Below are 115,343 nucleotides of genomic sequence, written 5' to 3' on the forward strand. Positions count from 1 at the left end.
TTATCTTCAGTAGAAAGGTTACTTTTTATTACAGCATCCGTAATACCGTCAATTGCCGCAGCTCTACTTGCATCATCTTTAAGACTTAAACCGACATCTACTGCCTTTTCTAACATCTGCTGTTTTTGCTTCGGCTCAAGATTCTCTGAATTTAAAGCTATAGCTACTGTAGCTTTAAGCATTTTCGATTTTTCTAGGTCTGGAGTATTCTGATCATTTTTTATGGTTTCTAATATCGCATTTACTCCAGCTACTTTTGCGTCCGGTGTGAGGTCTTTATTATTGACCGTATTTTCAGCTAAAGCAATGATATTAGCCTGCTTTTCAGCAATATCACTTTTTTCATTATTAAGAATTGCTGTGGCTGCTTCTTTAATTAAATCAATTTGTTTATTGCCGTCAGTTTCTTTTGTTAAACTTGCATTTACATAATTTAATAAATCTTGCATGCTGCCTGATAAAGCTATAGCTGCATTAAGCACTGGATTTGGAATTCCTGAAGATTGAGCTTGTTGTGGTTGCGGCGGCTGCACTTGTGAAGTCTCAGGTTGCAGTGGCTGGTTGGCAGGGGTAATTGATGGCATTTGTGTAGCAGTAGGCGTTTCAATAGATGATTTTAATTCTTGATTTGGAGTTATTATTGGTTGTGGTGTTTCCTGAGATCGACCTTGCACCTTTGTTAAATCTTCAGCTATAGTTTGTGATAAATCAACACTTTGTCCTTTGTTTAACTCTACCTCTTTCATCATTTCTTTATATTTACCGCGTGTTACCGCAAGTGTATAAATTTCTCCTCCATGCTCAATATAAGCTACTGCATCATCTCCAGTTCCGGCAAATTTTAAAGGTTGAGGTGAGCTTATTTCTTTAAGTAATGGTTTACCGTTTGGTCCTTCTTCGTAGTGAGTGGTAAAATATACTGCTTTATCTTTGGAGGGCTTTGTGCCATCAGCTTTTAATGCTACCATCGATAAATGCATTGACCCATCGGCTTTATCAAGTTTTATAGGAAAATCTATTTCTCTATATGAGCTGACCTGAATCTGAGTACCGTCTTGTTTAGCTACAGTAAAAGGTTTAGTTTTAACAGTTGTTTCATTTAAAGTACAAAGTTCATCACCTACATCATTTTTAACTACCGTGGCTCTAAGATCGCTTGCACTTATTTGGTGTTCCCACTGTACCGTCTTAAATCCACCCTGATACCCATTAGCGGCACTATATGTTGAGAGAACATTTTTATAGCCGGCTATTTCTATTGATTCTAATTTCTTTTTAAGTTCAGGATTTTCTAAAGCCCTATCAATAAATTCTCTATTAGCCGGATTACCGAAAAAAGCACTTAATGTTTTATCTTTTTCTTTTTCCTCTTCTATTTCTTTTCTTTTTTGTTCAGCTAAATTGCGGTCTGCAAGGACTGCCAGGTCTTTTAATATTTGTTCTATTAAATTATCTTGTTGCGGTTGTATAATTGTTTCTCTTACAGCCTTAGTTATTGGGTCTGATGTCTGACCGTCAGGGGAGATATTGCCTGATAAAACACTAATTGAAGGGGTAGATTGAGCAGAAGATGCAACCATAAAACCATCGTCAGCTGCCGCCGGTGTAGTTTGAGAAAAAAGTTCTTGTTCTTGTTTCGTTTGTTGCTGTTTTTCTTCTTCTGTAAATTCTCTATTTAAAGGATCAAATTCACTTATATCTGGGTTACCGTCTTTACTCATAAAACCTCTAATTTAACCAAAAATTAATTAGCACAAACCGAATGTCATACCGCGACTTGATCGCGGTATCTCAGGAAATAGTCTGCGATAAGAGATCCCGTGGTCAAGCCACGGGATGACACATTAATTTGTAGTTTGTGTTATACTGTTAAAGATAGTATATAGAGATTTTAGTAATATCAAGAAAAAACTAATATTATTATTGAGAAAATTTAATAGAATTTTTATATTCTTTATTGAGTTCTTTAGTTACCCAAAGCCAAGTTAAGCAAGTAATTATAAATATAATCATTAAACAGATAGAAATAGATTGATAACTAGCGGAAGGTAATATTATAAATACCAATGATTGTAAAAATGCACTACCGGATTTACCGAGTTTTGTACCTATCATGTCGGCAGTAGCTTTACCTTTTATTTTTATTTCCGGATCTAAAGGAACATAGGCCATTTCTTTTGTTGAATCAAATAAGGTATATTTGCTTGATTTACTAAGCACATTTTGAATAGCACCTATTGTTATAGCAATTAAAGCAGGATCGGTTAGAATAAAATTTGCTATTATTAAGCCGGCAAATCCTTCAAAATTATTAACGGCAAAAAATAATATACCAGTAGTAAAAACTATTAAAGGTGTGATAACAGCTGCCGTAAACCAGCCAAGTCTTCTAACTATATTTGAGCCAAGTACTACAAATAAAATAGTAAATACTCCGGTATAGCTCAAATAACTTCCTATAAAAGCTGCATATTCGGTTGGAGTTTTATAAATTTTAGTAGCTGCTGCTTTCCAAGGACCTTCTACTAAATTAATGGCAATGCCATAGCAGATAAGCAAAGTTGCAATTAATCTAATATGTCTTGACGATAGAATCATTTGAAAACTTTCGGCAATAGTCATAGATTTTTTCTTTGCTTTAAACCTGAGTAATGCCATATGCTCTTTATCTAGTACTTTATGATTAAGCAACCAAAAAGTTTTAATAGCTATTATGCCTAAAATTAATACTATAGTTAGTATAATTTGTATAGAAAGCGTATGAAAAGACGATTGCAATGCAAATTTATTAGTTATGTAATCATTAATATTACTTAGATTTTCTAAAAACTGCCCTGCTAAATAAATACCTGTTTGACTAAGTAAACCGAATAACGGATAAAATCTTTTAGATTCTTCCACTGTAGTAATGTTATTAACAAACTGCCAAAAAAGTAATGCGAAAACTACGTTTGGCCATAATTCGGCTATTATATAAAATAGCGAAAAACTCCATTTTGATAAAAGCAATATAAACCATTTTAAATTAGGTAAACTTGCCGTTAAATTTTGAACGGTTACAGGGCTTAAATGCAGTATTTCATGATTTGGAAAAATAACGTAAGCAAAAAGGGCAAAGAATGTTAAGAACATTGATATAATAAGATAAAATATATTTTCTGCTTTCATCCTATTAACAAGCTTTACATATATAGCAGTCATTAAGAAAGCTGACGGCATCACTCCCCAAAACTTCAAAAACGAGATAGTCTCGGCACCGATCATAGTAGTAACAATACTATCTTTTAAAGCTCTGATTAAATTTTGGATAAATAAAATATAGAACATTAATAAAGTGATGAATAAAAATTTAGAAACTTCATGGCGTTTTATAGGCCAGATATAATCGGTAAGTTTGGAAAGACGGCTATTGATTGTAGAGGAAGAATTTTCTATATTACTGGGGTTAATCGTCATTATTTGGTCTAACCTATATCTTGCTATTGGCTAGAATTATATATTAAAGATTTTCTAAATTTAAGTCAAGTTACAATCAAATTAAAATGAGTAATTATTGGTTAAATATTTATAAACCAAGAGGTATAAGTTCTGCTAAACTTGTTAGTATAGTAAAAAAAATACTCGGTAAAACCAAGATAGGGCATGCCGGTGCTTTAGACGTTGAAGCGGAAGGAGTATTGCCCCTTGCCGTAGGCGAAGCTACAAAGCTGATACAGCTACTAATTGATGCTAGAAAAGCCTATATTTTTACCGTAAAATTCGGAACACAAACAGATAGCGGCGATTATGCCGGTAAAGTAATAGCAACGAAAGATTATATCCCTTCTCAAGAAGAGGCTTATGCCGTATGTTCTAAATTTATCGGTAACGTAACACAAATACCGCCGGCTTTTTCAGCTCTTAAAGTTAACGGTGTAAGAGCTTATAAATTGGCAAGAGAGGGGAAAGAAGTAGAATTAAAGCCACGAAATATAACTATTTATGATCTAAAATGTTTAAATTTTGATGAGAAAAATGCTACCGCTATATACTATACGGAATGCTCAAAAGGTACTTATATAAGGACTTTAGCAGAAGATTTGGCATTGTCCTTGCAAAGTTTAGGATTTGTGATAGAATTACGCCGTACTCAGGTTGGAATATTGAAAGAAGAAAATGCTATCCGAATTAAATCGCCTGACGAAATTACCAAAAATTCCCTAGAGGAAAAAAGCATAAAGATAGAAGCAATACTGGACGACATCCTGGTTCTTGATGCAACTGACAGCCAAGCACAGCAAATTAAATACGGACAGAAATGTTTATTTAATTATGAAAAAGACGTTAATCTTTTATGGGTTCGCTATAAAGGCGTTTTGCTTGCAATAGGTAGCTTAAACAAGAGTTGCTTTAATTCTTTACGAGTATTTAATTTAACACCATAGAAATCTATCAAATAAGGAGAAATTATCGATGTCGATTACACAAGAACGTAAACAACAATTAATTAAAGAATATGCTATAACAGAAAATGATACAGGTTCAAGTGCAGTGCAATGTGCTATCTTAACTGAAAGAATCAATAATTTAACCGAGCATTTTAAATCTAACCATAAAGATCATACTTCAAGACGTGGATTATTAATTTTAGTCGGGCGTCGCCGCAGATTACTTAACTATATTAAAAAGAATAATATTAGTGAATATCTAGAGTTAATAAGTAAGCTAGGAATTAGAAAGATTAAGTAATTAAATAATCGTCATTGCGAAGAAATTGCATAGCAATTTACGAAGCAACCTCAGGAGTTTGTTATTATTTCATGAGATTGCCACGCAGCCTACGGCTGCTTGCAATGACGAAATGTAATATAAATTATGAAATGAGATAAATAGATGTTTAACGAAATAACTAAGAGTGTTACATGGAACGGAAAAGTTCTTGAGCTTAGTACAGGTAAAATAGCACGACAGGCTGACGGGGCAGTTATGGTAAAAATGGGTAATTCCGTTTTATTATGTACGGCAGTAGTAGCTAACAAAGCAAAAGAGGGTATAGGTTTTTTTCCTTTAACAATTAATTACAGAGAAATGGCATATGCTGCCGGTAAGATACCCGGAGGATTTTTTAAACGTGAGGGAAAAGCATCAGATAGAGAAGTTTTAGTATCTCGTTTAATAGATAGACCAATTAGACCGTTATTTCATCCGGCTTTTGTGAATGAAACGCATGTAATTTGCAGTGTTCTTTCATATGATCCTGAAACTCCGGTAGATGTACTTGCAATTATCGGTGCATCGGCTGCACTTAGCCTATCCCCTGCTCCTTATCTAGAAATAGTTGCTGCAAGTAAAGTCGGTTTAATCAACGGTGAATTTGTTTTAAATCCGACACTTGAATTATTAAAAACAAGTCAGCTTGATTTAGTAGTTGCAGGAACATCAGATTCAGTAATGATGGTTGAATCGGAAGCTCATTTCCTCTCTGAAGAACAAATGTTAGAAGCCGTAAAATTTGGATTTGAAAGCTTCCAGCCGGTAGTAAAGATAATTAAAGAACTAGCAGAAGAAGCTAAAAAAACAAAGCTTGAAATGCAAGATTTATATCCCGCCTCATTAAAGAAAGAAATTGAGAAGTTATTTGTAAAAGAAATTGAACAAGCTTTTGCGATTAAATCTAAACAAGAACGTAGCACTAATTTAGATTTAATACCTGAAAAAGTTCTTACACATTTTGTAAGCGACATAGAAAATAAAAAATATAATAATTATCAAATCGAATCGGCTTTAAAATCTATTGAATCAGATATAGTACGTAACGAGATTTTAGAAAAAAATAGACGTATCGATGGAAGAAGTACTACGGATATAAGACAAATTGCTTGTGAAATAGGTTTATTACCTTCCGCACACGGTTCAGCTTTATTTACTAGAGGCGAAACGCAAAGCTTAGTTAGCACTACATTTGGTACTAGTTTAGATGAGCAGATAGTTGACAGTTTAGAGGGTGAGTATAAAGAGCGTTTTATGCTTAATTATATCTTCCCGCCCTACTCTGTAAATGAAGCAATGCCGATGAAAGCACCTAGTCGTCGTGAAGTCGGACACGGTAAACTCGCATGGCGTGCTATTAATCCAATATTACCTAATAAAGTACAATTTCCTTATTCTATTAGAGTAGTTGCCGAAACTACGGAGTCTAACGGTTCTTCTTCAATGGCAACTGTTTGCGGTAGTTCTCTTGCTTTAATGTATGCCGGCGTACCGATAAAAGCACCAGTTGCGGGTATTGCTATGGGACTTGTTAAGGAAGGCAAAAAATTTGCGGTATTATCCGACATTCTTGGAGATGAGGATTATTTCGGTGATATGGACTTTAAGGTTGCAGGAACTAGCGAAGGGATTACTGCATTACAAATGGATATCAAAATATCCGGAGTAGATTTTAAAATAATGAAAGTAGCTTTAGAGCAAGCACGACTCGGTCGTTTGCATATACTTGAGCAAATGAATAAAGTTATCAGTAAACCAAATAGCGAACTAAGTAAGAATGCTCCTTCTACTACTACTATAAAAATAGATAAGGATAAAATTAGAGATATTATAGGACCGGGCGGTAAAGTAATAAAGGAAATTTGTGAAACTAGCGGTGCTAAAATAGATATAAGCGATGACGGCAGCGTTTCTGTTTATGCTTCAGATAGAGATAAGCTAAAAGTCGCCTTAGATAAAATTAAAGCTATTGCTGTTGAACCTGAAATCGGTGAAATATTTAACGGCACGGTAATGAAAGTCTTAGATTCCGGTGCTTTTATTAATTATTTAGGTAATAAAGACGGCTTTGTTCATATTAGTGAAATTTCAGAAGAAAGAATAGAAACGGTTAGCAGTGTTTTAAAACAAGGCGATATAGTAAAAGTTAAGCTAATAGGTTTTGATAATAAATGCAAAGCAAAATTAACTATTAAAAATGCCGATAAAGATAAATCTTCAAATAACCCAAAGCCAAAAAATAATGTTAATAATGCTAAGGAAAATTCAGAACCTGAGCGACGTGATTCTAGTAAAAAACGAGCTTGGAATGAAGATAATAATGCTGAAACTGCTGAAGTAATTACAGAACGTAAGTATTTTACATAGAACGTCATTGCGAGGAGATATTGTTGCGTGGATCAATTCTACTGCTGTCATCCCGCGACTTGATCGCGGGATCCAGTTTAAAATACTAAAATTATTAGTACTTTAGATTATTTTTTGGATACCGTAGTCAAGCCACAGTATAACACCGAATGCGTTTTCCAATCCATGCGGGAATGACATTGAGCGGGTTTTCCGAGCCATGTAACAACGTTTTCGTGTGCTCGCAATGACGATTTTTTCACAAATGAGCACATAATGACCAACACAAATAATTACCGCATCATCGCAAAGAGGGTTATTTCTAGTGAAGCAAGTGCTTTAGAAAAATTATCCGAAAATATCCCTGAAGACTTTAACAGAATTATAGAATTTTTATTATCTTTTAAAGGACGGGTAATTTTAACGGGTATAGGTAAAAGCGGTTATATTGCAAGAAAAATAGCTGCTAGCTTTTCTTCAACCGGTATGCCTGCTTTTTATTTACATCCGGCAGAAGCAAGTCACGGCGATTTAGGTATGGTGACGAGAAATGATCTAGTAATTATGCTATCTAATTCCGGTGAAACTAAAGAGCTATTTAATGTAATTGAATATTGCAAGAACTCTTCCATAAAAATTGCTGTAATGACAATGAATAAAAATTCCACTTTAGCTAAAAGAAGCGATTTTTTATTAATAGTACCTGAATACCCGGAAGCTTCTATAATTGGAGCTCCTACTATATCATCTTTAATAATGTTATCACTCGGTGATGCTTTAATGACTGTTATACATGAAAAACGAGGCTTTACTAAAGATGATTTTAAAATTTATCATCCGGGAGGTACAATCGGTGCTAATTTAACAAAAATTAAAAACCTAATGCGTAGCGGTGATGAGATACCTTTAGTATATGAAGATACTTCCTTTGCTGAAACTATAATTGTTATGAATAAAAAACGTTTAGGTTGTACACTTGTCACGGATAAAAACCAAAATTTGGTAGGAATTATAACCGACGGGGATTTACGTCGTCATATTAACGATCAAATTCACTTAAAAACAGCATCAAGCATTATGACCAAAAACCCTATTCATATCTCATCGGACATATTTGCAAAAGAGGCTTTAAATTTAATGAAAGCCAAGAATATCACTAATATACCGATTGTTGATGATAATGTTATTATAGGCATGATTCATATTCATGATTTACTACGCATAGGAGTTAGCTAAAATCTATGTCCTCTTCTTATAAACGGCGAAAAAAAATTTGGAAATCTATATATCTTTTAATAATAATTGGAATTTTGTATATAGGATATATATTAATTAAAAGCGGTTATATTAATGAAGAACATGATATTAATATTACAAAAAAAAGTTTAAAAGATAATAAAAATTTTGATTTAAAATATAATATTATATTGAAAGATTTAATTTTTGAAGGAGTAAATAAAAATTTAAATGCATATAAGATTAAAACTGAGCGAGCTATAAAAGAGTCGGATAATAAATATAAACTAGATATAATAAATGCTATTTATAATGTAAATCAAGACCAAACTCTTATTATCAATGCGAAAGAAGGCTTTTTAGATGAAGAATCAAACATATTAGATTTAAAAAACGATGTAAAACTTTTTTTTGATGAGATCATATTTAACACTAACGATGTAAGGATTGATTTAGTAAATAAGAATATAACCGGTCATTCCCCTGCTAAGTTACTTTACAAAAACTCTTCAATTACTTCGGATAGTTTTAATACGAAGGATGAAAATAATATTATAATTTTTAAAGGCAATGTCTCTACAATCATCGATTTATCGGATTATTAAACTTGTTTTACTTCTTATAATTAGTACCGTAATATATGCTAATGATAAAAATATTTCAAATTTACATATAACATCTGATACTTTAATTATTGATAGAATCAAACAAAAGGCAGAATATCTTGGAAATGTTGTTGTTTACTTCGATAATGCGATCCTTAGAACGAAAGAATTATACATTTTTTACAAAACAATAGATGAAAAGCAAACTATTGATCATATAGTTGTCCCTACTAAATTGACTGTAGAAAGAAAAATAAATAATGAATTATTACTTGCAGATAGTGCTAAATATTTTTTCGATAATAAACAACTTATTCTATTTGGTAATGTAATATTACAGCGTGACGATAATATTTTAAAAACTAATAAACTAATCTATTATGTAGATATTGTTGATAAATAACATTCTTTATTGTTGGTACGTCATTGCGAGCGACTGCAAGGAGCGTGGCAATCCAAAAAATAATTAAAAAAATGTTAAAGATTAGTATTTTTAAACTGGATTGCTTCGTCAATTACTTATGTAATTTTCTTGCAATGACGTTGAAAATTAATCCACGCAATAAAATCTTAACAAATAAAAAAGATGAACAGCTTACAAGTTAAAAATATATCAAAATCCTACAAAAAAAGGAATATATTAACTGATATATCTCTTAATATAAAACAAGGGGAAATAGTCGGTTTATTTGGTCCGAACGGAGCCGGTAAAACAACTTGCTTTAATATTATTATCGGTTTAATGAAACCAGACTCAGGGCAATTACTTTTAAATGATATAAATATTACCAACTTGCCTATTTATTTACGAGCAAGGCTTGGAATCGGCTATCTTCTTCAAGAACCTTCAATATTTCGTGGGTTATCGGTTGAGGATAATATTAAAGCTGTAGTTGAGATATCTGAAAATGATAAAGAAGTAATTGAACAAAAAACCCATAATTTGTTAGAGAAGTTTTCAATAGTGCATTTAAAAGATCTTTCTGCCTCTAGTTTATCAGGCGGTGAAAGACGTAGGCTTGAGATCGCACGTTCACTTGCAATAGAGCCTAAATTTATCATGCTTGATGAACCGCTTGCCGGTATTGATCCGCTTGCTATTTCCGATATCAAAAATCTAATTACTTATTTACGTAAGTTCAATATAGGTATATTAATTACCGACCATAACGTACGTGATACTCTAGATATAGTCGACCATGCTTATGTTATTTTTGAAGGTAAAGTATTATTAGAAGGAAGTGCTAAGGAAATAGCAAACAGCAAGAAAGTTAAAGAAGTGTATTTAGGTGAGAGCTTTAATTTCTAGATTCCAATGTCATTCCTATATGGCATTGTTGCGTAGATACTGAGTCGTCATTGCGAGCAGCCATAGGCTGCGTGGCAATCCAAAAAAAATAATAAAAAAATTCTGTAAATCAGATTTTTTACTGGATTGCTTCGTCAACACTTATAGTTTTTCCTCGCAATGATGAAAAAACCGGTCTACGCAACACAATATCTCTTCGCAATGACAATATATTAATATTTACAATATGCAAATTAACAAAGAAATTTTTAGGGCTTATGATATAAGAGGCAATAACCTTAAGAATTTAACGGAAGAAGTAGCTTATAAAATCGGCTTTTGTTTTGCCGGGATGACTATAACGAAAGATAACGATAAAATCTGTATCGGTTTAGACAGTCGCCTTAGCTCCCCTACCCTTTGTAAGGCTTTAGAACTAGGATTAACTGATGCAGGAGCTAAAATCATAAATATTGGCGTAGTTCCAACGCCGGTTTTATATTTTGCTGATAAAGAATTTATGCCTGCCGGTAGTATTATGGTCACGGGATCACACAATCCTCGTGATGATAACGGCTTTAAAATACTACAAAATGGTAAATCTTTTTTTGGTCCTCAAATCCAGGATTTACTAGCAAAGATTAATGCCATACCGTGGCTTGACCACGGTATCCAAAAAAAAAATAAACAAGACTGGAGCCCGCGGTCAAGCCGCGGGATGACAATAATACCTAGCGGGAATGACATAGAGTATAGACATAATATAGAGCATAAATATCTAAAGCGTATTTTAGACGGAATAAATATTAGCCCCAAATTAAAAGTAACTTGGGATTGCGGTAATGGAGCAACAGGCAATATTATTGAAGAATTAAAAAGCAGTTTAACTAATGAAAACATAATCATAAATAGTAAAATTGACGGGAATTTTCCAAGTCATCATCCTGATCCTACGAATCCTGCTAACTTACAAGAGCTAATTAAATTAGTTAAAGAACAAAATTGTGATCTTGGTATAGCTTTCGACGGTGACGGTGATCGCTTAGGCATTGTAAGCTCAAGCGGGAAGATATTATTTGGTGATCAAATTTTATGTATATTTGCTGAGGATATTTTAAAGGAAAACCCGAATGCTACTATAATAGTCGATGTAAAAGCCAGCCAATTTATAATTGATAGAATTAAGTCATTCGGCGGAAATCCTATAATATGGCGAACAGGTCATCCATTTATTAAAAGCAAAATGCTTGAGACAAAAGCTTTACTTGCCGGTGAAATGAGCGGACATATATTCTTTGCCGATAAATATTTTGGCTTCGATGATGCAATCTATGCAGCTCTTAGATTTTTAGATTTACTTAGCAGCTCAAGTAAAACTCTAGATGAGATAATAGAAGATTTACCGAAAAGCTATAGTACACCGGAAATTAAAATATTTGTTTCTTCAGAGTTAAAATTACAAATTATTAAAGAGATTAAAGAAAAATTATTAGAAGAGAAAATAGAGTTTAATGATATAGACGGTGTACGGGTAAATACTGAACATGGATGGTGGTTGCTGCGTAGCTCTAATACCGAATCTATTATAGTTGCAAGGGCTGAATCAGCTAGTAAGAATGGTCTAGAGGAAATAATAACTATAATTAATAAATATCTTGAAAAATATGGATTATTAATTAATTATTAAAAAATTAGTTTATCTATTGAGTTTTTAAATATTATTTTATATATTCTTTTCACATTAAATTAATATAAGGAAAAATAATATGTTAAAAGTCCCATCAGACCTAATCGATACATTACCTGTTGATACTAAATTAGTTACAATAACGGCAACAGATGCAAATACATTAATACTATCGTCATCAATAAGACAGCCCAATTAGTAATAAAAAAGGAAGACCTTGAGCCTACTAATAATCCTTTTGTTTTTTAAACTTAACAGTGATGTAGCAGCATCTCTCACGGTATAAATAGTTTAGTTCTTGACTACAGTGACACAGGCTTATTTAGTGGTCCAGCTATTATTTATGACGACAAACTAGGCATAATAACATTTAGTGGACCGGTAGATAATACTGTTAACTACAAAGTTGATAGTACTGAAACTTTAGGAAATACTAATACTGATGAAATCATTTAATTGTACGATGTCATTACTGCGAAAGTAGGAACGCATTGTTGCATGGATACCCAGCCCGTCATTGCGAGCGGTCGAAGACCGCGTGGCAATCCAGAAAAATAATAAAAAATTCTGTAAATTAGAATTTTTAACTGGATTGCTTCGTCGAATTACTGAATAATTCTTCTCGCAATGACGGAAAAACCGGTCCACGCAACAATGCCACGCGGGAATAACATAGAACAAAAAACTGTCCGGTACTATAGAATGACATACTAAATGTTCGTACAACATAAGGTCAAGCCACGGTATGACACCGAATACATGAAATAGTTTAAATAAGTGATAAAGAAAGAAATAATTATATTATGCGGTCCAACTGCTAGTGGGAAGTCTTATTTAGGGCATGCACTGGCTAAAATATATAATGGGGAAATAGTAAACATCGACTCAATGCAGGTTTATAAGGAAATTCCTATTATTACCGCTTCTCCGCCTCAAATTTATAACACAAAAATACAGCTAAATTCAGAAAGCTTCAGACAAGATGAATTTAAAGGCCAACCTGCACAGCATATAAAAATACGTGAGCACAGGCGAATCCTGCAAAATTCACTTGTATCAAGTTTTCTGAATGACGCTGTACCTTATCACTTATATAATTTTTTATCTATTACGGAAGATTTTTCGGTAGTAAAATATCTAAAACTTGCTACAAAAAAAATAAAAGAAATAACCGGCAGGGGTAAACTACCTATATTAATAGGTGGAACGGGTTTATATATCAATTCTTTAGTTTTTGGCTATAATAATATTCCTGATATATCAGAAGATTTACGAGAACAAGTAAGAAACTTACATGCTAAAATAGGCAATATAGAATTATGGAGTAAATTAGAGCAGCTTGACCCGCTTGCTGCTTTTAAAATAAACCAAAATGATACTCAGCGTTTAATTAGAGCTTATGAAGTATTCATGCAAACCAGTAAATCTATTTTTTCCTTTCAAACTATGCCAAAAGAACAAATCTTATCTGATTTTAATTTCAAAATTATTTTCTTAAACCCTGAGCGAAAATTTTTATATAAAACATGTGATGAGCGTTTAGATATGATATTTAAAGAAGGGGCAATTGACGAAATAGCTTTAATAAAAAAGCAATTTGCTCCTAAAGATTATTCAAATTTAAAAGCAGTAGGGATAAAAGAAATTTTAGCTTATTTAGATGGCAATTTTACTTTAGATGAGGCTTTAAACGCTGCTATGATTAGGACCCGTAGGTATGCTAAAAGACAAGTTACTTGGTTTACAAATCAGATACAAGATAAAATCACATTGGAATATGTTAACCAAGAAGAATTTACCCAAATATTAAGAAATTTTTTTACTAATTAATGCGTTTATCTATGTATTTCTTCTTTCTTTTTATTATTGGAAATAGGAGTAATGGAAAGTGCATTTGTCTTAGATCCTACAATATTAATCTTACTATTTAAATTTGAGACGATACTTTGTGCTTCTTTTAAAACATTTAATTTATTAATATTTGCAAACTCATTTTTAAAGTTATCTTTTAACTGTTCATTGAAGATTTCTTTTGGTAAATAAATTCCACCGGTAATAGTGCCTGCCCAAGTATATTTAGATTTAGAATTTAAAGTAGAGGCAATATTACTTGCTAACTTTTCTAGATTTTTCGGCTCTAAAAAATTATTTATATTATCGGGATTTTCTTGAGAATATTCAGAAACGATAGGTTTTAGCATCTGATGAATCATGTAAAAATCTTTACCTCTATTATCACCTTTATCAAAAAGTTTTTGTGATATTTGTTCACTTAAAATATTTGCCAATAAGTTACTCTTAATATCTTGTTTATTTGCAATATTTTCATATAAAGGGTTCAATATTTGTAATGGAGAATTTACATGATTTATAATATGTTTATATTGGTTTATTTTAGGAGTAGCTAGATTAGTAACCATATTCATAGGTAGTGAATTTAGTTTTTCTATAATATAGTCTTTAACCGTTTGATTTTCTTCATATAATATTTGTACTTGTTGAATAAATTCTTTTTTACTAAGTAAATTTCTTTTTCCTTCAGCTTGTATTTGTATAAATACTTTATCAATTGCCTTATCAATTAATTTTGCTTGTTGTTCTTTAATTAGTTCAGGTACTAAAGGAGGGATAGCTTTATCAAGATTGTAAGTATCAGTAAGTAGCATTAAATTATCAGGTAATTTAGCACCTGTTAAATTAGTATTTTTAAAACTACAATCTTTTAAAGAGGTTACTTTAGTTAAATCTGCATTTTTTAATGATACGCCTGAGAAGTCGATATTAGATAAATTACCTACTAATATAGCTCCCTCTAAGTTGAATTTTCCATTTTGTATTTTATTTAAATTATTTCTAAGAGTAATTTCATCTATAGTTTTATCTTTAAAATCTTGTGATGGACTAAATACGTCTTTTACTTTTTCAGTAGCATAGCTAAAACCTGCTTTGATAATATTCGGCAATTGCCCTTCAAAATAATTTGTTTTTTGAGCTAGATTATATATAGCACTAGCGGCCCCACGATAATTACTTTTTTCAACTTCTTCTATAACTTTAACTAATTCATCAGGATGGTTTAACATTGATGGAAGTACATTATATAATTCTTTCTTATCAAGGTTATTTATACCGGGTATGTCCACTAAAGTTTTATCTAAAATACTTGCAAATACTTCTCTATTATTGTTTAAATATTCTTTAATTTCAGGATTGTCTTTAGTTAAAGCTATTAACTCTTTTGCCATTCCCGTATAATCACCTTTAATAAAATCTCGAAAAACCTTTTTTAATGATTCAGGTTTATCAAGTAATATAGGTATTATGCTAGTTAGCTTTGTAACATCACTCGCTTCCAGACCATAATTTATAAGTTGTTGTTTTATAGTTTGGCTATTTTTTTCATCTTGTTCTAAAACTCCTGTAATTAAATTATCAAATAGACCTTCTTTACTTTGCTCTACTAATATATCTTTTAATTTAAATGAAGGATCATTAAGGGCAGAGATTATATTACCGGTTAAACTCATATAATCGCCTTTATTTAAGTCTGCAATAATCTCATGAGCAATTTCCGGTTTTGACATAACTTCGCCTACTATACTAAGCATTTGTTTATCAAAATAATATTCTTTTATTATGCTTTGTACGCTAGGAGTATTTTCAATAATACCTAAAGCAATATTTGGTAAGATTGTTTTATTATTAGCAAAAAAACTTTTTAATTTATCATCACCCGCTACCATTTCTAAGGATTGCTCAAGAGATATCATTACACCTTGATTTGGAGCATTAAGAGTATCAAAAATCTCTTTTGTCTCAGGAATTTTATTTAATAAAGTAGGAATAATATCTAAAATTTTAAGATCAATTTTGTAGCTTTCAAAATATTCTTTTAAGAAAGGTTTAGCTTGTTCTTTTGCTTCTGCTAAGAAACTTTCAATAATTATTTGTTTTTCAGGAGATAGTTTGTTAAATCTTTTTAGAGAATTAGTATTATTTATATTTTCAGCTAGTTCTTGTTTAAAATCAGGATGTTCATTAAATATTTTTATAACTTTTGCATATATATCCTTACTTTGAGGTTTTTGTAATATATTATCAAAAGTTTTTATATAATCGCTTGGAAGTATTGCAGTTGCTCCGGTACGTATGTAATTCGTAATATCTTCGCTCTTTTCGTTAAAGAATTTTTTGAAGTTTTTATCGGTAACCAGCATATCCAAACTTCTAGAAGCCACTTTATTCCAGTCCGGTAGCTCTTGCTTTACTTCAACTGCAATTTCTTGAAGTTTTTTAAGTACTTTTTCATTTTTAAAACATTCTTTTAGTATTTCGAGTCCCTTTTGATCTAAAGCACTCTTATCTTGAAATTCCCTAAAGCCTGCTTTTGCTAAGATTTGACCTATTTTAGGCAAATCATCTGAATGTTTTTTTAAAAATTCCCATATTGGAGATTTTTCAAGAAGTGATTTTTGAAATTCCGGATCAAGATATATATTGGAGGATTTAGCAAGCTTAACAAGATTATAAGTATTTACAGGATTAGTTAAAACAAACCTTGCTCCGAGTAATATCGTTCTTAAGCTTATACTCTTTGAAGACGATAAGTCCTTAATTACACTCTTTAGTACTTTATTAGCTTTAGAAGAAGATAAAACGTTTCCTATAACTTTTTGATAGTTTTTATTATTTGTAACAGCCATAAAATTACTCGAAATTTTTAAATATTCTAAATCTATTTTAAAAAATTTTTAAAAATAAAGATTAGTATTTTTAATTTTTTTATTCTTGTTGTTAATATGTATACTTCGAAGTAAAATGAAGAGTAGTATACTTCGACACAACACATTCAGCATCTGAGGTCTTACAAAGATATTGCTGCCAATTTTTCAAGTTCTATCTGAGTATATTATTTAGCCTCCACTTTTAGTATCCATCTCAGTGAATACTTCTTCCCATGAACCGGTAGTCGCTGCTTTTGAATATTCAGTTGCTCTATTTTCAAAAAAGTTCGTATGCTCGACTCCGTTTAGCATTTCATCAAGCCAAGGAAGCGGGTTATGATTTACCAAATATACATCTTTGAGTCCTAGCTGCATTAAACGACGGTCGGCAATATAACGAATATATTGTCTTACTTCATATGCCGTTAACCCCTCAATACCGCCGACTTCAAAAGCAAGTTCAATAAAGGCATCTTCAAAATGCACAATAGTCGTACAAGCTTCATAAATACGTTTACGTAAAGTTTCCGTCCAAACTTCAGGGTTTTCTCTTATAAAAGTCTTAAACAGAGTAATAATTGAGTTAGTATGAAGCGTTTCATCGCGCACTGACCAAGCAATAATCTGACCCATACCTTTCATTTTATTAAAACGAGGAAAATTAAGCATGATCGCAAAAGAAGCAAATAGCTGTAATCCTTCAGTAAAAGCTCCAAATACTGCTAGTGTAGTTGCTATATCTTCTTTGGTATCCACTCCGAATTGCTGCATATAATCATACTTGTCTTTCATTTCCTTATATTTAAGAAATGCTGAATATTCTACTTCCGGCATACCTACCGTATCAAGTAAATACGAATATGCTGCAATATGTACCGTTTCCATATTAGAAAATGCCGATAACATCATTAATACTTCAGTCGGTTTAAATACTTGTGCATAATGCTTCATATAGCAATTATTCACTTCAATATCTGCCTGTGTAAAAAAACGAAATATTTGCGTTAATAGATGTTTTTCCCCTGGAATTAAGTTATATTTCCAATCTTTAACATCGTCGGCAAGCGGTATTTCTTCCGGTAACCAATGAATTTTTTGTTGAGTGTGCCAAGCTTCATATGCCCATGGATATGAAAATGGTTTATAAATTGGACTTGCATCAAGTAGTGACATAATTTTTCTTTTATTTTTATTCTTTTAATTTTTCTATTTCTTCTTTTGAAAGCTTAGCATATTTAATTATTTTCTCTATCGGCTCATTATCCGCTAACATATTTTTTCTAGTTTTCCCAATTTTAATACCCTCAACTTTCCTATCAGTTTTTCCCTCATTATACTTACTTTTTTGATTTAACTCTTCCGTTTGAGCAGCAAGCATCGCTTTAATATAATTGTCGTATTCTGCTTCACTCCAGTTAAATTGTTCAATAGTGTTATAGGCTGATAATACTATTTCATCTTTTGTATGTTTTGGGGGTTCTTTTGCTCTATCGAATTTAGCCATCATATATAACTAATCATCTTCTAAACTTTCTAACTCATCTGCTTCTTTGGTAAATTTGTCTAATTCAGCAAATACGTAAGACAAGCATTTAAGTTGATGCTTACCGTTGCCGACATTAATAGTTTGATGATAGCTAATACATTCTTTTTCCTCGGGTAATGCCTGAAATCCAGAAGTAATTACTACCATTACTACAGGAGCTAGATCAGTATATTCTTTTCCTCTTTTTAATTGCGAAGAAAACGCTATACAACCGTAAAATTGTACTCTTGCTAAAAAAGCATCGGCATAGCTGTTTTGCATCTCAACAATATAAATATTACCGGAGTTATCTCTAACTTTTACGTCTACTATACTCCTTTTATTCTGCCCTAAATCCGGTACTTGTTCGTTTGAAATATATTCAAGGTCGATAATCCTTAACTCTTCAGGTAACCTCATAATATTATTAAGAAAGCTTAGTAACCTTGTTTTATCCGTAAACAATTTTTTAAATGCTATATCATTTGTTGGGTCTAAATATCTTTGCATAGTTGTATTATACTTACTGACAAGCTAAGCATTCCTCATAGTTACCCGCTTCTGCTAGCTTGTCATTTTGTTTCTCTAAATCTTTAAAATCGGCTTTTAATACGTCATGCGAGACCTTATCAGCTCGCTGTATTGATGTCGATCTACAGTAATATAAACTTTTTACTCCTTTTTTCCAGGCTTTAAAATGAATATTATTTAAATATTTCTTACTAACATTACCCGGTAAAAAGATGTTTAAAGATTGTGCTTGCGTAATGTAAGGAGTACGATCGCTCGCCAGTTCAATTAGCCAATTCTGATCAATTTCGTAAGCGGTTTTGAAAACCTGTTTTTCTTCTTCGGATAAAAATGTTAAATGTTGTACTGAGCCTTCATGTGTTGCAATCGAAGACCAAACTTGATCATTATTAAATCCTGTCTCTTCTAATAACTTTTCTAAATGTTTGTTACGCACGTTAAAAGAACCGGTTAAAGTCTTTTGTACAAAGCTATTAGCGGCAAACGGCTCTATTCCGGGTGAGGCATTACCTGCTATTATCGAAATTGAAGCGGTAGGTGCTATTGCGGTTTTATTGCTAAATCGTTCATTACTTCCTGCATCTAAAGCATCAGGACATGCTCCTTTTTCTTTACCGATTTCTATTGAGGCTTTATCGGCTTCAGCAGATATATATTCAAATATTTTTTTATTCCAAACTTTTGCCATAACCGATTCTATCGGTACTTTTTTCATTTGCAAAAATGAGTGGAATCCCATTACGCCAAGTCCAACGCTTCGCTCACGCAAAGCCGAATATTTAGCTCTTGCCATAGTATCCGGTGCTTTATTAATAAAGTCTTCTAAAACATTATCAAGGAACAACATAATAGAATGGATAAATTCTTTATCATCTTTCCACTCTTCATAATACTCTAAATTTAAAGAAGAAAGGCAGCAAACGGCAGTTCTTGACTTTCCTAAATGATCAATTCCCGTCGGCAATGTAATTTCGCTACAAAGATTGGACATTTTAACTTGAAGCCCTAATTTTTTATGATGCTCAGGTATGGATTTATTAACACTATCGATAAATAATAAGTAAGGCTCACCCGTTTCTATTCTAGTAGTTAATAACTTAACCCATAAATCTCTTGCTCTAACTTTATTTACAACTTTTTTGGTAGCAGGACTAATAAGGTCAAAATCCGTATTGTTTTCAACGGCTTTCATAAATTCATCGGTAATAGCTATACCGTGATGAATATTGAGAGATTTTCTATTTATATCCCCCCCTGTTGGACGTCTTATATCGATAAACTCTTCAATTTCAGGGTGATTAATAGGTAAATATACAGCTGATGAACCTCGCCTAATGGAACCTTGCGAAATAGCAAGAGTCATAGAATCCATTACTTTAATAAACGGTATGATTCCCGAAGAGTGACCCTTATTATGAATTTCTTCGTTTATAGACCGAATATTACCCCAATAGCTACCAATCCCCCCTCCTCTCGAAGCAAGCCAAACATTTTCTGTCCATAAATTTACTATATCATCTAAGCTATCATCGGTCTCATTCAAGAAGCATGAAATAGGAAGCCCCCTATCCGTTCCACCGTTACTTAAGATCGGTGTTGCCGGCATAAACCACATTTTACTCATATATTCATATAACTTCTGAGCATGCTGTTTATTTTCGGCATAATAACTAGAAACTCTTGCAAATAAATCTTGAAAATCCTCACCTTTCATAAGATATCGATCTCGCAGAATAGCTTTACCGAAAGGAGTAAGTAAATTGTTATGGTTGTTGTTTATAGTTATTTGAAATTTGTTTTTTTTAAGCGTGTTCATTATAGGTACTAATGGGGTTGTAGGCGTTATTTATAATGCTTATTTTGAAAAAATGACACCATATTCAGTGTATAGAATCTTCACCTAAGTAGACACGAGAATAATAATTTATTCAATATAAATATTTATTTTTTTTTAGATTTTTGACTTGACACAAATCACCCTTGATTACTATATAGAATAGTTTTTACAAATATTATGCTTTCTTAAGGCACAAGCAGTCTTACCCTGCGGAAGTAAGGCATCATTGCGTGGATCCAGGTTGCATTCCCGCGTAGGCATCAGTTTAAGGATCGATATCATACTAGATAAAAGTGGATATCAAAACTATTTAAAAAGCTTTAAAGTACTGGATGCCTGCGGTCAGGTATTGTTGCATGGCTCGGAAAATAGCAAAAATGTCATACCGTGGCTTAGCCACGGTATCCAAAAAAACAACTTGCAATACTAATAATTTTAGTATCTTAAGCTGGATCACGTGATCAAGTCACAGCGCAACAGAAGGAAAACCGATCCATGCAATAAGACCGGTATCTACGCGGGAATAACGTTAAAGGCATTCTCCATCATTTGTATTAAGACCTATTGGTATAAAACCTCATCCTTATATTCAATAATAAACGATGAAACAAATTTACGTGGTGTGTCGGCTACTATTCAATCAACTTCTACAACATAATATCCTGGATCTCTGTCTGGAAAAGTTACTTCAATCGTTTTAGAAGGAGCTAACGTATGATCCCAATAAGGGAATTTATCAGAAAGTTCACTATAAATTTCTTCTAAATCGTCGTGTTTCAGTCTATTTTCAAAGGTAAACTCTGCCTTTGTCATTTGCACTAATATAACCGCGAGTTTTATGTGACGCAGTATAATCCCATTCTATTGTAAGTTTTTTCTCACCCTCTAATGGTATAGCAAAGTTTATCCAGTTAAACGTTGGATCTTTTAATTCCGCTCTTATTTCTTCATTAGTAGCATTTTACCCAATCTGTATCATCTGTACGCCCACCATTAAGAATATGCCCATCTAGTGGTAGCGGTTCCCCTGCGACATCATCTCCAAAACACTCATCACTCCCTTTCCCTATTTCAAATCCGTTAAGTTTCCACTCTTCATCTATTAGCTTCTTATCTACACAAACTTTTCCCATTGTGTAAAGAGGGAATATTATTCGACCATGTTTTGGAGCTGGTTGATTTTGTTGTTCTTCATTTTTCATAACTTCGACCTTTATTTAAGTTAAAAATATTAAGTAACTACAAAATACTAAATATAGTTATAATAATAACATTATTATAATTATTAATTATGTAATATAAAACTTAAATTGTTTTTGATATTATAATAAAAATACAACTTCATAATACCGGACAGTAATGTCCAGCACCCTGTAAATCAATCTATGCAAGCAATAAAGTTAGAACACAGATATCTAGGCTGAAGAATCTTGATTTCAAAGATTTTTTTATTATATAGCTATGGCTGGGTTACGGTTGCAGTAATAGTGTCTTGAAACGTACCAGTAGCGGCAAGAGGTTGTGACGGCAGGCGTGCATAGACCGTGTAGTTTCTTGTTACCGGTCCAAGCCCCAATAAATAGCTATCGGTAAATGTTACAGTACTACTAGTACCGTTTCGAGTATTTGACGTAAAACCTGCATCTTTGTATAAATTATAATGCAGCTTACGTACCCCATTAATCATATTTCTTGGGTTATAAATATTAGCAGCACCTGTACTAAAAGTTACGGTATAGCTAACAAGCAGAGATAATAAGCCGCTGCACGTAACCATAGCATTAACAGAAGTGGTTCTAACGGAAGAAACAGCAAAACTACCAAAACTTACAGTTGGAACTGATATATTACATGTTGCAAGTAACGCCGCAGCATTTCCTGATAATATTGATTAATAATACTGCTATTAATTTCCTAGTATTATCTAAAAAGAATTGCTTAGGATAGCCTAATACTTTTATGTCATTCCCGCGAAAGCGGGAATGACATAAGAGCCATATAATAATACTTTCGCAGGAATGACAATAAGGTCTTCATTTGCATATCGCTTCGCCTAAATCAATTACAGGGTCATTTAAATCTCTATTAACCGGTATGCTAAAATGACAGCATTTATTATTCTCTTCATTCTCGTCACAAATAGAACCATTTAATACTTCAAGATCTTTAATATAAACCTTACCATCATAACCTACAAATATTTCCTCGTCTAAACCTTCAATATTAACCGTACTATCAAACGAAATAAAATGTTTATTACTATCAAACATAGTCATTTCAACGCTTTTAATTATTTTAACGTTGAAATCTAATAATACTGCTGATTTTGTTTTTGGAGCAACTTTCAAAGAAATATCCTCAAACTCGGTATTAAGAGGTAGATTTTCATCGTCTAGTCTTATTTCAGAAGGAACATACGGTGTTATGTTAGGTACAAGCATTTTACCTTTATCATCAGTATAACCCGCTAATAGATTATTATTATAAACTCCGACATTTTTAAACTATTTACTTTAATCAAGGCAAGACCTCCGGTAATCGGTCTTATCGCATAATAGCTTTTATCAACAGAAACAATTCCCTCTTTTATATTAAATCGTTATATTTAATATGAATTTATGATATTTTTCCCATAGAATTTGTGTTGGTTTTTTTATACATGTGTATACTCAAATGAATGTTAATTCAGCTGGTAGAATGTGTTATCTTGCTATAATAAATTGAATATTTAAGTCTAGTTTTTGCCAAATTCTATCACAAGTAAGAATCGGGTAATTTTTAAGCATAGCAAGTGCAATGCATGCTCTATCTCCAAGCGATAAGCCGTAAGTCTTAGTTTTATGAATAACATTTGTACTAATTAATGCTTGCTCATGGCAAAAATCTATAATTTTGATATCTGATAATTTAATAAGAGTTTTTGCATCTTCTTCTGCTAAACCTTGTATTTCAATGCAATATTTATAAACCTCAGCAATATTCACGCTTGAAATTACTCCGTCTTTCATATATTTTTTAATCAATTGATATCCGTTTTCTTTTGCAAATAAAGCAATTAGTGCTGATGCATCCAATACTATTTTAGACATTCTTTTTACTTTTTGATTCTTCAATTAAATATTCCTGATGTTTTCGAGTAATAAAATCATCTACTACGGACTTTTTTTTATTAGTCTGATTTTTTGTAAAAATTTTGTGCATTTCGTCAATTGTATGTTCTGCATTAACAATTTTGATTTCGTTATCATCAATTTCTATAGTAATTTTTTCGCCTGGATGCATATTAAACTTTTCTCTAATTGATGACGGTATAAGCATTCTACCGTGTGCATCCATACTCGTTATTACTCTTTCCATATTCTACCTTATAATCATTATATTAATATTACCATTTATTATAATATGTCATTTTTATTAAAATAACAATTGATTATTTAATAAAATCTTTTTTCAAATATAATTGACTATTTTATTTGACTATTATAATACTTATTATTTATTTTAGAGTATAAAAATGGCTATTAGAATAGCAATCAGTCAATTTAAGTCTCATTGCCTTGAAATAATAGAAAAATTACAAACAGATAAGGAATCTATTATAATTACCAAAAGAGATAGGGAAGTAGCACAAATATTACCTATAAATACTAAAAAGACCTCAATATTCGGTATGCTAAAAAACAAAGCCGAGATAAAAGCGGATATATTAGATCCAATAGAAGAAAAATGGAATGCAGAACATTAATAATGGCTTAGTACTAGATACCCATGTTTTATTGTGGTCATTATTACAACCTGAAGAATTATCAGAACAAATAAAACACAAAATCAATTTAGTTCAAGAAAATTCGCAATTATTCCTAAGTTCTATTTCATTATGGGAAATAGCTATGCTTAACTTTAAAAAGCGTATTAATTATTTATGAACCTATAAAGGACTTTCTAAACTCTATAACAAATATCAACGGATTATCTATTAAAGATATTTCTCCGGAGATTGCTGCTGAAAGCATTTCTCTTATGGATGATTTTCATGGTGACCCAGCTGATAGAATTATTGTAGCAACAGCAAAATGTCTTGGAGCTATCCTACTTACTAGAGATCAAAAAATTCTTAATTGGGCTAAGTTAGGACATATTAAATCAATATCTATTTAACAATAACAATTGATTATTTCCTCAATATCCAATAAAATCCTTTTTAAAATTTAAATATAAAAAATAATGTATAATACCGATATTGTAATAATAGGTGCCGGTCCGGTTGGATTATTTGCAGTTTTTCAGGCGGGAATGCTTGGCATGAAATGTCACGTTATTGATGCACAAGAAGTTGTCGGCGGTCAGTGTATTACCCTATATCCTGAAAAGCCTATTTACGATATACCGGCTTATCCTAAAATTGCAGCAGAAAAGCTAATAAAACAGTTAGAGCTTCAAGCAGCTCCTTTTAACCCTGTATATCACTTAAGTCAGCAAGCTATAGAGCTAAATAAACAAGATGATTTTTTTGAAATTAAAACCTCAAAAAACACTCTTATTAAAAGCAAAGTTATTATTATTGCAGCAGGAGCAGGTTCATTCGGTCCGAACAAACCGCCTCTTGCAAATATTGAAGATTTTGAAAGCAAGTCGGTTTTTTATTTCATCAATGATAAAAATAAATTTGCGGGTAAAAATATAGTTATAGCAGGCGGCGGTGATTCGGCCGTCGACTGGGCTATTTTTCTTTCAGAGATTGCAAATAAAATATATTTAGTACATAGGCGGGATAAATTTACGGCTGCCCCTGAAAGTGTAAGGCAATTAAGACATATTGCAGAAACCGGTAAAATCGAGCTAGTAATCGGTTATCAGTTAAATGCTTTAGAGGGCAATAATAGTGAACTTCAATCAGTTATAGTTAAAGATCTACAAAATAATACTCGCAAATTAGATGCCAATATATTACTACCGTTTTTTGGTTTAAAACAAGATCTAGGTAGCTTAGCAAATTGGGGGTTAAATGTTAAGCTTCACCATATTGAAGTAGACAATTCCTATTATCAAACTAACATAGAAGGTATTTACGCCATTGGCGATATTGCTCATTACGCCGGTAAACTTAAACTGATCCTTACCGGTTTTGCTGAAGCGGCAAGTAGCCTTCATCATGCTTATAGTAGAGTATTTGACGGCAAGGTTTTACATTTTGAGTATTCTACCACTAAATATGGGGAAAAGAAGTTAAGGTAAAAATCATAGTACTCTATGTCATTTCTGCGAAAGTATTGTTGCATGGAACGAAAAAAGCACTCGGTGTCATACCATGGCTTGACCATGGTATCCATAAAAACAATTAATAATACTAACAATGTTAGTATTATTAACTGGATCCCGCGATCAAGTCGCGGGATGACAACTGAAAAAGGATAAAAATATAGTGAATAATATAATTGACGGTAAAGCGTTAGCAAATGAGATACTAGCAGATTTAAAGCTAGAAATTCAAGAACTTAAAAGCCAAACCGACGCTTCACCGAAGCTTGCTATAGTATTAGTAGGCGATAATCCGGCAAGTATTATTTATGTAAAAAATAAAATAAAAAATGCACATAAAATAGGAATTGATATTTTATTAGTAAATCTATCTACTACTATTCATACAGATGATTTAATATCGAAAATCAATGAGTTAAACCTTGATAACGAGATTTCGGGAATTATAGTTCAACTTCCTTTGCCAAGCTCTATAGATAAAAATAAAATTTTATCGGCAGTATCACCCTCTAAAGATATCGATGGTTTTCACCCTTTAAATGTTGGTTATTTACATAGCGGGATCAGTCAAGGCTTTATACCCTGCACTGCTCTTGGTTGTCTTGCAGTTATAAAAAAATACGAACCTAATTTAACCGGTAAAAACGCTGTAATTATTGGACGCTCAAATATAGTAGGTAAACCTTTAAGTGCTTTACTGTTAAAAGAAAATTGCAGTGTTACTATTTGCCATTCTAAATCACGAAACTTAAGCTCTATTACTTCTAAAGCCGATATAGTTGTTGCAGCTATTGGATCATCTTTAAAACTAACTTCTGAATACTTTAATCCTGAATCTATAGTAATTGATGTAGGGATCAATAGAATTAACGGTAATAAAATTATTGGTGATGTTGATTTTGAAAATGTTGAGCCTAAAGTAAAATATATTACTCCCGTCCCAGGCGGCATCGGACCGATGACTATTGCGTTTTTACTTAAAAATACAGTAAAAGCATTTAAAGATTCTATGACTCTATAAATCGTCATTGCAAGCAATCTTTGATTGCGTGGCAATCCAGAAAAAATAATAAAAAATGTTAATTTAACATTTTTTTCTTTCTTGCTTCATCAAAACTTACAGTTTTTCCATAGCTCAGATGATGAAACCGATCCACATAATAATGCTGAGCTAGGAATGACATCAATCCATGCAACAAGACTGACTTGATCGCGGAATTCAGTTAACAATACTCAAATTATTAGTATTATAAGTTGTTATTTGGATCCCGTGGCTTGACCACGGGATGACATCGAATCTTATAAACATTAGCAAGTTTTACATAATTTCTTACGTTATCTTGCATATATTCTAAATCTTGATCGGTTAAATATCTAACGAATTTTGCAGGGGATCCCATCCATAATTCCTTAGATTTAATTATCTTCTTTGGCGGGATAAGACTTCCTGCAGCAATAAAAGCATATTCTTCTATTACTGCATAATCCATTATTATAGTACGCATACCGATAAATGCATTATTATGTATTGTGCAGGCATGAATAAGAGAGAGATGACCGATAGTTATATTATCGCCTATTTCTACCGGTCCGTTAAATCTTGAAGTATGAATTACACTACCGTCTTGTACGTTGGTATTATTTCCTATTTTTATTGATTCAACGTCGCCTCTAAGAACTGTATTAAACCAAATGCTTGAATTACTACCTATTTCAACATCTCCTATTAAAGAGCTGCTTTCGGCAATATATACACTTTTATCGATTCTTGGCGTAACTCCTTTATAAGGGATAATGAGCATTAATTATAATCTACCCAAGAAATATTACCGTCTTTACGATAATAAACTATATTGATACGATCATTATTGATATTTTTAAATACTACCGCAGGTAAATCTTCTAAATCCATTTTCATTACCGCTTCTTTTACTGATAATTTTAATATTTCTACAGGCTTTTCAGCGATAATTGCCGGATTATCATTATCTTCGGAGTTAGAGGTTTCACTATCAGATTGTGGATTAATAATATATTTAGTACCTTCGTAAGCAATTTCTGATATTTTTACTTTACCCGCATGATGATTTTTGAATTTTGATTTATATTTTCTAAGCTGTTTTTCTAGTTTTGACATAGCTTTATCAAAAGCTACATATATATCGTTACAACTATCATTACTTTTGACTATATTATGTTTACCTGAGCCATATTTTACTATAATATCACATTTAAAGTTAATTCCCTCTTTTGAAAAATGTATATCTATATTTATTATATCGGTAAAATATTTTTTAACGACTTGCGTAGTCCTCTCTTTGGAATATTCTTGTAAGCTATTACCGATCGAAATATGTTGAGCTGAAACTGAAATAATCATAAATAACCTTTATAATCTGAAATAATTAATATATAGGCGTTACTAAGTAACACCTATACAATTAATTTATATTTAGAGTAATTTCAAGTTTTATTACAAATTAATTTAATTTAAACTTTAGCCGTAGAGTTTAGGATGCTTATCTTTATTTTATTGTGATTTAATTAGTTTTTTAGCAGTCTTTCTTACATAATTAGGCTCAATGCCGATTTCTAAACAAGTAGAATTAAAATCTTCATTATTTTCAAAAAGCCACTTTTTAGCGTTATATTCTGCTTTGGTTGCTTCTTTCTTGGTAGAAGTATTAGTCCGTATCTATTATTGCCTGCATAATAATAGCACTTCTAAGAGCGATATCGGGTACAGGATTATAAAGTTTAATACGCTCAAAAGGAATAGTTAATTTAATGACATATGGTTTAGTCATATAAAACCTCCAATAATTATTTAATAAAATAAGATTTTGTTAATATTTTGGATTAATAGAGATATCTATTGATTATAATATTAGGAATAAGCTATAAAATCTAAACGTTAGGTTATGTATATTTTTTGATAAAATAAGATATTTTACTCTTGCAGAAATAGAAGAATTATTATATATATTGTTATCTACTTATGTATACTCAAATGATTTCAAGAATTGAATTTTATTTTGAGAGGTGAGCACCTGCAGCCTATACTTAATAGGTGAGGATGTGCATCCTTGATAAAATGAAAGAGCAATTCTTAAAAGCAGAAGAGTATATAAGGGGGTGTAGCTCAGTTGGTTAGAGCGTCTGCCTGTCACGCAGAAGGTCGCGGGTTCGAGTCCCGTCACTCTCGCCAAGTCCTTTCAGGGTTTCCCTTCGTTTTCTAAAAAATCCATATGCTCCTTTATATTCCTTTTGTTTTAATTTTTGTATTAAATCTCTTTTAAATACCGAATTTTAAATAAATTAAAACAAAATTATAAAAAAACTAACTTTGTATACTTCTTAAAACAATCTCAACTCATTTATTCATACTGCTAATTAAATATCTATTGCATTCTTAAAACTCCTTACTATGATTCTATCTATAGCTCATTTTTTAAAAAAATATTAAAATTTATAGAATTTAATAAGGATATATCTATGTATAAAAGACAGTTTCAATCCTCATAAAAAGTAGCAGCAACAAAAACATCGCATGAAAAATTAATAGAATTCCTAGAGAAAAGCTGGTTAATTGTCCTAAGTCTTACTTCTGTGAACATAGATGGTGGTGGGGCGGGGGAAATCGCTGAAGCTCTTAAAGTAAATACATCTTTAACTTCTCTTCATCTTGATGATAACAACATAGGCGATCAAGGTGCAAGGAGCCTTGCTGAAGCTCGTAAATCTAATATATCTTTAACTTCCCTTTATCTTGATAATTACGACATAGTTGAAGCAACCTTAAATACAACTATTGAACAACAAGACCTTGAAGAGTTAAAATATAATCAATTAATTTCAGCAATAAAAAAAAAGTAAGGAAAAAGAAGCAGAAAATTTAGTGAGGGAGCTAAATGGTTATGTGCTTAGTAAAATTGATTATAACGGCAATATAGCCTTAACTTTAGCTGTACTTATAAAGGTTTAGGCAAGATTTGTGAGTTACTTATACTTAAATGTCTAATCAGACTATTAGTATTATTAATAATAATGGAGAAACGGCATTAACTTATGCTGCATGGAAAGGGTTAAACAGTGTTTATGAAATACTTATTTTTAGGATGTCTGATCAAGCTATTAATCACATAAATAATAATGATGATATAGCTTTAATTTGGTCTGCTTATAATGGATGGAAAAAGATATGTGAACAGTTAATTTCTAAAATGAATAAAAAAACTATAAGCGTTATTGATAACGATGGGTATAGTGCATTAATTTATGCTAATAACAAAGGTTAAAAAAAATATGTGAGCTAATCACTTTTAAAATAAATGACGTGACTAATAAAGCAACTATGGAAAAGAAACAATAAAATCTAAACAATCAATTATAGCAATAAATAAAAATAAGGTTAAAAATTTAGATACAGAGATAAATATCCAAGCAACTCAAATTATTAGTGAAGAGGAGGAAGATATTTACCAAATAATAAGCAAGATAATTTTTAACATACAAAATAGTACTAATATTGAGGAAACAGACAAGTCAGTAATAGAATATGCTTTATATAGAATAGCCGATAAAGTGCAGAAGCTAACAGATAAAAACGACATAATAAATATAACTCAAAGTATAAAAACTTATAGGAAACGAAATTACTGAAGGAACTGTTGTAGATGTAGAAGATGAAGTTAACGAAATAGCAGAAAAACAAACTCAAATAGAGGAAAATATACGTATACAGAAGTTTAAGTATATTCAACGAAGCAGTAAAAAAAATAATTACGAAATTAGAAACAACTAACATTAAAGATAGTATAGTGATACAAATACAAATAAATGAAATATCAAGTAAAGTACAAACTTTAGAAAATAATGTGAGTATAGAACAAATAACAGGCTGTATGGAAAAACTTATAGACGGTAAAATCACTAAAGGAATAGTTATAGATTTAAAAAAGAAAATTGATACAATAATACTTCAAGAAATAAATGAATCCACTAATGTAATTACGTTTATAGCAAAGGAAATAATTTATGATAAACCGCTTTTGAATCATCCGAAATTGCTACAAGTTGCCGTAGATAGTAAACTAAGCCGAGGGTGTCAGAAAGTTTATGTAAGTTATAAAAATAGTTAAGAATAAAATTAATTAAAACAACTTACATGAGGCTAATATGAAAAATAAGAGCAAAGTATCAAATCCAACTATAGAAAAAGTAGTATCAGAAATACTATCACAAAGTGATCCATCTGAGATATTTGGCAAAGAAGGGATATTTCAGGAAATTAAAAAGCAGATAGTAAATAAGATTTTAGAGAAAGAAATGGAATCTCATATAGGTTATGAGAAACATTCTAAAAATGAGAAAGACTCAGATAACAGACATAATGGCAATTATGAAAAGACTCTAATAGATCCAGAAGGTCGTAAATTGAAAGTAGAAGTGCCAAGGGATCGGGACGGAGAATTTGAACCTCAACTAATTCCAAAAGGAGTGCGTAAATTTGAAGGATTTGATGATAAAGTAATATCCTTATATGCTCGGGGAATGACCATTAGGGAAATACAATGGCACTTAGAAGAACTATATGCCACCAAGGTATCATCTGAGTTAATATCAAAGGTAACTGATGGTATTTTAGAGGAAGTAACTGCCTGGCAGAATAGAGCACTTGATAATGTATATCCTATAATGTACTTAGATTGTATTCATGTTAAGGCAAGAGATAATCATGTAATAATAAATAAAGCAGTTTATATAGCTATTGGAGTGAATATGGAGGGCAAGAAAGAGCTATTAGGAATTTGGATAGGCAAGATGAAGGGTCTAAATTTTGGATGCAGGTAGTAACAGAACTTAAGAATCGAGGAGTTGAACAAATATATGTTGCATGTGTTGATGGTCTTAAGGGTTTTCCAGAGGCGATAAATAACATTTTTCCAAAAACCATAGTGCAGTTGTGTATTGTTCATATGGTAAGAAATTCTGTAAAATACGTATCATACAAAGATTTAAAAGCGGTAACAGCTGATTTAAAAGCAGTTTATTCTGCAATAAATGAAGCAGAGGGATTAAGAGAATTACAAAATTTTGCCAAAAAATGGGATGAAAAATATCCAGTTATTTTTGACATATGGCAACGAAATTGGTCTGGCATAGCTCCATTTTTTAGCTTTCCGGAAGACATTAGAAAAGCGATTTACACTACTAATGCTATTGAATCCACTAACCGTCAAATTCATAAAATTATTAAAAATAAAGGAGTGTTTCCAGATGACAAATCGATTCAGAAAATAATCTTTTTGGCGTTGACAAATGCCTCTAAAAAATGGACAATGCCTATTAAGAATTGGGCGATGGCTTTAAATCAATTTGCAATCCTTTGTGATACTACTTTACAAAATTGGGCAAATGGAGAAATCATACTTACACAAAGAATCTGACAGACCCAATAAGCTCTGATTTAATCCACGAAGCAATTAATAATGATGACGGCGATCTTATTGTATTAGCCGGCTTACTGACATAGGGTATGATATAGGATCAATTAATTAAATTAGTAGGAGATGGGCAATTTGCCCTATCCTCCTGCCTATGGCTAATTAAGCCGATATTAAGGCATAACAGGGCTTAACAAAAACCCTAATCAGGTCGTAATCTATACTGGTTTAAGGTTCTCTAATATTAAGATCAAGGGAACAACCCATCAGTTAGAACGCAAATTGTGGATAATGGGGTTATTATAGATTCACTTTAATCTTTAAAGACCCTTGGTTTGCCGCATATTTCTTTGCTAAGTATAAATTATATCTAATACCGAATTCCATCATATTATATTTAGTAGAAATACCGTCGCCTAAATTATAGGTTATCTTTGCAGGTTTAAATCTAATTGTTGTAAGCGGTCCATCTATACCGTCAAGACGTGCATCGATATTCGGTAACTTACCTTTAAAGTTATAATTTATAAACCTGTGTAATTCAGGTTTTACTATTATATCTTGTACTAAATAATTAGTTACGCCCTTTAAACCTAATATAGTTTCAAATTTATTATAGGAATTTTTTCTTATAGATAAATTTTGAAAAGTAGTACTGCTTTCTTTATAACTATTATTTTTAAATGTAGCATAACGAATTCCAAGCATCGGCGTTATAGTTGTCAGATGAGACATTAGATGGTTATATCCGCCGAGTAATTCACCGCTATAAGAAGTATTAGTAAATTTACCGATTGCGGTTTGATCACTGGTAGAAGTTATACGCTTTTCGTAATTTTTGACTTTATTTCTACCATATGAACCTATAGCTTCAACAAAGAAGTTATTAGTAAGCCAATTATAAAGCCCATAGATAGAATATATATTGCTTTTAGCTTTGGTTCTATAACCGTTTTTATCGTTTTTGTGCTGTACTTTACTATCGGCCATAGTATAAGCAGCCCCAATAACTATAGAATTATCAATATTATAGTCAAAACCGATTATACCGCCGGCCGGTATTAGATTTATAACCGCTTGAACCGTTTTTAGATTTTTGCGTTGCTTTGCCATAGAATGGTATGCCCCAAATGCTTGTCCCGATATTATCTTCATCACCTGCTGCAACTGCTGCCTGATTAGTAGTAGCACGTCTTCTTCGATTCTGATTATTATTAAGAGATGAATTCGGTTTATTTAGACCACTTAAAGTATTTTCATCACCTAATTCTTCTAACCTATTACCAATATCCCTTCAGAAGTAAGATTATCCATATTTATTGCTATATCGGTTAATAAATCCTCAATCTCCATACCGCTAAACTCTCCCACTCCTTCGTTAATTCCATTAGTATTTGTCCTATGACCGAGTCTATCTAAGGCTTCAGAAACTCTACTCGGCGACATCAAACCTAAATCATTTAATAATTTACCTGCGTCAGTAGTATTGCCAAAATCTTTAACATTATTAATCAGCTGATTTGCTATACTGGAAGCTACCTGGTTGTTTTTAGTATCATCTAAGATGGGAGATGGATCAAAAATAGGAATGATATCACTTCCGCCATTTCCGTTACCGCCTCCATTATTACCTCCGTTACCATCATCATTGCCGCCATTGCCTCCGTCACCACCGCCATTATCTCCTCCTCCGTTAATCTCCTCCGTCGCCACCGTTTCCGCCACCGTTATCTGTATTTGCAAGCAATACAAGACCGTTTGCATCGCTGACCCATCTTACAACTCTATTTTGTTCACCGCTTGCATCAATAGTGACTTTAGCTTGAGGTGCAGGAGTAAATGTTGTACCTGCTTCAAGAGTTACTACTTGGTGTTTAGCATCTGAGGTGATTTTAGTGATATCGGATCGTGATTTAATTTTAACTATTAAATTATCTAAACCGGACATATCGACATTAGCACCGTTACCAACTAATATATGACCGCCTTTTTGTAATACCGTATCAAAATGAGTAATAATAGTAAGTAGACCGTTATGCGTAACATTTCCTGTATATTTTAGTTCATAAGTAGCTACATCTAATATAACATCCCTAACATTTAAATTAGTGTTCATTTCTAAATTATTTAACAATACTAAATTTGCCTCATCCGCTATTAAAGTGCCTGCTTTAATATTTTTCTCAAGTAACATGAATTTATTAGAGGCAATTTCTATGCTTTCCGCATTTTTAATTTCTTGTTTTAACCAAACATTTTCATTGAATTTTAAAGTACCGCCGTTATCAATAGGTGCGTCTATTAAAACCGCATCTTTGAAATTTGCCGTGGCCATAGCATCTGCAAAATTTAAATTATCTGCTTTAATATCGGTTAAGTAATTAAATAGTGAGAGTGAACAGGGTAATATCTCTAAATCTACTATAGCCCCTGGTATGGCTAAACTTTTTGGATTCGCATATTATTACCTCTATCAAAATCTATATTTTTACCTGTGTCTATATTAATATCTTTAGAATATACATCACCTTTAACCGTACTATTTCCACTAATTTGCAAGCTTGCTAAACTGCCGAGACTACTACCTAAATCATAAGCAATACCGCCATCTATATTTAGTTTTACGTTACCTTGTCCGTTATTTGCGGTGGTAATTCCTGAATAGAAATTCTTAGAGTTAACCGTAACAGTGCCGTTACCTGTTAATTCTATCGCTTTTAATCTGTTATTTGCAGCTCCTATTGTTCCGTTACCGGTATCAAAATCCATTACCGCTAACGTATGTATTATCACCCCGCCGTAGTAACATTACTTGCTGCTCCAAGCATTAATTTTGCTACCTGAGCGGCATTTGAGAAGTTAATATTTTATACTTTTAGCCCACCCGTAACAGTAGCATCATTATTTGCAACTTCTACCGTACTCAAAACATTATTATTACCGACTGTACCGGTTATATTAATAGGTGCAGGATTATTTAGTTTTAAAGTACCTTGATTGTTATTCTCACCGGAAATATCAGTGGCAGTTACGTTATTATTAACCTGCATTGTAGCACCGTTCGATACAATGATATCACCGCTTTTAACGGTACTGCCGAAATTTACCATTCCTGCTTATACCATAATATCACCGACTGCTGCATTTGAACCGATGTTGCCGCTAACGCTACCGCCATTTGTAAACACTAAATTTAACGCCTGTCCACCGCTAGTATTAATACCGCCGGTTAAGTTTGAATTAGCACCAAAGGTTAAATCATTATTACCGTTACCTTGAATTTCGGTAATAGAATAATTACCGCCGGCAGATAGTGATATATCCCCTGCTCCTGCTTGTAACATCGTTATATTGGTAATTAAACCGGTAACTTCACCTGCTCCGTTGAAATTTAATGTACCGTTCACATTGCCGGTACTTGTAACGCTATCGTCAATTGTTACACCGTTAGCAAGATTTATTATCCCTGCATTACCTTGAAAATCTACATTACCGTTTATATACCCTGTTGCGGTATATACTGCATTTTTGTTAAAAAGAATATTCGCATTAACCTCATCAAGCTCTATCTCATTAACGTTCAAGGCAATATTTTCAACATTTATTCCTACATTTAGATCAATTTTACCATTACCAGTACTGGAAAAAGTTAATTGTTTTAGCCTATGATTTGTCGTACCGAGCGTATAAGCTGCATTACCGTTATTATCTATCGTTAATTTGTTAGTATTCATGGTTAGTTCAACTATACCAAATTGGTCAACTCCTGGATCTAAAGCAGTTGTTAAAGTTATAGTACGGTCATTAGCATTTGCACTATTTTCAAGATCTAATATAGAATCTTGATGTCCAAATACCATGCCGCCGGTATTGAAATTAAAATCACCGTTTATAGCATCTAAAGCGTAGGTAGCAGCCTCTCCTACTTCACCGATATTTTTGCGATTTCAGCTGATGTTAGGCTTTGGTCGGTAAATATCACACCGTTTTTTATATTTAACTGTTGAATATTTTGGACATCCAAATTATTTGTAATAGTAACTTTCCCTATAATATTTAATCATTACCTACCGTACCGAGTGTTGTTCCATTATTACCGCTTACGGTTAAATTATTACCGTTACCGTCTAAATTAATAATACCGCCGCCACCTACAATACCTTTTAAACTATTAGCAAATGTAACAGTCTGATCTATCAGTGCAGATAATGTTAATTGTGAATCTGCATCACCAAAATTAATAATACTATTTGGACTACTTAAAAGAGCTAAATTTCCGTTATTAGCTTGAATAGTAAAGATTTGCGGTGTTCCTGCTTGTCTTATATTAATAGTTTTAACCGTGCCGATGGTTGCATCTGTAGCCTTTAAGGTAGTTAAAACATTTAATATACTGGTTTGTCCGTTTGTTATAACGGCATTTAAGCTATATGTATTATTACCGTTAAATTCTAAAGTACCGCTGTTTGCTCCAAAATCAATATTAGGAGTGGTTAGATTTCCGCTAAGCTGTAATATTCCGCCGTTTGTAAAGTTAATATTACCTACAAATACATCATTTACTATAGTTACGTTTTTTGTATTATCGCCTTGGATATTTATATTTTGCAGCATCCGTACCTACATTCTGAGTTACATTACCGTCTCCTATAAAATTTAATGTACCGCCTACACCGCCGGTGCTAAGCATTGCTCCGTCAATAATAAAACCGTCTCCAGCATTCGTGGTTACTACTCCGGTTAGCGTAACCCCATCTGCTAAAGTTAAGGTAGAACCATTATTATTTAAAGCTACGGAAGCAAATACATTAGCTGAGAACGTAACAGGATTTACTCCGATCATACCTGTAACATTGCCGCTTTTGTCAGCGTTCCTTGATTATTTGCAGAGGTCGTAACTGAACCGGTTATGCCATTTACTACTAACGTGCCGTCCGCTCCGAAGGCAATATTACCGCCTGCTCCTAAATCAAGTGCTTGGTTAAATATTACCTGTCCCGTACTATTCATGCTAAGTAATTTTGTAAATACCATATTATTAACTATAATATTACCTGCTCCGTCTACTATGAAATTCTTAAGACGATGAGTATTATCTTATCCTATCGTATAAGGCCTGCCATTATTTGCTATAGTCAGACTGTTAGTTAATGACCCCACTCTTACTATTCCATAATCATCGTTAGTGCTTGATGGATTTAAATTAGCATATAAGGTAAATTGTTTATCTGTATTACTTGTATTTATTAAATCTAACTCCGAATTCGGTCCTTCAAATATTATCTTTGCACCGTTATTTAATAAATTTACATTCCCGTTTGCTGCATCTATTGTATATATTGTATTATCAGCTATTCTAATATCACCTATATCTCCGGCACTTGGATGATTGATTATTAAATTTGCATTTATCTGTATTTTTGCGTTTATAGCGTTCAAGAGTGCTATATTGATTGTATTTTCAGTATTTATTATTAACGTACCGCCACTAACTAGTATTACTATTATTAAAAGTAATACCTCCTACATCTAATAGACCGTTAACACTTATAGTTCCTGAAGTTAAAACACTATCTTCAAAAACAAGATTATTTACTGTGGTATTACCTTGTAAATCAAGAACCTTGCTATTATCTCCACTACATTGTAGTAAATTTAAGTTATTTATATTTCCGTTAAGTGTAGCATTACCTAAAATATTCAATGTACCATTCACGCCGTTAGCACTGTTTATATTACCCGTAACCGTTATACCGTCACTTAAATTAAGTACTGACGTATTATTTTGTAAATTAATGTTAGTAGCTTTTAATATTGTAGAATTAAGCGTTGCTGAATCAAGTAAAACATTCACTTCGGCCAATGATCCGATATTACCGATATGGCCTGTTATTATATTATTACTAACCAAATCATGAGCTACATTTATTATCCCTTGCCGTCATCCCGGTAGTATTATTTATATCGCCTGTTAACGTTGTTATATTACCGTCAAAAAGAGTAAGTATAGAGTTATTATTAGTGAGATTTATATTTGCAGCATTAATTGTGACATTACCTCACCCGGGAACATAAATCTGTGCCTCTCCGTTTCCTACATTTATTTCAGAAAGAGGGTTGTTAAACCTATATTATTTGATATAGTTCCAGTACTTACAAAGGTTATTATGCCGTTATTTCCGGCTACCGTATTATCTATCTGAGTTGTAATATTCAAACCGTTATTAATTTGTAAGGTAGAATCTTTCCTAGCAAAATCTATATTGCTAAATATTTGATTACCGACTCCGGTAAATAGTAGCCGTAACACCATCGCTAATAAATTTAAGAGGACCGAAATTAGGAGTAAGCCCTATTGTTGCACTCAGAGGGCCTATAGATACATTTTGACTGACCTCTACCCCACCAAAATTAAGAACACCGACTAATGTAGTTATGCCGCCGATTTGAGCATTAGCTTTATTTGCTAATATTTTAATTCCAGGAAGACTAGTGACTATTTGAATAGTATCATTATTATTAAAGATAGTTGTAAGACCTGCGTTAGTATTAAGATTTACATCTATGAGACCTGTAGTTAAAACCGTTGCTCCTGTTATATTAGAGCTAGTGAATAATGTTCCGCATAATGATGCCGTTGCTAAAAACTTTCTTAATATTTTTGATTCTTTCATTAATATTAACCTCAATATATTAATTATTTTTTAATAAATATTAGTAATTAGTTAAGAAATCTTAATATATTTTATATAGATAAAGTTAATTTTAATTAATAATTTGTAGCAACTTTTTTACAATAATAGAATAGAAGCAGATACCAAAAAAATATTGTTACTTGGTAGTGCATAAATTTAATTATGTATTTAGAATTAAGTTAAAGAAATTGCTAAATGAAAGTTGGAAAGAAGAAAGATAAACTAAGCTGTTTTGTCTTTTATTGTAGGCATGGACTTCGCTACCTTGGATAAGCCACTTTGAGTAGCTGCCGCGGTAGTAGCAGCCGTAATAACGACTGCCTTAGGGGTAGCTACGTTAGAATCTTTAGATTGATTTACTATTTTGAGATATTTTTTAGCGAAAATTAATAAGATTTTTGAAAGAATAATTATTCATATTTCAAAAAAATCTTATAATTTGCAGAAAAAAACAGCCAAAATTAAATCTTTTATAGTCAGTTCAGCCCAATTTGATGACAGGCGTAAGGAAGAAAGCCTATAATAATAGGCGAGTTCAAATCAATTGACTATAGGAATTAAGTAAGGAAAATCGCATTTTTGATTGAAAAGTCAAAAAGAATTACATTACTATAGCTTGCATTAATTTAATATATGATATTTTGACTATTAACAAATCTCTATTTATTTATCGGCGTTTCTACCAAAGCGTGTTTCAGTACTTGGTCGATATTTGACACGGATATAATTTCTAAACTTTCTTTTATATTCGGCGGTATATCTTTTAAGTCTTTAACATTCTCCTCAGGAATTAATACGGTTTTAATCCCTCCCCTACTCGCAGCAATTAACTTCTCTTTAAGACCACCGATAGGTAAAACATTTCCTCTTAAAGTAATTTCACCGGTCATTGCTACAGTGTGGTGTACGGGTATTTTAGTCATCAACGAAACAATAGTAGTAAACAAAGCACAGCCGGCAGATGGTCCATCCTTTGGAATAGCTCCGGCCGGTACGTGAATGTGAATATCAAAATCTTTATAATTATCATATTTTAATCCAAAATTTGTTGCTCTGCTTCTAAAACAACTATAGGCAGCCATTGCCGATTCTTTCATAACATCACCGAGTTTTCCGGTGGTTTTTATTTTACCTTTCCCTGGAAATGCTAAAGCCTCTATAGTTAAAAGCTCTCCTCCTACTGCAGTATAAGCAAGTCCTGTAGTACTCCCTATTTGATCTTCTTTCTCGGCAAGCCCAAAATTATATTTTTTAGCCCCTAAAAATTCTTCAAGATTATTACTATCTATGGCAATATGCTTAACACTTTTATCTGCTAAAATTTGCTTTAATGCTTTTCTAGTTAATGCCCCTATTTCACGTTCTAAAGCTCTTACGCCTGATTCCTTGGTATAATATCTAATTAAATCCAAAATTGCCGTCTCGGATATAGTAATTTCATCTTTTTTGATTTTATGCATTTTAAATTGTTTCGGCACTAAATAATTTTTGGCGATTTGTAATTTTTCCTCTTCTACATAACCGGAAATATATATTTTTTCCATTCTATCACTTAAAGCTCTAGGTAAATCATGAGAGTTAGCAGTAGCAATAAATATTACATTGGATAGATCATATTCTACCTCTAGATAATGATCAACAAAGTGACTATTCTGCTCAGGGTCTAATACCTCAAGCAAAGCGGATGCCGGATCACCTCTAAAATCAGAACTCATTTTATCGATTTCATCAAGCAGCATTACAGGGTTACTAGTCTTAACTTTCTTAAGTTGACCTAAAATTTTACCGGGCATTGATCCAAGGTAAGTTTTTCTATGCCCTCTGATTTCTGCTTCGTCTCTAACACCACCAAGAGCAAATTTAGTGTATTTTCTACCCATTCCTTCGGCAATAGATTTTACAAGCGAAGTTTTACCGACCCCTGGCGGACCGATTAAACATAATATAGGTCCTCTAATTTTACTTGAACGCTGTAATACTGCCAAATATTCTATAATTCGTTCTTTAACTTTTTCGAGTCCAAAATGATCACGATTTAAAATTTTCTCGGCTTGATTAATATCTATTTTGCTATTATCATATTTACCCCAAGGCAGGCTAAGCAATGTCTCAAGATAGTTACGCGTTACTCCCGACTCTGCCGACATTTGGTTCATGGTACGGAGTTTCTTAAGTTCAGACTCAGCTTTTTCTTTTGCTTCTTTTGATAATTTTAAACTTTTAATTTTTTTCTCAATATCGGCAAGTTCCGATTTATCTTCATCAAGCTCCTTTTGAATAGCTTTCATTTGTTCGTGCAGATAATAATCACGCTGTGTTTTTTCGATTTGCTTTCTTACTCTTTGCTGCAATGCTTGCTCGGTTTCTGAATTTACTATATTGGAAGTAAGCATACTAATAACCGTAGTGATACGCTTAAAAGGACTGGTCTCTTCTAATAAATGTTGCTTTGCCTCAAGTGAAGTTATCAGATGTGAAGCTAATATATTTATAATATTTATGAAATTAGTGCTATTACTTATTTCTTTATTGATGGTTTCAATAATTTCCGCATTAACTTTCTTATCATTAATCGCATATTTACTAAATAGTTGTACTGCATTATCCACTAATGAACGCATATTATTCACGTCAAATATTTCTTCATCCGGAATAATTTCGTAATTTGCTTCAAAAGCTTCTTCGCCTTTGATATTGCTTAGCTTTACTCTTGCTACTGCTTCTATTAAGATTTTTGCCGTATTATTAGGCAGCTTCACTATTTGGATAATCTTGGCAAGTATAGCTGTGTTATAAAGTTCGTGTTTACTAGGGTTTTCTTGATCAAATTTTTTCTGTAAAGTTACTAAAATATATTTACTATTATCTTCCTCAGAAATGGTAGTATGAGAGAGTGCTTGCAGCGATTTTTGCCTACCCACAAAAATAGGAGCAATTACTCCTGGGAACACTACCATATCTCGTAATGCCATAAGCGGCAGGGATTTTTTATTCATCAATTAAAACCTTTTAAAATTTCTAATTATTAACTATATAATATAGTATAAATGCTATTTCAAGCCATCTTTATTAATTATATTTATGAATTTATTACTACAATCCTCTCAAAATGTAGCTACTGCACATAATAGAATAAAACAATATCTACATTTAACTCCGATCGTTCACTCTGAAAGCTTAAATGAGATGCTCGGTCATGAGATTTTTTTTAAAGTTGAATCATTACAAAAAACCGGTGCATTTAAAGTTAGAGGAGTGTTAAATCATTTATTAGAATTAAAAGAGCAAGGCAAATTGCCTGATAAAATAGTCGGTTATAGCACTGGTAACCATGGAATCGGTCTTGCTTATGCAAGTAAATTATTCGGTATTAAAACAAGAATTTATTTACCGTTAAATACTTCAAAAGTAAAACAGCAAGCAGCTCTTTATTACGGCGGTGAAGTTATATATACAGATACTCGACAAGAAGCGGAAGAAAGAGCAAAAGAAGATGAAAAGCAAGGATTTTACTATATGCATCCTTCCGATAGCGATTCTATAATAGCAGGAGCAGGCACGTTATGCTATGAAGCATTACAGCAGCTAGGCTTTAGTCCTAATGCTATTTTTGCATCTTGCGGCGGCGGCGGTTTAATTTCCGGATCATATCTTGCCAAGGAATTAATATCACCGACAAGTTTGTTAATAGGTTCAGAACCGCTTACGGCTAATGATGCTTATTTATCGGTTAAAGATAATAAAATATATAGATTTAACTATGCTCCGAATACTATTGCGGACGGTCTTAAAACCTTGAACGTATCGGCTCGTACATTTGAGTATTTAAAAAAGCTAGATCATTTTTATTTAGCAGATGAATATGAAATATATTACTGGACGGCGTGGCTTACTCATTTACTTAAAGTAATATGCGAGCCGTCAAGCAGTATAAATATGGTTTCAGTAATAAATTTTTTAAAAATGCAATCCCAACCTCAAAAGTTACTAGTACTAATCTCAGGCGGTAACATCGACCCTATTCTTTATAACGAGCTATGGAAAGAGGAGTATTTAAGCATCTCACCTAAATCTTTAGGTTCTGATGTCATTCCTGCTTTCGCAGGAATCTAGTAATCTTTAATGTCATACCACAACTTGATTGCGGTATCTTAGGACTCAACTTATAATACAAGATCCCGTACTCAAGCCACGGGATGACAATAAAAAATCTAGATTCCTGCGAAAGCAGGAATGATATTAAGTACGTTTTTCGAGCCATGCAACAAAGCCGTAATTTCCTCACAATGACGGAAATTTTATCAAAAGTCTAATATTAAAATTTAACCCCTTCTTCTTACTACTTCTTGATTTTTAGTAGAAGCAGTAGGAGTAGTTTGCGGAGATTTTATATTAGAACTTCTTAGTTTTATTAAATCTTCAAATATGGTTTTATCAAATGCTATTGGATTGATTTTTCTTAATTCTGCTAAATTAAAATTATTAACTTGTTGCGGTTGAACTATAATAGGCTCACCCGTAACAGGAATTAAATTTTTAAATTCAGGATTAGTTGCTGCTTTATCTTTATTTTCATTCAAAAATTTTGTTAGACCTTCAGCAATTTTAGGATTTGTTAAAGCGTTTGAAAAGATTTTATCATTAATTGTCTTCACTACATATCCATCACTTAGAGTAATATATTTATCTATAACTTTTCCTAATCTTTCTTCCAAATAATTTCTACCTGTAAATATCTGCTTAAATTTTTCCCATAAAGAAGTACCTCTATCATTAATATCTTTTAATTCAGTGGCTATTTTAGTACTATTTTCAGTTAGATAAGTAGAATCTAACTTATTTAATTCCCTTATTATTACTTCAGGATTCTTTATGCCTGATGAGTTAGTAAGTATAATAGTTTGTTCTAATTGCTTACTAATTTTATTATTTTTTTCTAATCTATTACTAATTTGCTGCACCGTATTAGTGGCTGCCTTTTGTAATTCCTTAAATTCCGCTTGAGATAATTGATTTACTCTTGGGATAAACCGCTTACTATCTTCATCAAATTTCTGATTTTTATCTCCTTGAATAATAAATTTTTCATATTTCTCAAGTTTTTCCAGAGTGTTTTTAGGATCTTGTTTTAAAATTTCTATAGCTTTATCTTTTACAGCCTGTGCATATTGCTCTTTAGGTATAGCCTTTCCGCTTATGGCTATTAATGCTTCTTTAGTTGCTCTTATAGGATTGGCAAAGATTTCTTCTTCATTTTCTACACCCATAAATGATAATTCATCAAAAGGTCCTCCTTTATTTAGAGGAAGTATAAAACCCTTAAGTGCTGCTTCAGCCCTTGCGACATCAAACTTTAGCTTATCTGCTGCACTAGGTATTAGTTTTATATCTTGTCCTAAATTGATATGCAGGTTATCTACTAATTTTTGTACATCTTTATTTTCTACAACTTCACTAATAATTTTACTGGCAAGAACTTCAAGTGTACTAGTAATATATTCTTCAGATTGTAAATATTGTTGAATAGGATCGAGAGTAACAATATTTTTATTCAAAGTATCTAATCTACTATCTACGTTTTTTATATCAACTATTTTTCCTTTTACTGCAGCCGATATCTCAATTACTTCATCATTTTTTTTAATTTTTTCAATAGTATTATCTCTATTAGTTATAATCTCTGCCATATAATACTCATTATTAAGTTATTTGATATAATGAACCAAATTATCAAATTTCTTAAAAATTCGCAACTATATTATCATATAAATCACTACTTACTATGCCCTGACCGTTGCCTACTCTCTCTACTTTTTTTAACAGATTCGGCAAAAGATGAGCCGGTAGGAGTTGATATAGAGGACTTATTATAGCCTTGGGTATTGTTTTATTTTGCTCTTTTCTTTCTATTACAATATTGATGCCTTTATCTTGCTTTTGTTTTGCTTCTTGCTCTTTTAGTAGTTCTTTTGGCAAATTTTTCATTTTTATATGTAGACTATTACTTTCTTTAAAGTTAGCGAATGCTTTATCTATATTTTTTTGTGCATGATCCGTACCGGTAACAACTGCTACTAATTCTTTGCCATAGCTTAGGTTTGGCTACTCTTTATAATTCTAATGCTATATCTTCTCCTCTTCCGTGTTCCGCTAAATATCCAGGATCTAGCTCTGATAATACTTTTTTAGCACCATTAACAAGTGCAGGGTGCTTGCTCTCAAGTAATGGGGCAAAATTCTTGATAATTTCTCTACCTTGCTCTGTCATTTTTTCAGGCGGTAGTTTACTTATTGCCGGTAATAACGCTGATGCAACTTTTTTATTTTCTTCTATACTAATATTTGGACTTAAATTTTCTTGAATCACAGCAAAACTTTGCATACCTTGATTTACTAATTTAGTAAATTTATCAATATTTTCTTTTGATTTCAATTTCTTATCATTTATTACGCGTTGTGGTTTGTTGCCAAAACATTCTATAGCATTTTCCATAATAGCATTACTCAATGGTGCTAGTAATGTTGGATCCCTTAACATTGGTGTTACTAAACTAGAAGGTATTTCTAAATTTTGTTACAGCAACATCAATACCTTCTTGAGTAGAATACTGCATTTCTACTTTTTTAGGTAAATCACTCATTTCTTCTTGTAGCTCCTTAAAGTAGTCTGCAGGTTCGGGTTTTTTTTAACAAATTTGGAAATATTTTCTTGGATATTTTGTATAGTGGAATTTATACTTAAGACTGGCTTTGCACCCATTGCTGGTTCTTCATTCTTATCAGGTTCAGCATTTATCAAACTCGTAATAGCATCTTTTACTCTAGGATCCTTTATATCTATTTTTTTGTTCTCGCTTGCTTCCCCTATCTTGACTAACTCTTCTACTATCTCTTCTTTAAATCGTTTTTTGATCTATGAATCAATTCTGCACTTCTGGACTAAGAATATTGCCTTCTAAATGTTCTTTCGACATAATTACTTACTCTGTTAATTAATTAAAACTTATAAGAGGAATTGTATTTTGTCATAGAAGAGGTTACTAATTATTGAAATATTTGATATATTAAATATTTCAATTTTATAATTTGCAACTTATTATCCTATCAATCACTACCTATCACGCCCTTGTGCTTGCTCACTCTTTCTACTTATTATTAACTCTCTCAGCGTGAGATTGAGATGGAATTAGTGTAGGGGATTTATAGCTTTGGGTTATTATTTGATTTTGCTTTACAATATTGGTTCCTTTATTCTGCTCTGGTCTTATATTTCCTTGAAAATTTGTAAAGTTATTACTTTCTTCTTTTAAGCTAGTTAATGCTTTATCCATATTTTTTTGTGCATAATCCGTACCAGTAAAAACTTTTACTATTCTTTGCCATATCTTAAGTTTGGCTGCTTTTTGTAATTCTTGTGCTATAGTTTCTTTTGCTTCTGCTAAATATTTAGGATCTAATTCTGCTAATGCTGTTTTGGTACCGTTAGCAAGTGCTGGGTTGTTGCTCTCAAGTAATGGAGCAAAATCCTTTTCAATTTTAATTTTTAAATTATCATTTGCAAACTTACCATTATTAGGATTTAATTTATTATCTATAGCTGAATATGGATTCTCTATAGTTATTTGTTCTGCTTCTATCGTATTTTTATTCATTGCTTCTTTAGCTTTATTAGCAGCTTTAATAGCCTCTTCCACAAGTTGATCAGTTTTTTCTGGAATTATTGCCGGCTGAAATTCTCCCTTAACAAGATTCTTACTTTTATCACCTTGGGTAATAAAGTTCTCATATTTTTTAAGTGATTCAGCAGAAATTTCTGGATCTTTTTTTAAATTATTCAAAGTTTCATTGATAACTGCTTGAGCATATTCTTCTCTAGAAACATGTTCACCGTTTAATTTAATTATAGCTTCTTTTACTGCGGGTATGGCTTTCTCTAAAACTTCTTTTTCCTCTAACCCGGCATAAGACAAATTATCAAATGCCGTATTCTTTTCTAAAGGTAGCTCAAAACCTTTTAAAGAAGCTTCTAAATTTGCAGCTGTAAATTTCATTTTAGCTTGTTTTAAGGGCGATCTTTCCAATTTTATACATTTTCTAGTGGTTTATTAATATTATCTGTTAATGAATTAATTTCCTCTGAAGGTAAGTAATTTCTGATTCCATCTTTTCCTTGTGCTACTGCTCCAAGGAATGCATCATAACTTGTTAAAATTTTATTTACAGGATTGCTTTCAATGATTCTGCTACTATATATATCTACTGCACTAATTACTGAAGTTAGACCAGACATTATTTCGTTGGCATTTGGCATATCATTTCCTCTATTAATTATTATTAATTAAATTAGATAATCATTAGTTAAAGAATGCAAACCAATTTAAAATTTATGAATGAAAATTAATTAAAAGTTGTAAAAGGAAGTGTATTTTTTCATAGAAGAGGTTCTAATCGTAATTTCATCAGGGATTTCGGTTATGAATCTTGAAGGGTAAGAGCGGACTATTTCATAAAATATTTTTCGACTTTCCGCATGGGTAATGTAGAGGTCTTTTTTGGCTCTCGTAATGCCGACATAAGCAATGCGGCGTTCTTCTTCTAAGCCTTTTTCGCCATCTTCGTCTAGAGATCTTTGAGACGGAAATACCCCCTCTTCCCATCCCGGTAAGAATACTACATCAAACTCTAGCCCTTTAGCAGCGTGCAGGGTCATTATAGTAACAGAGCCACCGTAATTGGTTTCAAGCACTTCGTTTTCCATAACTAAGCTTGAATGTTCGATAAAATCGTGAATATCGTTAAATTCGGCAATAGCTCTAAGCATTTCGTTAATATTTTCGATTCTACCGAATGCTGCTTCGGTTTTTTCTTCTTGAAGCATTTCAAGATAACCGGAATCATCAAGTATTGCTTTAACAATTTTTATCGGAGCATCTATACTAAATCTTTCATGCCAATTATCGATTTTAGTAACCACATCTTTTAGAGCATCATATGATTTTGCTTTAATTTCACCTATTTCTAGCATTTCTTTAATGGCTGCGAAATTAGAAATATTTCGCTCAAGTGCATAGACTCTAATTTTATTTAAGCTAGCTACACCTATTGCCCTTTTCGGCACATTTATAATACGCTCAAGTGCTAGATTGTCATTTTGATTCAAAGATATACGGATATAAGCAAGTACGTCTCTTATTTCCATACGTTCATAGAACCGCAAACCGCCTATAATTTTATAAGGCATAGCACTATTTATAAACGCTTCCTCAAAACTTCTTGTTTGAAATCCGGCTCGTACTAATATTGCAATATTGCCGGCATTATATCTATCTTCTCTCACTAACTTATCTATTTCGCCGGCTATATATCTTGCTTCTTCTTTATCACTCCAACAAGAGATAATTTTTATCTTTTCACCGCTTTCCCTATCCGTCCATAACGTTTTACCGTGACGGTTTTTATTATTATTGATAACATTGGAAGCAGCAGCAAGTATCGGCAAAGTTGATCTATAATTCTGCTCTAATTTAATAATCGTTGCACCTGCAAAATCTTTTTCAAAGCGTAATATATTACCGACTTCCGCTCCTCGCCAACCATAGATAGATTGATCATCATCCCCTACACAGCAGATATTTTTATATAAACTTGCGAGCATTCTTGCCCATAAATACTGGACAACGTTAGTGTCTTGATATTCATCGATTAAAATATATCGATATTTTTCTTGGTAATATCTTAGTATTTCGGGATTTTTAATAAAAAGCTCATTATTATAAAGTAGCAAATCTCCAAAATCTAAAACATTAGAAATAAGTAAATTTTTCTGATATTCTTCGTATACAAGTTTTGCCACCCTCTGCAGCGGTAAATTAGTATCTGATGCTGATAGTTTACTTGGTAATAATCCTTGATCTTTCCATCTCGAAATTATGATATGTATTAATTTAGGAGCATATTTTTTAGTATCGATATCTTTTAGCTTTACTATATCTTTAACTAGTTTTAATTGATCATCATGACTAATAATAGTAAATCTATTATTTAAACCAAGATTTAAATGCTCAATCTGGTCACGTAATATCCTAGCTGCCATTGAGTGGAAAGTGCCTATATTAAGACCATAGCAATTAATTAGACTATTAACTCTTTCAGCCATTTCTTTAGCAGCTTTATTAGTAAAAGTAACGGCTAGAATATTTTGAGGTGAGGCTAAATTTTGGTGAATAATATTAGCTATTCTTGAGGTTAATACTTTCGTTTTACCTGTCCCTGCACCTGCAAGCAATAAAAGCGGTCCTTCAGTGTGAAGAACTGCTTTTTGCTGTTGCGGATTTAATGTATGTATGAAATCTTGATTTTGCATTGCACCTGTCATACCGTGGCTTGTCCATGGTATCCATAAAAAAATTTAAAAAGACTAGACCCCGTGATCACGAACTAGGTGACACTGTTCTAAAATATCACCTAATTCTTCTCAGATTTTTAATAATATAAGAAATAGTAATTATCGGACTACAAATAATTATTTTAAATAACCTAAAATAAGAGATTAAATTTCTATCTTCAATAAACCAATTATATAAATCATTTATAGGTTTAACTCGATCTGGAATAATATATTTATCTTTAAATAATTCTTTTAAAGCTCTTTTTGCCTGTTTTGCTTCTACTTTACGCTCTATTGTTAAGCTTTGATCATGCACTCGGTAGAAATATAAAGACTGAGGTATATGAGCAAATTTCGTAATAAGTCCCAACCTTAGCCAATATTCATAATCATCAACTAACTGCATATTTTCATTATATCCGCCTACTTGCTTTGCATACTCTGCTCTATATAGAAAACATGCTCCGACACAATCTCTAATGGGTAAAAATTCAGGCGGTTCTTGATAAAGCCTTGCTCCTACTTTACCCTGGTCATCGATCAAGGTATAATCGGTATAGACAAGCCCTATATCCGGCGAATTATCAAGCACTCTAACCATTTTTTCTAAAGCATTTTCATGGAAAAGGTTATCATCGGAAGTCCAAGTAAAATACTCCCCCTTAGCCTCTTTAAAAGCAATATTAAGACTTGCTGGTAATCTTTTATTAGTCTCATTTACTATTACCTTAATACGTGAATCCTGCTCTGCATATTTCCTAGCTACTATAACGCTATTATCTTTTGAGTAATCATCAATAATAATAAGCTCAAAGTCTTTAAAGCTTTGATTAAGGCAGCTCTCAATAGCAAAAGGTAATAGCTTCTCTCTATTATAAACCGGTAGAACTATTGAGATTTTAGGAAGATTACTATGCATGTACTTCTTATATTTTGATGTAATTCCGTGCATAGATCGATTTCATCGTCATTGCGAGGAAAAATTGAAAATTTTGACGAAGCAATCTCGTATAAAAATCCTGAGATTGCCACGCTCCTTTTAGTCGCTCGCAATGACGATTTGGTATCCATGCAGGCAACACTGCCTTCAGCTAGGAATAACATTCTTAATTCTGTAAATTTATATATTTCGTATTTAGATATTCAAATATCCCTTCAAATGAGCCCTTCAACTCCAAAACCTGAAGCTTTACGTCCTGCAAAAGGTGCTTTTGCATTTGCAGGTAACGGGTTGTTAATCGATACCATACTAAAATCAAGCTTAGACGCTATCATTTGTGCCACGGATATATTATTTGAATATACATATCCTTGCAAGCTGTATTCGGTATTATTTGCACGTTCTATTACTTCTTCTAGCTCTTGGAATTTATAGCACGCAACCACCGGACCGAATATTTCTGTTCTAAAGATATCCATATTATCCAAACAGTCAATAATAATAGTAGGCTCAATAAGATTATCAACAGCTTTACCGCCGCAAATTAATTTAGCTCCTTTATTTTATGCATCAACGAGTAGCTTTTGTATTTTTTCTATAGCAGCGTGATTAATTAATGGACCTGTATCTGAGGTCTTATCAAATCCGTCACCGGCTTTAAGCTTAGTAAACTTAGTCTTTAGAATTGCTATAAATTTTTCATATTCATATATAGATTCTTCTATAAATATCCTATTAGGTGAAGTACAAGACTGCCCGCTATTTCTAGTTTTAGCGATTACTAAATCATTTGCTACTTTTTCCAAATCATTAGACATCTTCCCAAACTTCGCTTTTAGAGGTAATTTATACGTCGATCCGGTACTCGCATCCTCACGTACTTCTTTGTACGCTGCGGTTCTGCATTCTGTGTCTCCTTTAAATTCTTCTCTATAAGCTGGTTTGGGAAGATGTCTATTATCTGCAGTTATAATGAAAGGAGCATTGTTGCCAAGTTCCAAAGATAAACACTTTACGGTATTTGCAGAAGCTTTATATAGAATTTTACCGACATTCGTAGAACCGGTAAATGATAATTTCCGAAGCCTAAAATCTTCATAAAAAGCCTTACCTATAATATCTGAACTATAATTACGTTAAATACTCCAGCAGGCAAGCCGGCTTCGCTTGCAAACTTTGCAAGTACTAAAGCGCTGATAGAGGCGTAAGACTTGACGGTTTTAATATAACGCTGCAACCCACAGCTATTGCAGGTACTACTTTGCGAGTAATCATTGTATTTGGAAAATTCCAAGGAGTTATAGCAGCAGATGGTCCTACAGGCTCATATTGCGTAATAATTTTATGAGTTTTACTATTACCGGGTTTGATAGTCGAATGAATATTATGTATAGCATATGTATACCAATCAATAAAAGAGGATCCATATAGAATTTCTTTTTTTGATTCAGCAAGTACTTTACCCTGCTCTAGCGTTAATATATGACTTAACTCATCAATATTTTCGATTACTAAATTATACCATCTTCTAAGAATCACTATTCTCTCTTCAAATGAACTTTGTGACCATGAAGAAAAAGTAGTCACCGTATTATTAATCGCTGAATTAATCTCAGATAATCCCAAATTCAGAACTGTAGCAATTTCTTTTAAGGTCGAAGGATTAATAACGGATATTTGCTTCCTGAACTCTACAAATTTACCGCTTATATAATTCTTTCCCGTAATGTTTTTAAGTAAGTTCATATATCCCCCAATAGTATTAATGACCCTTTATTTGTTATGCTACGAACGTCATTCTCCTGCATGGATCGAGAAACGCACTCGATGTCATCCCGTGGTCAAGCCACGGGGTGACAATGGTGAAACCAAACCACGCAACAATACTCTATAAGAATGACATTAGTGAGTTTATCATAATTTTAGAATCATACAATAAAGCTTAGTTTTAAAAAAATAATATTACTTACGCTGCTTCATCGTAACAACTTCTTACCACGCTGACAATATCTGTATCAGACTCCTCTATTCCAATCGTGAATCATTGATCGTCTTTAGAAAATGTAATTTCTTTATCGGTATCTACTTTATCTCCAATAAAAACACATCTTCTTGTACTCGTGTTATCAAATTTAATTGTTCTCCTAATATTTTCCAAATAACCACCTTTTGCTCAATATTGTCAATATATTGTTCAAGCTGTTTCATATCATTAGGATCTCTTAAACTGATATGAGTAAATCCACCTTAAATTGAGGATTTTGTATTACAGCGATTGCAGAATCTATAACCTCTTGTTGTGTTGTATTACAGTCAGTTCCTTAGTTCTTTCCATCAGTAAATACTATAATAGTAGAATGTATATCTATTTTTTCTTTCAATAATTCTAAAGCATCTTACGGTACCATATAATCTTGTATATCCATCAGCATTTAACGTTTCTACATATTTCTTAATATCTTCAATAGAATTTTCCTTATCAGAAAAAGATTCCATGCTAGATTGATCATTAAATGAAACTATATTAATTTTCCAATTAGGGATCTCAACTAATTTAGCTAGTATCTTTTGTATATTACTTTTATAATCACTAAAAGTATATTTCATACTACCGCTAATATCTATTAATAAAGTAATTTCATGATTATTATTAGTATTTAGATATTCTGGGTCTTTCGAAGAAAACATAATAGGAAATTTACCGTCTTCCTGCCAGACAAAACCGTTAAATATCGGAAATAAATATTTTAATAAATATTGCTTATCTAGGATAAATCCGCCTTCCAAATTAGAAGCGATAATAGGTGGTTTACCGTCAACTTTATAAGCTTGAACGGCTTGCATTGCTGCACTGTTATTTAGAGTAAAAGTTAAGCTATTATTTTCTTTATGAGAAATAATTTGGGATATTAATTTAGAAAATTCAGTAGGTGGATAGGTATAACCCGTAGCCGGTGTTGCTTCGCCTGTTAAAATTTTTGATAATTTATTTTCATCACTTATAACGGCTTGTAATGTCTAAAGTTTGGATTCATCCATTTTATGTTTTATTGGATTTCCAAAAGAGAGTTAAATCTCAACAGTTAATAATTCTTTATTAAATTCAGCTTCTAATCTTGTTGTTTCTAAAATTTTAGACAAACCATACTCTGTTATAAGGTCACCATCTACTAGCTTATAAAATAACTCTCCTATTTCTATATCTGAAGTATCCGCATTGTATAGTTCAGATTCTACTATATTCTCCTTATTATCTTTAAAATAAAGCATGTATCACATTCTTCTTTAATTCATCAGGGGATGCTAATAATGTATGAAAATGTTCTAAGTCTTTAAAAGTTGTTTTAAAAATGACTTTATTATAAGTTACCTTTGTAACTCCTATCTCTGCTCCTATAGCTTTTAAAAAAATTTCCCATGTTTTCTCTGAAGTTAAGTGTTGTATAGGCATAATTCCTCTCTATTTTATAAAATTAGAAAGAAAGATTATATTGCTATAATTTTCAATACAAGAATTTATTAATTTTTTTAATAAATTCTTGTACGCCTGTTTCTTTTTTTAGGAAATTTATTATTTATTCAAAAATTTTTCAGCCTCAAGAGCCGCCATACAGCCACTACCTGCAGCAGTTACTGCTTGTCTATAAATTTTATCCTGAACGTCACCAGCAGCAAAAACACCTTCTACACTAGTTCTAGTCGTGCCTGACTTCATGATAATATAATTATCGTCATCCATTGCAATTTGTCCGGTAAATAGCCCCGTATTCGGTGCATGCCCGATAGCTATAAATACACCGTTACAATTCACTAAACTAATCTCTTTGGTGTGGACATTTTGAATCTTAACTCCGGTAACGGATTTTGGTTTATTGCTACCTACAATCTCATCTACTATATGATCCCAAATTACCGATATTTTAGGATTTTTAAATAATCGATCTTGCAATATTTTCTCAGCTCTAAAACTATCTCTTCTATGCACTATAGTAACTTTGCTAGCATGATTGGTTAAGTATAAAGCTTCTTCTACTGCACTGTTTCCTCCCCCTACTACAACTATTTTTTGATTCTTAAAAAAGAAACCATCGCAAGTAGCACATGCTGAAACACCAAAACCACGAAATTCCTGCTCTGAAGCTATACCAAGCCATTTTGCTTCTGCACCGGTACAAATGATTATACTTTCTGCTTCATACTCATTTCCAGCTCCGGTAAATATTTTAAAAGGTCTCTTTGATAAATCCACTTTTTCCACGTAATCACTAATAATTTCTGTACCGACATTTTTAGCCTGCATAGACATCTGCTCCATAAGCCAAGGTCCTTGCACCGTTTCCGCAAATCCGGGATAATTCTCAACATCGGTGGTAATCGTAAGCTGCCCACCTGGCTGCATACCATTAATTAATATTGGTTTTAGAGCGGCTCTAGCTGTATAAATAGCGGCACTTAGACCCGCAGGACCTGAACCTATTATTAGTACTTTAGTAGTAATTTTCATAATTATTATTTATTAATTTAACTTTACATTATTGTGCGGATATCCAAGCCGTCATTGCCTGCATGGATACCAAATCGTCATTGCGAGCAGCCGTAGGCTGCGTGGCAATCTCATGAAATAATAACAAACTCCTGAGATTGCTTCGTCAATTGCTATGCAATTTCCTCGCAATAACGATTTGGTATCCACGCAGAAACGACATTAAGAGTTCTTCTCTAACCAAGATTTGACATAGTTAATTTCTTCAGGGTTCATTAGAGAAGGAGCATGACCAGCATATTTTATTTCATAAAGATCAAAAGTTTTTGTTTCTTTCATCTTTTTAATAGTAGATTTTGTTAAAATTTGAGATTTCATCCCATGAATTACTAATATTCTACATTTTATTTTATTCCATACGGACCATAGTTTAACATCTTCCTGGTTACTAGCATTTTTCATTCCTTTTATTATAGCAGGATCATAATTCATTTTATATTTTCCGCCAAATGTAGAAATTACGCTATATTTTATTAAATAATCCCAATCTTCTTCATCTTTAATACCGATTTGTGCATAAATAAGTTTTAAATGTTCTTTTGCACTAGCCAAATCATCTAAGAGCACCGTTTGTTTAGCATAACCTCCAATTTTAATTAAAGGAGCAGCATCAATAAATGCCCCTATATCATTTAATATTAAGGCCTTAAAAATATTTTTATATTTACTGGCAAGTACCATACCTATAATACCGCCCATTGAAGTACCGAGCCAAATAGGTTTTTTAATATTTAGTCTTTTAAAAAAGACTAACGTATCTTTAATATAGGTAGTATAATTATAATGATTAGCTTTTTTAAAATTTTCACTATCACTGCGACCAGGATAATTTATTGAAATTACTCTATAATTTTTACTCAACTCTTTAGCCATTTTATCAAAATCATGAGCATTTCCAGTTAAGCCGTGAGCACATACTATTATATTTTTATTTTTAGGATCACCGAATTCCACATAAGAAATTTTATGTTTCGGTATATATTGAAGAGGTAATAAATTAATATAGGGACCAATTTTTATTGAATTAATTTTCATATGAATCTATTAATACCAATTTAGAATAAGTTTTAAAAAAATCATTGTCATCATGTTATTAATTTAAGTCACTTAAAAATATACTGACCATTGTCGGCATATATATAACTACAAAAAGCAAAGATAAAAACACGGTAGTTGCAACTTTCTCAGGGTAAAATTTCTGTAAATTCGCTATAACTATAGTATTGGCTGCAAGCGGTGCCGTGGAAAGTAGTTTTAAGGCATTATAGTAATCATTGTTATACCATTTTGTTATAAAATGATCAAACATGATAAATAACCCTACTCCCAAAGGATAGAATAAAAATTTAGCAGCAAAAGTAGCAAGAGTAAATTTTATATCGACTTCAAATTTTTGTAGAGAAGAAAGAGCAAGACCCACCATTACCATACCGAGTATTGAAAAAGAACCTTTCATATTATACATAAAATCATCTAAAAAATCCGGTAAAGTAAAACCGCAAAAACTAAACAAACATCCCAAGAAAAAAGCATTTAAAATCGGTAATTTTACTACTTTTAATATACTATCGGTGGTATTAGCAAAACTTCGCATACAAATATAAAAGCCGACGGAACATTCATAAATATTAACTCCTATAACAGCCATCATGTAAATACTTAATGTATAATCATCAAAAAGTGCCGCCGCTATAGGCAACATAAAATATCCACCGTTTGCCGTACCTGCAGATAAAGCTATAATATTACGTGTATGATCCTGCCAAAATTTACCAAAAAAATAATAAGAAAAGAGCGATAAGAGTGTTGCAATTACAAATGTTACGACTGTAACACTTAATGCCGAAAGTGTTAAGGTTGTACTAGCAGGTATCGTAAAAAATACTATAGGCGATATAAAATAGAATAGTAACGAAGAGATACTATCTCTTTCAACATTTGAATATTTACCTGCTAAAAATCCTATTACTACACTTAATAATACCGAAACGGTTTTAAAAAAAACTATACTAAAGATTATCATATAATGAGCTAAAGATATAATTACTTATAATATATGAGGTTTTATTTTTTTTCACTAAATTTTGTAAAGATTTTTATTTCATTGGACAAAAATAAATTTTTTAATTGAAATTTTAAAAATCTTATGTTATTTAAGGTGTATAATTTAATATAAAATTTTCATATTATTTATGCAAAATCTATTATCCTTATTCATTATATTTTTTTGTTTAAATACCTATTCTAATCCTATGCCGCTTGGTCTTGAATTAAATAAAACTACCAATATAGATCTAACAAAAAAATACAAAATCATCAATAAAGAACCTAATTATTGGCAAGGATATAATTATTATATAGAACCAAAAGAATAAATTCTCTCTAAAGCTTTAGAGATATGTAATAATTTTAATGTAATAGAAGCTGTTATTTTAACTATAGATAAAAATAAATTTGAAGAGTTTTATAGCATCTTAAAAGATAAATATAGTTTAGAAGAAGAAAATGATAAAGTGGTTACTTTCAAGGATGGTGAATATTTAATCATACTTGAATCTTCTGAATTAAATCCTGAAATGGAACTTGTATATATAACGAACGGTTTCTATAAAGAATTTTTAAATAAATTAGACAAAGAAGAAAAGCTAGAGCAGGAACAGATGAAGAGATTGTTGTAGCTACAATCAATTGTCATTGCAAGGAAATTACGAAGTAATTGACGAAGCAATCTCAGAAGTTTGTTATTATTTCATGAGATTGCCATGCAGCCTATGGCTGCTCGCAATGACGATTTTGGGTATCCACGCACAAGCCTCATACAGGAATGACATAGGTAGCTACTTCGGACATTATAGGCATGTGTAAATTATATTTTTTCATCAAATCTAAAACTAATTTTAATGCTTCTCTTCCCTCCACCAACTCTTTATATTCTTGTAAAAATTTCTTTTTATCTCTACTAATTCCAAACTCATAACCAAATTTTGCATTGCGTGATCCTAAAGAGTAACAGGTAAGTATTAAATCGCCTACTACTCCCGCTTCTAACAATATATTACCCCCCTCTTGCATACACTCAAAAAATTCGCTTGTATCAAGTGATCGAGATGACGCTGTACCGCCTAAAGTTTTCGATAAAGTAGCAATTTCTTTTAAGGCAGATACTATAAGCGTTGCTCTTGCGTTTTCGCCCTGCTCTCTTGCTAAATCAATTCCACTTTTAATAGCAAAGATATTTTTCAATGCTCCTGCTACCTGTAATGTCACAATATCGCTTGTCACATTCGTAGTAAAAATTTTTGAACCTAGATTATTGGCTATTTTATTTGCTATATCTATATCTAAACTTGCAATACTTGCTGAAGCTGGTAAATTTTTAGCGAGTTCTTTTGCTAGATTTGGACCTGATAGAAACACTATAGAGTTATGCGGTAATAGGGTTTTAAGTCTATCAGAAAATAGTTCAGTAGGATTACGGGCAAAACCTTTTGTTGCAATTAGAAGAATATTATCTTTAGAAATGCCGTGAGTTTTTAACAATTTTATTGAATCATCGAAAGCGTAAGATGGCACAGCAATCATAATTAGTTCAAAATCCTTAATTATATCTAAGTTTGTAGTAGCCTGTAAATGAGCAGGTAATTTAATATTCCCTAAATATTTTACGTTAGTTTTGTTATGTAAAATTTCTTTTGCTATTTCCTCATCACGTAAAAATAAAGTAACATTATTACAGTTTTGTGCTGCTAAGGAAGCAAGGCTAGTACCGAAACTCCCTCCCCCGTAAACCGCAACATTTTTAAATTTATTCATATGTTTTATATGAGTTTGATGTACCAACATGGTCTGTTTTATATCATTCTTGTATGGCTCGGTTTCATCGTCATTGCAAGGAAATTGCATAGCAATTGACGAAGCAATCTCAGGAGTTTCTTATTATTTCATGAGATTGCCACGCTCCTTTGAGTCGCTCGCAATGACGACTCAGTATCCATGCGGGCAATACCTCCTCACAATAACAATTTCACTAATCTACAGCTTTTTCAAGATTTACTATTATCACAGGGGATTTATTAATTTCCTGTTTTAAAGTTTTCCTAATTGTTCCTTTTATTGCTTCGATTACTTGTTCATCCGACAATGCTTTTTTAGCCTGTTTATTTTGAATGGTAACAAGTTCTTTAACATCGTTTTTAATGAGATTAACTAAGGCCATATCCTCCTTTGGGTCAAGCAGCCCAGGCATAGACAGCATTGGGTTTGCAACAAGCAGCCCTTTTTTATTAATTACTACTGATGCTACCACGATACCCGATTCACGCATACGTCTTCTAGCTTTGAAAATCGGAGATTCGAGGGGCAGTAAATAATTACCGTCTACAGCTAAATAACCGCTTTCAACCTTTGACATTACTTTCGCATTATTAGGCTCAAGCAATACTACGCTACCGTTTTCAACCTCTATTGCCTGTTTTATACCATTTTTCTTAGCAAGCTTAACATGTTCATGAATATGTACCGGCTCGCCATGGACAGGAATACAGATATTCGGTCTAATAAGAGAGTACATTTTTTGTAGCTCATCAATCGATGGATGACCTGATACATGGACAAAATGATCTCGCTCGGTAATAACTTCTATACCAGCTTTAACAAATATATTAAATAGCCTGAATATTTTCTTTTCATTGCCGGGAATAATTTTTGAAGAAAAAATCATTGTATCCTTAGGAGCAAGCCTTATTGACGGATGAGCATTACTAGCCAATTTTGCAGTTGCAGCCATAGGCTCGCCTTGACAACCGGTAGCAATTACTAATAATTCTTCTCTTCTAAATCTACTAACATCACGCTCACTAATGAGAGGAGCAATATCTTTAAAATAGCCGCTTTCTTGAGCAGCAAGCATCATACGGTGTAAACTTCTACCGGTTAAGACTACTTTTCTACCCGCAAGCCCTGCAGCATGAATTATTGTATCAAGCCGTGCTAAATTAGAGGCAAAGGTTGAAACGACCACTATTTGAGGACAGCCGGCTATAATATCTACTAAACTTTTTCTAACATCACCTTCAGAACCTGAGCTTCCTTTATTAAATACGTTAGTTGAATCACAAACAAGGGCAAGAACCCCTTCATCTCCATAAGATTTTAGAAGCTCCTCATCGGCTTTTTTCCCAAGTATCGGATCGTTATCAAATTTCCAATCTCCCGTATGTAAAATATTACCCGCATCCGTACGGATCATAATTGCTTGCATTTCAGGAGCCGAGTGAGTCAGTGGCACCATCTCTAAGGAAAAAGGATCTAGATTTATTTTACTACCAGGTTTTACTTCATGAATTTTTATATTTTTAGCAAAATCATATTCATTTAAACGAATCTTTAAAAAATTTGACGTGAAAGTAGTAGTATAAATAGGACATTTGAGGCTATTCCATAAATATTGGACTCCACCTAAATGATCCTCGTGAGCATGAGTTAAAATCAGACCTACTATATCTTTTTTATATTTCTCGATAAAGCTGCTATCGGCAATTATCATATCAACACCGGGTAAATAATCATCGGCAAAACCACTACCGCAATCAATCATTAACCATTTACCTTTATAGTGGTAAAGATTAAGATTCATACCTATTTCATTAGATCCTCCTAGCGGTACAAATAGCAGATCATTTTTATGATTTTTGATGTTGAATGATGACATAATTTAACTTAATATTTATTTTATTACTTGTATTCTTATAACTTATTATTAGTTAAGCGTCTATATATTAAAAAAGAAATTCATAGAATGAATATAAATAAACTAGCATTGATTTATAACCAAAATTCCAAACATCTAGCTATAGAGGAAATAAAAAAACTCTATAATTATTGTAAAATAGAGGAAGCAGAAGCAATTATTGTAATAGGCGGCGATGGAGAATTACTACATAATATTCACCGCTATATGCATCTTAATATCCCTTTTTATGGAGTTAATTTAGGAAGCCTCGGCTTTTTAATGAATCCTTTAGATACCAAGAATTTATTACAAAATATACATGAAAGTACGGTTTCTATCTTAAATCCTCTTCTTATGCATGCCGAAGATACGAGCGGTCAAATATATACGGCACTTGCTATTAATGAAGTATCGATATTTCGTAAAACTAATCAAGCTGCTAAATTTAGAATAGACGTAAACGGGATAGAGAGAATGAGCGAATTAGTAGCAGACGGAGCTTTAGTTGCAACACCTGCCGGAAGTAGTGCTTATAATTTATCCGCCGGTGGTCCTATTTTACCGCTTGAATCAAATATGCTATGCCTAACCCCTATCTGCTCGTTTAGACCGCGTAGATGGCATGGTGCTTTACTACTTTCATCTGCTACGATTAAATTTGAAATATTTAATACAACCAAACGACCGATAAATGCCACTGCCGACTTTCAGGAGTTTAATAATATCACACGGGTTACCGTTAAATCTACTAAGGATAAGCCTATCAAACTGCTCTTTAATAAAAACCATACGCTGGAAGATAGAATTATTAAAGAGCAATTCGGTGGGTGATTATTAAAAAATATTAATAATTTTTTGACTAAGAATTAAATTAATGTATAATGCCTTGTTAAAAATAGCTAGGTATTATATATGAAATCAAAAAAGTCTTCTATTAACTTTTCTGAAAATAACCATATTTTATGGTTACCGCTTGAAACTCGCAATATTACCTTAAATACAGCTATAGAATTGTACTCAGCAATAGTTAAAGATTTTGATATAAAAAATAATTATTTAAGAACTATTGAAGAAATAAAAAACTCAAAATTAGCTATTGGAATGTGTATTAAAAATTACAGTTACGAAGAACTTAAAAATCATGAGTTATTTAAAGATTATGAGATTAGTGAATATAATTCTTTAATTAATAAAAATTCTAAAGTAGAAATATTTTTTGAATACAAACCTAGCTCCAATTCTTCTAACCCTATCGCTAAGATTATCAATAAATTTATCGCTAAGGAAAATATTTTTCGTTTAGCCATAATAGAAAAGAATATTTCATTAATGGAAGAAGTAGCTAAAGATATACTTAAATCAGCACCTATAGTTTTAAATTTACTTAAAACTCAAGGAGAATGGTATCAAAAATATCTAAATTTTATTATTTGTAAAACCTGAATTTCAACCTGATATTATTGAACAGTTAGCAGATATAGAAGATTTTACTATTCTAAGCTCTTTTTCTGAAATATCGCTTGCTACCAAAAAATATTATGAAATAATAACGTTACTTGAACCGCAACTAGCGAATCTAGTAAACAATGAGCAAAAACAGGAAAATAAAGTCATCTATTTTTGCCGTTATAATCTATCAGTAGCCTATAATAATACAGGAAAATTGTCATTAGCCGAAGAGCAATTATTACGCATTTTAAAGGATCGACCAAACGATAGCGATTCAATCTATAGCTTATTTAATATTTATTTACTTAACGAAAGGGCAACAGAAGCAAAACATTTAATAAAAAATGCTCCCAAAGATATAAAAATTTTGACAGAAATGAGTTTTAATTTAGCTGAAATTGCTGAAGCTAAATTAAATCTAATTAACCAAGACAATTTATCTAAAGATAGTAAAGAACAGTTTCGATGTTTTCAATATATTGCTAAATACAATAAATATTCTACTTCTGAGAAAATTTTGAATGAAAAAAAACCTAAAGGATGAGTTAATCAAAATTAGCAACTCTATTAGTGGTTCTACATTATTATCTACAACAGCCTTATATACCAAATAATATGAATTAGCTAAACAATTTATACAAAAAACACCTAAAAATAAAATAACTCCATATCTCAGTAATATCTTCCAGGAAATAGAATTTTTATTAAATCCTGAAGAATATATTAACCAAATTCATATAGAAGCTCTTGTTAGCAACCTTACTTTTTCACAAGCACAAGCTATAGAAAAAATTAATAAGATTATCACTTGTTTAATCGCAATTAAGAAATACGACTTCGCTTTAAACAAAGTTGAGGAAATTTTACAATATGATAATAAAAATCAGGAAGCCATTGAGAATGGACTCGCAGCTGTAAGGCTCGCTAATGATCAAGAAAAGATACAGGAATATATTGGTTTATTATCACTTAAAGAAGAGCTAGAGCAGTATGAAAATCAAAATCCTATAAAAATTTATGAATATTATCAATCAATCAAAAATGCACATTTACTTCATACTATCGGGCAAGTTATTCCTAGTTACAGCAGTTGGAAAGTTAATAAAGAAGGGGAAATTACAAGTAATAACACTACACCTTTAGGCAAATATCAAGGACTTGAATGTTATGGAAGAATTAGTGAAAAATTACAAGAAAAATTAGATAAGAATCAATGTGATAAATTTGTAAATGCCTTAAAGAAAGGTATAATATATAGACAACAAGGGGATAACGGCGTTAAATTTATCGGTAAAAAAGCAGTTGAAATTAAAATTGACGGTGACCAGCGTTTATTCACAAATATATTACATTCAAACGAACACAGTGAATTACTGATAAATTTTGATCATCAAGGGAATCATAATGATGTAATAAAATTTGCCGGCGAATATCATCTAGAATTTCATCAAGATTCGCTATAACTTTAATAAAATTGTTAATTTTTACTCAAAAGGTTGGCGTAGGTTAATAGCGGCAGATAAAGTACCTTCATCTAAATAATCAAGTTCACCTCCGATAGGTATACCGCTAGCAAGGCGAGAAATTCTAGCAGGATGCTCTTTTAAATATTCTGTAATAAAATAAGCAGTAGTCTGACCTTCTAAAGTAGAATTAGTAGCAATAATAACTTCTTTAATATTTTCTGCAAAACATCTTTTAAGTAGTTCAGGTAACTGAAGTATACTAGGGTTTTGCCTACTAGCTGCCGATAAATTATGACCGAGTACGTGATATAAACCTTTAAAATTACCGCTACGCTCCATTGCCCATAATTCAGCTATGGTTTCAACGACGGCAATAACCGACTTGTCCCTATATTCAGAAGAACAAATATGGCAAATATTTGCAGTATCTAAATTACCGCAAATCTCACATTTTACTATTTTCTTATCTATCTCTATAAGGTTATTAATCAGGTTTTTTAACCTAACATCTTTATCTTGTAGTAGGTAAAGCACTATACGTCTTGCCGACCTACTACCAAGACCAGGTAATTTGGAAAAAAGATAAATTAGTTGATCTATATCATTTGTTTCATTCATATCAGTTATACATTTAAGACTTAATAACGACTGTTCCGGCTATTTTATCATGTAATGCTTGTTTTTTAGAAGAAAAAAGTATGAAAAAAATACCTATAGGAAAAGTCATATATCCTAAAAATCTTTTAATTAACTGCTTTAAAGTCGGACGATTTAATGTTACGGCATCTACGATTTTCATACGTAAAAACATTTTACTAAGCGTTGCACCTTTATAATACCAAAGCGTTATGAAATATGAGCCTATTACTAATATATTAGTAGTAAAAATTGAAATATTAAACAAAATATATTTATTAAAATTTCCTGCTTTAAGATATTCATAAAATTCCTGACTCATAACAGAGTTAAACATTTCATTGGGATTATGAAGATTAATGTTATTGCTAAGGAAATAATCATTAAAGAACAACCATAATAAATTAAAAGAACAAAATTGTGATATTGGGATTGCTATAAAGGCAAATAATGATAAATCAAGTGCCGTAGAAAAAATTCGCGCTATAAAATCAGGATAAATAATTTGCTTTTTCATTGCCGGTTACTTTATTTTGGTGTTAGATAGTAAGGGTTGCCGAAATCATCATTGCGAGCGGGCATTGTTGCGTGGATCGATTCCATCCCTGTCATCCCCCCCGCGACTTGATCACGGGATCCAGTTAAAAATACTAATATTATTAGTATTTTTAGTTGTTTTTCTGGACCCCGTGGTCAAGCCATGGGGTGACAACAAAAAGATCGAGCAATACAACAACCCTAATTAAAATTCAATATATTACATTTATGAATCAATTTGAAGCATATAGTTTATTATTTGTTGATAGTTTTGTCTCAAATCTTGTTATCGGTTTTCAGAATGAATTAATATTTCATTCTATGAAAATGTTTGGAGGCTATAATAGTTTAATAATGCTGTTAGTAGCTACTTGTGCTTCTCTTAGCGGTAATGTAGTCAATTATATTTTTGGAAGAATAGTTTTAAATATCTTTTATGCTTCCAAAAATGAACAAAATATTTTAAGACATAAAAATTTAACGAAACTATATTATAAATATGAGATATTTATAATTTTCTTAATGGCATTTCCTTTTTGGGGAAGCTTTATTTCCTTATTCTCCGGTTTTTTTAAAACAAAATTTCTAAAATTTTTAGGTATTGGTTGTTTGGCAAAAGCATGCTATTATGCTCTAGAATTGTATATATTTTAACTCATGAAAAAATTAACCAAAACTAATTCTCATAGACAACAAAAATTAGCAAGCATTATAAATGAAGCATTAATCGAAATTCTAAGGCGTGGTAAAATGCTGGATAGCAGACTTTTTGATTGTCCTCTCACTATTACGAAAGTTATAGTTACTGCCGACCTAAAAATAGCTAATTGTTATTTCTTGCCTTTTAATACTAAACTAACAATAGATGAAATTATGGATGCATTAAATAATTCTAAAAATGCTATCAGAAATTTTATTAGTAATAAAATAAATATGAAATTCTCGCCTGATATAAGATTTCATTACGATCACGGATTTGATAATGCTATAAAAGTGGAAGAGTTGCTAAACAATATATAGGTGCTAGGGGATAAACTCAATCATTGAAAACAATAATTATCCGTTATACTATAAAAACGCTTAAAAATTAAGCTTTAGTACAACAGCCCCCTAGCATAAATGGACTAAAGGCTATAAATGTTTTGCAATGATGGAGTTTAAACATCATTTACAAAACATAAATATCATAATAATTAAAATAATCAAGATATTTTAGTTATTTTTTAAACTTTCAGTATAACTCAAATAAAAATAAATCCTTATTTTTATTAAATAACTTTAAAAGATTATTTTTTTATATTAAGATATAAGAATAATCTTTTAATAAAAATAAATAGAAAATGTCTCCTCAAATAATAGAGTTATTAATTTTTGCCGTTATTGCCTTTTTTATTATTAACAAATTAATTACGGCTCTCGGTTCTACTTCAGAAGAGGAACAGACAAAGCAAAAATCTTATTTTGGCGAACCGGTTATTAAGGACGTAACTTATAGTACAGTTAAATCTAATAAAGAAGAAAAAAATATTCCAACAGTCCAAGATATTAAAGCTTTTAAAGATATAATAGTGGAACATAATATAACTGCGGTCGTAGATGGAATGGAACAAGTCCATAAACGCCTTTATTCCTTTGATCCGGTTAAATTTATAAATAATGCTAAAACTGCTTTTCAAATGATTATAGAAGCTGCTTATAAAAAAGACATTCAAGAATTATCTGAGCTGATAGATAAAAGATACTTGGAAGAATTTGAAAAAATCACACCGTCTTACGGTGATTTTTTTGACTCATCGGCTTTAAGTGCAAAATATTCAGAAATTTACATGTTCGGTAACAACATATTTATTAAATTACTATTTCAAGGTAAAAATGTAGTTGACAAAATCGAAGATTTAAAAGAAGAATGGACATTTACACGTAATGCTAATACCAAAAAAGTTGATTGGTTTTTAAGCAATATTGAAAGAGTGTAAATAAAATTCTACGTCATTGCGAGGAGATGTGTAGCATCGACGTGGCAATCTCGTCAAGCACCATATAACTCCTGAGATTGCTTCGTCAATTACTTTGTAATTTCCTCGCAATGACTACTTAAATAACCTAACAAACCATTAGTAATGAGCAAAATTTTCTATATTATAGGCACTATATTAATAATAAGTGTCGGTATTTTTATGTTTCAAAAGCAAACAATAACGGATAATAATCAAATAATCCCAAGAAAAGTTTTATTCGGTAATCCTGATAAAGCAAGAGTTTCTCTAACCCATGACGGTAAATATATTCTATATGTTGCACCCAAGGACAGCGTCTTAAATATTTGGCTAGCACCATCAGACGATATTAGTAAAGCAGAAGCCATAACCCATGACAAAGGACGCGGTATTTGGTCTTATGCTAAAGCTTATAATAATAAAAATATTTTATATACCCAAGATTTTAACGGTGATGAAAACGATCGAATCTATAGTTATAACATAGAGACAAAAGAAACAAAATTACTTACTCCTGAAAAAGGAGTGAGAGCCGGAATAGCCGGAGTGAGTTATAAAAAACCGAATGAGATATTAATATATTTAAATGACCGTAATCCTGAATATTTTGATATTTACAAATTAAATCTAGATACTCTAGAAAAAGAACTAATTTATAAAAATGATAGATTTACTGATTATGTAACCGATGAAAATTTGAATCTAAGATTCGGTAGTTTACTAGATAAAGACGGAGCCGTTGAATATTATGAATTAAAAGACGGAGAATTTAAATTATTCACTAAGATATCAATGGAAGATTCTTTCAACACTTCCATACTCGGTTTTGATGCTAGCGGTGAAACTTTATATATGCTAGAGGGACGCAATCGTAATACCTCAGCACTTAAAGCCATAACACTAGCTACAGGTAGTGAAGAAATATTAGCCGAAGATGTGAAAGCCGATATTGGCTTATTTACAGTTCATCCTATCAAACAAACTCCACAAGCAGTATCCGTAGACTATGATAGAGTCTCATACAAAATATTAGATAAAGATATTGAAGATGATGTTAAATATTTGCAATCTCTTGATCATGGAGATTTAATTATTAATAGTAGGACGTTAGACGATAAAACTTGGATCATTGCTTATATGGCTGATAACGCACCGGTAAAATTTTATAAATATGACAGAGAAAATAAAAAAGCCGAGTTTTTATTTACTAACCGTAAAGAACTTGAACAATATAATCTTGCTAAGATGATACCGGTGATTATCAAGTCACGTGACGGGCTTGATTTAGTTAGCTATATCACTTTTCCAAATGATGTAAAGCTCGATAAAAATAATATCCCCGATAAAAAAGTACCGCTAATAATTAACGTTCATGGCGGTCCGTGGGCTCGTGATAGCTGGGGATACGATCCTGAGCATCAGTGGCTTGCAAATCGTGGCTATGCGGTTTTAAGTATTAATTATCGTGGTTCTACCGGTTTTGGGAAAGATTTCTTAAATGCCGGTAATTTAGAATATGCCGGTAAAATGCATACTGATTTAATTGACGGTGTTAACTGGGCAATTAAAAGTAATATAGTCGATTTTGATAAAGTTTGTATTATGGGCGGAAGCTATGGAGGTTATGCAACGCTTGTAGGTCTTACCATGACGCCTGACGTATTTGCTTGCGGTGTTGACGTTGTCGGTATGTCTAATTTATTAACTCATGTGCAATCTAAAGCTCCTTATATGACACCATTGTTAAGTATATATAAAACACGTATAGGACCTTGGGATACCGAAGAAGAAAAAGAGTTTTTAAGACAAAGATCACCGATTAATTTTGTTGATAATATCAAAAAGCCTTTATTTATAGCACAAAGTACTCACGATGTAAGGGTTGTGCAAGCTGAAGCCGATCAGATTGTTAACGCAATGAAAGCAAAGCATATACCGGTAGTTTATGCACTTTACAAAGATGAAGGACACGGCTTTGCAAAACCAGGTAACAGAATCTCATATTACGCTCTTGCCGAGCAGTTTTTAGCCAAGATTTTAAAAGGAAGAGCGGAACATATAGGAGATGATTTAAAGAATGCTAATCTCATTCTAAATGATAAAGAAAAAATCACCGGTGCAGAAGCGGAAAAGATTATAGATAAGGCAGTTGGGAATTGATATCCTGCGTCATTGCGAGGAGAAACTGTAAGTTCGACGAAGTAATCTCAGGAGTCCTGCTTTATGAGATTGCCACGCTCCTTTCAGTCGCTCGTAATGACAAAAAAGATGACATCACAATTTCAAAAGAGTACTATCATGCTATACTTACAAATACTGAAAATTCTTACGGCTTAATTGCAAAACTTTTTCACTGGATCATGAGTATTATAGTTATAGTAATGCTCATTGTCGGTTTCCCAATGGATAATTTCGTAGCACCTCCTTTAAAATAACAACTATACGGGATACATGAAGCAACCGGTATAGTTGTTTTATCTTTAGTAATAATACGGCTCTTATGGAAATTCTATAATGCTAATGTTTTGCTACCGGACAATATGCCGGATTGGCAGAAAAAAGCCGCTAAGATTAATATAAATTTGCTATATCTTTTAATGTTATTAATGCCGATAAGCGGCTTTCTAATGACTATTTTATCAAATCATCATATTGATTTTTATGGTTTGTTTACTATAAATTCTTTTGTTCAAGATTTACAATTTGCTAAAATCTTTAAGAAAATCCATAAAAAGGCTGTTTTGTTATTTACTGCCTTAATTATTTTGCATATACTAGCTGCGTTATATCATCACTTTATTAGAAAAGATAACGTACTAAAAAGAATGTGGAATGAGTAGCCTAATTATAAACTTATTGACATATAATAAATTGTGTTTTATATACAAAGTAAGATCATATCACTTACCATATTAGTATTATGAGCAAAAGTACCAGAGTAGTAGTCCCATCTAAAGGACAGGTAGTTATACCTAAATATATCAGAAATAAACTTGGTTTACATTCAGGCTCTGAGTTGATAATTAATTACAAAAAAAATGACACATTAGAACTGCTTCCTATAAAAAAAGATATTTACAGTTTTTTTGGCAAAGGTAAACATAAAGCCAAAAATGGTCCAGCTGATATAGATGAAGCTATCAGTATTGCGGTTATAGAAAATGATAGGAATTGATACTAATATTTTAACTCGTACTTTCCTTGAAGACGACGAGATACAGTCTAAGGCTGCTCAAAATTTCCTAAAAAATAATGCTAAACATAAAATTTTTATTTCTTCATATGCAATACTTGAGTTTGTGTGAATATTAAAAGTTAAAAAATTTACTCGGCAAGAAATTTATGAAGCAGTTATGAATCTTATTGATAATTCCGGTTTTGTTGTTGGCAACCAAGAGATAATAATATCTGCAGCTAAGGCAAGTATATTAAAGGAAAAGCAGGTTTTGCTGATTATATAATTATTGCTGAAGGAGAAGCAAACAGTGTTAATAGTTTTATAAGCTTTGATAGAGAAATAGTCTGAGAAGTTAAGAATGCATCTTATCCATAAAAATTAATAACAATTCAAATAAATTATTTAAAATGAATATTCATGAATATCAAGCAAAAGAGATTTTAAGAAAATACGGCGTACCTACTTCCACCGGATTAGTTGTTACGAAAACCGAAAGGATTAATGAAACCATAGATAAGTTAAATACGGAAGTATATGTGGTTAAAGCACAAATACATGCTGGCGGCAGAGGTAAAGCAGGCGGTGTTAAAGTTGTTAAGAGTAAAGAAGAAGCCAAGAAAGTTGCTCATGACATGTTTGGTATTAATTTAGTAACGCATCAAACAGGGCCTCAAGGACAAAAAGTAAATCGTCTTTATATTGAATCAGGTTATGATATTTTAAAAGAATATTATTTCAGTATAGTATTTGATAGATCGGCTAGCTGTATTACTTTCATAGCTTCTACCGAAGGAGGAGTTGATATTGAAGAAGTAGCAGAAAAAACTCCGGAAAAAATTATTAAATTTTCTGTTGATCCTGCAACTGGTTTACAAGATTTTCATATGCGAGGCATAGCTTATGAGTTAGGCTTTAAGGATAACCAAGCCAAACAGATGAAAGAAATAGTAAAATCAGTCTATAATGCTTTTATTGAAACCGATGCAGCACAAATTGAAATCAACCCATTAATTGTAAATAGCGACGGGAACTTATTAGCTTTAGATGCAAAAATTACTTTTGACGATAATGGCTTATTTAAGCATCTGAATATTACGGCAATGCGTGATCACGATGAGGAAGATCCTTTAGAAACTAGAGCAGCAAATGCAGGACTTAGCTATGTAAAAATGGACGGTAATATCGGCTGTATGGTTAACGGGGCCGGTCTTGCCATGGCTACTATGGATATTATTAAACTTTACGGTGCTTCGCCTGCTAATTTCTTGGATGTCGGTGGCGGGGCCGATCGTGAGCGTGTAAAAGAAGCTTTAAAAATAATTTTATCTGATAAAGAAGTACAAGGGATTTTAGTTAATATTTTCGGCGGTATCATGCGTTGTGATATTATAGCGGAAGGAATTATTGCAGCTGCAAAAGAAATAGGCATAAAAGTACCATTAGTGGTTCGTTTAGCCGGTACAAACGTTGAAAAAGGCGAAGAAATTTTATCAAATTCCGGTTTAGAAATAATACCGGCACATGATTTAGCAGATGCGGCTAGCAAGATAGTCGAGGCAATACGGTAGATAATCGTCATTGCGAGCAGGCATTGTTGCATGGCTCGAAAAACCAGTTTGGTGTCATACCGTGGCTTGACCATGGTATCCATAAAAAAATTAAAAAAGGACTGGATCCCGCGATCAAGTCGCGGGATGACATCAAAGTACAATAAAAACAATAAAAATTATTTAACATGGCAATATTAATAAATAAAAAAACAAAAGTTATCTGTCAGGGTTTTACAGGTTCACAAGGAACTTTTCACTCTGAACAAGCGATAGCTTACGGCACTAACATGGTTGGCGGTGTTACCCCAGGCAAAGGCGGTCATACTCACCTTGATTTACCCGTATATAATACCGTACATGAAGCAAAAGCAAAAACCGGTGCAAATGCGAGCGTTATATATGTTCCGCCTGGCTTTGCCGCTGATTCGATATTAGAAGCAATCGATGCTGAAATTGAAGTAGTAGTATGTATAACGGAAGGAATTCCGATACTTGATATGGTGAAAGTAAAACGTGCTTTAGTCGGTTCTAAAACTAGATTAATCGGTCCTAACTGCCCTGGGGTTATCACACCGGGTGAATGTAAAATCGGTATTATGCCTGGGCATATTCATAAAAGAGGAACGATAGGTATTATTTCAAGATCAGGTACTCTAACTTATGAAGCAGTAGCACAGACAACAGCCGTAGGGCTTGGACAATCTACATGCGTCGGTATTGGCGGCGATCCTGTTAACGGCACTAATTTTGTTGATTGTATTGAGATATTTTTGAAAGATGATGAAACAAAAGCAATGATTATGATCGGTGAAATTGGCGGTAATGCGGAAGAAGATGCAGCCGACTTTATCAAACAATCAAAAATCAAGAAGCCTATTGTGAGCTTTATTGCAGGTATTACAGCACCTCCTGGTAAAAGAATGGGACATGCCGGAGCTATTATTACCAGAGGAAAAGGAAGTGCCGAAGATAAGCTTGAAGCTCTACAAAGTGCCGGCGTAACTATCACTAGATCCCCTGCCGATATCGGTAAAACTATGCTGGATTTACTAAATAAAGGCTAAAGTTATTCAATAGCAATCGATGTCATTCCTGCAATGACTTAGCTTTGTTGTGTGGATCAGTTTCACCACTGTCACCTTCGTGGCTTGACCACAGGTATGACACTGAACGGGTTTTCCGAGCCATGCAACAATAATTTATATTAAATATTAAAAAACTGAACAACCGTGAACGCTCACGGATACGGCGGTCCATTTCAAAAAGAGCAAGGAGTCTGCAAGTCGCGAGGAGCGGAGCGTATACTTAATACGTGAGCACCGCAGATCTTGCTAGACGACACCGCCAATTTGTGAAATGGACCGAGTATCCCTAATTTCTTTAACTATATTTAGTAATTGTGGGAAATCTATTAACCCAGGTATTAATTTTGAATCAATTATATACGCAGGTACTCCTTGGATTCTAAGGTTTCTAGCTATTTTCATATTTTGAGTAACTAAATCTTTAGTCTCATTGCTATCGGCAATTTCTTCAATTTCTATAGTATTTAAGCCATTCTCAGTTAATAATTCTTTTATAGATTCCTTAGAAACATCTCTTATTTTTATTAATTCATCATGAACAGCTTTAAATTTACTTGGATTAACCTTATAAACGGCTAAAACTATTCTTGCAAGATATTCAGAAGCATCTCCAAGGATAGGGAGCGGTCGTAATACAACTTTAACTTTTGAATCATTTTGCAATAATTCATTTATAGAAACATCACCTTTCTTACAGTAAGAACAATTGTAATCATAAAAAATAATTATTGTTACATCACCGTCTTTATTTCCTATAACAGGAAAGCTTGTACTATCTTCAATACCTAACTTATTATCTTTTAGATAGTTATTAACTTTAGTCTCATTTTCCTGTACTTTACGTTTTTGCAACCCTTCTATTGATTCTATTATTATTTCCGGAGTTTTAAGCAAATAATCTTTGATTATTTCTTGGACTCTTTCCTCTTCACATTTCCTTGCATCCTCGCTTTGTTTAACCTCCACGGAAACCGGATTTGTAGAATAAGTTTTCATTGTTTTGAAAACAAATAAAACTCCTATAACAATTACAAATATAACTAATATTTTACCTATAATATGCTGCATAAATACCTTTTTAAAAATTTTATATAGTTTTTACTTTATTGCATATCTATGCCATTCCCGCAAAGGCTGGAAGACATTGTTGCATAGATCGGTTTATCCGTCATTGTGAGGAAATTGCATAGCAATTGACGAAACAATCCAGTAAAAAATTCTGATTTACAGAATTTTTTTATTATTTTTTCTAGATTGCCACGCAGCCTACGGCTGCTCACAATGACGATTTAGTATCTATGCAACAAAGCAGGTACAAGCAAACTAGATAACACCGAGTACGTCAAACCCACACAACCAAATTCTTTACTTCTGTCTTATTAATCTGCTCTGATCTCTTTTCCAGTCTTTTTCTTTAATTGATCCTCTTTTATCATATAATTTCTTACCTTTAGCAATACCAAGTTCAACTTTCACTTTATTTTTTTTATTAAAATACATAGAAAGAGCTACTAGCGTATAGCCTTTTATTCTAATTCTACTGATAATTTTCTTTATCTCTTTAGTATGCAACAATAATTTACGCGGTCTACGAGTAGAATGATTAAATCTATTCGCTTTCTTATATTCTGCAATATGGCAGTTATATAAAAATACCTCATGTCCGGTATCTGCCGCATGGCTCTCTTCTATAGAAGCTTTGCCTTGACGCAGAGACTGTACTTCACTACCCTTTAACACAATACCTGCTTCTAATCTTTCTTCAATAAAATAATTAAAAAGGGCTTTCTTATTTTGTGCAATAACTTTCTTATACTCGGTCATAATTTTATGGATAGTGATGTTATAATGTTTTCAATTTGTTTTTTAGCACTATCACTTGCTTCAGTTAATGGGAGTCTAATTTCATTTTCACATAAACCTAAATAATGTGCAGCATATTTTATCGGAATCGGATTAGATTCTACAAATAATACTTTATATAAAGGCAGTAATTTCTGATGGATTTCTAATGCTCCTTTAGTATCATTCTTATACCACTTCTCTAATAGCTCTTTACACATATCGGGAGCAATATTAGAAGCTACAGAAGTCCACCCTACTCCGCCTTGTGCATTAAAAGCTAAAACTACTTCATCATTACCGGTTAAAATATTGAAATCCTTTTTAACTATTGCTCTAATCCGCAATGGACGTTCTAAATCTACGCCACAATCTTTTAATGCTAAAATACGCGGTAGCTTGCTAAGTCTCAATATTGTCTCATCAGAAAAATCTACTCCGCTTCTAGTTGGAGCTGAATATAACATAATAGGTAGATTACACGCTTCATGCAATGCTTCAAAATGCTTATAAATCCCGTGTTGGGTAGGTTTTACATAAGATGGCGGACTAGCCATAAAACCATCTACGCCGATTTTTGTAGATTCCGCTGCAAGTTCTCTTGCATAAGCAGTATTATTTGATGAACATCCACTTATTATAGGAATACGCTTATTAACGATTTCTACGCTAGTTTGCAGTAATAATTTATATTCTTCAAAACTCAAACTACTACCTTCTCCGGTTGAGCCTGTAATTAATACTGCATCGACTTCATGCTTTATTTGATGTTTTAAAATTCTCTCTAAAGCATATAAGTCTAACTTATTATCTTTAAAAGGTGTTATAAGTGCGGTAATTAAACCTTTAAATATGTTGTACATTGTTTTTTACTTATTTATTAATTATGTCATTGCGAGGAGAGGCAAAGCTTCGACGTGGCAATCTTGTCAAACATCCTGAGATTGCTTCGTCAATTACTTAACGTAATTTTCCTCGCAATAACGTTTCTTCTATTCCCTAACCAAGAGATCATATTCTTTTTTTAGGGTATTTGCAATTTGATGATCATCAAAAATAATCTTTTTATTGCCAAGATCTATAGAATCAATATTTTGTACCTCAATTGCCGTACCTGTAACAAAACATCCGGTAAAATCCTCTATTTGCTCTAATTTCAAACGCTCTTCTTTTACTTCTAGACCTAAATCTTTTGCAATTTCAATAATAGTCTGTCTTATTATACCGTTTAAAAACCTATCGGCAATTGGAGTATATAATGTTTTATCTTTAACAAAAAAAATATTTGTTGTAGTGCATTCAGCAATATACCCTTCATAATCAAGTAATAATGCATCATCATAGCCAAGAGCTTTAGCTTCTTTTTTACTCGTTATTGCCATATTATATTGAGCGGCGGATTTAGATTGTACCGGGGTGCTGTCAGGCATTGCTTTACGCCAGCGGCTTACATGTAAATTTATACCTTTCTCAAAAGACCTTGGCATAGATGGAATACCGGCAATCAAAAGATTAGTAGATAAATCAGGATTAGTAATATTTAGCGATTCACTTCCGCACCAAATAAGCGGTCTTATATATGCATCCTTAATATTATTTTGTTTTATTACAAGTTCATGAGCTTTTATTATCTCGTCCACACTATAAGATACTGTCAAACCTAATGCTTCTGCTGATTTTATTAATCTTTCCGTATGTTCTTTTAGTTTAAAAACTTTGCCGTTATAAGCTCTCTCACCCTCAAATACCGATCCTGAATAATGCAGGCTATGAGTCAAAACATGAATCCTTGCGAATTGATAAGGAACTAAATCACCGTTAATCCAAACATGCCAAAAAATTTGCTCTAGTTTTATCATTGTCATTAACCTATATTTATATTAAAGTATTGTCAATCATCATTGCGAGCAGCGTTGTTGCATGGCTCGAAAAATGCGTTCGATGTCATTCCCGCTTTCGCGGGAATGATATAGAGAACTTCAAGCATGACATAAAACAAGCAACAACACCAATTTTTCAAATTAAACGAGTATACATGCATACATACAAAGCACATATTTTAATCGTTGATGATGATAGAAGAATATTAGCACTTTTAAAGCAGTTTTTAAATAAAAACGAGTTTTTAGTATCAACGGCAAGCTCAGTCATAGAAGCTAAAAATCTATTAAAAACTTCTAATTATGATTTAATTATTTTAGATGTTATGTTACCTGAAATAACAGGGCTTGATTTTGCTACTACTATAAGGGATGCCGGTAATAATATTCCTATAGTTATGCTTACTGCTTTATCGGAAGCCGATGACCGTGTTAAAGGACTTGAAGCCGGTGCCTCTGATTATATAACTAAACCTTTTGAACCGAGAGAATTATTACTTCGGATAAATAACTTAATCAATAATTATAATAACTTTAAAAAAGAAACAAATATAATTAAATTCGGCAATAATTTTTATAATTCCAATACAAAAGAATTTACCAAGAATAATCAAATTGTATCTCTTAGCTCTACTGAACAAAAATTACTTGAGATATTAATAAAAAATTCCGGTAAATCTACTAGTCGTTTTGAACTTTCAAAAATAATGGGAGGGCTTAGTATGCGTTCTATCGACGTACAAATTACAAGAATAAGAAGCAAAATAGAAGACAACCCAAAAGAACCGAAATATTTAAAAACCGTGCGTAATGAGGGCTATGCACTTTATATCTAAATTATTACCGAGAACACTATTTATACGATTCATGTTTATTATAATCATTCCGATTTTAATAGGGCAAATCGTTGCTATATTTTTGTTTTACGATCGTCATTGGTATAATGTTTCATATTATACTAGTACTATTATTATCAATGAAATAGAATCACTGATTAAAGAACATAGAAATAATTCAAGAGAGATAACCCATTTATCGGAAAATTATCTTAATTTATCTTATCAATTTCAGCTTAGTAAAAAGTTATCTATAAAACAACCTAAATTAAGTGAGCCTTTAACTATATTTAAAAACATTTTAGCTACAAAAATCCATGAAAAAAATATAGTTAAACTAAATAAAGAAAATAAAATCGAAGTATTTTTAGAATTAAAAGATGGAATATTATATATTACTTTTCCTGCAAAATTACTACTTAATCCTACAGTATATATATTTGTTTTATGGATTATATCTTTAACTGTTATATTACTTTCTGTTTCTATTATTTTCTCCAAAAATCAAATTAAATCAATACTCACTCTTGCGGATAGCATGGATAAATTTGGTCGAGGTATTTTAAAAGGCAAAAATTTTAAACCTTCAGGAGCCTTAGAAATAAGAAAAGCAGGGCTTGCTTTTTTAAAAATGAAAGCTCGTATTGAAAAACAAATTACTAAAAGAACTACTATGCTTGCTATGATTTCGCATGACCTTAGAACTCCTTTAACAAGAATGAAGCTACAACTTGAATTGATGGAAGAAAGCGAAGAAATCAAAGGGTTAAAACAAGATATATTAACTATGCAACAAATGATAAATTCTTATTTAGATTTTGCTAAAGGTGAAAGTACAGAAGAATTTGAAGAAATTTTATTATTACCTTGGATGGAACATCTTTTAAACAAATGGTCACATGTAGATATTGAATTTATAAAATCTACTAATTTAGATAAACTAGAAGTACGAATTAAGCCGAATTCTTTTGAAAGAGCCTTGTCTAATTTAATTGGTAACGCTATAAAATATGGAACTAAAATTAAGATATCTTCACAAGATAATTCATCTACCGTAGCTATAATTATTGAGGATAACGGTCCCGGTATAGATGATACGGAAAAACACCTTGTATTTAAACCGTTTTATAGATCGGATAAAGCAAGACAGCTTGATAATGCAAGTAATGTAGGACTTGGGCTTGCTATTACTAAAGAAATAATAAACGATCACAAAGGCTCTATTTATTTAGAAGATAGCAAGGATTTAGGCGGGCTATCGGTAAGAATTGAAATACCTAAAATATAGGATTTGTTTTCTCTGTCATCCCGTGATTTATTTACGGGATCCAGGAAAATACACAAAAAAATAACATTATTAAGTGGTTATTCTGGATACCGTGGTCAAGCCACGGTATGACATCGAGTATGTTTTTCGATCCATGCAGCAGCATCTAAAATATAAAATAATGACTAATATAAAACATTTAGCAATAATAATGGACGGTAATGCTCGTTGGGCAGATCGGCATAACTTAACAAAATCTGAAGGGCATAAAGTAGGAGCCGATAAAATTCGTGAATTACTACCTGAGTTTATTAATCTTAATATAGATTATATAACTTTATATACTTTCTCTTCCGAAAATTGGCAACGCTCAAGCATGGAAGTAGATTTCTTAATAAAACTATTAAGTATTTATTTAAAAACCGAATTAAATAATTTACATAAAAACGGCGTTAAAATAAAAGTAATAGGTAGGCTTAATTTATTAAGTAGCTCATTGCAAAAACATATAAATAATGCTATAGAATTAACAAAAAATAATAATAAAATAACGCTTTGTATAGCTTTTAGTTATGGAAGTCGCCAAGAAATAGTTGATGCCTGCACAAAAATTATTGCAAGCGGTAAAAAAGAAGTAAGTGAAAGCGATGTACAACACGCTTTATATGATCCTGAAATGCCGGATGTAGATTTATTAATAAGACCGGGCGGAGTTTATCGCATCAGTAATTTCTTGCTTTGGCAAGCAGCTTATGCTGAATTATATTTTTCACCCAAATATTGGCCTGATTTTAATAAAGAAGATATACAAGAAGCTATAAATGATTACTCAAAAAGGAAAAGAACATTTGGCAAAAGATAAACAAAATATATATTTAAGAATCCTATCCGGTATAGTTTTAGTTCCGTTATTTATTATAGCTATATTATGGTTTAAGCCTTTATTCTATATTCTAATGATATTAGTGGGTACGGGAATGTTAAGTGAATGGTATAATATGACCTACTCTTCTATTCCTTATCTATTAATCGGACTAATTATTATTCCGATTCCTATAAGCCTATTAATATTTTTAAGTATGGAAGATACCAATAGATGGATTATTATGCTTTATTTTTGTATTATTTGGTCCGTAGATACTTTTGCAATGATTGGCGGCAAAACTTTTAAAGGAGCAAAACTTGCTCCAAAAATCAGTCCTAAAAAAACTTGGAGCGGTTTAGTTACGGGAGTATTATCGGCAGGTTTAGTTATATTATTAGTTAGTTTTATACCAAACTTTCATATTGAAAATTACTATTTTTCAAATAAAATTTATTTGTTTATAATTAGTTGTATATTAGCATTAATAACTCAATTAAGTGATTTGTTTATTTCATATTTTAAGCGAAAATTTAATATTAAAGATAGCGGTCATATAATACCCGGTCATGGAGGAGTGCTAGACAGATTTGATAGTATCATTTTAACTGCTCCGGTATTATTTCTTATAAGTAATATTTTATGAATGATATTCTACATTATGACGTTTTTATGTCATTCCTACAAAGGAATTTTTGCGTCACGTTCGATGTCATACCGTGGCTTGACCACGGTATCCATAAATACAATAAAAAATACTAATAATTTTAACTGGATCCCGCTATAAGCTCGCGGGATGACAAAATGCTTATGAATTTAATACATTTCAATAATCATTCTAAAAAAATAATTTTAAATATCTTTTTAGTTTTACTGCTTGGATATTTTGTTTTTCATTGCATATATGGTAACAAAGGGATTATTGCATATTTAAAAGTAAATAGGCAGCTTGAAAAAGCTTATGATGAACTAAAAGGCTTACGAGCAGAAAGAGTAGAACTTGAACATAACGTCAAATTACTCCGAACAGAATCGCTAAATAAAGATATGTTAGAAGAACAAGCAAAGAAAGTTTTAGGAGTAGCTGCTCCAAATGAGCAGGTGTTTAATCACCAATAGCAAAACTTTGTTGTCATCCTGCGACTTGATCACGGGATCTAGTCTTTTTTACTTTTTTTGGATACCGTGGTCAAGCCACGGTATGACACCGAACACGTTTTTCGATCCGCACAACAATACTATTGATTAAAAGGAATTAAAAATCATTTATGACTATAAAAATTTATCAAAATGACCTACCTAATAATTTTGAACTTGAAGGAGATCTCGCTATAGACACCGAGACAATGGGGCTAAATCTACATAGAGATAAACTATGTTTGCTACAATTTAGTAACGGCAATGGTGAAGCTCATCTTGTTCATTTTACAAATCAAGATTATACGGCTCCTAATTTAAAAGCATTATTACTAGATAAAACTAGATATAAGATATTTCATTTTGCTAGATTTGATTTAGCATCCATAAAAAAATATTTAAGTATAGATTTAGAAAATATCTTTTGTACTAAAATATCTTCAAAACTAGTTAGAACTTATACCGATAGTCATGGTCTTAAGGATTTGTGCCGAGAATTGCTTAATATAAATATTTCAAAACAACAACAATCTTCCTATTGGGGTGCTGATAATTTATCTTCAGAACAAAAAGAATATGCAGCAAAAGATGTGCTTTATTTGCATCAGTTAAAAGATATTTTACAAAAAATGCTACTTCAAGAAAATAGGTATGAACTTGCCCAAGATATTTTCCGTTTTTTACCGACAAGAGCTAATCTAGATTTACTCGGTTGGAATGAAATCGATATTTTTATGCATTAATTTAAATTAAGATAAGTTAATAAAAATATTAAATTATTAACTTAATAAATTGACTTCAGATATAAAATCATGCACACTATTTTAGTAGCTAATTGATTTTTTTAAATTACTTAGCCTATAATAGACTTCTTGCATAACGTAGCTAATAAGAAAGAATTTGAAGGAAACACAGAACGCAGCACCGCAGCATACATAAAAGTACGTGAGGATGCGAGTACCGGATTAACGTACAAATTATCCTTAGAAGCAAGTTAGGCAAGAAGTCTAATTAATTAATAACTAAAATAGGGGATCTTTATGACTAATAAAAAAAATAGACCTGCTAGATTCGGATTTAAATTTAAATCTAAGTCTAGATAGTATAGCAAGATTCTGTTATCCTAGTGTTATAACTTGTAAAGAAACAGAAGAAGACACTTTAAGTATTGATACCGGTGTTTTTGCCGCATTTTGGTGGGCAGCCAATTATATAGTATAAAGTATTAATGCCAATAAGCAGGACCATATTTGCTATTACCTTAGAGAGAGGATCTATGGCATTATGAAACTTCATCTTATCAGAGTTATAAGGGTGCTTCAAAAGGTACCTACCATAATTGCAATAACTTTATAGATGAGCCAAAACATTATGACTCTTCATTAGATAAACATGAGGAGGTAGTTTTAGGTAATACTACTTTTTTTAGGTTAGTATGGTGGTAATGTAATAAAAGTATGCTAGGTGTCATACTGCAGCTTGACCACGGTATCTAGAAACAACTTAAAGTACTAAATTTAGTATTTTAGCTGGATCCCGCGATCAAGTTGCAGTATGACAATAAAAGCCGGATACCGTGGTCAAGCCATGGTATGACATTCTGACTACTTTTTAATCCACACAATCCTTCACTTCAAACAATAATATTCACAATTTTACGAGGAACGAGGATAATCTTCTTCGGCTCTTTCCCTTCCAAGAACTTTTGTACCTTTGGCAGACTGACGGTCATTTGCTTTATTTCATCTTCACTTACGGAAGTTTTAAACTCATAGGTATCACGGAGTTTGCCGTTAACCTGCACTGCCATAACATATGTATCTAATACTAACATTGATTCATCAAATGCAGGAAAAGCTGATTTATATAACTGTTCTTTGTTGCCAAGCTTCTGCCAAATTTCTTCTGTAATATGTGGTATGAATGGGTTTAGTAGCTGAACTAAAACATTAAAGCCATGCCTTACGGTTTTAACATCAATTTTATCTTTAGATATTTCAGAGGATATAGCATTAGAAAGCTCACGCATACGTGCTATTGCTCTGTTTAAAGCAAAATGTTTTATATCATCGGCGACGTGCTTTATGGTAAAATGAACTAATCTATTAAGTTCCTTGTTAATTTCGCTATTCACATCATCTTTTAAAGAATCTATCGCCTCAAACATATTCTCAAACTTATTAATAAAACGTGAGCAGCCTTCTATACCGCTTGCCGACCATTCTAGATCTTTCTCAGGTGGACTATCAGACAGCACAAAAAGCCTAATTGCATCTGCTCCATATTGCTCTTGCATTGTCTCAAGATCGATAAGATTCTTTTTAGATTTACTCATCTTCTCAATACGGCCTTGTACAACTAAGCTGCCTTTTTCTTTATGGAAAAATTCATTACCCTTTTTAACTACTTCTTCAGGATATAACCAATTATTATACTCATCTTTGTAAGTAGCATGCAGCACCATACCTTGAGTAAATAGCCCTTTAAAAGGTTCACGAATGCTTACGTAATTCTGTTCGTTCATTACTTTTGTGAAAAACCTTGCATATAATAAATGCATCACTGCATGCTCTATACCGCCTATATATTTATCGACCGGTAGCCAGTAATCACAAGCTTTTTTGTCGGTCATGTCTATAGCATTGCTATTGCAATATCTCATAAAATACCAAGATGATTCAAAAAATGTATCAAAAGTATCGGTTTCACGAACAGCCGGCTTATCGCATTTCGGACAATTAACATGTTTCCAACTAGGGTGATGATCAAGAGGATTACCGTGACCGTCAAAATTTACGTCATCAGGTAAAGTAACGGGTAAATCTTTGTAAGGTACGGGAACTATGCCGCAAGCTTCGCAGTGAATCATAGGAATAGGACACCCCCAAAAGCGTTGACGAGAAACCCCCCAATCTTTTAGTCGGTAATTTACGCTGCGTTTACCTATGCCTAGTTTCTCAAATTCCTCGATTACTTTTTGTTTTGCTTCATTACTAGTTAAGCCGTTTAGAAAATCTGAGTTAATTAAAATTCCGTCTTCCGTATAAGCGGTCTTTTGTACATCAATATCTGCTTTTATTACTTGTTTAATAGGTAAATTCATTTTAACGGCTAATTCATGGTCACGCTCGTCATGAGCAGGACAACCGAAAACAGCACCAGTGCCGTAATCCATTAACACGAAATTCGTAATAATAACCGGCAGTATTATCTTTGGATCAAAAGGATGAATGACATAAAGACCGGTAAATATACCCTCCTTTTCAGCTTTATCAAGTTCAGCAGAACTGGTTATATTTGCACATTTAGCTATAAAATTCGATATTTCAGGTGTCTTGGAAATTAATTTCTCTATTATCGGATGATTAAAGGCAATTCCTATAAAGCTAGCGCCAAAAATAGTTTCAGGTTTGGTTGAGAATACTTCTATAGTAGTATCTTCATTATCCTTAATTTTGAAATGAAAATTAGCACCTATCGATTTACCTATCCATTTCTCTTGCATAGAGCGGACTGCTTCAGGCCACTCTTTTAAATTCTGAATTTCGTTTAATAACTCTTCAGCATAATCGGTGATTTTTAAGAACCATTGCTTTAAATAACGTTTTTCAACTATTGCACCTGAACGCCAACCACGCCCGTCTACAACTTGCTCATTAGCAAGAACGGTATTATCAACCGGATCCCAATTAACAAGTGATTCTTTTTGATAAGCAAGATTTCGTTCATAAAGCTCTAAAAAGAATTTCTGCTCATGTTTATAATACTCAGGATCACAACTATTTATCTCTCTAGACCAATCATAAGAAAAACCCATAGATTTTAGCTGCTTTTTCATATTCTCGATATTAGAATAAGTCCATTCTTTTGGGTGAGAATTATTTTTTATTGCGGCATTTTCGGCAGGTAGCCCGAAAGCATCCCAGCCCATAGGATGAAGCATGTTAAAACCTTGCATAGTCATAAACCTTGCAATAACATCACCTATAGAATAGTTGCGTACGTGACCTACATGGATTTTACCGGAAGGATAAGGCAGCATTTCAAGTATGTAATATTTTGGCTTGCTACTCTCGTTTGATACCTCAAAAGCTTTTTCTTCTTGCCAAATTTGCTGCCATTTTTGTTCTATTTGGTTCATATCTTCTTATATAATTTATATACTGCATCGTCATTGCAAGCGACTAAAAGGAGCGTGGCAAAATCCAGAAAAAATATAAAAAAATTCTATAAATCAGAATTTTTAACTAGATTGCTTAGTCAATTACTTCGTAATTTCCTCGCAATGACGAACCTTAGCATTACCTCGCACTATTAATGTATATATCTCTAGCTTTTCTTAAAATTTTATCTTCAAGCGTGATAGCAAGATTTGAGGTGTTTTCATTAAGTACCCATTGTTTATTTTTAAGCATTTCTTCAAATACTTTCACTTCAATTGAATCAGGGCTTATTATATCGTCTTTAATAAATATATTTATTTTAAATCGAAAATTAGGATTAGAGCGTGGGCTATACCATTCCGTAATAATCACGCCGCCGTTTGAGTCGGCTGATGCAAGAGGAGCAAAACTCACGGTCTCTAATGCTGCTTGCCAGAGATATTTATTAACTAAGCCTCCTATAGCTTTAGTAGATTCATTTTTTACCCTGCCCGGTCTAAAAACTAATCCTTCTTCACCTGCTATAGAACCTACTTCGTCCCATTTCTGCTCTCGTTCTGTTTTTGGATAATCATCCGCTAAGATACTAGTACTTATTGCACTAAGTATAATTATAAAAAATAATCCGATAATTTTGTTCATAACCAATATTTAATTAGTGTGCTTGAGGGAAATAATAGAGAAGCTTTGGCTATTAGTCAAAAATTATTTGAACTAACTAATTTGATGTCATACCGTGCTTTTCGTCATTGCGAGGAAATTACGAAGTAATTGACGAAGCAATCTCAGGATATTTGACGAGATTGCCGCACAGCCTACGGGGCTGCTCGCAATGACGATTAGCGACCCACACAAGCAAGCTTTCCGCAGGAATAACATATAGGCTACTCTACACCTTAACAGGCATGACGACAAAAATATCTTTAGGATTCTCAGGAAATTTAATAAGTACCGGTGCTGAAACATCTGAAAAATATAGTTCTACTAAATCCGATTTCACGGCTTTTAAGACATCTTCCAAATATTGCGGATTAAAGCCTATAGCTAAAGACTCATCACTATTATATTCATAAAAACTTTCCTTATCTTGTGAAGAATTAATAACCTCTTTTGCGTTACCTCTTGCTTCACCGACGGCACTAATCTCTAAGGTTTCACGAGATAACGATAATTTTACTGCTCTAAATTTTTCAACGGTTATTATCGCTATCCTTTCTATACTATCTGCAAATATTTTTCGATTAATTACTAATTTTGAGCTGCTGCTTTCCGGAATAAAAGCACTATAATCAGGAAAAATACCGTCTATAAGCTTTGATAGCATAATAGTATTTTCATTACATATAAATTTAATCTTATTGCTACTTAATAAAATTTCTATATCTTCATTTATATTTTTAGGATCTTTAACTATTTTTAAAATTTCCTCTGCACTTTTATGCGGTAATATAACTCCAAAATTCTTTATTTGTTTTTCTAATGTTACCCATGAAATCGAAAGTCTATGCCCATCGGTACTTGCCGAACAAAACTCTTTGTCTTTTATGTGTAAATAAACACCGTTTAAATTATAACGAGTTTCATCTAAAGAAATTGAAAATTTTGTCGATTCGATTATTTTAGCAAAATCCGTGCAGGAAATTTTAAAACTTGCTTCAAGATTAATACTATCCATTGCAGGAAAAGAACTAACCGGCAAAGTAAATAAATTAAATTTACAATTTTTTCCTTTGATCTCAAGTCCCGTTGTACCGCGATCTGTTAATGTAAGCTCGGAATCTGGAAGTTTTCGGACTATATCATTTAGAGTTTTCGTAGAAACAGTAAGTTCACCTTCACTTACTACCTGTACTGCTATTTTTTGACTTAAGTACAAATCCATATTAGTAGAACTAAGCTCCAGATTGCCGTCTTTTGCTGATAATTTAATGTTTGCATATTCAGGTATTACATTACGTTTTTCAACAACGGAACTTGCAAACCCTAGGGACTGAACTAATGTTTTAGTTTCAACTATTAATTTTAACATATTGTTATTCTCTTAATGTTCCTTGAAATTTTTGCGAGATGGCAGCAACTAAATCTTTACTGAACGAATTTAAATCAGTATCAGACAACGTGCGGTCATCTGCTTGTAGCTCTATTTTAATCGCTATAGATTTTTTACCTTCAGGTAATTTATCACCGCTATAAATATCAAATAATATAACTGATTTGATAAGCTTTTTATTAAAATTATTTATATATGATATTATTTCACCGACCGCTTGATCTTGATCAACAATAAATGCGTAATCTCTAAAATTAGCTTGGAAATCCGATACTGCAAATTCGTCTCTTTTACCGAATTTAGCTTTTATCAACGGCAAATTCGTAATATTTAGCTCGAATGCAAATATTTCCTGATTAATATCGTAATATTTCAAGATTTTAGGGTGTATCTGCCCAAAATGACCTAATAAATTTTTACCAAGCCCTATATTTACTGCTCTGGTTGGATGATAATATTGGGGCAATGCTGTCCTATTTGTTGCTATACATTTATCTATAGATAGTCCTGCATAATCAAACACCTGCTCTAAATCGCCTTTAAGATCAAAAACATCATAGCCCCGTCCAAGCGAATGAGGATTTTTATTATTATATGAACCGCTTATAATTGCCGTCAAATAAGTTGCTTCCGTATTTAAATCTACAAAACTTGGTCCAACTTCAAAAAAAGCCATATCTTTTATAGAGCGTGCTAGATTTTTACTTACTATACTTAACAAATTTGGCAGTATAGTAGGACGCATATAATTGTCCTCTATGCTAATAGGATTAAGCAAAAATAACTCTTCTTTTAGTTCAGCAAACAACTTTGCATCTTCACTATTCATAAAAGAGTTAGTTACTACCTCATCATAGCCTTTGCTTGCTAATATCCTTTTAAAACTAGATATTCTTTTATGCTCTCTCAGCTTATTATTATCTTGGTCTAGTTCGGGTAATTTTATACTCTCTATTTTATCATAGCCGTAAATACGAGCGATTTCTTCAGCTATATCTTCTAAAATAGTTATATCGTGACGCCAAGAAGGAGCTATTACCTTTATAATCTCACCTTTAACATCCGTAATAAATCCTAGTTTATTTAATATAGCTTCTATCTCTTTGATATTTAGTTTAATTCCTGTAATTTTTTCTAAATAGCATGCTGAAAAATCTAAAGGTTTTTTTTGTGACTCTTTTTCACCGACTTTCACTACTTTCGATACTTCACCGTTTCCGCATATTGACAAAATAAGATTAGTTGCTATGTCCAAAGCCTTTTCCGTAAAATTTCTATCAATATTACGCTCATTACGATATCTAGCATCCGTATCAATTTGGTGCTTCCGACCACTTGCTGCAACCATTTTAGCATTAAAACAAGCAGCTTCGAGTATTATATTAGTCGTACTATCAGTACAACTACTATCAGCCCCGCCAATGACCCCGGCCAGACCTTGAATACCGCTTTCATCTTTTATAGCTAAATCATTTTCGGTAAGTAAATATTCTTTGCCGTTTAGGGCGTGGAATTTAGCTACGTCATCTTTGTCATCCCGTGGCTTGACCGCGGGATCCAATGAAATTACTAGTGCTGTAAGTGATTCTCTAGATACCATGGTCAAGCCACGGGATGATAATTGTTTCTCCTCGCAATGACGTGCTACAGTAATCCCCCCTTTTATCCTATCTGCATCGTAAGCATGCATCGGCTGCCCGAAGCTATAGGAAATATAATTTGTTATATCCACTAAGCTTGAAATAGTTTTTACCCCAACATTTTTTAATAATTTCCGTAACCAATCAGGGCTTGGTTTATTCTTTAAATTTCTTATTTCTCTAAATGTAAATAAAGGACAAGCTTCTTTATCCTGTACGTTAAGCTTCATTTTAGAAATGAATGTACTCTTTATTTCCGAAATTTCTAGCTCTTTAAGTATTCCTATTCCTTTAGCTGCTAAATCTCTTGCAATGCCGTAAACTCCAAGTGCATCACCACGATTAGGAGTAACGTTAATAACAAATATAGGATCATCTAAACCGTAATATTTAGTAAAATTCTCTCCAACCACGGCATCTTCAGGTAGCTCTATAATCCCTTCAGACTCTGAAGCTAGCAGTAATTCCTCTTCAGAGCAAAGCATACCGCAGCTTTTTTCGCCTCTAATAACAGATTCCTTAATCTTAAATTTACCGTTTGGTATTTCTATTCCGATATTTGCAAGTACTACTTTTATACCTGCTCTTGCATTACTCGCACCACAAATTATTTGCAACATACCGCTTTTAGTCTCAACATCACAAAGCTTTAATTTATCAGCTGACGGGTGAGGTTTAGTATTTGTAATATATGCTACTTCAAATTTTTGTAACTCTGCCGCCTTATCTATCACCTCTTCTACTTCAAGACCAATAGCTATTAGGGCTTCGGCAATTTCAGTAACTGAAGCCGATGTCTCTAAAAATTGTTTTAACCATAATAACGTAAATTTCATTTCGTAAGCCCTCCTGCTAAATTCGGTATATCAAAGCTCCCAAAATTATAATGTTTAAGCCAACGCATATCTCCTTCAAAAAATTGTCTTAAATCTTTGATATTATATTTTAGCATTGCAAAACGCTCTACTCCAAGCCCAAAAGCAAAACCTTGATACTCGCTGCTATCGATACCGACATTTTTAAGCACGTTTGGGTGAACCATCCCGCAACCGAGTACCTCAAGCCATTTATCGTTTTTATTCATCCGAATATCAACTTCGGCAGAAGGTTCAGTAAATGGGAAAAAGCTGGGTCTAAAGCGTAATTCAATATTAGAATTTTCAAAAAAGCTTTTTATAAATTCTGTGATAACGTATTTTAAATGTCCCATATTGATATTTTTATCAATAATAAGCCCTTCTATTTGGTGGAATATTGGCGTATGCGTCATATCCGAATCCGATCTATAAGTCCTACCCGGTGCTATAAACCTAAAAGGCGGTTTGCCGTTTTTCATAGCTCTAATCTGCACTGTTGAGGTATGAGTACGTAATAACAGCGGCTTATTATTTTCCTGACCTTTCAAATAAAAAGTATCATGCATTTGCCTTGCGGGATGATCATCTTCAAAATTGAGAGCGGTAAAATTATGAAAATCATTCTCTATATTCGGTCCGTTCTCTATAGTAAAACCAAACTGCGAAAATACTTGTATTAACTCCTCACTACATTGTGTTATTGGATGAATAGAACCTTGTTTATATCTCCTTGCAGGGATTGTTAAATCAATTTTATCGGCAGCAAGTTTAAAATTTAGTTCCTGCTCCTCTAAAATTTCTTCTTTTGCTTTTATTATATTCTGTATTTTATCTTTTAATTTATTGATTTTTAAGCCAAATTTTTTACGTTCCTGTTCATTTAAACTACCTAGTTTTTTAAGCTCACCGGTCACTATACCGTTCTTGCCTAAAAATTCTACTTTATATTCTTGCAGATCTTTTAAGTTTTGTACTAATAAGATTTTTTCCTCAGCAAGCCTTAATATTGTTTCTATATTTTCCATGATTGTTTTTTTATTTTTGATTTTTTATTGTACGGTAGAACGTCATTGCGAGGAGAGGCGAAGCCTCGACGCGGCAATCTCAGGAATTAGTATTACTTTATGAGATTGCCACGCGCTCTCTATGTTCGCTCGCAATGATAACTCTGGGTCTACACGGGAATGACAACGCACCTCATATGCCTTTCCTCTATACCTACCAACTTCGCTTTAAATATCTGCCCTATTTCTAAAGGTTTATCTAACTTTACCGGAATAAAATTCTCAGTATGAGCAATATTATTATTCTCTACTAATAGCTCCACTTTCTGCCCTATATGCTTCTTAAAGAACTCGAATAGTTGATTCTGCCCCTCTTGTCTTAGAATTTCTGCTCTTTCTTTCCTTATAGCTTTCGGTACTTGCGGCATACGTGCTGCAGGCGTTCCTTCTCTTTCCGAATAAGGAAAAACATGTAAATATTGTAATTCCGCTTCTGAAATTAATTTTCTTGTATTTTCAAACATTTCAGGGGTTTCAGTCGGGAAACCAGCTATAATATCTGCACCAAACGATACTTCCGGTCTTATTGCCCGCAGCTTTCGACAAAACTCTATTATGTTTGTTCTATTATGCCGTCTTTTCATACGTTTTAATATCATATCGTCGCCTGCTTGCAAGCTAATATGAAAATGCGGCATTATCTTTTCACTATAAGCTATAAGCTCAAAAAGTTCATCATCTATTTCTGCAACATCTATTGAAGATAATCTAAGCCTCTTTAATTCAGGCACTAAATTCAAAACTCGTTTAATCATTTGTGCGAATGTTGGATTCCCGGGTAAATCACTACCGTAAGCCGTGACATCGACACCGGTAAAAACTACTTCTTTAAAGCCGTTTAATACTAAATGCTTTACCTGCTCTGCTATAGCTCCTATTGCTACTGATCTACTTTTACCTCTACCGTAAGGGATAATACAGAAAGTACAAAAATGATCACAACCGTTTTGTACCTGAATAAAAGCACGAGATTTACCGTCAAAGCTACTTATCAAATGACCTGCCGTCTCTTTCACCGACATTATATCGTTAACTGTTATTTTTTCATCGGTAATTTGATAGTAATTAGGTAATAACTTCTCTTCATTACCTATAACTTTGTCAACTTCCGGCATATTACCGTACATTTGCGGACTTGTTTGAGCACTACAGCCGGTAACGATAATTTTTAAATCAGGGTTATTTTTTTTAGCCTTGCGGATAGCTTGTCTTGCTTGTTTCTCAGCTGCTTTAGTTACCGCACAAGTATTGAATATTGCCACATTATCGATACCCGATAATTCCAAGTTTTTTCGTATTATCTCACTTTCGTAAATATTAAGTCTACAGCCAAATGTTACTACTTCTTGTCTTAAATTATTGCTCACAATAATATTCCCCACGTGCTACAAGCATAGCTGCCCCTTGCATTATTATATTACCGTTTCCTTCTTTCATAGTAAGGTTACCGTGCTTAAATACTACCGTACTTGGTGAATGGATAAAACCGAGCTTTAAACCGGCAGCAAAACTACCACAAGCTCCGCTTCCGCAAGCAAGCGTTAACCCTGCCCCTCGCTCCCAAACAGATAAATAGATTTTATTATCTTTTACTTCAGCAAAATTAACGTTTACCCCATCTGCGAATAATTCTTTAGCCTGCAATTTTTCACCGACAATTTTTTGATCTTGAGGTTCTAACTTACTAAAAATAACCAAATGTGGATTACCTATATCAACGCAAATAGTTTCCTTTAAATCAATCATATAACGCTCTACGAATTCCCAAATTTTATCACGGCTCGGCATCCAAGCTTCATTAAAACTAACGGTTCCTACATTAACGCTAATCTTATTTTCATCTTCCACATTACATAGCAATTTTTTATTGCCTACCATTACGGTAATATCTTTCTTTCCCGTATCAAGATAAATTAACTTGGCTAAACATCTTGTAGCATTACCGCATAATTTAGCACTAGAGCCGTCTATGTTATATATAATCATTTCATAAAAATCATTATATACCTTTGATACTTCAAGATTTGGTACGTCAAATTTTGGGATTCGCCTTTGTTCACGTAGTTTTCTACGCTCCGCAGGCTCACCGCTTATTTGACTTCCAACTTTTGAAGTATCTGCGGTATGCTCTTCATAAATAATAAACTGATCGCAACCGATACCCGTATGACGATCAGCCATATTTTTTGCTAACTGCGATAAATCATGTGAACTTGATAAATCTCGTTTATTAACGATCACGAAATCATTACCGAGACCATGCATTTTTACAAAATTAATTTTACTAATCATAATCAATTATAATATTTAAGATTGTATACTCGGTGAATTCCAAAAATTGGCTACATCGTTCTACAAGAGCTTCGGTACTCACGTATTAAGTATACGCTGCATTCCTCGCCTTGTGAACTCCTTGCTCTTTTTGAAATTGACCTTCGTATATCAACTCTTCATTTACTCGAAGTATATTATAGCAAATTCCAAGAAATTTGCTATAATGAAGTTATTATATATAAAAATAGAAATGCAAGTACTCAATATTATGCTAAGCCGTGATCTTGGCGGCATTCAACAAGCATTCTTAGATTATAACACAGCTCTTGAAATGCAAAAAATTGAGGTTATAAATATCACTTCTTACAAAGCAAAAATAAACTCCTTTCTATGTAATGCAAGTTTTAAACTACCTAATTTAGTACCGTTTGATCCCTTATCGGTACTGATTCTTAAATATATAATTCATAAGACTAAGCCCGATATAATTATAGCACACGGTAATAGAGCAATAAATTTTAGTAAACTTGCCAAAACACATAACATTAAATTAATAGGTATCGCTCACAATTATACTTTAAAAAGACTACGTAAATGTGATTTTGTTATTGCTCTGACATATCATATGAAAGAATATTTACTAAAAAATCATTTTGCTGAATCTAAAATATTTATTTTACCAAACATGATAAATATTAGTAAAGATTTTGCTCCAAATAAAACATATAGAGAACCTATTATAATTGGTGTACTAGCAAGATTTGTAGCTAAGAAAGGTGTTGATGTTTTTATTAGAGCTATAAAACTTTTGAAAGAAAAAAAATATGATACTCATGTAGTTATAGGTGGAGACGGAGAAGAAAAAGATAATTTAATTGCTTTAGTACAGGCACTTAATCTACAAAATCAAATATCATTTATAGGGTGGATTAACGATAAAGATAAATTCTTTAAACAGATCGATATTTTTTGCTTACCGTCTCTTCATGAACCGTTTGGAATTATAGTGCTTGAAGCAATGGAGGCAAGCGTGCCTATCATTAGTACAGATACCGAAGGACCTGCAGAAATCTTAAGCGACATGCAAGACGGGCTTATTTGTAAAGCCGATTCTGCTGAAGAGTTAGCAGAAAAAATTGCCCACTTAATAGATAATCCTATAAAAGCAAAGGAATTTTCTAAAAATGCTTATCTAAAATTACAACAAAATTATGATACTAAGATTATTTCTGAAAAGTTAGTAACATTATTACGTAATTATAAAAATAGTTAGTTGAAAAAATAATAGTCTATATTGACATAATAGTTTAAAGATTCATTAATAATATTAATTTATTTTAATGAATCTACAAAAGAGTTTTATGTCATTCCTGCGTGGATCAAAAAAAGCACTCGGTGTCATACCGTGGCTTGACCACGGTATCCAGAAAATAACTTATCATATACGTTGTTTTAGCATTTTTGACTGGATCCCGCGATCAAGTCGCGGGATGACAATGAGGAATGACCTAAATGTGGGTAAGTATAACATACTAATTGCATCAATTTTTTTATTCCTGCTATGTAGTTATAATACAAAACACGATAATATCCCCCTAACCTCCCATTACCTACTAATTGGAATAATGATTCTCTAGAACAAAATAATAATGCATCCTCCAAGTGGTGGCTGCAATTTAACGATCCGGTGTTAAATAACCTAATCGAAGAATCTTTAACCGGTAACTCCGATATTGAACTGGCAATGAGTAATGTGCTAGCAGCGAAAGCTCAGCTTAATCTTGTTAATTCTTATAGATTTCCACAAATTAATTTACAAGGCGGAACAAATCAAACAAAAAATAGCAAGGAAACAAAAGCACCGAATGAGCTAAAATTTTCTAATAATTTTGGGCTAGCAAGCGTGCTTAATTATGAACTAGATTTATGGGGGGCAGCCGTAAACGCTAGCGAATCGGCTAAAAAAACTTTCCTTGCAACCGGGTATAGCAAGGCAGCGGTACGTTTATCGGTTATAAGTAACGTTACCATAAGTTACTTTAATCTTTTAGCATTAGACAAACAAATATATCTAACTGAAAAACTAATTGAGGCTCAAACGGAAATTTATAAATTAAATCAGAAATTATATCATCTTGGTGTGGGTGATTCAATATCGGTTAGTGAGGCTACTTCTGAACTTGCCCTTACTAATTTATCATTGCCGCCTTTAAAACAACAAAGACATGAGCAGGAAACCGCTTTAAAAATTTTAGTAGGTAGAACTCCTGAAAATATAGTAAACGGCTTAATTTATCGTAATAAACCAATAGATTACTTCCCTGCTCTACCGGTATTACCTAAAATATTACCGTCAGAACTTTTAGAGAGCAAAGACCGGATATTAAAGCGGCAGAGCAGAATTTACTAGCAGCAGACGCAAACTTAAAAGCAATAAAAGCTACTTATTTTCCGCAAATTTCTTTAACAGGTTTACTTGGTTTTGGTAGCAATAAACTTAATACTCTATTTACTAACTCAGCTGAGACTTGGCAGGTAGGCGACAATATAGCAGGACCTATTTTTGATTTTGGCAAAACTAGAGCTAATGTACAAATTGCCGAAAGCGTTAAAGAGCAGTATATAGCCGTATATAAATCGGTAGTACGTACAGCTTTTGGGGAAGTTATGGATGCTTTATCGGCAGGACAAACATCAAGTAATAATTTTCATATTTGGCAGCAAAACGAAGCAGCTTTAATTCTATATTTAAGCTTGCTGATCAGCGTTATAAACGAGGTAATATAGATTACTTAACCGTGCTTACCGCAAAGCAAAACGTACTACAAAACGAAATTGACGGGGTGTCTATAAAACTTTCACAGTTAAGTAGTATGGTTAATATTTTCCATGCTTTGGGTGGGGAGAGTGGTAGTACTCACAACGTCATTGCAAGCGACCATAGGAGCGCGGCAATCTCATGAAATAATAACAAACTCCTGAGATTGCTTTATCGTTTCACTCCTCGCAATGACAATCATAATAACACAAACACATTAAAACAATGCTTAAAATAATAATGCGGAATTTGATATTGATAACATTACTAGTACTGACGGTAATATTAGTGGTTTGGACAATAAAACATCATCATAAAAACAATAAGCAAATAATAATAGCAGCTCCGGTTGAGGTAACAAAAGTTATCAGAAGACGTACCTTATGTGATAGAACTTGCAGGAGCGGCTGAAACTTACCAAAGTGCCGATATTAAATCTCAAGTTACGGGACAAATATTAAGCGTAAATTTTGATGACGGACAAGAAGTAAAGGCAGGTGATTTATTATATGAAATCGATTCTCGTCCGTTTCAAAATCAATTACAGCAAGCACAAGCAAATTTACTAAGTGATACTTATAACCTTAAGAATGCTATAAAAGAAGAGGCAAGATATCGTGCTTTATACGAGGAAAAAGCCGTTTCGGAAGAGCAGTATTTATAGATGTTGACTATATGAATATGCTTAAAGCTGCCGTAGAGCGAGATAAAGCAATTATTGCGGACGCTAATTTACAAATCGAGTATTCAAAAATAGTAGCTCCTTTTGACGGTAAACTTAGTGAGAGTAATGTGGATATAGGTGATTTAGTGTCGCCGGATTTTGCGAGTCTAGTCACTATAAATACCATCTCGCCTATTTATGTCAGTTTCTCCGTACCTGAAGAACATTTAGATAGAATAAATAAATCTCAAAAATCTAATGATTTGGCTTTGACGGTTAGAACCACAAGCGATCAGGAAATTAAAGACGGTGAGATCGTTTTTGTCGATAACTCAATTGATCCAAATAGCGGTACTATCAAAGTTAAAGCAACATTACCTAATCAAGATGAAGCATTATGGCTGGGACAGTTTGTGCATGTGTCTTTAACAATTTATACAGAAAATAATAGTTTCGTCTAAAGCCCTGCAAACTAACGATCAAGGACCTTATGTATTTGTTGTCGATAAAGATAATAAAGCTGTGGTCAAGAATATAGATATAGTTTTTTCTAATGATGATTTTATTGTTATTAAAAGCGGTATAGATAAGGGAGAAACGGTAATCACCAACGGGCAGCTACGATTATCTAACGGAGCAGAGGTGAGTGTTAGGGAGGAGTAGTTTAACTGTCATCCCGCGACTTGATCGTGGGATCTCAGGATACGATTTGCGGCACAAGATCCCATGGTCAAGCCATGGGATGACAATATGACAACCTAAATATAAAACAGGAGAAAACTAATTGGGTATTTCAGAAATATTTACTAAGCGTCCGGTTCTTGCTACTTTATTCATGGCAACTATTTTGCTGTTTGGAGCATTTGGCCATAAGCTATTACCGGTAAGCGTTTTACCTGACATTGATTTCCCGACTATTCAGGTTTCGGTAAGCTTTGCCTGGAGCTGACCCAACTACTATGGCGTCTTCAGTCGCATTACCGCTTGAAAAGCAATGCTCGATAATATCCGATATTGATTCGATGAGTTCGGTTAATAGTAACGGTACTACTCAAATTACTTTGCAGTTTAATTTAGATCGTGATATAGATGCAGCGGCACAAGACGTATAAGCAGCTATCTCATCCGCTGCTAAGCAGCTACCGGCACGACACTTACCTACCCCGCCCTCGTATCGTAAAGTAAATCCTGCCGATGCACCTATATTTTATTTATCTTTAACTTCTGATACCCTGCCTTATATACCGTGGACTATTACGCCGAAACAATTATGGCTGAGCGTTTATCAATGTTACCGGGTGTTGCACAGGTACAAGTTTACAGCTCACAGCAATATGCAGTGCGTGTACAGGTTGATCCGGTTAAAATGGCAGCTAATATAGGGCTTGATCAAGTATCAAATATTATCAGCTCTGCTAACGTTAACTTACCTACCGGAGCTTTATACGGTAAAGATATCTATTCAAGCATTAGAGCCCCCGGGCAATTACAAAATACTAAAGAATATAATGAGTTAATATTAACTTATAAAAACGGTAATCCGCTTTTTCTTAAAAATATCAGGAAAACCATTGATAGTGTAGCTAACAATAAAATAGCTGCTTGGTATAGGGATAAGCCTGGGGTAATACTTGCTATTCAGAAACAACCGGATACTAATACTATTGAAATAGTCGACTCTATAAAAGAAGTATTGCCGTTACTTCGTAGGCAAATCCCTGAGGGCGTTAATATAAATATTATGTTTGATAGGTCAATTTCTATCAGGGAATCGGTAAATGAGAGGGTGTCAGAAAGTTTATGTAAGTTATAAAAATAGTTAAGAATAAAATTAATTAAAACAACTTACATGAGGCTAATATGAAAAATAAGAGCAAAGTATCAAATCCAACTATAGAAAAAGTAGTATCAGAAATACTATCACAAAGTGATCCATCTGAGATATTTGGCAAAGAAGGGATATTTCAGGAAATTAAAAAGCAGATAGTAAATAAGATTTTAGAGAAAGAAATGGAATCTCATATAGGTTATGAGAAACATTCTAAAAATGAGAAAGACTCAGATAACAGACATAATGGCAATTATGAAAAGACTCTAATAGATCCAGAAGGTCGTAAATTGAAAGTAGAAGTGCCAAGGGATCGGGACGGAGAATTTGAACCTCAACTAATTCCAAAAGGAGTGCGTAAATTTGAAGGATTTGATGATAAAGTAATATCCTTATATGCTCGGGGAATGACCATTAGGGAAATACAATGGCACTTAGAAGAACTATATGCCACCAAGGTATCATCTGAGTTAATATCAAAGGTAACTGATGGTATTTTAGAGGAAGTAACTGCCTGGCAGAATAGAGCACTTGATAATGTATATCCTATAATGTACTTAGATTGTATTCATGTTAAGGCAAGAGATAATCATGTAATAATAAATAAAGCAGTTTATATAGCTATTGGAGTGAATATGGAGGGCAAGAAAGAGCTATTAGGAATTTGGATAGGCAAGATGAAGGGTCTAAATTTTGGATGCAGGTAGTAACAGAACTTAAGAATCGAGGAGTTGAACAAATATATGTTGCATGTGTTGATGGTCTTAAGGGTTTTCCAGAGGCGATAAATAACATTTTTCCAAAAACCATAGTGCAGTTGTGTATTGTTCATATGGTAAGAAATTCTGTAAAATACGTATCATACAAAGATTTAAAAGCGGTAACAGCTGATTTAAAAGCAGTTTATTCTGCAATAAATGAAGCAGAGGGATTAAGAGAATTACAAAATTTTGCCAAAAAATGGGATGAAAAATATCCAGTTATTTTTGACATATGGCAACGAAATTGGTCTGGCATAGCTCCATTTTTTAGCTTTCCGGAAGACATTAGAAAAGCGATTTACACTACTAATGCTATTGAATCCACTAACCGTCAAATTCATAAAATTATTAAAAATAAAGGAGTGTTTCCAGATGACAAATCGATTCAGAAAATAATCTTTTTGGCGTTGACAAATGCCTCTAAAAAATGGACAATGCCTATTAAGAATTGGGCGATGGCTTTAAATCAATTTGCAATCCTTTGTGATACTACTTTACAAAATTGGGCAAATGGAGAAATCATACTTACACAAAGAATCTGACAGACCCTTAAATGATGCCAATTTTACGATGCTCCTCGCTTTAATACTCGTAGTGATTGCTATATTTCTCTTCCTACATAATTTACGATCCGTGATTATTCCAACTATTGCCCTCCCCTTATCAATTGTCGGTACTTTTGCCTTTATGTACTTATTCGGTTATAGCATAGATAATATGTCTTTAATGGCTCTGACCCTTGCAATGGGGTTTGTAGTAGACGATGCAATAGTAGTGCTTGAAAATATCACACGATATATGGAAAAAGGCAAGAATAAAATAGCAGCATGTATTAACGGTACTAAAGAAATAGGTTTTATTATAGTATCAATGACTTTATCCCTAATGGCGGTATTCATCCCGATATTATTTATGAGCGGAATTTTAGGGAAATTACTGCACGAACTTGCCGTTGTTATTACTACCGCTATTTTGCTTTCGGGAGTTATTTCAATAACCGTAACTCCTATGTTATGTAATGTATTTTTGAGGGATGAGGAAAAACAACGTCATTGCGAGGAGCGAAGCGAAGCGGCAATCTCAGGATAACAAACCGAGATTGCCACGCAGTCTACGACTGCTCGCAATGATGAGTTATTACTAACAGAAAAAGCCTTTGAATATGTCAAACAAAAATATGGTAGCAGCCTAAAAATAGTAGTAGAGCATTCAAAAACTACTATGCTTATATTTCTCTTAGTAATTATCGCAACGGCTTATTTATTTGGAAAAGTACGTAAAGGCTTTATGCCTGATTCCGATATGGGATAAATCTTAGTTTTTACCGAAGCCGCTCAAACTATTTCTTTTGATGCGATGGTAAAAGAACAACAGCAAGTAAGCGATGTATTACTTAAAAATCCTAAATAGATTCATTCTTTTCGGCAGTCGGTGTTTCAGGTAGAAACTCTGCCGTAAATCAGGGTACGATTTTTATTAGTTTAAAACCTCGTGATCAAAGAATAGGTGCCGACGCTGTTATAGATCAGTTACGTTCAAAACTAAATCATTTAGTAGGTTTAAGGGTATATATCCAAAACATACCCACTATTATGATCGGAGGACAGGCCACAAAAAGCCAATATCAATATACTATGTAAGGACTCGATCAAGATGAGCTATTTAGTTTTGCACCGAAATTAAAAGACAAGCTCGTAACTCTTCCGGGTTTTATTGACGTGACCTCGGACTTACAAATAGCACAACCACAAACTTTAGTGCAGATTGATAGATATAAAGCTGCAAAACTCGGTATATCAGTCGAGCAAATCCAGAATATCTTATACACAGCTTACGGTGCTGAGCAGATTTCAATATTATATACCCCAACAGCTCAATATGACGTTATTTTAGAGCTAGATCCTAAATATCAAACAGATTCGTCAATGTTATCTTTAGTCAATATTAACTCCGCAAACGGCAATTTAGTACCGTTAACGACACTTGCTAAAATTGTTAATACTGTTGGTCCTCTTAGTATTTCACATTTTGGATAATTACCTTCAGTTACTGTATCATTTAACCTACAAGATGGATATTCAATTAGTGATGCCATTCAAAAAGTCAATGAAGCTATAAGAGAACTTCAAATGCCGGCTACGATTACGGGAAGCTTCCAAGGAACGGCTCAGCAGGCATTTCAGTCATCTTTTTCCGATCTTGGCTTATTGCTTGGGCTTGCCGTTATAGTTATTTACATTATCCTTGGCATGTTATATGAAAGCTTTGTGCATCCTATAACCATACTTTCAGGGCTACCTACCGCTATTTTTGGAGCATTGTTTACTTTAATAGCGAACTTGATATGTACGGATTTGTCGGGCTTATTATGCTAATCGGTATCGTTAAGAAAAACGCTATTATGATAATTGATTTTGCTCTAGAACTTGAGAGAACCGGCAACAAATCTTCGCATGAAGCAATTTATGAAGCATGTATAATAAGATTCAGACCGATTATGATGACTACCTTAGCTGCATTAATGGGAGCTATGCCTATTGCCCTTGGAGTCGGAGCAACAGGAGTAGAGAGAAGATCACTCGGGCTTGCAGTAGTCGGCAGGCTGCTTACATCGCAATTACTTACTCTTTACATCACACCGATAATTTTCCTATATTTAGAAGCAGCTAAGAAATGGTTAAAGCATAGCAATTATAAAGCTGAAATTAGAAACTACCCAGAACTAAATTGGAAATCTTAATGTGTAATTATCTAGGTTCTTATTGAGTCTCTCTATATTTATATTAAAATAATTAATAAAAATTAATAATTACTTGATAAGTAATTAATATTTATCCTATTCTAAAAGATAGGAATAGCGAAAGGAGATTACTGTATCAAATAATTCATATCTAGACAATTGGATAGAAACAATAAGTAACCTTAATAATACGTCTGAAGTAGAAACTTCACAATATAGTACTAATGATTGGATATATCTGAGTTTCAATATTATCGGTGTAGCACTTATACTTGGACTTCCTATTGGATATGCCGCTTATAAATCAAGATGTTGTGGTATAGTAAAACCATACAAGAATTAAAATGTTCGGGAAATGATGGAACGGGCGATAGCACGAGTATTAATTGTGAATAAAGATGTACTACTAATAGCAAATTACTTTTGTAATTTACTATTAGTGTTATATCAAGCTTGTTCAGTATTCGGCACCGTTTTCTCTGCTCCAGCAACCGTAATTTCATCACTATCATAATTAAATGTGTCCGTTGTGTAGAGGGGGTAGACGGTACAGGCGATTTATTTACTAACTCAGAAGACTTTTGATCTAAATAGTCTCTGACCTCTCGTTTACCAAGCAATTCCATAACATCATTTTTATTACTCTCTTTTATATATGCTTCAGGAATATATGCCTTTATATATTCTATATCAAAGGCGTTTTTTAATAAATAAGGTGATAAAAATTCCAATATACCCTTACTACTTTTTTTATAACTAGTAAATGAATAAGCAACACAAATGCTGTAGTCATTTAATTTATTACAAAATTCTTGTGTCTTGTCTGTCAAATATTGTTTTGCAGATTCTACAGCTTTTAAAGCATATAATATCTATTCTCTTGTTGCTTGAATAGAAACATCATCTGAAGCCATCCCGTAAGCTTTTTCAAGCTCTTGATCTTTAAAATGTAATTTTTTTATTAATTCTTTTATTTCAGTAACAATAGGGTTTTGAAGGCCTTTTATAGAGGTAAGACTAGCAGTACTTGCTGAGAGTTTACTTTTCATAATATACCTATTAATAAATTTAACATATTTACTATATTCAGATATTAATTTTTATTAATAAATAATAATCTTACTTAAAAAATAATAAACCTATTAAATAATGATAAATATATCACATAGTATGCCATTCCTATGGAAGCAGGAATAACCTATATTATATCGAACAAGCATTACTGCCGTTATCATCATCTTCACGGATAAATTTTTGCTTTACCTTAGAATTATTATTATACGGCTTACTATTTTTTACCGGTGGATAATTTACAGGCTCATAATTTGTAACGGGTGGTGCATAATTTTGGTTTACTGTAGCATTTGGACAAGTATATTTTGATATATCACGCCTAGTTTCTCTAAGCATTGCTTTTATCTGATTTAATTCCTCTTGCATCTTTTTTTCTTTATCACTATCGTCTTTTCTAATCTTTTTATTCGCTCTACTTAAAGTCATATCATCATCGGATTCAGCGAAGCCGGCTTCTGCTTTTTGCCTTGCTATATCCCTTTTAATCATCTTAAGATACATTTCACGATTTCTCTTTACAGGATCGATTCTCTCTCCTCTTAAAGGACTATCGCTATCATAGTCCTCATCATCGTCGTTATCATAATCAAGATTATCTTCTACTATATTCTTTTTAGCCAAAGTAATATATTTATCATTATATACAGGTTTTCTTTTGCCGCCTTTAGCACCTTTACTATCAATCAATCTATTATTTGCGGATCGTTGAAAATAGCTTCTAAAATTATCGGTACAAGCTGAAAGTAAAAACATTCCTAAAAATAATATTATAATTTTTTTTAACATATATTTATATTATTCCAAAACTTTTATTAGACTTCCTGCATAACGTAGCTAATAAGAAGGAATTTGAAGGAGACACGGAATACAGAACCGCAGCATACACTTAGTACGTGAGGATTCAAGTACCGGATCGACATACAAATTACCCTTAGAAGCAAGTTATGCAAGAAGTCTATTATGATTAATGCCATATAATAGCCAAACTTGCAAGAATAAAGAGCCGAACTTCTGTGTGCTTAATTAAATTATTGTTATTTTGAGGTATTTTTTATCTACTTCGAGTAAATGAAGAGTTAGTATACGAAGATCAACTTCAAAAAGAGCAAGGAATCCACAAGACGAGGAGCGGAGACTTAATACGTGAGCACCGCAGTACTTGTAGGATGACGTAGCCAATTTTTAAAGTTCATCGAGTATACACCTCTTCTATTAGGTTACTTAATAACTTATACCCTTCTTTTCTTCTTTTTAATAAATTTTGTGAAGCATCCTCTAATATCTTGGGATTACTTATCAAATCGAGTATTTTATCTGCTAATTTTCCTGCAGAAATATTATTCTGCTCTAAACACCATCCTGCTTTTTTATCTTCCAATAATTTTGCATTGTAATATTGATGATTATCCGCAGCACTAGGCAGTGGAATAAAGATTGCCGGCAACCCTATATAGGTCAATTCTTCTATAGTAGATGCTCCTGCTCTTGAAATCACTAAATCGGCTTCTTTATATTGTAATGCCATATTATCAAAAAATTCGGCAAATTCATAAGTAATGTTTAATTTCGAGTATATATCTTTTATTTTTACTTGATCATCTAATGCTGCTTGCTGGATTATATTTAATTCAAGACTTGGCTGTTTTTGCATCAAAATTTGGATACTTGCAGGTATCAGCTCTGAAAATAACTTAGCTCCTTGACTACCGCCGAAGATGAATATAGTAAAAATATTATCTTTGTCATTCCATGGCTTGACCACGGCATCAAGTCTCTTTATTAAAGGTTTTTTGGACCCCGTGGTCAAGCCACGGGGTGACATTTCTAATTCTTTATTTATAACCTTTAACTCCCTAATATTCCTCCTAACTATCCCACCGGTAACTACTATTTTACTTTTTGCAAATTCCGGTAAATTCTTTACGTTTTCATAAGAAATAGCTATCTTTTTAGCAAAGCTTGCAAAAAATTTATTAACTTTTCCAAGGTAAGAATTCTGTTCATGAATTATAATCGGTACTCTTAAAAAAATTGCCGCAAACATTGGAGCTACAACAGGATAACCGCCAAATCCTACAATGACGGAAGGCTTCATATTATATAATAATCTAATAGCTTTTAAAACCGCAATTGATAATCTCGGTAAAAACAAAAAAATATTACTTGATCGTTTTAAATCTAAGATATGAAAAATTACTTTCATATCCTGATTTATATATTTTTTGCATCTTAAATCAGTAATAAAATGAACTTCATACCCACGTTTCACTAATTCTTCCCCAAGAGCGACTGCCGGAAAAAAATGCCCGCCCGTGCCACCTGCTACTAAAACTATTTTTTTCATATTTCAATATTACGAATTTTGTATGAATTTAAAGGTGTTCGGTGCCTTGTAAAGCTAAGAAGCATACCGGTAGCGATAGCTATTGCAAGCGTTGAAGAACCACCGTAACTAATAAACGGTAATGTCATACCTTTAGTAGGAAGTAAATGTAAAGTCACACCCATATTAATTATTGCCTGAAGCCCTAATTGTGCAATTATACCGCTAGCAGCAAATTGTATAAATTTATCTGTTTCGTTTAATAATTTAATAAGACTTCTTAATACTATAAAAGCAAATATACCTATAACAATAAGGCAAATAATAGCTCCAAATTCCTCACCTGCTACAGCAAAAATAAAATCCGTATGCGAGTCGGGTAGTACCTGCTTTACTGCTCCCTCCCCTGGACCACGTCCATATAAACCGCCATGCTCAAAAGCCTTAAGAGACTTACTAACTTGATAATTCTCGCTACTATCGGGATCTAAAAATGAATTAATTCTTTGCGTTACGTGAGGTAACCAAAAATAAGCAATAGTTACTCCTATCATTCCTAAAAAACCCGCTAGAACAATCCAAAATATCGGCATACCCGCAATAAACAGCTGAATACCGAAAACTGCCGTAATCATTACAAGCATTCCAAAATCCGGCTGAAGAATTAAGAGAATAGCAACAATAGAATAAAGTATTACACAAATCGTAAAACTTGGAAAATCATCATTAAATTTTAGCGATAATATCCAGCCCGTAACAACTGCAAAAAACGGTTTGATAAATTCCGAAGGCTGAATAGATAGACCTAGAATATTAATCCATCGCACTGCCCCTTTTACTTCATAGCCAAAAAATTTAACTGCTATTAATAAAACTATACTAGCAATAAACCCAACTATTGCAAAACGCCTTAACCATTTTTTATTAAGACATGAAAATAATAATATAAGCCCTGAAGCGGCAGCTAAATAAAATATTTGTCTAGATGCAAAATAACTTTCTTCAAGCCCTATTCTACTTGCTACTGCCGAACCTGAGGTAGTAACAAGCATTAGACTAAAAGCAAATAAGATAATTAAAGAAATTATTATTTGCCTATCGGTACTCCGCCACCATAATTTTATAAAGTTATTAGATATTTCGTTATTCATATTATTAGTTATTCAATTATGGCTATATTTATGATGTTATTGCATGGATCAATAAATTCAGTATGTCATACCGTAACTTGTGAGCTAGATCTAGAAATACAATTTATAATATTAATAATTATATTATGAACTGGACCCCGTGGTCAAGCTACGGGGTGACATCTGTTTATAGATTCCTGCTTCCGCAGGAATGACATTGAGAGCGGCACACAATTTTATAAACAATTCTCCACGCTCTTCAAAATTTTTAAACTGATCATATGAGCTACAACTAGGTGCTAACAAGATATTTTTTACCTCCGCGTTATCACCTACTGCATCCTTATAAGCAAGATCGAAAGCCTGCTCAAGATCATCACATATTACAAAATCTACTATATTTTTAACCGTATCTGCAAACATTTCTTTAGCTTGACCATAAAAATAAGCTTTCTTAATTTTACTGAAATAAGGCTTTATTTCCTCAATACCACCCTCTTTAGGGATTCCTCCCACAAGCCAGTAAATATTATCGAGTGCTTTAATTGATTGCACGGCAGATATGGCATTTGTTGCTTTACTATCATTGTAAAAACTTATATTATTTATACTACCGATATATTGCATTCTATGAGGTAAACTTTGAAAACTACTTATAGACTCAAGTATTTTTTTAGGTTCTACTCCTATTATTTTAGCTACTGCATAACTTGCTGCAATATTCTCACAATTGTGAAGTCCTTGCAAATTTTTATTAAACGATAATTTATAACTTATATCATTATCTTTAATTTTATCATCAACTACCGAAATACCGTTTTCAAGAATTTTAGTAACCGAAAAAGGAATTAGTTTTATACGCTGCTCTTGCTGTAATAGCATAAAAATCTCACGACAATAATCATTATCGATATTAATTACTGCATAACTCTCTTTATCCATTCGATTGAAAATCTTAGATTTTGCTGCAATATAACCGGTCATGTCTTGATGTCTATCCAAATGGTCGGGAGTTATATTAAGAAGCACTGCTATTTTAGCTGTAAAGGTTTTTACTAGATCTAGCTGAAAAGAAGACAATTCAAGTACATACCCATCCTTACTTGCTTTAGCTTGCAAAGCAGGAACTCCAATATTACCTGCAACCGGATAGTCTAAACCATTACTATTTAAGATATGGCTTATTAAAGCAGTAGTAGTACTTTTACCGTTTGTACCGGTTATAGCTATAAATTTTAAGTTTTTTGATTTTTCAAATAATAAGTCTATATCGGAAGTGATTGGAATATTAAAATTTTTTGCAATATTGACTATCTCATGCGTTAAAGAAATTCCAGGACTTAAGACAATTTTGTCTAAATTTTGCCATCTTGAATCAGATAAAGCAGCAATAGCGGTTTTACTATATAATTCTTCAAATATATCTCTATTTGCTTTTAAATCATCATAAACAATTACATCATATTTATTTCGCAATTCCTCGTAAACCGATATACCGGTTTTACCAAGCCCAAAAACACCTATTTTTTGTTTTGTATGAGAATTCATGAGTTAAATATAAGAGGATTTGATCTTTATCGTCATTGCGAGCGGTCGAAGACCGCGTGACAATCTAGAAAAATAATAAAGACATGCTGATTTTCAGCATTTCTTACTGGATTGCTTCGTCAAACTGGCAGTTTTTCCTCGCAATGACGAAAAAATAGAAAAATCTTAGTTTATATCTTGCATTAATGCTTGCTCACCTTCATTAAATTCACCTTGTCCTTTTATATTATTATAAGTTGGTTTACTATTCCCAGGATCAGGTAAATAATAATGAGGCGGAACTTCTAGTGCTTTAGCACGCTGTACTTGATACTCATTAGGTCCGGCTGTTGATATACCTACGGTTTCTTTTAACTTTTTACTACAAGCAGAAGTAATTAATAAAACAGTAAATAATAAAAAAATCTTTTTCACTTATACACCTTTAATTTAAGTTATATTTTATCGTCATTGCCTTGTTCGACATTACGAATTTTTTCAGCCATAGCTTCAATTTGAGCATTATCATAATTCCCTTTAGCCTTTTCTTCAATAACTTTTTTAGTACTATAATAATCTTCTATTAAGATAATGACTCCTATTATAATAAAGCAATCAGCTAAATTAAATACGGGGCAGCTATAATTCTGATAATGAAAATGGATGAAGTCAAAAACTGCTCCTCTAAAAAATCTATCCATTAGATTACCGACGGCACCGCCGATTACAAAGCTATAACCTGCAAAACTCCCTATCGTTTTTGAACGTATCATCAAATAATATAAATAACAGACAATAAGCGTGTTCGTTATTAAGAAAATAGCATTACTATACTGATAATAATCATGCATTAATCCAAAACTAATACCGTAATTCCAAGTATAAACCATATTTAAGAAAGAAGTAACCTTAAGCATTAAGCCTGGCTTCCATCTCAAATTATCAATAAACCACCATTTGCTTAACTGATCAATAATCACTAAGGTTATTATTATACGACTACTACGAGCGAATGTTAGAGAGAATGTTTTTAGTAGTAGGAACATAGATGTTTTGTGAATGAGTAATAAATAGATGTCTCTTATATTATTTTTGCGTGGATACCTAATCGTCATTGCGAGCAGCTGTAGGCTGCGTGGCAATCTCATCAAATATCCTGAGATTGCTTCGTCAATTACTTCGTAATTTCCTCGCAATGACGATTTCTTTACAAAGAAGTTTTAACTGTCTTAGCTACTTGTAATTCCTTATCAAGCTTAACATTTAAAGTTTTTATTTCTTTTTTAAATTGTTTAAATTTCTCTAAATCTTTTCCGTTCAGTTCTATACCAGGTGTTGTTTTAACTGACATAGGATTAACATGTTTGCCGTCAATTTTAACTTCATAATGTAAATGTGGACCTGTAGCTCTGCCAGTACTTCCGACATATGCTATGATTTGTCCTTGTTTTACGATACTTCCCACTTTTAAATTTTTTGCAAAATTTGAAGCATGAGCATAAGCAGTAGATAGAGTACCGCTATGTTTTACCTGAATAAATTTTCCATAACCCGACTTCCAACCTATTTCCGTTATAACTCCGTTTCCTGCAGAATATATAGGCGTACCGGTTGGAGCTGCAAAGTCAACCCCCTTATGCATTTTAGTATAACCGAGTATCGGATGCTTTCTATTACCGTAATGTGAAGAAACTTTTATAACTTTTAGCGGAGTTTTAAGTAAGCTTCTTTTTACGCTTTTACCGTCTTCAGAAAAAAATGCATGATTATTTGCGTTATTGTCATGGGAATAACGATATATATTATATTCTTTCCCTGAAAGATTTAATGAAACATATAGAATTTTACCGTGGTGGGAAAATTTACCGTCTTCCGTTACGTATTTTTCCGTTATTACGGTTGCAGTATCACCGCTTTTTATGTGACGCTGAAAATCGATTTGATAGGCATAAGCATTAATCAGCTCTATTATACTATTATTCGATAAACCCAGTTTTTTAAGGGCTGACATAAAATTTGATTCAATACTTACCGACGATTTAGCAACTTTTTTACTCAAAGGTACTATAATTTCTTCAACTTTAAAATTATCACCTTCTCTAATTACTTCAATAGTTTTTAGCTTATCGATAATTATAACGATTTTATTTAAGAATATTACCTCTGAGGTTAAATCTTCATCCTCGTTTTCGGTAATTTTTGTTTCATATTCAAAAGTAATTTGCTGCCCTATTTTAAGAGCAGAAGATAATTTACCTTCTTTTACTAAACTTACAATTTTTTCTATTTCATTTTTAGGGATATTTTGTTCTATCAAAATTGACTTTATAGTATCGCCTTTTTTTACTACTACTTCTTTAAATGAAATTGTTTCTTCTTCACTACTATCAGGTTGTACTAAAGTTATGGATAAAGTGTCGTTAACATAATTATTAACGGCAAAAGAGACAAAAACAACTAATCCTATAAATAATAATAAGGAGGCAGAGGTGAGGATTTTCCTGAGACGTGCACTAATAAAAGATGATGGTAATATGCCATTAAAATCATAAGATAGTGCAGTATCATTCATTAAAAATTGCTCTGAAGATTATTTGAATCAATTTTTCATTACTAATAATAATATGAACTATATACAAACAAATTACAATAGAAAATTGTAAAATTTTGTTTTATTTCTGTTTTATTAGTTTTTTATTAATTAAAATTAAATTTTTTATATAAGTTAATTTTTGTTAACTTATATAGATGAAGGTTATGCCTAGACTTTTCCTATTTTTATTAATTTTTATAAATCTTATATCATGTTCATCTAACTATAATTCTGTTAAATTGCCCAAAATAGAATATTATGAGAATATTTCTTTAAATAAAAACTGTCCTATAAATAGTGAAATAGTTCTAGTAGGCGGTTGTTTTGATTTATTACATTACGGTCATATAGAATTTCTATGCAAAGCTAAAAAACAAGGTAAATACTTAAAATCGTTGCTTTAGAGCCGGATGAAACAATTATTAAATATAAAAAACGTCAACCTATCTATAATCAATTACAACGAGCAAAAATTTTAAGTTCTTTCACATTTGTTGATAAAGTACTTATATTACCTAAACTAAAAGATTTTAATGATTATGCTCGGTTAGTGCAAAATATTTGTCCTTCTGTAATCGCTGTAACAAAGCACGATCCTCAGTTAATAAATAAACAAATTCAAGCCAAATTAATAAATGCAAAAGTAATAGAAGTTATTGACTTACTACAACATCCTAATATAGGTACACTTTCTAGCTCAAATATTATTAAAAATATGTAGTTTTTACAAAAATTTATCGATTTTTACTTTAATAAAACTGTATATACATTTATATTAATATAGAAATAACTTTATATGTGCTATGAAAAATATTATTGCTTTAATTTGTTTTTTGATTGTTAGTAGTAGCTGCTTTGCTTCCGAGCCGTTACCTTGGCAAGTAACGTTCCAGCCGCCGGCAAGTCCGATTATGGAGGAATTACATCATTTTCATAATTTTCTGCTTTATATCTCAACAGCTATTGTTTTATTTGTTGCCGGATTACTTGGCTTTGTATGCATCAGATTTAATGCAAAAAATAATCCTGTACCGGCAAAATTTTCACATAATGTTTTAATAGAAATAATTTGGACTGTGATACCTATAATAATTTTAGTTATTATTGCAGTGCCGTCTTTTAGAATATTGCGTCATGCCGAAAAAATACCCGAAACGGATTTAACTATTAAAGTAGTAGGTTATCAGTGGTATTGGCACTATATATATCCCGATCACGATAATCTAGAATTTGATAGCGTAATGATCTCTGATGAGAATCTAAAGCCCGATCAAAAAAGATTACTGGATGTTGATAATCGAATTGTTATCCCTGAAAATGCTACTGTAAGATTTCTCATTACCGCAGGTGATGTAATACATAGTTTTGCCGTTCCATCGCTTGGATTTAAAATAGACGCAGTTCCAGGCAGAATAAACGAAACCTGGACAAGAGTGGCTAAAAAAGGTGTATATTATGGACAATGCTCGGAGCTTTGCGGTATTAATCACGGCTTCATGCCGATTGCTATAGAAGTAGTAAGCAAAGAGGATTTTGACAATTGGATTGCAAGCAAGAATAAGACGGCTATGAATGGCAAGAATCCAAAATTATTATATAGATAAGAATTTAATAATTTGCATTATTAATATAATATGTATATACTAAGTATATACATATTATTGACGGTAAGCTTATGAAAGCTCAAATTCAACAATGGGGAAATAGTTTAGGAGTTAGAATTCCTCAAGTTTTAGCTAGAAAACTACATTTTAAGCAAGGAATAGTTGTTAATCTAGAAATAACTGATGATGGTTTGTTTATTAGTGCTAAAACCTCTGAATTAGATATTTTACTAGATGATATTACTGATGCTAATCGTCATCATGAGGTATTTAATAGCGATGATACGGTAGGTAATGAGTCATGGTAGCTTATATACCTGAAAGAGGTGATGTAGTTTGGCTTGATTTTGATCCTCAAAAAGGTAATGAAATTAAAAAAATACGACCGGCTATTGTGCTTAGCACCTACAAATACCACCTTAAAAGTAATCTTGCTTTATTTGTCCCTATTACTAGTCAGATTAAAGGTTACCCATTTGAAGTAATAATAAATATAGATTCTATAAATGGTGCAGTATTGTGTGATCAAATTAGATCTATGGATTTTAAAGCACGTAAAGCAAAAAAAATTCTAAGCTTAAATAATTCACTTGTAGATGAAATACTATATAAATCAAAACTATTACTTTAAATTTTTTAATATATGACTAACCACAATAACCCTTATCCCCATCTTGTCCCTAAACAAGCGAAAGAAACAATATTTTTAAAACATTTTATCCATAATCCAAATATAATAGTCGGAGATTACACTTACTTATAATGACGCTAACCACCCTGAGAAATTTGAATATGAAAATATCCAAGGGGCTTATTTTATTAAATTGATTATAGGAAAATTTTGTGCTATTGCTATGGGTACTAGTTTTATAACCGATGATATGAATCACCCGATGGACGGGTTTTCTACTTATCCTTTCTTTATTTTTGAAAACTGGAATAATTATACGCCTTCTCCTAATAAAAGAAGAGATACCATTATCGGAAACAATGTATGGTTTGGTACAAACTCTACCGTTTTGCCTGGAGTTAATATAGGTGACGGAGCAATTATCGGTGCTTGCTCAGTAGTAGCTAAAGATGTACCACCGTATATTATAGTTGCCGGCAATCCTGCAAAGGTAATACGCTATAGATTTCCTGATGAGATAGTTGAGCCATTACTTAAAATTCAATGGTGGGATTGGGATTATGATAAAATCACTCGCAATATTCCGGCCATTGTCGGAGCAGATATCAAAAAATTAAAACAGGCTGAATAATAATTATGGATATAACTATGAACGAGCTAAACCACGATGACCACCATCCCCCGCACGGTTGGAGGCGGTGGCTTTTTTCTACCAATCATAAAGATATCGGCATTATGTATATCATATTTGCCGTTTTTGCTGGAATTGTCGGCGGTTTATTCTCACTGCTTTTCAGGTTAGAGCTTGCAATGCCCGGCGGCACTTTCTTAAATCATGATTTCCAGCTATATAACGTGCTTATCACGGCACATGCGGTTATTATGGTATTCTTTATGATTATGCCGGCTTTGTTTGGTGGTTTTGGTAACTATTTTGTACCTCTATTAATAGGGGCTCCCGATATGGCATTTCCACGCCTTAACAATATCAGTTTTTGGTTATTAGTTCCTGCTTTTCCCTTACTTATAGGATCGGCTTTTGTTGACGGCGGACCGGGAACGGGCTGGACACTCTACCCTCCTTTAAGTAATTTGAGCGGTCACCCGGGAGCAGCAGTCGATATGACTATTTTCAGTTTACATTTAACCGGCCTATCGTCAATCCTTGGATCAATTAACTTAATTGTTACTATCTTTAATATGAGAGCTCCAGGAATGGGGCTTTTTAAGATGCCGTTATTCGTTTGGTCTATATTAGTTACCGCATTTCTAATAATTCTTGCTATGCCGGTACTTGGTGGAGCTATTACTATGCTACTTACCGATCGTAACTTTGGCACTACTTTCTTTAAGCCTGACGGCGGCGGTGATCCTGTATTATTTCAGCATCTATTTTGGTTTTTCGGTCATCCTGAAGTATATATCGTAATACTTCCGGGCTTTGGTATAGTAAGTCAGGTTATTTCAACTTTTTCACGCAAACCTATATTCGGCTATCAAGGTATGGTTGGAGCTATGGTAATAATCGGTTTCGTCGGATTTATCGTATGGGCTCACCATATGTTTACAGTCGGACTTTCTTATAATGCACTTATATATTTCACTGCCGGAACGATGATTATAGCAGTTCCGACGGGCATTAAAATATTTAGTTGGATAGCGACTATGTGGGGCGGCTCGATTACATTCCCAACTCCTATGTTATTTTCGATAGGATTTATTATATTATTCACGATTGGCGGCGTAACCGGCATAATCCTATCAAATTCGGCACTTGATAGAGTTCTGCACGATACATATTATGTTGTTGCACATTTCCATTATACGATGTCGCTCGGTGCTTTATTTACGGCATTTGCAGGCTTTTATTATTGGTTCGGCAAAATATCCGGTAAACAATATCCAGAAATTTTAGGCAAAATCCATTTTTGGATTACCTTTATAGGCGTTAATTTAACTTTCTTCCCGCAGCATTTCTTAGGTCTTGCGGGCATGCCAAGAAGAATACCGGACTACCCTGAAGCTTTCGCCGGCTGGAATATGGTGTCATCGATAGGAGCAGGTATCTCTATGGTAGCTGCTCTTTATTTTGTGTTTATCGTTTTCTACACGCTAAAATACGGTAAAGACTGCCCAAATAATCCTTGGGGCGATGGAGCTGATACGTTAGAGTGGACACTTACCTCACCACTGCCGTTCCATACTTTTGAAACACCACCGCATATTGAGGAGTAAATATATTATATGTAATTCCTACGGAGATGTTATTGCATGGATTATTTTTCCCACTGTCAACCCCATGACTTGATCATGGGGTCCAGCTTAAAATACTAATATTATTAGTATTTTAAATTGTTTTTTAGATACCGTGGTCAAGCCACGGTATGACACCGAACACATTTTCTGATCCACGCAGGAATGACATAGCTGACAGAAAAATAGTAAAACGATAATAAAATGTATAAAAAACCGATAATAGGTGTTACACCTGATTTAGCTCAAAATTGTGAAAAATATACTTACGCTGCTTTTCCATGGTACGCCTTGCGAAGAAACTATACCGATGCGATTATTGCAGCCGGCGGTGTACCGCTATTATTACCTTATCAAAGTGATACAATAGATCGGCTTATAAATCTTCTTGACGGTGTTGTAATTCCAGGCGGTGATGAGGATATACATCCTAAATTTTATGAACCGGAATATGCTGAAGATGTAGTCATTTCCAATGAAGAACGTGATAATTTTGAGATATTAGTTTTAAAGAAAGCATTAGAGAGAGATATTCCTGTTTTAGGTATATGCCGAGGTATGCAGCTATTAAACGTTATTTTTAAGGGTATGCTTATTAAACATATTCCTGATTATATTGAAACTGTAATTAATCATACACAACCTTCGCCTAAAAACATAGTTTCGCATGCAATTAATATAGAAGCAAATACTAAACTTGCTAAAATAGCTAATAATCAGCTACAAACTATGGTTAATTCGACTCATCACCAAGCTGTTAAACAAGTTGGTAATGATCTTATTGTATCTGCAAAAGCAGAAGACGGTATAATTGAAGCCATTGAATCAACGAAACATAAATTTGTTATCGGCGTTCAATGGCATCCTGAATATCTTAACGATAATGGAGTAGATTTAGAATTATTTAAAGAACTCATAAAAGCTAGTAAGTAAATATTAGTTTTCAATATTATCAGATGAACATATTACAAACGCTTTATTATATTCATATCCAAGCGGCCAACAACATACGGAATTTTTAGAAGCGTTCACATACGAAAGTAGAACCTCTACCATTGTCTCCTAGTTGATACTGACCATAAATTACAGGTCCACACT

107 protein-coding genes, 1 tRNA gene and 13 pseudogenes (2 of these 121 running past the window's edge) are annotated in these 115,343 nt (G+C 32.6%); 63 read left to right on the plus strand and 58 right to left on the minus strand.

Features of this window, described 5'->3' with window-relative positions; genetic code table 11:
• Together RAS_RS02995 and tlc4 are read right to left on the minus strand one after the other, a co-directional pair.
• Positions 1–1,721 carry the 5' portion of a Sca4 family spreading effector gene (locus tag RAS_RS02995; RefSeq protein ID WP_147142187.1) on the minus strand. Its footprint begins 1,354 nt before the window's first position, so the window shows 1,721 of its 3,075 coding nt (coding positions 1–1,721); the start codon lies at positions 1,719–1,721; the stop codon falls past the left edge of the window.
• Positions 1,722–1,920: 199 nt separating this feature from the next.
• Positions 1,921–3,456: an NTP/NDP exchange transporter Tlc4 gene (tlc4, locus tag RAS_RS03000; RefSeq protein WP_147142190.1), complete on the minus strand. Its 1,536-nt coding sequence runs from the start codon at positions 3,454–3,456 to the stop codon at positions 1,921–1,923.
• Between the two features lie 86 nt (positions 3,457–3,542).
• On the opposite strand from tlc4, the gene truB reads away from it, so the two are divergent.
• The 9 genes from truB (at position 3,543) to miaA (ending at position 13,741) form a co-directional block, all read left to right on the plus strand.
• Positions 3,543–4,424, plus strand: coding sequence for a tRNA pseudouridine(55) synthase TruB (gene truB / locus RAS_RS03005; protein WP_147142192.1), 882 nt, complete (start codon positions 3,543–3,545; stop codon positions 4,422–4,424).
• 28 nt (positions 4,425–4,452) lie between these two features.
• On the plus strand, positions 4,453–4,728 hold the full coding sequence (rpsO, locus tag RAS_RS03010; protein WP_147142198.1) for a 30S ribosomal protein S15: 276 nt from the start codon (positions 4,453–4,455) through the stop codon (positions 4,726–4,728).
• Positions 4,729–4,872: 144 nt separating this feature from the next.
• A complete protein-coding gene (pnp, locus tag RAS_RS03015) occupies positions 4,873–7,116 on the plus strand; it encodes a polyribonucleotide nucleotidyltransferase (RefSeq protein WP_147142200.1) in 2,244 nt (747 codons plus the stop codon).
• A 255-nt stretch (positions 7,117–7,371) separates the two neighbouring features.
• Entirely contained in the window at positions 7,372–8,331 is a 960-nt protein-coding gene (locus RAS_RS03020; RefSeq protein ID WP_147142203.1) for a KpsF/GutQ family sugar-phosphate isomerase, read from the plus strand.
• Between the two features lie 5 nt (positions 8,332–8,336).
• Entirely contained in the window at positions 8,337–8,936 is a 600-nt protein-coding gene (gene lptC / locus RAS_RS03025; protein ID WP_147142206.1) for an LPS export ABC transporter periplasmic protein LptC, read from the plus strand.
• Positions 8,902–9,339, plus strand: a complete 438-nt coding sequence (locus RAS_RS03030) for an LptA/OstA family protein (RefSeq protein ID WP_147142208.1) — start codon at positions 8,902–8,904, stop codon at positions 9,337–9,339. The genes lptC and RAS_RS03030 overlap by 35 nt, the downstream gene beginning before the upstream one ends.
• A gap of 183 nt (positions 9,340–9,522) precedes the next feature.
• Positions 9,523–10,245, plus strand: a complete 723-nt coding sequence (gene lptB, locus RAS_RS03035) for an LPS export ABC transporter ATP-binding protein (protein ID WP_147142212.1) — start codon at positions 9,523–9,525, stop codon at positions 10,243–10,245.
• Between the two features lie 226 nt (positions 10,246–10,471).
• Positions 10,472–11,911 carry a phosphomannomutase/phosphoglucomutase gene (locus RAS_RS03040; protein WP_147142215.1) on the plus strand — a complete coding sequence of 480 codons (1,440 nt, stop codon included), beginning with the start codon at positions 10,472–10,474 and terminating at the stop codon, positions 11,909–11,911.
• 777 nt (positions 11,912–12,688) lie between these two features.
• Positions 12,689–13,741 (plus strand): tRNA (adenosine(37)-N6)-dimethylallyltransferase MiaA, encoded by a 1,053-nt coding sequence (gene miaA / locus RAS_RS03050; protein WP_147142218.1) that lies wholly within the window; start codon positions 12,689–12,691, stop codon positions 13,739–13,741.
• Positions 13,742–13,746: 5 nt separating this feature from the next.
• Here the strand turns inward: miaA and RAS_RS03055 are convergent, their stop codons facing one another.
• The 11 genes from RAS_RS03055 to RAS_RS03100 form a co-directional block, all read right to left on the minus strand.
• Positions 13,747–16,614 (minus strand): pentapeptide repeat-containing protein, encoded by a 2,868-nt coding sequence (locus RAS_RS03055; RefSeq protein ID WP_147142221.1) that lies wholly within the window; start codon positions 16,612–16,614, stop codon positions 13,747–13,749.
• A 210-nt stretch (positions 16,615–16,824) separates the two neighbouring features.
• Positions 16,825–17,808 (minus strand): ribonucleotide-diphosphate reductase subunit beta, encoded by a 984-nt coding sequence (locus tag RAS_RS03060; RefSeq protein ID WP_147142224.1) that lies wholly within the window; start codon positions 17,806–17,808, stop codon positions 16,825–16,827.
• A 16-nt stretch (positions 17,809–17,824) separates the two neighbouring features.
• A complete protein-coding gene (locus RAS_RS09540; RefSeq protein WP_232049316.1) occupies positions 17,825–18,142 on the minus strand; it encodes a hypothetical protein in 318 nt (105 codons plus the stop codon).
• Between the two features lie 6 nt (positions 18,143–18,148).
• On the minus strand, positions 18,149–18,670 hold the full coding sequence (locus RAS_RS09545; RefSeq protein ID WP_232049317.1) for an Rpn family recombination-promoting nuclease/putative transposase: 522 nt from the start codon (positions 18,668–18,670) through the stop codon (positions 18,149–18,151).
• Positions 18,671–18,683: 13 nt separating this feature from the next.
• Positions 18,684–20,507, minus strand: a complete 1,824-nt coding sequence (locus RAS_RS03070; RefSeq protein ID WP_147142227.1) for a ribonucleoside-diphosphate reductase subunit alpha — start codon at positions 20,505–20,507, stop codon at positions 18,684–18,686.
• A 657-nt stretch (positions 20,508–21,164) separates the two neighbouring features.
• Positions 21,165–21,341 carry a chitin-binding protein gene (locus RAS_RS03075; protein WP_147142231.1) on the minus strand — a complete coding sequence of 59 codons (177 nt, stop codon included), beginning with the start codon at positions 21,339–21,341 and terminating at the stop codon, positions 21,165–21,167.
• A gap of 137 nt (positions 21,342–21,478) precedes the next feature.
• Positions 21,479–21,730 carry a chitin-binding protein gene (locus RAS_RS03080; RefSeq protein ID WP_147142234.1) on the minus strand — a complete coding sequence of 84 codons (252 nt, stop codon included), beginning with the start codon at positions 21,728–21,730 and terminating at the stop codon, positions 21,479–21,481.
• A gap of 257 nt (positions 21,731–21,987) precedes the next feature.
• Positions 21,988–22,416, minus strand: a complete 429-nt coding sequence (locus RAS_RS03085) for a spore coat protein U domain-containing protein (RefSeq protein WP_147142237.1) — start codon at positions 22,414–22,416, stop codon at positions 21,988–21,990.
• Positions 22,417–22,561: 145 nt separating this feature from the next.
• Complete coding sequence (locus RAS_RS09550; protein WP_232049318.1) at positions 22,562–22,969, minus strand: hypothetical protein; 408 nt, start codon at positions 22,967–22,969, stop codon at positions 22,562–22,564.
• A 261-nt stretch (positions 22,970–23,230) separates the two neighbouring features.
• A complete protein-coding gene (locus tag RAS_RS03095; RefSeq protein ID WP_147142240.1) occupies positions 23,231–23,617 on the minus strand; it encodes a type II toxin-antitoxin system VapC family toxin in 387 nt (128 codons plus the stop codon).
• Positions 23,610–23,885 (minus strand): AbrB/MazE/SpoVT family DNA-binding domain-containing protein, encoded by a 276-nt coding sequence (locus RAS_RS03100; protein WP_232049319.1) that lies wholly within the window; start codon positions 23,883–23,885, stop codon positions 23,610–23,612. The genes RAS_RS03095 and RAS_RS03100 overlap by 8 nt, the downstream gene beginning before the upstream one ends.
• A gap of 157 nt (positions 23,886–24,042) precedes the next feature.
• Between RAS_RS03100 and RAS_RS03105 the strand changes: the two genes are divergently transcribed.
• The 6 genes from RAS_RS03105 to RAS_RS08565 all read left to right on the plus strand — a co-directional run bounded on the left by RAS_RS03105 (position 24,043) and on the right by RAS_RS08565 (position 26,997).
• The gene (locus RAS_RS03105; RefSeq protein WP_010423071.1) at positions 24,043–24,273 is read left to right on the plus strand and encodes a type II toxin-antitoxin system Phd/YefM family antitoxin; all 231 of its coding nucleotides are present in this window, start codon (positions 24,043–24,045) and stop codon (positions 24,271–24,273) included.
• Positions 24,260–24,454: a PIN domain-containing protein gene (locus RAS_RS09555; RefSeq protein ID WP_232049320.1), complete on the plus strand. Its 195-nt coding sequence runs from the start codon at positions 24,260–24,262 to the stop codon at positions 24,452–24,454. The genes RAS_RS03105 and RAS_RS09555 overlap by 14 nt, the downstream gene beginning before the upstream one ends.
• Before the next feature lie 85 nt (positions 24,455–24,539).
• Positions 24,540–24,686, plus strand: coding sequence for a PIN domain-containing protein (locus RAS_RS09560; RefSeq protein WP_332094811.1), 147 nt, complete (start codon positions 24,540–24,542; stop codon positions 24,684–24,686).
• 66 nt (positions 24,687–24,752) lie between these two features.
• A complete protein-coding gene (locus tag RAS_RS03115; protein WP_147142241.1) occupies positions 24,753–25,763 on the plus strand; it encodes an NAD(P)/FAD-dependent oxidoreductase in 1,011 nt (336 codons plus the stop codon).
• Between the two features lie 187 nt (positions 25,764–25,950).
• Positions 25,951–26,808, plus strand: a complete 858-nt coding sequence (gene folD / locus RAS_RS03125) for a bifunctional methylenetetrahydrofolate dehydrogenase/methenyltetrahydrofolate cyclohydrolase FolD (protein WP_010423077.1) — start codon at positions 25,951–25,953, stop codon at positions 26,806–26,808.
• A gap of 24 nt (positions 26,809–26,832) precedes the next feature.
• Positions 26,833–26,997, plus strand: coding sequence for a hypothetical protein (locus RAS_RS08565; RefSeq protein WP_172616118.1), 165 nt, complete (start codon positions 26,833–26,835; stop codon positions 26,995–26,997).
• Between the two features lie 37 nt (positions 26,998–27,034).
• Here RAS_RS08565 and RAS_RS03130 read toward each other — a convergent pair whose 3' ends face one another.
• The 3 genes and pseudogenes from RAS_RS03130 to RAS_RS03140 form a co-directional block, all read right to left on the minus strand.
• Positions 27,035–27,589: a gamma carbonic anhydrase family protein gene (locus RAS_RS03130; protein WP_147142247.1), complete on the minus strand. Its 555-nt coding sequence runs from the start codon at positions 27,587–27,589 to the stop codon at positions 27,035–27,037.
• The gene (gene hpf / locus RAS_RS03135) at positions 27,589–28,167 is read right to left on the minus strand and encodes a ribosome hibernation-promoting factor, HPF/YfiA family (RefSeq protein ID WP_147142250.1); all 579 of its coding nucleotides are present in this window, start codon (positions 28,165–28,167) and stop codon (positions 27,589–27,591) included. The genes RAS_RS03130 and hpf overlap by 1 nt, the downstream gene beginning before the upstream one ends.
• A gap of 150 nt (positions 28,168–28,317) precedes the next feature.
• Positions 28,318–28,594, minus strand: a pseudogene (locus tag RAS_RS03140) (hypothetical protein).
• Positions 28,595–28,918: 324 nt separating this feature from the next.
• Here RAS_RS03140 and RAS_RS03145 point away from each other — a divergent pair.
• The 5 genes and pseudogenes from RAS_RS03145 to RAS_RS03165 all read left to right on the plus strand — a co-directional run bounded on the left by RAS_RS03145 (position 28,919) and on the right by RAS_RS03165 (position 32,236).
• A tRNA-Asp gene (locus tag RAS_RS03145) sits at positions 28,919–28,995 on the plus strand.
• Between the two features lie 401 nt (positions 28,996–29,396).
• Positions 29,397–29,663, plus strand: a complete 267-nt coding sequence (locus RAS_RS09565) for a hypothetical protein (protein ID WP_232049321.1) — start codon at positions 29,397–29,399, stop codon at positions 29,661–29,663.
• A gap of 137 nt (positions 29,664–29,800) precedes the next feature.
• Positions 29,801–30,085 (plus strand): ankyrin repeat domain-containing protein, encoded by a 285-nt coding sequence (locus tag RAS_RS03155; protein WP_147142253.1) that lies wholly within the window; start codon positions 29,801–29,803, stop codon positions 30,083–30,085.
• Between the two features lie 522 nt (positions 30,086–30,607).
• Positions 30,608–30,928, plus strand: a complete 321-nt coding sequence (locus RAS_RS03160; RefSeq protein WP_147142256.1) for a hypothetical protein — start codon at positions 30,608–30,610, stop codon at positions 30,926–30,928.
• A 37-nt stretch (positions 30,929–30,965) separates the two neighbouring features.
• Positions 30,966–32,236, plus strand: a pseudogene (locus RAS_RS03165) (IS256 family transposase).
• Positions 32,237–32,533: 297 nt separating this feature from the next.
• Here the strand turns inward: RAS_RS03165 and RAS_RS11310 are convergent.
• Positions 32,534–38,907: pseudogene (locus RAS_RS11310) on the minus strand (autotransporter domain-containing protein).
• Positions 38,908–39,587: 680 nt separating this feature from the next.
• Positions 39,588–41,924 carry an endopeptidase La gene (lon, locus tag RAS_RS03180; RefSeq protein WP_147142259.1) on the minus strand — a complete coding sequence of 779 codons (2,337 nt, stop codon included), beginning with the start codon at positions 41,922–41,924 and terminating at the stop codon, positions 39,588–39,590.
• A gap of 85 nt (positions 41,925–42,009) precedes the next feature.
• Here lon and RAS_RS03185 point away from each other — a divergent pair, with 85 nt between their 5' ends.
• Positions 42,010–43,041 carry a serine/threonine dehydratase gene (locus RAS_RS03185; RefSeq protein WP_147142262.1) on the plus strand — a complete coding sequence of 344 codons (1,032 nt, stop codon included), beginning with the start codon at positions 42,010–42,012 and terminating at the stop codon, positions 43,039–43,041.
• A gap of 209 nt (positions 43,042–43,250) precedes the next feature.
• Here RAS_RS03185 and RAS_RS03190 read toward each other — a convergent pair whose 3' ends face one another.
• The 14 genes and pseudogenes from RAS_RS03190 to RAS_RS03270 form a co-directional block, all read right to left on the minus strand.
• A complete protein-coding gene (locus RAS_RS03190) occupies positions 43,251–44,615 on the minus strand; it encodes a hypothetical protein (protein ID WP_147142265.1) in 1,365 nt (454 codons plus the stop codon).
• Between the two features lie 52 nt (positions 44,616–44,667).
• On the minus strand, positions 44,668–44,913 hold the full coding sequence (locus RAS_RS03195; protein WP_232049334.1) for a hypothetical protein: 246 nt from the start codon (positions 44,911–44,913) through the stop codon (positions 44,668–44,670).
• 124 nt (positions 44,914–45,037) lie between these two features.
• Complete coding sequence (locus RAS_RS09630; RefSeq protein ID WP_232049335.1) at positions 45,038–45,466, minus strand: hypothetical protein; 429 nt, start codon at positions 45,464–45,466, stop codon at positions 45,038–45,040.
• A gap of 607 nt (positions 45,467–46,073) precedes the next feature.
• Entirely contained in the window at positions 46,074–46,979 is a 906-nt protein-coding gene (locus tag RAS_RS09635; protein ID WP_232049336.1) for a hypothetical protein, read from the minus strand.
• 32 nt (positions 46,980–47,011) lie between these two features.
• Positions 47,012–47,239, minus strand: a complete 228-nt coding sequence (locus tag RAS_RS03210; RefSeq protein ID WP_147142268.1) for a hypothetical protein — start codon at positions 47,237–47,239, stop codon at positions 47,012–47,014.
• 90 nt (positions 47,240–47,329) lie between these two features.
• Entirely contained in the window at positions 47,330–49,303 is a 1,974-nt protein-coding gene (pcrA, locus tag RAS_RS03215; RefSeq protein WP_172616119.1) for a DNA helicase PcrA, read from the minus strand.
• An 85-nt stretch (positions 49,304–49,388) separates the two neighbouring features.
• The gene (locus RAS_RS03225) at positions 49,389–50,234 is read right to left on the minus strand and encodes a glycosyltransferase (protein WP_147142274.1); all 846 of its coding nucleotides are present in this window, start codon (positions 50,232–50,234) and stop codon (positions 49,389–49,391) included.
• A gap of 187 nt (positions 50,235–50,421) precedes the next feature.
• A pseudogene (locus RAS_RS09640) lies at positions 50,422–52,001 on the minus strand (NAD-dependent succinate-semialdehyde dehydrogenase).
• Positions 52,002–52,589: 588 nt separating this feature from the next.
• On the minus strand, positions 52,590–53,099 hold the full coding sequence (locus RAS_RS03240; protein WP_147142277.1) for a VWA domain-containing protein: 510 nt from the start codon (positions 53,097–53,099) through the stop codon (positions 52,590–52,592).
• Between the two features lie 225 nt (positions 53,100–53,324).
• Positions 53,325–53,525: a hypothetical protein gene (locus RAS_RS03245; RefSeq protein ID WP_147142280.1), complete on the minus strand. Its 201-nt coding sequence runs from the start codon at positions 53,523–53,525 to the stop codon at positions 53,325–53,327.
• Entirely contained in the window at positions 53,512–53,706 is a 195-nt protein-coding gene (locus RAS_RS03250; RefSeq protein ID WP_147142283.1) for a hypothetical protein, read from the minus strand. Before RAS_RS03250 ends, RAS_RS03245 begins: the two co-directional genes overlap by 14 nt.
• 120 nt (positions 53,707–53,826) lie before the next feature.
• The gene (gene trxB / locus RAS_RS03255) at positions 53,827–54,759 is read right to left on the minus strand and encodes a thioredoxin-disulfide reductase (RefSeq protein WP_147142285.1); all 933 of its coding nucleotides are present in this window, start codon (positions 54,757–54,759) and stop codon (positions 53,827–53,829) included.
• Positions 54,760–54,960: 201 nt separating this feature from the next.
• Positions 54,961–55,833: an alpha/beta fold hydrolase gene (locus tag RAS_RS03265; protein ID WP_147142288.1), complete on the minus strand. Its 873-nt coding sequence runs from the start codon at positions 55,831–55,833 to the stop codon at positions 54,961–54,963.
• A gap of 58 nt (positions 55,834–55,891) precedes the next feature.
• Positions 55,892–56,821: an AEC family transporter gene (locus RAS_RS03270; protein WP_147142291.1), complete on the minus strand. Its 930-nt coding sequence runs from the start codon at positions 56,819–56,821 to the stop codon at positions 55,892–55,894.
• 169 nt (positions 56,822–56,990) lie between these two features.
• On the opposite strand from RAS_RS03270, the gene RAS_RS03275 reads away from it, so the two are divergent.
• Complete coding sequence (locus RAS_RS03275) at positions 56,991–57,173, plus strand: hypothetical protein (protein ID WP_147142294.1); 183 nt, start codon at positions 56,991–56,993, stop codon at positions 57,171–57,173.
• A gap of 138 nt (positions 57,174–57,311) precedes the next feature.
• Positions 57,312–57,476 carry a hypothetical protein gene (locus RAS_RS08570; RefSeq protein WP_172616120.1) on the plus strand — a complete coding sequence of 55 codons (165 nt, stop codon included), beginning with the start codon at positions 57,312–57,314 and terminating at the stop codon, positions 57,474–57,476.
• Between the two features lie 136 nt (positions 57,477–57,612).
• Here the strand turns inward: RAS_RS08570 and RAS_RS03280 are convergent, their stop codons facing one another.
• Positions 57,613–58,611, minus strand: a complete 999-nt coding sequence (locus RAS_RS03280) for an NAD(P)H-dependent glycerol-3-phosphate dehydrogenase (protein ID WP_147143991.1) — start codon at positions 58,609–58,611, stop codon at positions 57,613–57,615.
• Between the two features lie 214 nt (positions 58,612–58,825).
• The gene (locus RAS_RS03290; protein ID WP_147142300.1) at positions 58,826–60,508 is read right to left on the minus strand and encodes a ribonuclease J; all 1,683 of its coding nucleotides are present in this window, start codon (positions 60,506–60,508) and stop codon (positions 58,826–58,828) included.
• A gap of 87 nt (positions 60,509–60,595) precedes the next feature.
• Between RAS_RS03290 and RAS_RS03295 the strand changes: the two genes are divergently transcribed.
• The 3 genes from RAS_RS03295 (at position 60,596) to RAS_RS03310 (ending at position 62,522) form a co-directional block, all read left to right on the plus strand.
• Positions 60,596–61,360 (plus strand): NAD kinase, encoded by a 765-nt coding sequence (locus RAS_RS03295; RefSeq protein ID WP_010423126.1) that lies wholly within the window; start codon positions 60,596–60,598, stop codon positions 61,358–61,360.
• An 81-nt stretch (positions 61,361–61,441) separates the two neighbouring features.
• Positions 61,442–61,972, plus strand: coding sequence for a hypothetical protein (locus tag RAS_RS09645; RefSeq protein WP_232049337.1), 531 nt, complete (start codon positions 61,442–61,444; stop codon positions 61,970–61,972).
• 220 nt (positions 61,973–62,192) lie between these two features.
• Positions 62,193–62,522, plus strand: coding sequence for a hypothetical protein (locus RAS_RS03310; protein ID WP_147142303.1), 330 nt, complete (start codon positions 62,193–62,195; stop codon positions 62,520–62,522).
• A gap of 940 nt (positions 62,523–63,462) precedes the next feature.
• On the opposite strand, the gene recR is transcribed toward RAS_RS03310, so the two are convergent.
• Together recR and RAS_RS03325 are read right to left on the minus strand one after the other, a co-directional pair.
• Entirely contained in the window at positions 63,463–64,062 is a 600-nt protein-coding gene (gene recR, locus RAS_RS03320) for a recombination mediator RecR (RefSeq protein ID WP_010423138.1), read from the minus strand.
• A gap of 13 nt (positions 64,063–64,075) precedes the next feature.
• A complete protein-coding gene (locus RAS_RS03325) occupies positions 64,076–64,597 on the minus strand; it encodes an RDD family protein (protein ID WP_147142305.1) in 522 nt (173 codons plus the stop codon).
• Positions 64,598–64,845: 248 nt separating this feature from the next.
• Between RAS_RS03325 and RAS_RS03330 the strand changes: the two genes are divergently transcribed.
• The 9 genes from RAS_RS03330 to sucD all read left to right on the plus strand — a co-directional run bounded on the left by RAS_RS03330 (position 64,846) and on the right by sucD (position 72,406).
• Complete coding sequence (locus tag RAS_RS03330; protein ID WP_147142309.1) at positions 64,846–65,271, plus strand: YqaA family protein; 426 nt, start codon at positions 64,846–64,848, stop codon at positions 65,269–65,271.
• Positions 65,272–65,274: 3 nt separating this feature from the next.
• The gene (gene rbfA / locus RAS_RS03335; protein WP_147142312.1) at positions 65,275–65,637 is read left to right on the plus strand and encodes a 30S ribosome-binding factor RbfA; all 363 of its coding nucleotides are present in this window, start codon (positions 65,275–65,277) and stop codon (positions 65,635–65,637) included.
• A gap of 320 nt (positions 65,638–65,957) precedes the next feature.
• A complete protein-coding gene (locus RAS_RS03340) occupies positions 65,958–66,593 on the plus strand; it encodes a Tim44 domain-containing protein (protein WP_147142316.1) in 636 nt (211 codons plus the stop codon).
• 144 nt (positions 66,594–66,737) lie between these two features.
• Positions 66,738–68,774, plus strand: a complete 2,037-nt coding sequence (locus RAS_RS03345; RefSeq protein ID WP_147142318.1) for a S9 family peptidase — start codon at positions 66,738–66,740, stop codon at positions 68,772–68,774.
• Positions 68,775–69,103: 329 nt separating this feature from the next.
• Complete coding sequence (locus RAS_RS03355; RefSeq protein WP_232049357.1) at positions 69,104–69,454, plus strand: cytochrome b; 351 nt, start codon at positions 69,104–69,106, stop codon at positions 69,452–69,454.
• Positions 69,455–69,534: 80 nt separating this feature from the next.
• Positions 69,535–69,789, plus strand: a complete 255-nt coding sequence (locus RAS_RS03360; protein WP_147142327.1) for an AbrB/MazE/SpoVT family DNA-binding domain-containing protein — start codon at positions 69,535–69,537, stop codon at positions 69,787–69,789.
• Positions 69,776–69,919, plus strand: a complete 144-nt coding sequence (locus RAS_RS09650) for a hypothetical protein (RefSeq protein WP_232049338.1) — start codon at positions 69,776–69,778, stop codon at positions 69,917–69,919. The genes RAS_RS03360 and RAS_RS09650 overlap by 14 nt, the downstream gene beginning before the upstream one ends.
• 280 nt (positions 69,920–70,199) lie before the next feature.
• The gene (gene sucC, locus RAS_RS03370) at positions 70,200–71,360 is read left to right on the plus strand and encodes an ADP-forming succinate--CoA ligase subunit beta (protein WP_147142330.1); all 1,161 of its coding nucleotides are present in this window, start codon (positions 70,200–70,202) and stop codon (positions 71,358–71,360) included.
• A gap of 167 nt (positions 71,361–71,527) precedes the next feature.
• Entirely contained in the window at positions 71,528–72,406 is an 879-nt protein-coding gene (gene sucD / locus RAS_RS03375; RefSeq protein ID WP_010423152.1) for a succinate--CoA ligase subunit alpha, read from the plus strand.
• 267 nt (positions 72,407–72,673) lie between these two features.
• Here the strand turns inward: sucD and RAS_RS03380 are convergent, their stop codons facing one another.
• The 5 genes and pseudogenes from RAS_RS03380 to RAS_RS03400 all read right to left on the minus strand — a co-directional run bounded on the left by RAS_RS03380 (position 72,674) and on the right by RAS_RS03400 (position 76,134).
• Positions 72,674–73,495 (minus strand): DsbA family protein, encoded by an 822-nt coding sequence (locus RAS_RS03380; protein ID WP_147142333.1) that lies wholly within the window; start codon positions 73,493–73,495, stop codon positions 72,674–72,676.
• A 110-nt stretch (positions 73,496–73,605) separates the two neighbouring features.
• Positions 73,606–73,690: pseudogene (locus tag RAS_RS10715) on the minus strand (lytic transglycosylase domain-containing protein); the annotation flags it as partial.
• Between the two features lie 102 nt (positions 73,691–73,792).
• Complete coding sequence (smpB, locus tag RAS_RS03390) at positions 73,793–74,251, minus strand: SsrA-binding protein SmpB (protein WP_147142337.1); 459 nt, start codon at positions 74,249–74,251, stop codon at positions 73,793–73,795.
• Positions 74,248–75,132, minus strand: coding sequence for a 4-hydroxy-tetrahydrodipicolinate synthase (dapA, locus tag RAS_RS03395; RefSeq protein ID WP_147142340.1), 885 nt, complete (start codon positions 75,130–75,132; stop codon positions 74,248–74,250). Before dapA ends, smpB begins: the two co-directional genes overlap by 4 nt.
• Before the next feature lie 129 nt (positions 75,133–75,261).
• Complete coding sequence (locus RAS_RS03400; RefSeq protein WP_147142344.1) at positions 75,262–76,134, minus strand: branched-chain amino acid transaminase; 873 nt, start codon at positions 76,132–76,134, stop codon at positions 75,262–75,264.
• A 170-nt stretch (positions 76,135–76,304) separates the two neighbouring features.
• On the opposite strand from RAS_RS03400, the gene RAS_RS03405 reads away from it, so the two are divergent.
• The 7 genes and pseudogenes from RAS_RS03405 to RAS_RS03445 form a co-directional block, all read left to right on the plus strand.
• Positions 76,305–76,985 carry a response regulator transcription factor gene (locus tag RAS_RS03405; RefSeq protein ID WP_147142347.1) on the plus strand — a complete coding sequence of 227 codons (681 nt, stop codon included), beginning with the start codon at positions 76,305–76,307 and terminating at the stop codon, positions 76,983–76,985.
• Positions 76,969–78,273, plus strand: a complete 1,305-nt coding sequence (locus tag RAS_RS03410; RefSeq protein ID WP_172616122.1) for a sensor histidine kinase — start codon at positions 76,969–76,971, stop codon at positions 78,271–78,273. Before RAS_RS03405 ends, RAS_RS03410 begins: the two co-directional genes overlap by 17 nt.
• Before the next feature lie 133 nt (positions 78,274–78,406).
• A complete protein-coding gene (gene uppS / locus RAS_RS03415; protein WP_010423161.1) occupies positions 78,407–79,114 on the plus strand; it encodes a polyprenyl diphosphate synthase in 708 nt (235 codons plus the stop codon).
• A complete protein-coding gene (locus RAS_RS03420) occupies positions 79,074–79,760 on the plus strand; it encodes a phosphatidate cytidylyltransferase (RefSeq protein WP_147142353.1) in 687 nt (228 codons plus the stop codon). Before uppS ends, RAS_RS03420 begins: the two co-directional genes overlap by 41 nt.
• Positions 79,761–79,918: 158 nt before the next feature.
• Positions 79,919–80,233, plus strand: a complete 315-nt coding sequence (locus tag RAS_RS03430; RefSeq protein WP_010423164.1) for an FtsB family cell division protein — start codon at positions 79,919–79,921, stop codon at positions 80,231–80,233.
• A gap of 149 nt (positions 80,234–80,382) precedes the next feature.
• Positions 80,383–80,994 (plus strand): ribonuclease D, encoded by a 612-nt coding sequence (locus RAS_RS03440; RefSeq protein WP_147142356.1) that lies wholly within the window; start codon positions 80,383–80,385, stop codon positions 80,992–80,994.
• A 120-nt stretch (positions 80,995–81,114) separates the two neighbouring features.
• Positions 81,115–81,246 (plus strand): annotated as a pseudogene (locus RAS_RS03445) (palindromic element RPE1 domain-containing protein); the annotation flags it as partial.
• A 638-nt stretch (positions 81,247–81,884) separates the two neighbouring features.
• On the opposite strand, the gene leuS reads toward RAS_RS03445, so the two are convergent.
• The 7 genes from leuS to dapF all read right to left on the minus strand — a co-directional run bounded on the left by leuS (position 81,885) and on the right by dapF (position 92,317).
• Positions 81,885–84,392 carry a leucine--tRNA ligase gene (leuS, locus tag RAS_RS03450; protein WP_147142362.1) on the minus strand — a complete coding sequence of 836 codons (2,508 nt, stop codon included), beginning with the start codon at positions 84,390–84,392 and terminating at the stop codon, positions 81,885–81,887.
• A 160-nt stretch (positions 84,393–84,552) separates the two neighbouring features.
• Complete coding sequence (locus tag RAS_RS03455) at positions 84,553–85,056, minus strand: DUF3576 domain-containing protein (protein WP_147142364.1); 504 nt, start codon at positions 85,054–85,056, stop codon at positions 84,553–84,555.
• Between the two features lie 247 nt (positions 85,057–85,303).
• A complete protein-coding gene (gene dnaN / locus RAS_RS03460; protein ID WP_147142367.1) occupies positions 85,304–86,443 on the minus strand; it encodes a DNA polymerase III subunit beta in 1,140 nt (379 codons plus the stop codon).
• 4 nt (positions 86,444–86,447) lie between these two features.
• Complete coding sequence (pheT, locus tag RAS_RS03465; protein WP_147142370.1) at positions 86,448–88,940, minus strand: phenylalanine--tRNA ligase subunit beta; 2,493 nt, start codon at positions 88,938–88,940, stop codon at positions 86,448–86,450.
• Positions 88,937–89,986, minus strand: coding sequence for a phenylalanine--tRNA ligase subunit alpha (gene pheS, locus RAS_RS03470; protein ID WP_147142373.1), 1,050 nt, complete (start codon positions 89,984–89,986; stop codon positions 88,937–88,939). Before pheS ends, pheT begins: the two co-directional genes overlap by 4 nt.
• Before the next feature lie 149 nt (positions 89,987–90,135).
• Positions 90,136–91,407, minus strand: coding sequence for a tRNA (N(6)-L-threonylcarbamoyladenosine(37)-C(2))-methylthiotransferase MtaB (gene mtaB / locus RAS_RS03475; protein ID WP_147142376.1), 1,272 nt, complete (start codon positions 91,405–91,407; stop codon positions 90,136–90,138).
• On the minus strand, positions 91,382–92,317 hold the full coding sequence (gene dapF, locus RAS_RS03480; protein ID WP_147142379.1) for a diaminopimelate epimerase: 936 nt from the start codon (positions 92,315–92,317) through the stop codon (positions 91,382–91,384). Before dapF ends, mtaB begins: the two co-directional genes overlap by 26 nt.
• A gap of 232 nt (positions 92,318–92,549) precedes the next feature.
• On the opposite strand from dapF, the gene RAS_RS03490 reads away from it, so the two are divergent.
• From RAS_RS03490 to RAS_RS09670, 13 genes and pseudogenes are all read left to right on the plus strand, one after another.
• On the plus strand, positions 92,550–93,572 hold the full coding sequence (locus RAS_RS03490) for a glycosyltransferase family 4 protein (RefSeq protein ID WP_147144005.1): 1,023 nt from the start codon (positions 92,550–92,552) through the stop codon (positions 93,570–93,572).
• Between the two features lie 414 nt (positions 93,573–93,986).
• Positions 93,987–94,709: a TolC family protein gene (locus tag RAS_RS08975; RefSeq protein ID WP_232049340.1), complete on the plus strand. Its 723-nt coding sequence runs from the start codon at positions 93,987–93,989 to the stop codon at positions 94,707–94,709.
• Between the two features lie 2 nt (positions 94,710–94,711).
• A pseudogene (locus tag RAS_RS09655) lies at positions 94,712–95,262 on the plus strand (TolC family protein); the annotation flags it as partial.
• 80 nt (positions 95,263–95,342) lie between these two features.
• Positions 95,343–95,528, plus strand: coding sequence for an RND transporter (locus RAS_RS09660; protein WP_232049341.1), 186 nt, complete (start codon positions 95,343–95,345; stop codon positions 95,526–95,528).
• Positions 95,503–95,781, plus strand: coding sequence for an efflux RND transporter periplasmic adaptor subunit (locus RAS_RS03510; RefSeq protein WP_232049342.1), 279 nt, complete (start codon positions 95,503–95,505; stop codon positions 95,779–95,781). Before RAS_RS09660 ends, RAS_RS03510 begins: the two co-directional genes overlap by 26 nt.
• Before the next feature lie 11 nt (positions 95,782–95,792).
• Positions 95,793–96,242, plus strand: coding sequence for an efflux RND transporter periplasmic adaptor subunit (locus tag RAS_RS03515; protein ID WP_147142385.1), 450 nt, complete (start codon positions 95,793–95,795; stop codon positions 96,240–96,242).
• 61 nt (positions 96,243–96,303) lie between these two features.
• On the plus strand, positions 96,304–96,444 hold the full coding sequence (locus RAS_RS08575; protein WP_172616123.1) for a hypothetical protein: 141 nt from the start codon (positions 96,304–96,306) through the stop codon (positions 96,442–96,444).
• Between the two features lie 172 nt (positions 96,445–96,616).
• The gene (locus RAS_RS10475; RefSeq protein WP_269473022.1) at positions 96,617–96,730 is read left to right on the plus strand and encodes a hypothetical protein; all 114 of its coding nucleotides are present in this window, start codon (positions 96,617–96,619) and stop codon (positions 96,728–96,730) included.
• A complete protein-coding gene (locus tag RAS_RS10480; RefSeq protein ID WP_269473015.1) occupies positions 96,717–96,893 on the plus strand; it encodes an efflux RND transporter permease subunit in 177 nt (58 codons plus the stop codon). Before RAS_RS10475 ends, RAS_RS10480 begins: the two co-directional genes overlap by 14 nt.
• A 158-nt stretch (positions 96,894–97,051) precedes the next feature.
• Positions 97,052–97,594: an efflux RND transporter permease subunit gene (locus RAS_RS10485; protein WP_147142391.1), complete on the plus strand. Its 543-nt coding sequence runs from the start codon at positions 97,052–97,054 to the stop codon at positions 97,592–97,594.
• A gap of 47 nt (positions 97,595–97,641) precedes the next feature.
• Positions 97,642–98,912: pseudogene (locus tag RAS_RS03535) on the plus strand (IS256 family transposase).
• A 28-nt stretch (positions 98,913–98,940) separates the two neighbouring features.
• Positions 98,941–99,681: pseudogene (locus RAS_RS03540) on the plus strand (efflux RND transporter permease subunit).
• Positions 99,682–99,839: 158 nt separating this feature from the next.
• Positions 99,840–101,110 (plus strand): annotated as a pseudogene (locus RAS_RS09670) (efflux RND transporter permease subunit).
• Positions 101,111–101,391: 281 nt separating this feature from the next.
• Here the strand turns inward: RAS_RS09670 and RAS_RS09675 are convergent.
• From RAS_RS09675 to RAS_RS03565, 3 genes are all read right to left on the minus strand, one after another.
• Positions 101,392–101,940 carry a hypothetical protein gene (locus RAS_RS09675; protein ID WP_232049343.1) on the minus strand — a complete coding sequence of 183 codons (549 nt, stop codon included), beginning with the start codon at positions 101,938–101,940 and terminating at the stop codon, positions 101,392–101,394.
• 42 nt (positions 101,941–101,982) lie between these two features.
• Complete coding sequence (locus RAS_RS08580) at positions 101,983–102,159, minus strand: hypothetical protein (RefSeq protein ID WP_172616124.1); 177 nt, start codon at positions 102,157–102,159, stop codon at positions 101,983–101,985.
• Positions 102,160–102,313: 154 nt separating this feature from the next.
• Positions 102,314–102,970 (minus strand): hypothetical protein, encoded by a 657-nt coding sequence (locus RAS_RS03565; RefSeq protein WP_147142403.1) that lies wholly within the window; start codon positions 102,968–102,970, stop codon positions 102,314–102,316.
• A 2-nt stretch (positions 102,971–102,972) separates the two neighbouring features.
• Between RAS_RS03565 and RAS_RS03570 the strand changes: the two are divergent.
• Positions 102,973–103,145: pseudogene (locus tag RAS_RS03570) on the plus strand (palindromic element RPE1 domain-containing protein); the annotation flags it as partial.
• Positions 103,146–103,373: 228 nt separating this feature from the next.
• On the opposite strand, the gene murG reads toward RAS_RS03570, so the two are convergent.
• The 6 genes from murG to RAS_RS03600 all read right to left on the minus strand — a co-directional run bounded on the left by murG (position 103,374) and on the right by RAS_RS03600 (position 109,736).
• Positions 103,374–104,528, minus strand: coding sequence for an undecaprenyldiphospho-muramoylpentapeptide beta-N-acetylglucosaminyltransferase (gene murG, locus RAS_RS03575; RefSeq protein ID WP_147142406.1), 1,155 nt, complete (start codon positions 104,526–104,528; stop codon positions 103,374–103,376).
• A complete protein-coding gene (gene ftsW / locus RAS_RS03580; RefSeq protein ID WP_147142409.1) occupies positions 104,525–105,658 on the minus strand; it encodes a putative lipid II flippase FtsW in 1,134 nt (377 codons plus the stop codon). The genes murG and ftsW overlap by 4 nt, the downstream gene beginning before the upstream one ends.
• Before the next feature lie 123 nt (positions 105,659–105,781).
• On the minus strand, positions 105,782–107,185 hold the full coding sequence (murD, locus tag RAS_RS03585; RefSeq protein ID WP_147142412.1) for a UDP-N-acetylmuramoyl-L-alanine--D-glutamate ligase: 1,404 nt from the start codon (positions 107,183–107,185) through the stop codon (positions 105,782–105,784).
• A gap of 165 nt (positions 107,186–107,350) precedes the next feature.
• On the minus strand, positions 107,351–107,599 hold the full coding sequence (locus RAS_RS03590; protein WP_010423207.1) for a DUF3035 domain-containing protein: 249 nt from the start codon (positions 107,597–107,599) through the stop codon (positions 107,351–107,353).
• Between the two features lie 20 nt (positions 107,600–107,619).
• Positions 107,620–108,210, minus strand: a complete 591-nt coding sequence (lspA, locus tag RAS_RS03595) for a signal peptidase II (protein WP_147142416.1) — start codon at positions 108,208–108,210, stop codon at positions 107,620–107,622.
• A gap of 161 nt (positions 108,211–108,371) precedes the next feature.
• Entirely contained in the window at positions 108,372–109,736 is a 1,365-nt protein-coding gene (locus RAS_RS03600) for a M23 family metallopeptidase (protein ID WP_147142419.1), read from the minus strand.
• Between the two features lie 227 nt (positions 109,737–109,963).
• Between RAS_RS03600 and RAS_RS10720 the strand changes: the two are divergent.
• The 7 genes and pseudogenes from RAS_RS10720 to RAS_RS03640 all read left to right on the plus strand — a co-directional run bounded on the left by RAS_RS10720 (position 109,964) and on the right by RAS_RS03640 (position 115,178).
• A pseudogene (locus tag RAS_RS10720) lies at positions 109,964–110,478 on the plus strand (adenylyltransferase/cytidyltransferase family protein).
• 82 nt (positions 110,479–110,560) lie between these two features.
• The gene (gene coxB / locus RAS_RS03610) at positions 110,561–111,361 is read left to right on the plus strand and encodes a cytochrome c oxidase subunit II (protein ID WP_232049346.1); all 801 of its coding nucleotides are present in this window, start codon (positions 110,561–110,563) and stop codon (positions 111,359–111,361) included.
• Between the two features lie 71 nt (positions 111,362–111,432).
• A complete protein-coding gene (locus RAS_RS03615) occupies positions 111,433–111,669 on the plus strand; it encodes an AbrB/MazE/SpoVT family DNA-binding domain-containing protein (RefSeq protein WP_147142423.1) in 237 nt (78 codons plus the stop codon).
• The gene (locus RAS_RS03620) at positions 111,663–111,992 is read left to right on the plus strand and encodes a type II toxin-antitoxin system PemK/MazF family toxin (RefSeq protein WP_147142426.1); all 330 of its coding nucleotides are present in this window, start codon (positions 111,663–111,665) and stop codon (positions 111,990–111,992) included. The genes RAS_RS03615 and RAS_RS03620 overlap by 7 nt, the downstream gene beginning before the upstream one ends.
• A 12-nt stretch (positions 111,993–112,004) precedes the next feature.
• A pseudogene (locus RAS_RS09695) lies at positions 112,005–112,623 on the plus strand (CatB-related O-acetyltransferase).
• Between the two features lie 5 nt (positions 112,624–112,628).
• On the plus strand, positions 112,629–114,227 hold the full coding sequence (gene ctaD / locus RAS_RS03630; protein WP_147142429.1) for a cytochrome c oxidase subunit I: 1,599 nt from the start codon (positions 112,629–112,631) through the stop codon (positions 114,225–114,227).
• 222 nt (positions 114,228–114,449) lie between these two features.
• On the plus strand, positions 114,450–115,178 hold the full coding sequence (locus tag RAS_RS03640; protein WP_147142432.1) for a gamma-glutamyl-gamma-aminobutyrate hydrolase family protein: 729 nt from the start codon (positions 114,450–114,452) through the stop codon (positions 115,176–115,178).
• Positions 115,179–115,263: 85 nt separating this feature from the next.
• On the opposite strand, the gene RAS_RS03645 is transcribed toward RAS_RS03640, so the two are convergent.
• Positions 115,264–115,343, minus strand: the final stretch of a protein-coding gene (locus tag RAS_RS03645; protein WP_147142437.1) for a hypothetical protein. It continues 241 nt past the right edge of the window; only the last 80 of its 321 coding nucleotides appear in the window; its start codon lies off the right edge, out of view — the gene reads right to left on this strand; the stop codon is at positions 115,264–115,266.

It is taken from the genome of Rickettsia asiatica, from assembly GCF_007989425.1.
In the GTDB taxonomy this organism is placed as follows: Bacteria; Pseudomonadota; Alphaproteobacteria; order Rickettsiales; family Rickettsiaceae; genus Rickettsia; species Rickettsia helvetica.

Bases quoted from the DNA above. Each gene is read 5' to 3' on its own strand.
- RAS_RS03040 (WP_147142215.1), top strand. From the start codon at position 10,472: ATGCAAATTAACAAAGAAATTTTTAGGGCTTATGATATAAGAGGCAAT.
- RAS_RS03325 (WP_147142305.1), bottom strand. From the start codon at position 64,597: ATGAAAAAGCAAATTATTTATCCTGATTTTATAGCGCGAATTTTTTCT.
- RAS_RS03345 (WP_147142318.1), top strand. From the start codon at position 66,738: ATGAGCAAAATTTTCTATATTATAGGCACTATATTAATAATAAGTGTC.
- RAS_RS03080 (WP_147142234.1), bottom strand. From the start codon at position 21,730: ATGAAAAATGAAGAACAACAAAATCAACCAGCTCCAAAACATGGTCGA.
- RAS_RS03195 (WP_232049334.1), bottom strand. From the start codon at position 44,913: ATGAAAAATTTGCCAAAAGAACTACTAAAAGAGCAAGAAGCAAAACAA.
- sucC (WP_147142330.1), top strand. From the start codon at position 70,200: ATGAATATTCATGAATATCAAGCAAAAGAGATTTTAAGAAAATACGGC.
- pheS (WP_147142373.1), bottom strand. From the start codon at position 89,986: ATGGAAAATATAGAAACAATATTAAGGCTTGCTGAGGAAAAAATCTTA.
- RAS_RS03600 (WP_147142419.1), bottom strand. From the start codon at position 109,736: ATGAATGATACTGCACTATCTTATGATTTTAATGGCATATTACCATCA.
- RAS_RS03270 (WP_147142291.1), bottom strand. From the start codon at position 56,821: ATGATAATCTTTAGTATAGTTTTTTTTAAAACCGTTTCGGTATTATTA.
- RAS_RS03515 (WP_147142385.1), top strand. From the start codon at position 95,793: ATGAATATGCTTAAAGCTGCCGTAGAGCGAGATAAAGCAATTATTGCG.
- uppS (WP_010423161.1), top strand. From the start codon at position 78,407: ATGCAGCAGCATCTAAAATATAAAATAATGACTAATATAAAACATTTA.
- dapF (WP_147142379.1), bottom strand. From the start codon at position 92,317: ATGATTAGTAAAATTAATTTTGTAAAAATGCATGGTCTCGGTAATGAT.
- RAS_RS03430 (WP_010423164.1), top strand. From the start codon at position 79,919: ATGCTTATGAATTTAATACATTTCAATAATCATTCTAAAAAAATAATT.
- RAS_RS03620 (WP_147142426.1), top strand. From the start codon at position 111,663: ATGGTAGCTTATATACCTGAAAGAGGTGATGTAGTTTGGCTTGATTTT.
- RAS_RS03290 (WP_147142300.1), bottom strand. From the start codon at position 60,508: ATGTCATCATTCAACATCAAAAATCATAAAAATGATCTGCTATTTGTA.
- RAS_RS03225 (WP_147142274.1), bottom strand. From the start codon at position 50,234: ATGCATAGTAATCTTCCTAAAATCTCAATAGTTCTACCGGTTTATAAT.
- RAS_RS03020 (WP_147142203.1), top strand. From the start codon at position 7,372: ATGACCAACACAAATAATTACCGCATCATCGCAAAGAGGGTTATTTCT.
- pnp (WP_147142200.1), top strand. From the start codon at position 4,873: ATGTTTAACGAAATAACTAAGAGTGTTACATGGAACGGAAAAGTTCTT.
- trxB (WP_147142285.1), bottom strand. From the start codon at position 54,759: ATGAAAATTACTACTAAAGTACTAATAATAGGTTCAGGTCCTGCGGGT.
- RAS_RS03490 (WP_147144005.1), top strand. From the start codon at position 92,550: ATGCAAGTACTCAATATTATGCTAAGCCGTGATCTTGGCGGCATTCAA.
- RAS_RS09545 (WP_232049317.1), bottom strand. From the start codon at position 18,670: ATGCAAAGATATTTAGACCCAACAAATGATATAGCATTTAAAAAATTG.
- coxB (WP_232049346.1), top strand. From the start codon at position 110,561: ATGAAAAATATTATTGCTTTAATTTGTTTTTTGATTGTTAGTAGTAGC.
- lon (WP_147142259.1), bottom strand. From the start codon at position 41,924: ATGAATAAAAAATCCCTGCCGCTTATGGCATTACGAGATATGGTAGTG.
- RAS_RS03405 (WP_147142347.1), top strand. From the start codon at position 76,305: ATGCATACATACAAAGCACATATTTTAATCGTTGATGATGATAGAAGA.
- RAS_RS03105 (WP_010423071.1), top strand. From the start codon at position 24,043: ATGGCTATTAGAATAGCAATCAGTCAATTTAAGTCTCATTGCCTTGAA.
- RAS_RS03245 (WP_147142280.1), bottom strand. From the start codon at position 53,525: ATGCTTTATTTTAAAGATAATAAGGAGAATATAGTAGAATCTGAACTA.
- RAS_RS09650 (WP_232049338.1), top strand. From the start codon at position 69,776: ATGATAGGAATTGATACTAATATTTTAACTCGTACTTTCCTTGAAGAC.
- RAS_RS03115 (WP_147142241.1), top strand. From the start codon at position 24,753: ATGTATAATACCGATATTGTAATAATAGGTGCCGGTCCGGTTGGATTA.
- RAS_RS03210 (WP_147142268.1), bottom strand. From the start codon at position 47,239: ATGCCAAATGCCAACGAAATAATGTCTGGTCTAACTTCAGTAATTAGT.
- murD (WP_147142412.1), bottom strand. From the start codon at position 107,185: ATGAATTCTCATACAAAACAAAAAATAGGTGTTTTTGGGCTTGGTAAA.
- RAS_RS08580 (WP_172616124.1), bottom strand. From the start codon at position 102,159: ATGAAAAGTAAACTCTCAGCAAGTACTGCTAGTCTTACCTCTATAAAA.
- RAS_RS03280 (WP_147143991.1), bottom strand. From the start codon at position 58,611: ATGAATAAATTTAAAAATGTTGCGGTTTACGGGGGAGGGAGTTTCGGT.
- RAS_RS03055 (WP_147142221.1), bottom strand. From the start codon at position 16,614: ATGGCTGTTACAAATAATAAAAACTATCAAAAAGTTATAGGAAACGTT.
- RAS_RS09555 (WP_232049320.1), top strand. From the start codon at position 24,260: ATGCAGAACATTAATAATGGCTTAGTACTAGATACCCATGTTTTATTG.
- smpB (WP_147142337.1), bottom strand. From the start codon at position 74,251: ATGACCGAGTATAAGAAAGTTATTGCACAAAATAAGAAAGCCCTTTTT.
- RAS_RS03360 (WP_147142327.1), top strand. From the start codon at position 69,535: ATGAGCAAAAGTACCAGAGTAGTAGTCCCATCTAAAGGACAGGTAGTT.
- RAS_RS03420 (WP_147142353.1), top strand. From the start codon at position 79,074: ATGATTACTCAAAAAGGAAAAGAACATTTGGCAAAAGATAAACAAAAT.
- RAS_RS03380 (WP_147142333.1), bottom strand. From the start codon at position 73,495: ATGCAGCATATTATAGGTAAAATATTAGTTATATTTGTAATTGTTATA.
- RAS_RS03410 (WP_172616122.1), top strand. From the start codon at position 76,969: ATGCACTTTATATCTAAATTATTACCGAGAACACTATTTATACGATTC.
- RAS_RS03100 (WP_232049319.1), bottom strand. From the start codon at position 23,885: ATGGAAAGAGTAATAACGAGTATGGATGCACACGGTAGAATGCTTATA.
- leuS (WP_147142362.1), bottom strand. From the start codon at position 84,392: ATGAACCAAATAGAACAAAAATGGCAGCAAATTTGGCAAGAAGAAAAA.
- RAS_RS03240 (WP_147142277.1), bottom strand. From the start codon at position 53,099: ATGCAAGCCGTTCAAGCTTATAAAGTTGACGGTAAACCACCTATTATC.
- RAS_RS09540 (WP_232049316.1), bottom strand. From the start codon at position 18,142: ATGATGGCTAAATTCGATAGAGCAAAAGAACCCCCAAAACATACAAAA.
- RAS_RS03565 (WP_147142403.1), bottom strand. From the start codon at position 102,970: ATGTTAAAAAAAATTATAATATTATTTTTAGGAATGTTTTTACTTTCA.
- RAS_RS10475 (WP_269473022.1), top strand. From the start codon at position 96,617: ATGGCAACTATTTTGCTGTTTGGAGCATTTGGCCATAAGCTATTACCG.
- RAS_RS09660 (WP_232049341.1), top strand. From the start codon at position 95,343: ATGCTTAAAATAATAATGCGGAATTTGATATTGATAACATTACTAGTA.
- RAS_RS03095 (WP_147142240.1), bottom strand. From the start codon at position 23,617: ATGTCTAAAATAGTATTGGATGCATCAGCACTAATTGCTTTATTTGCA.
- RAS_RS03455 (WP_147142364.1), bottom strand. From the start codon at position 85,056: ATGAACAAAATTATCGGATTATTTTTTATAATTATACTTAGTGCAATA.
- tlc4 (WP_147142190.1), bottom strand. From the start codon at position 3,456: ATGACGATTAACCCCAGTAATATAGAAAATTCTTCCTCTACAATCAAT.
- RAS_RS09630 (WP_232049335.1), bottom strand. From the start codon at position 45,466: ATGTTAAGGGATCCAACATTACTAGCACCATTGAGTAATGCTATTATG.
- RAS_RS03250 (WP_147142283.1), bottom strand. From the start codon at position 53,706: ATGCCTATACAACACTTAACTTCAGAGAAAACATGGGAAATTTTTTTA.
- RAS_RS03190 (WP_147142265.1), bottom strand. From the start codon at position 44,615: ATGGCAGAGATTATAACTAATAGAGATAATACTATTGAAAAAATTAAA.
- recR (WP_010423138.1), bottom strand. From the start codon at position 64,062: ATGAATGAAACAAATGATATAGATCAACTAATTTATCTTTTTTCCAAA.
- murG (WP_147142406.1), bottom strand. From the start codon at position 104,528: ATGAAAAAAATAGTTTTAGTAGCAGGTGGCACGGGCGGGCATTTTTTT.
- RAS_RS03075 (WP_147142231.1), bottom strand. From the start codon at position 21,341: ATGACAAAGGCAGAGTTTACCTTTGAAAATAGACTGAAACACGACGAT.
- lspA (WP_147142416.1), bottom strand. From the start codon at position 108,210: ATGTTCCTACTACTAAAAACATTCTCTCTAACATTCGCTCGTAGTAGT.
- RAS_RS03330 (WP_147142309.1), top strand. From the start codon at position 64,846: ATGAATCAATTTGAAGCATATAGTTTATTATTTGTTGATAGTTTTGTC.
- ftsW (WP_147142409.1), bottom strand. From the start codon at position 105,658: ATGAATAACGAAATATCTAATAACTTTATAAAATTATGGTGGCGGAGT.
- rpsO (WP_147142198.1), top strand. From the start codon at position 4,453: ATGTCGATTACACAAGAACGTAAACAACAATTAATTAAAGAATATGCT.
- RAS_RS09550 (WP_232049318.1), bottom strand. From the start codon at position 22,969: ATGCTTGTACCTAACATAACACCGTATGTTCCTTCTGAAATAAGACTA.
- RAS_RS03265 (WP_147142288.1), bottom strand. From the start codon at position 55,833: ATGAAAATTAATTCAATAAAAATTGGTCCCTATATTAATTTATTACCT.
- sucD (WP_010423152.1), top strand. From the start codon at position 71,528: ATGGCAATATTAATAAATAAAAAAACAAAAGTTATCTGTCAGGGTTTT.
- RAS_RS03130 (WP_147142247.1), bottom strand. From the start codon at position 27,589: ATGCTCATTATCCCTTATAAAGGAGTTACGCCAAGAATCGATAAAAGT.
- RAS_RS03295 (WP_010423126.1), top strand. From the start codon at position 60,596: ATGAATATAAATAAACTAGCATTGATTTATAACCAAAATTCCAAACAT.
- hpf (WP_147142250.1), bottom strand. From the start codon at position 28,167: ATGATTATTTCAGTTTCAGCTCAACATATTTCGATCGGTAATAGCTTA.
- RAS_RS03070 (WP_147142227.1), bottom strand. From the start codon at position 20,507: ATGAACACGCTTAAAAAAAACAAATTTCAAATAACTATAAACAACAAC.
- rbfA (WP_147142312.1), top strand. From the start codon at position 65,275: ATGAAAAAATTAACCAAAACTAATTCTCATAGACAACAAAAATTAGCA.
- lptC (WP_147142206.1), top strand. From the start codon at position 8,337: ATGTCCTCTTCTTATAAACGGCGAAAAAAAATTTGGAAATCTATATAT.
- RAS_RS03155 (WP_147142253.1), top strand. From the start codon at position 29,801: ATGTCTAATCAGACTATTAGTATTATTAATAATAATGGAGAAACGGCA.
- dapA (WP_147142340.1), bottom strand. From the start codon at position 75,132: ATGTACAACATATTTAAAGGTTTAATTACCGCACTTATAACACCTTTT.
- RAS_RS10485 (WP_147142391.1), top strand. From the start codon at position 97,052: ATGGCTGAGCGTTTATCAATGTTACCGGGTGTTGCACAGGTACAAGTT.
- dnaN (WP_147142367.1), bottom strand. From the start codon at position 86,443: ATGTTAAAATTAATAGTTGAAACTAAAACATTAGTTCAGTCCCTAGGG.
- RAS_RS03340 (WP_147142316.1), top strand. From the start codon at position 65,958: ATGTCTCCTCAAATAATAGAGTTATTAATTTTTGCCGTTATTGCCTTT.
- lptB (WP_147142212.1), top strand. From the start codon at position 9,523: ATGAACAGCTTACAAGTTAAAAATATATCAAAATCCTACAAAAAAAGG.
- RAS_RS09645 (WP_232049337.1), top strand. From the start codon at position 61,442: ATGAAATCAAAAAAGTCTTCTATTAACTTTTCTGAAAATAACCATATT.
- RAS_RS03640 (WP_147142432.1), top strand. From the start codon at position 114,450: ATGTATAAAAAACCGATAATAGGTGTTACACCTGATTTAGCTCAAAAT.
- ctaD (WP_147142429.1), top strand. From the start codon at position 112,629: ATGGATATAACTATGAACGAGCTAAACCACGATGACCACCATCCCCCG.
- RAS_RS03030 (WP_147142208.1), top strand. From the start codon at position 8,902: ATGTCTCTACAATCATCGATTTATCGGATTATTAAACTTGTTTTACTT.
- RAS_RS09635 (WP_232049336.1), bottom strand. From the start codon at position 46,979: ATGAAATTTACAGCTGCAAATTTAGAAGCTTCTTTAAAAGGTTTTGAG.
- RAS_RS03185 (WP_147142262.1), top strand. From the start codon at position 42,010: ATGAATTTATTACTACAATCCTCTCAAAATGTAGCTACTGCACATAAT.
- pcrA (WP_172616119.1), bottom strand. From the start codon at position 49,303: ATGACAGGTGCAATGCAAAATCAAGATTTCATACATACATTAAATCCG.
- RAS_RS03400 (WP_147142344.1), bottom strand. From the start codon at position 76,134: ATGACAATGATAAAACTAGAGCAAATTTTTTGGCATGTTTGGATTAAC.
- RAS_RS03275 (WP_147142294.1), top strand. From the start codon at position 56,991: ATGCAAAATCTATTATCCTTATTCATTATATTTTTTTGTTTAAATACC.
- truB (WP_147142192.1), top strand. From the start codon at position 3,543: ATGAGTAATTATTGGTTAAATATTTATAAACCAAGAGGTATAAGTTCT.
- RAS_RS03060 (WP_147142224.1), bottom strand. From the start codon at position 17,808: ATGTCACTACTTGATGCAAGTCCAATTTATAAACCATTTTCATATCCA.
- RAS_RS03440 (WP_147142356.1), top strand. From the start codon at position 80,383: ATGACTATAAAAATTTATCAAAATGACCTACCTAATAATTTTGAACTT.
- pheT (WP_147142370.1), bottom strand. From the start codon at position 88,940: ATGAAATTTACGTTATTATGGTTAAAACAATTTTTAGAGACATCGGCT.
- RAS_RS03615 (WP_147142423.1), top strand. From the start codon at position 111,433: ATGAAAGCTCAAATTCAACAATGGGGAAATAGTTTAGGAGTTAGAATT.